Source organism: Gemmata algarum (genome assembly GCF_034097035.1).
In the GTDB taxonomy this organism is placed as follows: Bacteria; Planctomycetota; Planctomycetia; order Gemmatales; family Gemmataceae; genus Gemmata; species Gemmata algarum.
Map to the genome: position 1 here is coordinate 1 of NZ_JAXBLV010000111.1, position 110,618 is coordinate 110,618.

Annotated in this window: 79 protein-coding genes and 2 pseudogenes; 40 read left to right on the top strand and 41 right to left on the bottom strand. The window is 65.7% G+C overall.

What is annotated here, in order from left to right; all coding sequences use genetic code 11:
• Positions 1-181: 181 nt before the first annotated feature.
• The 13 genes from R5W23_RS10530 to R5W23_RS10590 form a co-directional block, all read right to left on the bottom strand.
• Positions 182-1,204 (bottom strand): hypothetical protein, encoded by a 1,023-nt coding sequence (locus R5W23_RS10530; RefSeq protein WP_261186137.1) that lies wholly within the window; start codon positions 1,202-1,204, stop codon positions 182-184.
• A 22-nt stretch (positions 1,205-1,226) separates the two neighbouring features.
• Positions 1,227-2,192 carry a permease gene (locus tag R5W23_RS10535; RefSeq protein ID WP_320686289.1) on the bottom strand — a complete coding sequence of 322 codons (966 nt, stop codon included), beginning with the start codon at positions 2,190-2,192 and terminating at the stop codon, positions 1,227-1,229.
• Between the two features lie 85 nt (positions 2,193-2,277).
• A complete protein-coding gene (locus tag R5W23_RS10540; protein ID WP_320686290.1) occupies positions 2,278-3,285 on the bottom strand; it encodes a metal ABC transporter permease in 1,008 nt (335 codons plus the stop codon).
• A gap of 17 nt (positions 3,286-3,302) precedes the next feature.
• Positions 3,303-4,706, bottom strand: a complete 1,404-nt coding sequence (locus R5W23_RS10545; RefSeq protein ID WP_320686291.1) for an aminotransferase class III-fold pyridoxal phosphate-dependent enzyme — start codon at positions 4,704-4,706, stop codon at positions 3,303-3,305.
• 18 nt (positions 4,707-4,724) lie between these two features.
• A complete protein-coding gene (locus R5W23_RS10550) occupies positions 4,725-5,267 on the bottom strand; it encodes an RNA 2'-phosphotransferase (protein WP_320686292.1) in 543 nt (180 codons plus the stop codon).
• Between the two features lie 2 nt (positions 5,268-5,269).
• Positions 5,270-6,565: a Gfo/Idh/MocA family protein gene (locus R5W23_RS10555; RefSeq protein WP_320686293.1), complete on the bottom strand. Its 1,296-nt coding sequence runs from the start codon at positions 6,563-6,565 to the stop codon at positions 5,270-5,272.
• Between the two features lie 205 nt (positions 6,566-6,770).
• The gene (locus R5W23_RS10560; RefSeq protein WP_320686294.1) at positions 6,771-7,721 is read right to left on the bottom strand and encodes an acetyl-CoA carboxylase carboxyltransferase subunit alpha; all 951 of its coding nucleotides are present in this window, start codon (positions 7,719-7,721) and stop codon (positions 6,771-6,773) included.
• A gap of 44 nt (positions 7,722-7,765) precedes the next feature.
• Positions 7,766-8,635 (bottom strand): serine/threonine protein kinase, encoded by an 870-nt coding sequence (locus tag R5W23_RS10565; protein WP_261186143.1) that lies wholly within the window; start codon positions 8,633-8,635, stop codon positions 7,766-7,768.
• Positions 8,636-8,644: 9 nt separating this feature from the next.
• Positions 8,645-9,574: a ferredoxin--NADP reductase gene (locus R5W23_RS10570; RefSeq protein WP_320686295.1), complete on the bottom strand. Its 930-nt coding sequence runs from the start codon at positions 9,572-9,574 to the stop codon at positions 8,645-8,647.
• A gap of 116 nt (positions 9,575-9,690) precedes the next feature.
• On the bottom strand, positions 9,691-10,548 hold the full coding sequence (locus R5W23_RS10575; RefSeq protein WP_320686296.1) for a sugar phosphate isomerase/epimerase family protein: 858 nt from the start codon (positions 10,546-10,548) through the stop codon (positions 9,691-9,693).
• A 289-nt stretch (positions 10,549-10,837) separates the two neighbouring features.
• On the bottom strand, positions 10,838-13,303 hold the full coding sequence (locus R5W23_RS10580; RefSeq protein WP_320686297.1) for a VIT and vWA domain-containing protein: 2,466 nt from the start codon (positions 13,301-13,303) through the stop codon (positions 10,838-10,840).
• 181 nt (positions 13,304-13,484) lie between these two features.
• Entirely contained in the window at positions 13,485-14,864 is a 1,380-nt protein-coding gene (locus R5W23_RS10585; protein WP_320686298.1) for an anti-sigma factor, read from the bottom strand.
• Positions 14,865-14,873: 9 nt separating this feature from the next.
• On the bottom strand, positions 14,874-15,611 hold the full coding sequence (locus R5W23_RS10590; RefSeq protein ID WP_320686299.1) for an RNA polymerase sigma factor: 738 nt from the start codon (positions 15,609-15,611) through the stop codon (positions 14,874-14,876).
• Positions 15,612-15,894: 283 nt separating this feature from the next.
• Between R5W23_RS10590 and uvrA the strand changes: the two genes are divergently transcribed.
• On the top strand, positions 15,895-23,040 hold the full coding sequence (gene uvrA / locus R5W23_RS10595; protein ID WP_320686300.1) for an excinuclease ABC subunit UvrA: 7,146 nt from the start codon (positions 15,895-15,897) through the stop codon (positions 23,038-23,040).
• Between the two features lie 155 nt (positions 23,041-23,195).
• Here the strand turns inward: uvrA and R5W23_RS10600 are convergent, their stop codons facing one another.
• The gene (locus R5W23_RS10600; RefSeq protein WP_320686301.1) at positions 23,196-25,700 is read right to left on the bottom strand and encodes a carboxylesterase family protein; all 2,505 of its coding nucleotides are present in this window, start codon (positions 25,698-25,700) and stop codon (positions 23,196-23,198) included.
• 188 nt (positions 25,701-25,888) lie between these two features.
• On the opposite strand from R5W23_RS10600, the gene R5W23_RS10605 reads away from it, so the two are divergent.
• A complete protein-coding gene (locus tag R5W23_RS10605) occupies positions 25,889-26,428 on the top strand; it encodes a hypothetical protein (RefSeq protein ID WP_320686302.1) in 540 nt (179 codons plus the stop codon).
• A 541-nt stretch (positions 26,429-26,969) separates the two neighbouring features.
• Here R5W23_RS10605 and R5W23_RS10610 read toward each other — a convergent pair.
• Entirely contained in the window at positions 26,970-27,143 is a 174-nt protein-coding gene (locus R5W23_RS10610; RefSeq protein ID WP_320686303.1) for a hypothetical protein, read from the bottom strand.
• A gap of 168 nt (positions 27,144-27,311) precedes the next feature.
• Between R5W23_RS10610 and R5W23_RS10615 the strand changes: the two genes are divergently transcribed.
• The 8 genes from R5W23_RS10615 (at position 27,312) to R5W23_RS10650 (ending at position 37,415) form a co-directional block, all read left to right on the top strand.
• Positions 27,312-28,340, top strand: coding sequence for an AAA family ATPase (locus R5W23_RS10615; protein WP_407936113.1), 1,029 nt, complete (start codon positions 27,312-27,314; stop codon positions 28,338-28,340).
• 32 nt (positions 28,341-28,372) lie between these two features.
• Positions 28,373-29,230: a DUF58 domain-containing protein gene (locus R5W23_RS10620; RefSeq protein WP_320686305.1), complete on the top strand. Its 858-nt coding sequence runs from the start codon at positions 28,373-28,375 to the stop codon at positions 29,228-29,230.
• A complete protein-coding gene (locus R5W23_RS10625; RefSeq protein ID WP_320686306.1) occupies positions 29,227-30,051 on the top strand; it encodes a hypothetical protein in 825 nt (274 codons plus the stop codon). Before R5W23_RS10620 ends, R5W23_RS10625 begins: the two co-directional genes overlap by 4 nt.
• Positions 30,048-30,983 (top strand): vWA domain-containing protein, encoded by a 936-nt coding sequence (locus tag R5W23_RS10630; protein WP_320686307.1) that lies wholly within the window; start codon positions 30,048-30,050, stop codon positions 30,981-30,983. Before R5W23_RS10625 ends, R5W23_RS10630 begins: the two co-directional genes overlap by 4 nt.
• On the top strand, positions 30,977-31,993 hold the full coding sequence (locus tag R5W23_RS10635; RefSeq protein WP_320686308.1) for a VWA domain-containing protein: 1,017 nt from the start codon (positions 30,977-30,979) through the stop codon (positions 31,991-31,993). Before R5W23_RS10630 ends, R5W23_RS10635 begins: the two co-directional genes overlap by 7 nt.
• Positions 31,994-32,028: 35 nt before the next feature.
• Positions 32,029-32,802, top strand: coding sequence for a hypothetical protein (locus R5W23_RS10640; RefSeq protein WP_320686309.1), 774 nt, complete (start codon positions 32,029-32,031; stop codon positions 32,800-32,802).
• Positions 32,803-32,856: 54 nt separating this feature from the next.
• The gene (locus tag R5W23_RS10645; protein ID WP_320686310.1) at positions 32,857-35,868 is read left to right on the top strand and encodes a hypothetical protein; all 3,012 of its coding nucleotides are present in this window, start codon (positions 32,857-32,859) and stop codon (positions 35,866-35,868) included.
• Positions 35,869-36,017: 149 nt separating this feature from the next.
• Positions 36,018-37,415, top strand: a complete 1,398-nt coding sequence (locus R5W23_RS10650) for a BBP7 family outer membrane beta-barrel protein (protein WP_320686311.1) — start codon at positions 36,018-36,020, stop codon at positions 37,413-37,415.
• A gap of 87 nt (positions 37,416-37,502) precedes the next feature.
• On the opposite strand, the gene R5W23_RS10655 is transcribed toward R5W23_RS10650, so the two are convergent.
• From R5W23_RS10655 to R5W23_RS10680, 6 genes are all read right to left on the bottom strand, one after another.
• Positions 37,503-38,681: a pyridoxal-phosphate-dependent aminotransferase family protein gene (locus tag R5W23_RS10655; protein ID WP_320686312.1), complete on the bottom strand. Its 1,179-nt coding sequence runs from the start codon at positions 38,679-38,681 to the stop codon at positions 37,503-37,505.
• 106 nt (positions 38,682-38,787) lie between these two features.
• A complete protein-coding gene (locus R5W23_RS10660) occupies positions 38,788-39,348 on the bottom strand; it encodes an isochorismatase family protein (protein ID WP_320686313.1) in 561 nt (186 codons plus the stop codon).
• Entirely contained in the window at positions 39,345-41,633 is a 2,289-nt protein-coding gene (locus R5W23_RS10665; RefSeq protein ID WP_320686314.1) for a transglutaminase family protein, read from the bottom strand. Before R5W23_RS10665 ends, R5W23_RS10660 begins: the two co-directional genes overlap by 4 nt.
• Before the next feature lie 53 nt (positions 41,634-41,686).
• Positions 41,687-42,823 carry a DUF58 domain-containing protein gene (locus R5W23_RS10670; protein ID WP_261187327.1) on the bottom strand — a complete coding sequence of 379 codons (1,137 nt, stop codon included), beginning with the start codon at positions 42,821-42,823 and terminating at the stop codon, positions 41,687-41,689.
• Complete coding sequence (locus R5W23_RS10675; protein ID WP_261187328.1) at positions 42,820-43,794, bottom strand: AAA family ATPase; 975 nt, start codon at positions 43,792-43,794, stop codon at positions 42,820-42,822. Before R5W23_RS10675 ends, R5W23_RS10670 begins: the two co-directional genes overlap by 4 nt.
• Positions 43,795-43,891: 97 nt before the next feature.
• Positions 43,892-45,460: a 30S ribosomal protein S1 gene (locus R5W23_RS10680; protein ID WP_320686315.1), complete on the bottom strand. Its 1,569-nt coding sequence runs from the start codon at positions 45,458-45,460 to the stop codon at positions 43,892-43,894.
• A 98-nt stretch (positions 45,461-45,558) separates the two neighbouring features.
• On the opposite strand from R5W23_RS10680, the gene R5W23_RS10685 reads away from it, so the two are divergent.
• From R5W23_RS10685 to R5W23_RS10705, 5 genes are all read left to right on the top strand, one after another.
• Positions 45,559-46,557 (top strand): hypothetical protein, encoded by a 999-nt coding sequence (locus R5W23_RS10685; protein WP_320686316.1) that lies wholly within the window; start codon positions 45,559-45,561, stop codon positions 46,555-46,557.
• Complete coding sequence (locus R5W23_RS10690; RefSeq protein ID WP_320686317.1) at positions 46,554-47,606, top strand: glycosyltransferase family 2 protein; 1,053 nt, start codon at positions 46,554-46,556, stop codon at positions 47,604-47,606. Before R5W23_RS10685 ends, R5W23_RS10690 begins: the two co-directional genes overlap by 4 nt.
• 42 nt (positions 47,607-47,648) lie before the next feature.
• A complete protein-coding gene (locus R5W23_RS10695; RefSeq protein ID WP_320686318.1) occupies positions 47,649-49,154 on the top strand; it encodes a hypothetical protein in 1,506 nt (501 codons plus the stop codon).
• A gap of 34 nt (positions 49,155-49,188) precedes the next feature.
• Entirely contained in the window at positions 49,189-50,331 is a 1,143-nt protein-coding gene (locus R5W23_RS10700) for a CPBP family intramembrane glutamic endopeptidase (RefSeq protein ID WP_320686319.1), read from the top strand.
• 108 nt (positions 50,332-50,439) lie between these two features.
• Positions 50,440-52,371 (top strand): sigma 54-interacting transcriptional regulator, encoded by a 1,932-nt coding sequence (locus R5W23_RS10705; RefSeq protein WP_261187335.1) that lies wholly within the window; start codon positions 50,440-50,442, stop codon positions 52,369-52,371.
• Positions 52,372-52,452: 81 nt separating this feature from the next.
• Here R5W23_RS10705 and R5W23_RS10710 read toward each other — a convergent pair whose 3' ends face one another.
• Both R5W23_RS10710 and R5W23_RS10715 read right to left on the bottom strand, forming a co-directional pair.
• Positions 52,453-53,421 carry an RluA family pseudouridine synthase gene (locus R5W23_RS10710; protein ID WP_320686320.1) on the bottom strand — a complete coding sequence of 323 codons (969 nt, stop codon included), beginning with the start codon at positions 53,419-53,421 and terminating at the stop codon, positions 52,453-52,455.
• Positions 53,421-53,882 carry a hypothetical protein gene (locus R5W23_RS10715; protein WP_261187337.1) on the bottom strand — a complete coding sequence of 154 codons (462 nt, stop codon included), beginning with the start codon at positions 53,880-53,882 and terminating at the stop codon, positions 53,421-53,423. The genes R5W23_RS10710 and R5W23_RS10715 overlap by 1 nt, the downstream gene beginning before the upstream one ends.
• A gap of 606 nt (positions 53,883-54,488) precedes the next feature.
• Here R5W23_RS10715 and R5W23_RS10720 point away from each other — a divergent pair.
• Both R5W23_RS10720 and R5W23_RS10725 read left to right on the top strand, forming a co-directional pair.
• Positions 54,489-55,397: a DUF1559 domain-containing protein gene (locus R5W23_RS10720; protein WP_320686321.1), complete on the top strand. Its 909-nt coding sequence runs from the start codon at positions 54,489-54,491 to the stop codon at positions 55,395-55,397.
• A complete protein-coding gene (locus tag R5W23_RS10725; RefSeq protein ID WP_320686322.1) occupies positions 55,397-56,584 on the top strand; it encodes a cytochrome-c peroxidase in 1,188 nt (395 codons plus the stop codon). Before R5W23_RS10720 ends, R5W23_RS10725 begins: the two co-directional genes overlap by 1 nt.
• Positions 56,585-56,647: 63 nt before the next feature.
• Here R5W23_RS10725 and R5W23_RS10730 read toward each other — a convergent pair whose 3' ends face one another.
• Positions 56,648-58,003 carry a sulfatase family protein gene (locus R5W23_RS10730; protein ID WP_320686323.1) on the bottom strand — a complete coding sequence of 452 codons (1,356 nt, stop codon included), beginning with the start codon at positions 58,001-58,003 and terminating at the stop codon, positions 56,648-56,650.
• A gap of 236 nt (positions 58,004-58,239) precedes the next feature.
• Here R5W23_RS10730 and R5W23_RS10735 point away from each other — a divergent pair, with 236 nt between their 5' ends.
• Both R5W23_RS10735 and R5W23_RS10740 read left to right on the top strand, forming a co-directional pair.
• Positions 58,240-58,695 (top strand): MarR family winged helix-turn-helix transcriptional regulator, encoded by a 456-nt coding sequence (locus R5W23_RS10735; RefSeq protein WP_320686324.1) that lies wholly within the window; start codon positions 58,240-58,242, stop codon positions 58,693-58,695.
• A 28-nt stretch (positions 58,696-58,723) separates the two neighbouring features.
• Positions 58,724-59,131: a DUF1398 domain-containing protein gene (locus R5W23_RS10740; RefSeq protein ID WP_320686325.1), complete on the top strand. Its 408-nt coding sequence runs from the start codon at positions 58,724-58,726 to the stop codon at positions 59,129-59,131.
• Between the two features lie 430 nt (positions 59,132-59,561).
• On the opposite strand, the gene R5W23_RS10745 is transcribed toward R5W23_RS10740, so the two are convergent.
• A complete protein-coding gene (locus R5W23_RS10745; protein ID WP_261187343.1) occupies positions 59,562-60,911 on the bottom strand; it encodes a replication-associated recombination protein A in 1,350 nt (449 codons plus the stop codon).
• 276 nt (positions 60,912-61,187) lie between these two features.
• On the opposite strand from R5W23_RS10745, the gene hemB reads away from it, so the two are divergent.
• The 9 genes from hemB (at position 61,188) to R5W23_RS10790 (ending at position 75,991) form a co-directional block, all read left to right on the top strand.
• Positions 61,188-62,216 (top strand): porphobilinogen synthase, encoded by a 1,029-nt coding sequence (gene hemB, locus R5W23_RS10750; RefSeq protein WP_407936114.1) that lies wholly within the window; start codon positions 61,188-61,190, stop codon positions 62,214-62,216.
• 281 nt (positions 62,217-62,497) lie between these two features.
• On the top strand, positions 62,498-63,532 hold the full coding sequence (gene rtcA / locus R5W23_RS10755; RefSeq protein WP_320686327.1) for an RNA 3'-terminal phosphate cyclase: 1,035 nt from the start codon (positions 62,498-62,500) through the stop codon (positions 63,530-63,532).
• 34 nt (positions 63,533-63,566) lie between these two features.
• On the top strand, positions 63,567-64,250 hold the full coding sequence (locus R5W23_RS10760) for a 4Fe-4S single cluster domain-containing protein (protein WP_320686328.1): 684 nt from the start codon (positions 63,567-63,569) through the stop codon (positions 64,248-64,250).
• Positions 64,247-65,422, top strand: a complete 1,176-nt coding sequence (locus tag R5W23_RS10765; protein WP_320686329.1) for a hypothetical protein — start codon at positions 64,247-64,249, stop codon at positions 65,420-65,422. Before R5W23_RS10760 ends, R5W23_RS10765 begins: the two co-directional genes overlap by 4 nt.
• Before the next feature lie 67 nt (positions 65,423-65,489).
• On the top strand, positions 65,490-66,062 hold the full coding sequence (locus tag R5W23_RS10770) for a hypothetical protein (protein WP_261187348.1): 573 nt from the start codon (positions 65,490-65,492) through the stop codon (positions 66,060-66,062).
• 123 nt (positions 66,063-66,185) lie between these two features.
• A complete protein-coding gene (locus R5W23_RS10775) occupies positions 66,186-68,423 on the top strand; it encodes an AAA family ATPase (protein ID WP_261187349.1) in 2,238 nt (745 codons plus the stop codon).
• A gap of 104 nt (positions 68,424-68,527) precedes the next feature.
• Positions 68,528-68,791: a hypothetical protein gene (locus tag R5W23_RS10780; protein WP_261187350.1), complete on the top strand. Its 264-nt coding sequence runs from the start codon at positions 68,528-68,530 to the stop codon at positions 68,789-68,791.
• 103 nt (positions 68,792-68,894) lie between these two features.
• The gene (locus R5W23_RS10785; RefSeq protein WP_320686330.1) at positions 68,895-72,425 is read left to right on the top strand and encodes a hypothetical protein; all 3,531 of its coding nucleotides are present in this window, start codon (positions 68,895-68,897) and stop codon (positions 72,423-72,425) included.
• A gap of 128 nt (positions 72,426-72,553) precedes the next feature.
• Complete coding sequence (locus R5W23_RS10790; RefSeq protein WP_320686331.1) at positions 72,554-75,991, top strand: hypothetical protein; 3,438 nt, start codon at positions 72,554-72,556, stop codon at positions 75,989-75,991.
• Positions 75,992-76,428: 437 nt separating this feature from the next.
• Here R5W23_RS10790 and R5W23_RS10795 read toward each other — a convergent pair whose 3' ends face one another.
• Positions 76,429-79,512: an HzsA-related protein gene (locus R5W23_RS10795; protein WP_320686332.1), complete on the bottom strand. Its 3,084-nt coding sequence runs from the start codon at positions 79,510-79,512 to the stop codon at positions 76,429-76,431.
• 203 nt (positions 79,513-79,715) lie between these two features.
• Positions 79,716-80,261, bottom strand: a complete 546-nt coding sequence (locus R5W23_RS10800) for a hypothetical protein (protein ID WP_320686333.1) — start codon at positions 80,259-80,261, stop codon at positions 79,716-79,718.
• Positions 80,262-80,599: 338 nt separating this feature from the next.
• Between R5W23_RS10800 and R5W23_RS10805 the strand changes: the two genes are divergently transcribed.
• From R5W23_RS10805 to upp, 3 genes are all read left to right on the top strand, one after another.
• On the top strand, positions 80,600-81,874 hold the full coding sequence (locus tag R5W23_RS10805; protein ID WP_320686334.1) for a hypothetical protein: 1,275 nt from the start codon (positions 80,600-80,602) through the stop codon (positions 81,872-81,874).
• A gap of 423 nt (positions 81,875-82,297) precedes the next feature.
• Positions 82,298-83,611, top strand: a complete 1,314-nt coding sequence (locus R5W23_RS10810) for a thymidine phosphorylase (protein WP_320686335.1) — start codon at positions 82,298-82,300, stop codon at positions 83,609-83,611.
• A gap of 18 nt (positions 83,612-83,629) precedes the next feature.
• The gene (upp, locus tag R5W23_RS10815) at positions 83,630-84,259 is read left to right on the top strand and encodes a uracil phosphoribosyltransferase (protein WP_261187357.1); all 630 of its coding nucleotides are present in this window, start codon (positions 83,630-83,632) and stop codon (positions 84,257-84,259) included.
• A gap of 39 nt (positions 84,260-84,298) precedes the next feature.
• Here upp and R5W23_RS10820 read toward each other — a convergent pair whose 3' ends face one another.
• From R5W23_RS10820 to R5W23_RS10830, 3 genes are all read right to left on the bottom strand, one after another.
• Complete coding sequence (locus tag R5W23_RS10820) at positions 84,299-84,820, bottom strand: TIGR03067 domain-containing protein (protein WP_320686336.1); 522 nt, start codon at positions 84,818-84,820, stop codon at positions 84,299-84,301.
• Positions 84,821-85,314: 494 nt separating this feature from the next.
• Positions 85,315-85,878, bottom strand: coding sequence for a hypothetical protein (locus R5W23_RS10825; protein ID WP_320686337.1), 564 nt, complete (start codon positions 85,876-85,878; stop codon positions 85,315-85,317).
• Positions 85,879-85,949: 71 nt separating this feature from the next.
• Positions 85,950-89,699, bottom strand: a complete 3,750-nt coding sequence (locus R5W23_RS10830; RefSeq protein WP_320686338.1) for a PVC-type heme-binding CxxCH protein — start codon at positions 89,697-89,699, stop codon at positions 85,950-85,952.
• A gap of 332 nt (positions 89,700-90,031) precedes the next feature.
• Between R5W23_RS10830 and R5W23_RS10835 the strand changes: the two genes are divergently transcribed.
• The 3 genes from R5W23_RS10835 (at position 90,032) to R5W23_RS10845 (ending at position 93,599) form a co-directional block, all read left to right on the top strand.
• Positions 90,032-91,426 (top strand): serine/threonine protein kinase, encoded by a 1,395-nt coding sequence (locus R5W23_RS10835; protein WP_320686339.1) that lies wholly within the window; start codon positions 90,032-90,034, stop codon positions 91,424-91,426.
• Positions 91,427-91,822: 396 nt separating this feature from the next.
• Positions 91,823-92,326, top strand: a complete 504-nt coding sequence (locus tag R5W23_RS10840) for a DUF2784 domain-containing protein (RefSeq protein ID WP_320686340.1) — start codon at positions 91,823-91,825, stop codon at positions 92,324-92,326.
• Complete coding sequence (locus tag R5W23_RS10845; protein WP_320686341.1) at positions 92,319-93,599, top strand: glycosyltransferase family 4 protein; 1,281 nt, start codon at positions 92,319-92,321, stop codon at positions 93,597-93,599. The genes R5W23_RS10840 and R5W23_RS10845 overlap by 8 nt, the downstream gene beginning before the upstream one ends.
• 38 nt (positions 93,600-93,637) lie before the next feature.
• On the opposite strand, the gene R5W23_RS10850 is transcribed toward R5W23_RS10845, so the two are convergent.
• The 9 genes from R5W23_RS10850 to tilS form a co-directional block, all read right to left on the bottom strand.
• Positions 93,638-93,937 (bottom strand): zinc-ribbon domain-containing protein, encoded by a 300-nt coding sequence (locus R5W23_RS10850; protein ID WP_320686342.1) that lies wholly within the window; start codon positions 93,935-93,937, stop codon positions 93,638-93,640.
• A gap of 4 nt (positions 93,938-93,941) precedes the next feature.
• Positions 93,942-95,249 (bottom strand): DUF1015 domain-containing protein, encoded by a 1,308-nt coding sequence (locus R5W23_RS10855; protein ID WP_320686343.1) that lies wholly within the window; start codon positions 95,247-95,249, stop codon positions 93,942-93,944.
• 292 nt (positions 95,250-95,541) lie between these two features.
• On the bottom strand, positions 95,542-96,030 hold the full coding sequence (locus R5W23_RS10860) for an FHA domain-containing protein (protein ID WP_320686344.1): 489 nt from the start codon (positions 96,028-96,030) through the stop codon (positions 95,542-95,544).
• Positions 96,031-96,436: 406 nt separating this feature from the next.
• Positions 96,437-96,922: a transcription elongation factor GreA gene (gene greA / locus R5W23_RS10865; protein ID WP_261187367.1), complete on the bottom strand. Its 486-nt coding sequence runs from the start codon at positions 96,920-96,922 to the stop codon at positions 96,437-96,439.
• A 253-nt stretch (positions 96,923-97,175) separates the two neighbouring features.
• Positions 97,176-97,898 (bottom strand): hypothetical protein, encoded by a 723-nt coding sequence (locus R5W23_RS10870; RefSeq protein ID WP_261187368.1) that lies wholly within the window; start codon positions 97,896-97,898, stop codon positions 97,176-97,178.
• Positions 97,899-98,651: 753 nt separating this feature from the next.
• On the bottom strand, positions 98,652-99,830 hold the full coding sequence (locus R5W23_RS10875; protein WP_320686345.1) for a serine/threonine-protein kinase: 1,179 nt from the start codon (positions 99,828-99,830) through the stop codon (positions 98,652-98,654).
• A gap of 133 nt (positions 99,831-99,963) precedes the next feature.
• Positions 99,964-101,034, bottom strand: a complete 1,071-nt coding sequence (locus R5W23_RS10880) for a M42 family metallopeptidase (RefSeq protein ID WP_320686346.1) — start codon at positions 101,032-101,034, stop codon at positions 99,964-99,966.
• Between the two features lie 135 nt (positions 101,035-101,169).
• Positions 101,170-102,756 carry a bifunctional phosphoribosylaminoimidazolecarboxamide formyltransferase/IMP cyclohydrolase gene (gene purH, locus R5W23_RS10885; RefSeq protein WP_320686347.1) on the bottom strand — a complete coding sequence of 529 codons (1,587 nt, stop codon included), beginning with the start codon at positions 102,754-102,756 and terminating at the stop codon, positions 101,170-101,172.
• Between the two features lie 29 nt (positions 102,757-102,785).
• Entirely contained in the window at positions 102,786-103,772 is a 987-nt protein-coding gene (gene tilS, locus R5W23_RS10890; RefSeq protein WP_320686348.1) for a tRNA lysidine(34) synthetase TilS, read from the bottom strand.
• 99 nt (positions 103,773-103,871) lie between these two features.
• Between tilS and R5W23_RS10895 the strand changes: the two genes are divergently transcribed.
• From R5W23_RS10895 to R5W23_RS10915, 5 genes are all read left to right on the top strand, one after another.
• On the top strand, positions 103,872-104,411 hold the full coding sequence (locus tag R5W23_RS10895; RefSeq protein ID WP_261187372.1) for a DUF2752 domain-containing protein: 540 nt from the start codon (positions 103,872-103,874) through the stop codon (positions 104,409-104,411).
• Between the two features lie 114 nt (positions 104,412-104,525).
• Positions 104,526-105,233, top strand: coding sequence for a hypothetical protein (locus R5W23_RS10900; RefSeq protein WP_320686349.1), 708 nt, complete (start codon positions 104,526-104,528; stop codon positions 105,231-105,233).
• Positions 105,234-105,331: 98 nt separating this feature from the next.
• Entirely contained in the window at positions 105,332-106,003 is a 672-nt protein-coding gene (locus R5W23_RS10905) for an O-methyltransferase (RefSeq protein ID WP_320686350.1), read from the top strand.
• A gap of 89 nt (positions 106,004-106,092) precedes the next feature.
• Positions 106,093-106,989, top strand: a complete 897-nt coding sequence (dapA, locus tag R5W23_RS10910; RefSeq protein WP_261190791.1) for a 4-hydroxy-tetrahydrodipicolinate synthase — start codon at positions 106,093-106,095, stop codon at positions 106,987-106,989.
• Positions 106,990-107,224: 235 nt separating this feature from the next.
• Positions 107,225-108,004, top strand: coding sequence for a PIG-L family deacetylase (locus R5W23_RS10915; protein WP_320686351.1), 780 nt, complete (start codon positions 107,225-107,227; stop codon positions 108,002-108,004).
• Between the two features lie 6 nt (positions 108,005-108,010).
• On the opposite strand, the gene R5W23_RS10920 is transcribed toward R5W23_RS10915, so the two are convergent.
• On the bottom strand, positions 108,011-108,511 hold the full coding sequence (locus R5W23_RS10920) for a hypothetical protein (protein WP_320686352.1): 501 nt from the start codon (positions 108,509-108,511) through the stop codon (positions 108,011-108,013).
• Positions 108,512-108,646: 135 nt separating this feature from the next.
• Here R5W23_RS10920 and R5W23_RS10925 point away from each other — a divergent pair.
• Positions 108,647-109,792 (top strand): annotated as a pseudogene (locus R5W23_RS10925) (ISAs1 family transposase).
• Here the strand turns inward: R5W23_RS10925 and R5W23_RS10930 are convergent.
• Positions 109,753-110,618, bottom strand: a pseudogene (locus R5W23_RS10930) (hypothetical protein); the annotation flags it as partial. The pseudogenes R5W23_RS10925 and R5W23_RS10930 sit on opposite strands and share 40 nt — an antisense overlap.

The following is a 110,618-nucleotide window of genomic DNA, read 5'->3' on the forward strand; positions in this document are numbered from 1 at the left end:
CGGGACTTGAGAAGGAGATAATGCCTCAGGACATGGCCGATCTGTTTGCCTATCTCCGAAGCGTCGGGAAGTGAGCACGTGATTGAGCCGACGTGGCGTGCTAGTTTGTCTGTAACCAGAAGGGGCGGCGACGGAGGTGTTCGTCGCCGCCCCTTCTGGCCGGTCGCTGTGGATCGTCCGATCAGAACTCGTACTCGTTCTTGATCTGGTCCTTCGGGATGAGCGTGACATCCGTTACGTCTTGCAGTCGAAGTACCGGAACGTAACGTTCTTCGGCGCCAGGCGCTTTAACGAAGTCGATGACTCCCTTGACGCGAACCCAGTCGAAGTAGTTACGGCTCACGACCTGCGGCGAGATGATCCGCACCTTCAGCATCACCGAGTCCTGACCGCAGCACGTCATCTTCTGTCGGAACAGCGTGAACTGCTTGTCGCTGAGGGGGTTGAACCGCCCTTCGAGAATCGCGGTGCTGCCGGCGTAGGAGCGGCGCTTGTCCTCGCTGAACGCCGCCTCAGTCAAGTCGTTGAACCGCATCTCGATCCCGGCCTGGGCAACGACCGAGTAGACCGGTGGCTTGTTCTTTTCCGTCACTTCGCGGATCTGGAACCCCTTGTCCGTCTGGAGCACACGCACGCGGATCCCGTCTTTTTCTTCCTCGCTCTTCACCGTTGCGGTCGAGGCCAGTTGTGCGAGGTCCGCACTGCTTTGCAGTTCGACCTCGTTGCCGAGTGCGGCCCGCTGTGCGTCGGCGCTGAGCCCTGTGTTCGGAATCCCCAAGAAGTACAGGGTGATCGGGAACACAAGAATCAACATCCGGGCGAACACCCACGACATGTCGTGGCTGTGCCCGTGGTCGTCCACGAGGTTCTCGTCGGTGTTGGGCGCGCCGGGCAGACCCGGGAGGTGGTTGCACGACGCGGTGTGGACGTGATTCTCACGACACGTCGGGTCGTTCGAATCGACCGGCACCAGTTCGCCGGCCTCACGCCAGACCGTAATGGCTCGCAGAAGCACCAGCACAAACACCACGATTCCGCCGATGAGAACCGGCAGGTGGAACTGTGGCGCGAGGATGTGCCGCAGCATGTCGCTGCGGTAAAGTTGGATCGCGACGAACCCGAGTCCCCCGCACACGAATATCGTGAGCAACTGCTCGGTAAAGTAGTCGCGCGGCGACTGACACCCGGCGTGGCTGTGGGCCATGCTATTCCTCCTAAACCGGTGGCTAGCCGGCGCCGGGCGGGAGCCCGGTCCAGTCGTTCACTTCGTACACAAGGTGAACGCCAACACACAGGATGAGTGTCAGTACAATGACACTAATGGTGATTGTCACGATCAACCGCGTGCGGAACACGCGAGTAAACATCAGCACCAGCTTCAGGTCGAGCATCGGTCCGAGCACCAGGAACGCGAGCTTGCCCGATACGTGGAGTTTGGTGAAACTCGCCGCGACGAACGCGTCCGCCTCGCTGCACAGGCACATGAGCACGGCGAGGAACATCATTGCGGGGATCGCGAGCAGCGGCTGGTTAGTTGAGATCTCCTTGACCTGTTCATCGGTGATGTAGATCCGGGCGACAGCGGCCAGCACGCACCCCAAAATCAGGAACACCATGATGTCCACGAAATCGTGCAGACCCGTGGCCGAGATGTTCCCGAGCCGGCGCATGAGCGGCTCGCGCGGTTTCGGTACCGCCGCGGCTTCTGGCTCGGTGGCTTTGATCGGCGGGATCGCGCTCGCCGTCAGCAGCGCGTTGCCGTACTTGCGGAATTGGAGCTGGACGATCAAACCCGTGACGCACGCCACAACGAACGCCAGCCCGACCCGCAGGCCGACCATTTCGGGACCAATTTTGTGGTCCTTGAACGCCACCCAGGTGCTGAAGATCACCACCCCGTTGATGACCGGCCCGGCCAGCATGTAGGCGATGCAGCACGACAGCGGGAGCCCCTTGCGCAGCAACCGCCGCATGACCACGACGATGCCGCACTCGCACATCGGGAACAGCAGCCCGAGCACGGCGCCGATCATGACGGACGGGAGCACCGCCTTGGGCAAAAACTTCGTCAGCGCTTCTTGCGGGAGGAACTCTTCCAGGATGCCCGCAACGACCGCGCCCAAGACGACGAACGGCATCGCCTCCCACAGCACGGAACTGAACCGGAACAGGAAGTCGAGGATACCGGACACAGGCGGTTACTCGTCGCGTGGAAGGTGAACCCGATACGGGTAGTACGCCGGCCTGTGCGTGAGTGTTCACGGCCGCGGCGGGCGGTCAAGGGCATTGTCCGAACGGGTGATCGTCGCCGCAAGGGTCGTCCGGCCCGTGCCGGTGGAACTGCTGGAACTGCCGCCCGCCGAAGATCGGCGCGAACCGGTTCCAGACCGCGACCACCGTCATCGACAGGAAGAACCCGACGACGCTCACCACCACGATGGTACCGCTCGGGCTGAAATCCACTTTCTGATTGCCGACCGAAATCGTGAACTGCGAACTGAGCCAGTACCCGAGCCCGCCCGCCCCCAGACAGAAGGTGATTGTGAGCCAGAACATTTGGCGCAGGGTGCGGGACACGTTCGCGGCGGCGGCGGCGGGGACGATCAAGAGGGCGTTAATCAGCAGCGCGCCCACGGCTTTGATCGACAGGTTCACCACCAGCGCGAGCAAAATGATGAAGAGGTAGTTGTTGAGCGTGACGCTCATGCGCCGGGTGCGGGCGAGGCTCGGGTTGAAGCTCGCGAACATGAGCTGGTTGTAGCGCCAAAGGAAGAGGCCGCACATGAGTACCAGAACGACGCAAAGGTAAACCAGATCCAACTCGTCGACGAGCACGAGGCTACCGAACATGAAGGTTTCGAGGTTCACGCTGCTGACGTTTTGGACCATTTTGGTCAGCATCGCGCCGAACCCCAGCGCGAGCGCGAAGAACACGCCGATGACCGTATCGTGCGCGAGCCCCGTCCGCTCGCGCACGAGAATCATCCCGACCCCGACCAAAACACCGAACGTCACCATTACCAACGGAACGAGCCACGCGGCAGTGGCCTTGTTGTCGGTACCGACGACCAGGACGCTCAGGAACCCCAGAGCGACGCCGGCGAACGCGCAGTGGGCCATCGCGTCGCTGAAAAACGCCATCCGGTTCCCGACCACCATCGCACCGACGGAACCACAAAGCGTGCAGACGACCAGCAGGGCGAGAACGCCCTTGACGACAAACAGGTGCGTACCGACCGCTTGGGCCAGCCAGCCGAGGGCGTCGGCAATGCACGCTTCGGGCATCTTGGACTCCCAGGGAGCTACGCGCTCAGGCGTCGAGCGGAGCGGAGCATGAGTGCAACGGCGGCGGTGGCTTCGTCGGGGGTAATCACCAGCGGAGGGGACACGCGCACCACCTTCTTTGCGAGGGGGCCGAGCAGGTGTATGCCGTCGGACTCCGAGTTGTCACCCTGGTAACAAGCCAGAACGAAGGCATTCGCCCACTCGGCGGCCGTGCGCTCGGCACAATCGCGCATCTCGACGCCCCAAACCATACCGCCGTCCTCGCCGCGAACGTTGGCAACGAACGGCAGTTCTTTCAGGGCGACGAGCCCGCGCTCGATGATTGCGGAACTCGGCTTCATTTGGCCGAGGATGTCCGCACGCTCAAAAGCGTCCAACGTAGCCTGTACGGCGGCACAGCAGAGCGGGTTCGCGCTCCACGTGTCCGATGCTTCGCCGTAGCCGAGAGAATCAAAGATGTCGGTTTTGCCGACCGCAGCCGCAACGGGAATACCGTTCCCAAGCCCTTTGCCTAACACCACAATGTCCGGTTCGAGCCCGTAGGTCTCGAACGCGAACATCGCCCCGGTTCGACCGAAGTTCGCCTGCACCTCGTCGATAATAAAAACTATGTCATGTTCCCGGCAGAACCGCTCGAGGCCCTGGAGGTACTCCTTCGGTGGGTGGTAGGAACCGCCGCCCCCGAGGTAGGGTTCGGTGATGAGCGTGCCCAGCCTCATACCGTACTGATGGCGAAGGGCGTCTAGTTCCTTCTGATACGGTGTAAAGTCGAATGCTTGACCGCGGAGGCTGATGTCGCGACACTCGGCCATCGGGAACGAGATGAACTTGACCCGCGGGTCGCGCTCGGCGTCGGTCTCGCACCCGGTGACGGCATTGGAAAGTCCCTTCTTGCCGTGAAAGCCGTATCGGGTGGCAATGATCATTGGGCGGCTTCGGTCGCGCGCGATGGCGGCCCACAGTGCCTTCTGGATCGCCTCGGACCCCGATGCCGCCCACATGACCTGCTCGAGACGGTTGCCACCGGGAGCGGACCGCATCAACTTGATGAGCCGCGCGCTCGCTTGCACCTCGACCGGCGTAACCGCGTTGTAGGCGGTCATCGGCACTGCAGGAAAGTAGCCAGCCGGTCCGGGGTGGGGCAGGGGGGGCGTCGATCCGTCGAGGGCGGACCACCCCATGTAGCGGAAGTAGGCGCGCGTCCAGGCGCTGGGGTTGTGTCCTAAGTTCGAGACGAGAACGCCGGAGGTGAAATCGTAGAGTCGGCGCCCCTCCGGGGTCCAGTGATAAATGCCGGCGCTCGCGCTCAGCACCGCCTGGGTGGGCGTGAACGTTCGCAGCGAGTGCGGCTCAACGCGCGCCAATTCGGTTCGCCCCGCGTTTGAATCCGGCTCGCGCGGGTGTTGAATGGGTGGGGTCATCGTACCTCTCCGGTGTGGCTACAGCCGAAGGTACTGAGGCGGGACGTGATCCACAAGCCACACCCCGTTCGCGGAGCGGTAAAAGACGTGACCGGCGGTGCTCATTTGCGCCGCAAGCACCGTGAGAACCACGGGCTTTCCGTGGCGCCCGCCCACCTTCCGCGCGGTGATGCCGTCTGCCGAGAGGTGAACATGGTGCCGTGCCATTTTCAGCAGCCCGTCGCGAAGAACTGCTGAAAGATTCGTTTCGGCGGTCCCGTGAAATAACTCATTCGGTGGTTCGACGGGTTCGAATTGGAGCTCGACCTCGGCCGAGTGCCCCTGATTTGCTCGGATCTTGGTGCCGGTGTCATCGATCGCGAAGCGCTGCTTATCACATTTCTCAACCACGACATCGAGATCCTCGCGCGAAATGCGAGTCCCTGCACGTGCGAGCCCGGGGAGAAGGTCCGCAATCGGAACCCATCCTCCGGTTTCGAGGGTGAGTCCGGCGGCTTCGGGCTCGTGCCGAAGCACTTTCGACAGGAACTTACTGATCCGGGTGCGTTGCTTTTCGTCCACGGTTACACACGATTGCGGTAGAGAACGAGCGGCGCGGCGTTTCCCGGTTCGTAAAGCACCAACCCGCCGAACGCCTCGTTCACATTGACCACGCAACCCGGGGTGCCAGTGGCCGCGCGCCCGAGAATCGCTTCGAGCGCCTGCACGATCGCGACGCAGTTGCGGTCGGCAGAAAGGTCGTTGTAGGCGAGGGCGCGCATCGCACTCAGGCGATGAACGCGATCGGCTGCGGGACCTCCGAACTCGACGAACGCCACCTCCTGGAAGAACCGCTCGATGACTTCGATCCCGTAGCCGCGCTGCGAACGCTCGCCCCACGGTTCAAGGAACGTTCCGTTGTAGTGATAGTTCGGAGTGTTCTTGAGTTCGCCTGGGGTGCGATTTTCGACGGTGAGTTCGACGCCACGCTTGCGTTGGTGCGCGTTCCAGACGCCATTGTCGAACCGGAACTGCACCTCCTGATCAACGTAACCCGGGAAATTATCGGGCGTGACCCAACTGGTGTGGATGTCGAAGGCGGCTTCGCGCAAGTCCGGGTGCCGGTACACCACCTGAAGCTGAACCGAGTCCCAGGTGGGACCGGTTGCCGTGCCGACCAAGCCTCGCTGTCCGGTCGCCGAAACGCGGCACAATGACCATTCGGGACCGAAGGTAAAATCAACGAGTTTCAAGTAGTGAACCGCCACGTAAGTAGCCGGATTACGGCCCGTGATCCATTCTGCGAACTGACCACCGCTGATGGATTTGGGCTCCAAAAGCGAGCAGTAACCGTTGTTAACGTGTCGCAGAACGCCGTCTCGATACAAAGTTCGGAGTTTTTTGTGGTCCGGATCGGCAAGTTTGTGGTAAACGACCTTCGCGAGAACACCGTTTTCAGAGGCCAGTTGCGTCAACTCGTCGAGCTCAACAAGGGAAAGCACGGACGGCTTCTCGATCAGGACATGCTTTTTCGCGATCAGCGCGGAACGGGCGGCATCGAAGTGTCTGTCGTCGGGAGTTGCAACACAGACGACATGGCAATCGGTTCGGAGCAAATCCGGGATCGCCGCCACACCCGTGAAGCTCTGAATCTGATGAAGTGCAGCATTCGTAGTTGACGCAACGTAGCGCGATACACGCTCGCCGGTGCGAGACGCAACTGCACTCAGATGGAGATAAACCGGCCCGGTCTCAACAGTGTAGAGCGGGTCGTGACAGCGCCTCTCGAAGACAGGTCGGTACGTTTCGTCGAAAATCATTCCGAACCCGACCATTGCGCAGTGCAACATGGCCGGTGGTGTCTTTACATTGGTTCCCATTCCCGCGGTTCTAGCGAGGCCGCGAGATTTGACGAGTGCTCAGGCGTCTCCGAAAGGACTAAGTATACATAATATCAATTATCAGACGAGACGGTTTGAGTTGCCTGTTTGGGTATTGTGGGCTTGCGACTGATAATGATTCTTATGTAATGTTCGTGGCCACCGTTCCCGGTACGTGTTAAGGTTCCGGAAACGGCTTGAAATGCTAGGAGAAGAAACCCATTCGCCGAAACTTGCCATAGCGCTCTTCTAGAAGAGCGTGATCCGAGAGGTTCGACAACCTCCGCAGTTCTCGTGACAGGTGCGTTTTGAGAATGCCGCCCATGCCACGCGGATCACGGTGTGCGCCGCCCAGTGGCTCCTCGACCACGGTGTCGATGACACCCACGCGACTCAAGTCTTTTGCCGTTAGTCGCAGGGCTTCTGCTGCTTTCGGTTTGGTTTCGTCAGTAGCCACTTTCCACAAAATGCCCGCGCACCCCTCTGGGCTAATGACCGAGTAGTAGGCGTGCTGGAGCATCCCGATCGAATCGCCAACGCCAATCCCAAGCGCACCGCCTGAGCCACCCTCACCGATTACAACGCAGACAATAGGCGTTGCCAATTTGGTCATCTCGATGATACTTGTTGCGATTAACTGCGACTGCCCTCGCTCTTCCGCGCCAATCCCCGGGAACGCTCCCGGCGTGTCGATCAGACAGACGATGGGCAAACGATACTTTGCCGCGAGGTGCATCTTTGCCAGCGCCTTGCGATAGCCTTCCGGATGCGCGCACCCGTAGTAGCACTGCTGGCGCTCGGCCAGGGTTTTGCCTTTCTGATGACCGATGAGCATGACCTTGTGGCCGTCCACACGCGCGAAGCCGGCCCGAATCGCACGGTCGTCCCCGATCGCGCGGTCGCCGTGCAACTCGGCGAACTCATCGAAGACCATGTCAACATAGTCAAGGAACTGCGGCCGGTTTCGGTGTCGTGACACGAGGACCGTTTCCCACGCCGACAAGTTTGAGTAACGTGACTTTTTTAAAGCTGCAAGGTCGCGCCTCAGTTTTCGTAGCGTTTCGCCGGAGTCGGAATCCGGTGCCGACTCCAGACGCATCAGCTCGAGTTCCAGCTCGTGGACATCTTGTTCAAACGGCAACGGATCAGCAATCATATAAATCTCTTCTGGATATCTTTTAATCGAAGAAAGCTCAGTAGTTACATGTCCTCGGTATCTTTTTCCGCGACAGATTTGTATATCTGCTTAACTTTCCGAAGCTCCATCAGCACTTCGTGGAAGTGTTCCGGCCGGTCGGTCCGTTTCTTCGCAAGCATTTTTAACACGAACGCGGAAAACTCGTCGGTCAGGTCCGGGTTGTACATCGACGGAGGCGCAGGCTTCTCTGTGAAGTGACGGCCCAGAAGGTCGTTCATCGACGTGCCACGAAACGGCGGCCGACCCGTTGTCAGTTCGTACAGCGTGCAACCGTAGCTGTAGATGTCGGCTCGGCCGTCTAATTTCTCGTCCTTGATCTGCTCAGGGCTCATGAAACTAGGCGTTCCCTGAGGTTTGCCGGGGCGGTAAAACCACTTCGCAAAGCCAGTGGGAATTTTTTTTGTAATAGCAAAGTCAATGATTTTCGTGTCGCCCAGGGCGTTCACGAGCATGTTGTCGGGCTTGACGTCCCGGTGAACGAATCCGGACGCGTTCATGTACGCGAGGCCGGTTGCTGCGCCCTTGAAAATCTTGCGGGCGTGTTCCTTGACGAAGCTAAAGTCTTTGGCCTGAAGCTTGATCCGCAAACTTCCCGACGGGAAAAACTCCATGATAAAGTGAGGGCTTTCCTTCGACCGATTCACCTTCGTGATGCGGATGACGTTCGGGTGCGTGAGTTGAATCCCGACTTCGGCCTCATTAAACAGGATGCGGCGCTGCTCGGGGTTGTCCGCGGCTTCGGGCAGCAGGATCTTCATCGCGAAGTGACGGTTGCTCTGCAACTCGACCACTTCAAACACTTGCGAGGTTTGCCCGGTTTGTAGCAGCGTCCGCAAGCGATAGCCAGCAAGCGTCGTGTTGATTTCCGCCATCCCGTATCCTCACCAGTATTCTTCAAAGTGGACGTTGCCTTTGAGTTTCCGGGCCGCGACATCGGCCGTAAAACCCCGCGCTTCCAAAATTTCGACGGTTCCGACCGGTGACGGATACCTCACCTCACCGCTGTCCCGGTCGTGCACAGGAACCCCGATCATCCTCGGGTTGCCGCACAGGAAGACGTGAGTTGTTGCCGGATCGAGTTCGGCTCCGAGCTGACGTTCGAGTTCTCCACTCTGAACCAGATCCTGAATGTAAAGCTTCCGTGTGTTACCTAGTTCGCGCGTCGTCAAAGGCACGTACGAATAGTTTGGAAACTTCTGCGCGAGCAATTGGTGCGTGCTTTGGTAGCCCAAATCCCGTGCGTATCGTACACAACAGGCGTTAACAATCTTTCCAGTGTGCCTTCGGCTAAGCAGTTCCCACGTCATGTAGTTATGTGGCGCTTCACCGGTCCCTGTACCGAGAAACAGCACGGTGTCGCCGGGCCTCACTGGGTCGAGTGTGTAATGGCCGGTCACTCGATCACCGAGGTAAATGCGGTCCCCTTCGCTGAGCGCGAACAGCCGCGGCGTTAACGCCGGAACCCGACCGTCCGGGTTTTCTCGAACAAGTACGATGTAGAACTCGAGCCAGTCGCTGTCCTCGAGTCGCAGGAGGTCGCCGTCGTCGTCCAGAATGCCGCAACTCAGGGAATACGCTCGACGCACAACCTTCGTGAAATCTCCTTCGCTGAGTGATTCCGCTTGGCACCCTTCGGTGCGCCGTTCCCAATATCCGAGCCCCAGAGTGCAGTACTGCCCGGGCCGGTGTTCGGGCCGCGGGGCGTCCGGTTTCACGCGAAGAATCATCAGATCCGGGTTGACCAGCCGAAGCGAAACGACGGTCGCGTTGTAGCGCCTCTGGCGTAAGCTCGCGATATCCTCGGCCGTCATACGCGCGTGCCCAGGAAAGTGGAAGAGGTAAGCACGCGCCCTCGCCAACAGGTCTGGCGGGGCACGGCGCTTACCCTTAATTGTACGGCGCATCGGGTAGCACGCGAAGTGGGCAGTCAACCCAGCTTTTCGGCGGCGTTTTTCAGGTACGTAACGCACTTCTTGACATCCGGAGCCGGGTCGTCTGGGTTTGCCTCGTACTCGATCGCAATATGTCCAGTGAACTTTGCGGACTTGAGAGCCTTTAGAACTGCCGGAACGTCCAGATGCCCTGAGGGATCACCGAAGGGAACGTCTTCCCGCTTGTTGTTGTCGTAGTCCTTGAGGTGCAAGGCAAAGTTGCGGTCCCCCATCAGCTTGATCTGTTCCGCCGGGTCGAGTTTTTCGCCGAGCTGTTCCATCCGCAACAGGTGCCCGGTATCGAGGCACGTTCCGATAAGCTTGTGGTGGTCCTTAACAGCTTTTAGGATCACTTCCGCCGACCACCATTGGTGGCGCCCCTTCCCGACCGGGCCGTGCGGATGAATCGCGATCGCGATTTTGTACTCCTCACAGAGCTTGTCGAGGCTGTCGAAGCTGTCCATTGAAGGATCGGCGCTGAGGTAATTTGCACCAATGGCCTTTCCGAACTCGAACAGCTTCCTGTTGGCATCGTGGTTCTTGCTGAACCCTGATACGCCGAAACCAATCGGGGTGAGTTCGTACTCTTTGCAGAGTTTGAGAATTGCGGTCAGTTTCTCGGGCGTGGCGTCGGTTGGGATGTGCTTCGAGAAAAACTCTGCGTGTTTGAGGCCGAGCTGTTTCGTGCGTTTTAGCATGCCTTCCAGGTCGAAGTTACGAAAGGTGTAGCTCTGCACGCCGACAGTAAATCCACCAAAGTCCGGCGCCGCTTGAAGCGACCGTGAAGTCATCAAACAACTCGTGCTGGCGGCGGCAGCGAGAAACGAGCGGCGGGAGAGGTGCCCTGCTTGCATTGTCTTTGGCTCCAGGTACAGATGAACCGGCTAGGATTGTGCCACTTTGCAACGCGAAACGCCATAAGAAAGCGCCCTCTCTCCCCTTGTGAGGCCGTTCTGGGCTTTGGCCTGGGTCGTCGGAGCAAGCCCCCCTCCTCCAAGGGAAAAGGGGGCTAAATGCAACTTCCCGTCTCGGTTAATTATTGGGCGAAAAACATTACATAACTTTTATTATCAGTCTTGAAAGCCCCACAATCGGCGCCCGCGGCAAAAAAGCGGCGGGCGCCGATTGTACCGATTGCACCAGTCAAGACTTCCTGACAAACAAAGCGTCAATCTCGTTGTCTTCGATCTTTTCCTGGCCTTCGCTCAGATCGACAACGAGTGCCGTCCCGCTCGGCGTCACCCACACGAGGTGATTCCCCAGCCGGAACACGTCTTTCATCTGCGGTTGCTTCTCCAGGATGCGGAAATACGCGTCGCTATGGGCCTTCACAGTTACAACCTTCGTGTCTGGCTGAAAGCCGTCGTCGATCCATACCCCACCGATCTCGAGACAGTTGCGACCCTGCACCTGTCGGTTCGCGGTCAAACTCACGCGCTGCTGGTTGCGGAGGTTGTTGGCGGCGCACGACAAATCGACGCCGAGTTGTCCCGACTGGTAGGCTCCCCTTTCACGCCCCTTGAGGGCTGAGTTGGAGTCGTCCCAGGTCTTTTTCTGGACGGCCAATTTCTTGATCTCATCTGCCAACCGAGCCCGCTGAGCAGGATCTGCGTTCGCGTTCAGGCTCTTGAGCGCGTCCTTCACCTGGCGCTCGGTTTCCAGTCCCCGATTCGCTGCGAGCGCCTTCCCGTCGCCCTTTTCGCCCTTCGCTTGCTCTTTTGCAAAATCCTCAACACGTCCTGGCTTGCCGCTCGAACCGGTTGCAAGTCCCGGGGCAAAGCCACCGGACGCGGCGAGCGGCGCCGCCAACGACGCCGGCTCGTTGGCAACACCACCCTTCACCGGCATGGGCGAAACTACCGGCATCGCGCTGTCGGGCACCACCAAGTGTGACGTGTACGGCGTCGCGATCCCGTACCGCTTCGCGACCGACACCACTTCGTCAACCAGTTCCTTCTTCTCGCCGTTCACACGAATCTGATCGAGGATGTATCCCACCTTGCGCCGCGCCCACAGCGGCTCCACAAAGTCCTTTCCGACATCGCTCTCGGTTTTTTCGGGGAAATTGAACTCGTAAACGAGTTGCTGTCGCTCCTTCCCGACGAGACCCGTCAGTCGAACGACCGACGGCCCCTGCCCCGTGTACCGCCCGATCACAACGAGCTGCGTTCCTTGGAACAGGTCCGGCAGCTTGGGCGGATAGATCTCGTGGAGCTGCACGTTCTCGCTGGTTGTCAGTTGCACGTCCGTGAGCACGGGGTTGCTGATCTTCGCGTACAGGCCCGACACCTTCACCTCAATGTCCTCGGCCTCCCGGACGTAAGTGCTGACGGCCCGGGTCGAATCGGCGAGTTGATCGAGCATGGCGGCGTTGACATCATCCCCCACACCGAACGTGAAGATGCGAGTGTTACCGGTATTTTTGGCGAGAACGTTTTTCACGATCTTGTCGGCGTTGGTTTCGTCCACGGTCGGCTGTCCGTCCGTAAAGAACACCATTGTGAACGGGCGGGACGGGTCGCTGGACCGCATTGCAAGTGCGTCTTCGAGCGCGGGCCAGATCGCGGTGCCGCCGCTGGTCTTGAGTCCGTCGATCCACTTGGTTGCGAGCGCGAGGTAATCCTTGTTGGCCGCGACCAGTTCGGGCCGAAACTTGGTCACCGTGGTCGAGAACCGGACCACACCAAACCGGTCCTCGGGCTGGAGTTGCGACAGGCAGAACTTCACCGCCTTCTTCGCCTGCTGCATCTTGATGTCCGACATGCTGCTTGAGGTGTCGAGCACGAGCACGAGATCGCGGGCCGCGCGCTTCTTTTCGGCTTCGACTTGCGGCGAGATCAGGAACAGGAAGTAGCCGTCCTCGGTCTGAATCGGCTTGTAAACCAGGGGACTGAGGCCGATGTCCTTGTCGCCGTGACCATAAAACAGTTGGAAATCCTTGTCGAGAAGCGCCTGGTTTCGCTCGAACGTGACGTTCACCTCTTTGTCGTTCTTGCGGACGGTGTTGACGGCGTGTGTCGGGCTGTAAACGTTCTGCACGGCGTGCCTCGACTTGATGTTGAGGCTAACCGAGAACTCTTCCAAGGTGCGGGTGGCCTTCCCGTCCGTCTTGAGCGGGTACACGTACTCGACGACGCTGCCGTCTTTCGGCGCAACGAATTTGTACGCGAGCTTGATCTTCTGGTCGCCCTTCGGGGGAATCGGGAACACGCTCAGCTTAATCAGGCTGTTACCCAGGTATTCCAGCAGCCCGGGGTCCTGGGTGCGGCGCACCACATCGGTGTACACCTTGTGCGCGTGCTTGGCGTCGAGCAACTCGCCGCCGAGTTCCTTGCCGTTCACCCACATCGTAAACCGGTCCACGCTGGCGCCCTTCGGCACCGGGAACAGGTAAATGGCTTCGAGGTTACGGTCGGTGTAGTTGCGGAACGTCTGCTCGACCGTGGTCAGTGCTACCTGATCGTCGATGACAACAATGACCTTGTGATTCACCATCGCGAGCGGCGGCAACTTCTTGTCTTCCGGGATCAAGAGGCCCGCCGCGCCTGCAGGCGTCGCGCCGAGAAACGCGATCGCGAGCACCGAGAGAGGGAATCGCAGGAACCGCATGTGAAACACCTCCGAACGAAAGACGGTCCGGCCGCAGCGGAACCGCTTTCGTTATGACGAGGTGGCGATGGAAGACGTTTGGAAGGAAGGCCAGACGTTACAAACGGGTTACGGCGAGAAACGAAATGCGGGTCCGAGGAAAAGTTGTTCCTCGAACCCGCGCGGGAAGTCGCATTCGCACTCACCCTGCCGGACGGATGATAATGAGTGCCGGGACGGCTGCGAGCTTGCGAATCCCGCGCTTCTGGAGGTATTGCTTGAGTTCCGGAGACTGAAGCGGGTTTGTGCGCGGAATACCGGGGTGGGTCGTTTGCCACGTCAGCAGCACCATCGGCCTCTCCTGCGCTTTCGGGGTCGGCGGTGCGCTCACTCCGGACACCGACTGAACCACCTGATCGAGCGTGTTGGCGCTAACCGCCTTACCCGGTGTGACGACACGGTCGGACCCACCAACACCGTGCGAACTGTTGCCCGCCGGTCGTTTGTACAGCCCGACATCCACACCCAATACCGTCTTCAGTTCCAGTTCGTCGGATCGCACGACCGCGGCAGCGTGCAGCGAATCACCGACGCGGGGCGAGTATTTGGCGTCTTCCACGGCGATCTTGACGAACAGCGCCGCAAGCTCTTTTGCGGTGAGACATTCGGCGTAGACAACCACCGAGTGAACCTGCCTCTTCTTGAGCCGATCGAGCGTTGCGGCGTCTGCATGGACCGTCACCCCGCTCGCGCGGGCCGCGTGCTGCAACATCTCGACGCCGCGAGCGGGGTCACGCACGAACAGGTCGAAGCGCACCGGTGTAGCGTCCGAGGTCTCGCGCCCGATCGCGTCGAGCAGTTCGTTGCTCACATCCTCGCGACCAAGGTCGGCGACCGGACGAAGGAACGGTACTTTCACTTCGATCCGCTCGAACGGCGGGAGCTTCGGCAGCACCGGGAAGCCGATCAGATCCGGTCTGACGGTCCGCGGAGGTGGCGCCGTGGCGAACGCGACGGGGGGAACCTCGTGCGGCGTCGGAGCCGGCGGCACGGGCGCCTCCCCTCCTCGAACAACCACGCCACGGTCCGTGTGCCTGTTTGCGTCGGTGGCCGGCGACGGCGCGACAGAGGGGACGTTGTGCGGTGCGGGCAGTGCGTTCGACCAGTGGGGCTGAGCGAACTGCTCCGGGGCGGTATTGTTCCGAAAGAACGCGAACGATCCGAGTGCGACGCCGAGTAACAACCCGGCCGCAACAGCCGCGGGCACCCAGGCGCGGCGACGTACCGGGCGTGCCCGGCGGAGCGGAACGATCACCGGTGCCGGGAGTGACCCCGGCCGAGCACGTTGTACGTGTGGCGCCGGGGTGGCCGTGGCGATCTGCCCCATGATCCGTGTGTGCAGGTCGGCAGGCGGGTCAACCTGTGGTAGGGCGAGAAGGCGAGCGCGATCGGCCTGCAACTTCACGAACAAGCTCTGGGCCTCGGGGGAAGAGGTGAGCAAGGTGCGGAAGGCGCGGGCCTCGTCCGCGGACAGTTCCCCGTCCACGGCAGCAGTAATGAGTTGAAGTTGGGAAGCAGTCATAATCGGGCCTCAGTCCCTCCGGCCGCCGTTCAGCCGGGGTTGGGCGTGTACGTCCTTCGCTCTCGGGGTCTCAGGTTTTGCAGCCGCTCCACTCGCACGCGGCGGTGCAACGTCCTCACTTGTGTCCGGCTTCCGGTCGCTATCGACCCCTTCTTGGGTTCCGGGGCCGGCACCGCTCCACAACGCGCGCTCGTCGGTGGCGGCCAGCAGGTCACGGAGTTCGAGACGAGCCCGGTGCAGCCGACTACGGATCGTTCCGATCGGTACGCCGAGCGCCTCGGCGATGTCCTCGTACTTCAACCCGTCGATGTCCTTCATGAGCAGCACCTCGCGGTGCTCGGCCGACAGTCGAGCGATCGCGCCGTGCAACTGCCGCTCGTCTTCGGTACGCTCAAGAGCCGCGCTCGGTTTGACGTACTCCGAAGGGTCATCAGGATCGAGACCGGTCTGCTGCGAGTAGTTCTCCAGGCTCACCGACGGCCGGCGCTTCCGTTTCAAACTCACTGCGGTATTAAACGCGATTCGGTACAGCCAAGTAAAAAACTCCGCGTCCCCTTTGAACGACGACAAAGCTTGGTACGCGCTCAGGAACGCATCCTGAACGACATCGGCGGCGTCTTCAGGGCTGTTAACTAGGCGCAACGCGGAGTTGTATAACCTTGTCTGGTAACGGGATACCAACGCACCGAAGGCATCCCGCTGGCCGCCCAGACACTCCGCAATGAGCCTGCGATCGTCGTCGCTCACGGCCTCACTTCTATTCCTTCGACGTTGTAGCCCGAGCCGAAGTTCCCGGAACAGCCGAAAACGGGTCGCGAGCCGGTGTGAAAAACTATATCACGCTGACGGTTATAGCGCGTCGGAATGAAACCTGCGGATTCCGCCGGACGAGCCGCCGCAAGCGGACGGATCCCAACCGGGTCTGCCTATTCTCGCCCAGTTGCCGCGCGTATACTAACCATCTGTACCCTTCCACGCCGGCCGCGGTCGTCAAACGGTTACACACTCCCTCACGGAGGAGCCTCGACTCATGCAGGACAGCAAGAGCATTGTCGTGCGCGGCGCTCGGGAGCACAACCTCCGCGGCGTGGACCTCGAGCTGCCACGGAACAAGCTGATCGTTTTCACCGGCGTCAGCGGGTCGGGAAAGTCGTCGCTTGCGTTCGACACGATCTACGCCGAGGGGCAGCGCCGCTACGTCGAGTCGCTCTCCAGTTACGCCCGCCAGTTCTTGGGGCAGCTCCCCAAGCCGGACGTGGACTACATCGGCGGGCTGTCGCCGTCAGTCAGCATCCAGCAAAAAACCGCGGGGCGGAACCCGCGCAGCACCGTCGGCACAATCACCGAGGTCAGCGACTTCCTCCGGGTGTTGTACGCCCGGCTGGGGCAAGGGCACTGCCCGAAGTGCCAGCGCCCCATCACCGCGCAGACCCGCGAGCAGATCATCGGCCGCATCCTCGCACTGCCGGAAGGCACGCGGTTCCAGTTGCTCGCGCCGGTGGTGCGAGGGCAAAAGGGCGAGTTCAAGGACTTCTTCGCCGACATGGTGAAGCGCGGGTACGTTCGCGCCCGCGTGGACGGCCAGGTCGTAAAACTGACCGACGACCTCAAACTCGACAAGCGCATCAAGCACACCATCGAGATCGTGGTGGACCGCCTCAAGGCGGACGCCCGGAACCGCGTCCGCGTCGCGGAGGCGGTCGAGCAGGCGCTCGGGCTCGCCGAAGGGAACCTGATTATCGCCGTCGAGCCCGAGGCGGCGCCGCGCGAGGAAGAAGACGCAGAAGAGGCAGCGGGGGACGTGCCGCACGCACGGGGCGCGGACATCCTGCTTTCGGCGCATTACGCCTGCACGCACTGCAACATCAGCTACGAGCCGCCGACGCCACAGCTCTTCAGCTTCAACAACCCGCACGGGATGTGCCCCGCGTGCGACGGGCTCGGGACGCAGTACACCTTCGCTCCCGAACTCCTCGTTCCGGACCCGTCCCTTAGCCTGTACCAGGGAGCGATCCCTCTCGTCGGCGCGCTCAAGGGAATGGGGCGCTGGCGCAAGCACATCTACGACGGCGTCGCGAAGTCACTCGGGGTTGACCTGAAGACCCCGTGGAACAAGCTGAGCGCCGAACACCAGGACCAGCTGCTCAACGGCAGCGGCGACGCGCACATCGTGTGGGAGTGGAAGCAGCGCGGCGGGAAGGTGTGGAAGCACGGCGGGAAGTGGGAGGGGATCGTCCCGCAGCTCGTGGCGCAGTTCAAGAAGACGGCCGCCGGGCCGCGGCGCGCGCAGCTCGAAAAGTACATGAGCCGGGTCCACTGCCCCGCGTGCGACGGTCAGCGCCTGAACCCACAAGCCCGCGCGGTGCGCGTCGGCGGCAAGACACTAGTCGAAGTGGGGCGCACACCCATCGGCGACCTCGTGCCGTGGTTCAACGAGTACGAAAAGAACATCCCGCCGGTCTCGAAAGTGGTCGCGGGAGAGTTACTCAAGGAGATCCGCGCCCGGCTCGGCTTCCTCCTCAACGTCGGGCTGCACTACCTCACCCTCGACCGTTCCGCCCCCACGCTCTCCGGCGGCGAGGCCCAGCGCATCCGGCTGGCGTCGCAGATCGGTAGCGGGCTGGTCGGGGTGCTGTACGTGCTCGACGAACCGAGCATCGGGCTGCACCCGCGCGACAACGCCCGGCTGCTCGCGAGCATCGAGCGGCTCCGCGACATGGGCAACACCGTGCTCGTCGTCGAACACGACGAGGACACGATGCGGGCCGCCGATTACCTCGTGGACTTCGGCCCCGGTCCCGGCGTCCGCGGGGGCGAAGTGGTCGCCGCCGGCACTCCCGCGGAGGTGTTCGCCGAGCCGCGCAGCCTCACGGCGCAATACCTTACGGGCAAGAAACAAATCGCCATCCCGGAGAAGCGCCGGGAGCCGAGCGGGAAGGTGCTGCGCATCGTCGGCGCGACCCACAACAACCTCAAGGACGTGACGGCGGAGGTGCCGCTCGGGCTGTTCGTGTGCATCACCGGTGTGAGCGGGTCCGGGAAGTCGTCGCTCATCAACGACGTTCTGCGCACCGGGCTGTCGAGCGCCCTGACCGGAAGCGGCGACGCCGAGGAAGAGACCGAAGAAGAAGCGGGCGAGGTGGTCGAGCGCGCGGCGCGGGGCCGGATCGAGGGCGCCGAGCAGCTCGATAAGGTGATCGACATCGACCAGACGCCGATCGGCCGCACCCCGCGCTCGAACCCCGCGACGTACATCAAGCTCTGGGACGAGATCCGCGCGCTTTACGCCGAGATGTCCGACGCCAAGGTGCGCGGCTACACGCCGTCGCGGTTCAGCTTCAACCGCCCCGGCGGGCGGTGCGAGGCGTGCGAGGGGAACGGCGCCAACAAGCTCGAGATGGACTTCCTCGCGGACGTGTGGGTGCAGTGCCCCGTCTGCGAGGGCCGCCGGTTCAACCGCGAAACGCTCCAGGTGAAGTACCGCGGGAAGACGATTCAGGACGTACTCGAAATGGAGGTGGCCGAGGCGCTCGCGCACTTCGAGCACGTGCCGAAGGTCCACCAGATGGTAAAAACGCTCCACGACGTGGGGCTCGACTACATCAAACTCGGCCAGCCCTCCCCGACTCTCTCCGGCGGCGAGGCGCAGCGGATCAAGCTGGCGAAAGAACTCGTCCGGCGCAGCACGGGGAAGACGCTCTACATCCTCGACGAACCGACGACGGGGCTGCACTTCGAGGACGTGCGCAAATTGCTGGAGGTGCTCCACGGGTTCGCGGACCAGGGCAACACGGTGCTCGTGATCGAACACGACCTCGACGTGGTGAAGACCGCCGACTGGGTCATCGACATGGGGCCGGAGGGCGGCAGCGGCGGCGGCCGGGTGGTCGTCGCGGGCACGCCCGAGCAGGTCGCCAAACACAAGGGCTCGTTCACCGGCCAGGCGCTCGCGCCGATCCTCACCCCCAACGCACGCCGCACCGCGACCGCCCGCTCCGCGGCACGTGGGCAACTGAAGAAGGCAAAGGCGGAACAACCGGAACCCGCACAGTTCATCACGCACCTCTGCGTCGAAGGGGCTTGCCAGCACAACCTGAAAAACGTGTCGGCCAAGCTGCCGCGCGAGAAGATGTCGGTGTTCTGCGGGCCGAGCGGGTCCGGGAAGTCGTCGCTCGCGCTGGACACGATCTACGCTGAAGGCCAGCGTCGCTACGTCGAATCGCTCTCCAGCTACGCCCGGCAGTTCCTCGGGCAGGTGCAGAAGCCCCGCGTGGAACAGGTGACGGGGCTCTCACCGGCCATCAGCATCGAACAGAAGACCACGAGCAAGAGCCCGCGCAGCACCGTCGGCACGGTCACCGAGATCTACGACTACCTCCGCATCCTGTACGCGCGCCTGGGCCAGCGGCACTGCCCGAGTTGCGCGCGGCCGGTCGGCACCCAGACCGCCGACGAGATCGTTGACAAGGTGCTGTCGCTGCCCGAGGGGACCAAGCTCTACATCATGGCGCCGCTCGAGCGCAAGGGGCAGGAGAAGTACGACGGCCTGTTCGAGGAGATCCGCCGGGCCGGCTTCACGCGGATGCGCGTGAACGGGAAGAGCTACACGATCGACGAGCCACCGCAGATCGACCACCGCCGCAAGCACAACGTCGAAGTGGTCGTGGACCGGAACGTCGTGAAGCCCGGCACCCGCACCCGCATCGCGGAGGCCGTGGAGCAGTCGCTCGACCTGGGCCGCGGGGTGATGCACATCGCCTACGTCGAGGCCGACACCGACGAAACGAAGTGGCGGGTGGAGAAGTACTCGCAGCACCTCGCGTGCGAGCACTGCAACCTGAGCTTCGAGCACCTGAACCCGCACAACTACTCGTTCAACAGCCCGCTCGGCTGGTGCCCGACGTGCGAGGGGCTCGGGTTCCAGCGCGGCGCCAACGCCAACCTGCTCCTCGGCGACACGCGCCTCTCGCTCCGCGGGGGGGCGGTCACCGCTTGGCCGGACCTCGGAACGGGCTCCCCGTGGCTGCCGTTCGCGGAGGCGCTGGCGAAGCACGTCGGGTTTTCGCTCGACACCCCGTTCGCGAAACTCGACCCCGCGCACCAGCGCGCTGTGCTGCACGGCACTGGCGACGACTGGATCGCGTTCGAGGCGAGCGGGGGGCGTAAGCCCCCTGAGGCGACGAAGGCCAAGGCCGCGTCCCGCGCGAAACACTCGGAAGCCCCCCCGCTCGCCAAGTTTCAGTACAAGGGCCTGTTCCCGGCGGTGGACGAGGCGTCGCGGGTGTCCTGGGTGTACCGGCAGCGCCTCGACCACTTGGTGGATGAGGTGCCCTGCTCCGCCTGTCGCGGCGCACGCATCCGGGCCGACGCCGCGGCGACCCGGTTCGCGAACCTCACCATCGGCGAGATGTGCGCGAAGCCGCTCGGCGACACGCTCGCGCTGTTCGACTCGCTCACGCTCTCGAAGACCGACCGCAAGGTCGCGGGCGAGGTGCTCCGCGAGGTCAGCTCGCGCCTCAAGTTCATGGTGGACGTGGGCCTGGACTACCTTACGCTCGGCCGGCAGGGGCCGACCCTCTCCGGCGGCGAGGCCCAGCGCATCCGGCTGGCGTCGCAGATCGGCAGCGGGCTGACGGGCGTTCTGTACGTCCTCGACGAGCCGACCATTGGGCTGCACCCGCGCGACAACGAGCAGCTCCTTCAGGCACTGCACCGGCTGCGCGACCTTGGCAACACGCTGGTCGTGGTCGAACACGACCGCGAGGTGATCGCGGCGGCCGATCACCTGCTCGATTTCGGCCCGGGGGCTGGTGACCACGGCGGCGAGATCACCGCCAGTGGCGCACCGAAGCAGGTTGCAAAGGCCGCAGAATCGCTCACGGGGAAGTACCTGAGCGGAAAGCTCGCCATACCGGTTCCGACGAACCGGCGCACGGCGGGGGAAGGCAACCCACCCCCCAGCCCCCTCCCTGCAAGGAGGGGGAGCAAAGGCACGTCGGAATCGAGTCGCGAATCCGGCGCGCTGGGTGCGGTTGTGGATCTACTCCCCTCCCTTCAGGGAGGGGTTGGGGGTGGGTCGGAGACCGTCGCCGCGCGGTCGCCGCACGGGGTCACCCTCAGCATCCTCGGCGCCCGCCAGCACAACCTCCAGAACGTAGACGTTCACATCCCGCTCGGGGCGCTGGTGGCGGTGACCGGCGTGAGCGGGTCCGGGAAGTCGTCGCTGGTGAACGAGGTGCTCTACAACACCCTCGCGCGCAAGCTGCACCGCGCTCGCACCGCCGGGGCGGCGCACGACGACATCGTCGGCCTCGAACACATCGACAAGATCATCAACGTCGACCAGGACCCCATCGGGAACTCGCCGTCGAGCAACCCGGCGACCTATACCGGCGTGTTCGACCTGATCCGCGAGCTGTTCGCCCGGCTCCCCGAGTCGAAGGTCCGCGGGTACCACCCGCGGCGGTTCTCCTTCAACCAGAAGGGCGGCCGGTGCGAGGCGTGCGAAGGGATGGGGCAGAAGGTGATCGAGATGCACTTCCTCCCCGACGTGTGGGTGGAGTGCGACACCTGTAACGGCACCCGCTACAACCCGGAAACGCTCGCGGTGCGGTACCACGGCAAGAGCATCGCCGACGTGCTCGCCATGCGCGTCAGCGAGGCGCTCGCCCTGTTCCACAACATCCCGAAGATCCGCGTCGTGCTGCAAACGCTCGAAGACGTCGGCCTCGGGTACATGTCACTCGGCCAGTCGGCGCCGACCATGTCCGGGGGCGAAGCGCAGCGCGTGAAGCTCGCCGCGGAGCTGGCCCGCCCCAGCACCGGCAAGACGCTCTACCTGCTCGACGAGCCCACCACCGGGCTGCACTTCGACGACGTGCGGAAGCTGCTCGAAGTGCTTCAGCGCCTGGTCGATCTGGGGAACACCGTCATCACGGTCGAGCACAACGTCGATGTCATCAAGTCCGCGGACTGGGTCATCGACATGGGTCCGGAGGCGGGCGGCGGCGGTGGGCGCGTCGTCGCCGCGGGCACCCCGGAAGAGGTGGTGGCCCAGTTCGCCGCCGGCGCACCGACGCACACCGGGCGCATCCTCAAGGACGTGATCGCCGCGGGGCCGTTCGCGGCGCGCCCGAAGTTCGATCCCCGCGCGGCACTCGCGGAGCGTGCCGGCGATCTCGACATCGCGGACGTGGGCAAAGAGCAGAAGCTCCCCTGGGAGGCCGACGGCCCGGGGTGGCATACCCGCGACCGCGTCACCACCACCGGTAAGCCCGTCAAGTGGGAGGGCGCCGCGCTCTCTTGGGTCATCGACCTGATCCACGAGTCCGGCACGTTCCCCGAAACGAAGTGGAACCACCGCAGCGTCGTGGAGATCCCCGCGCCGCGGAAAGCCGACGGCTGGTTCCTCCACGCGATGACCGGGCACGAGGCGTACATGAAACTCGTGTTCCCGCTCCCGGGGCGCCCGTTCAAACAGGACCAGCTCGCGGCGAAACTCGCGATCCCGCCCCTGTCTGACACGCCGGGGCTCGAAGGGTACTCCCGCGACGCCAACCGCGTCGAGGTGCAGAACACGACCGGCTGGCAGACGGTCACGATCACCGTTCACAAGAAGGCGGAGATCGATACGCCCGCGTTCCGCGAGTTCCTCAAGAAGGCCGTGGAACTCGTTCAGGGCTTGAACGAGTCGGGAGCCGGTGGCATCGAAGCCAACATGCCCTGGAAGAAGGACGGGGAGAAGTGGCACCTCGGCGACAAGGGGTTCCCGCCCGGCCGGGGCGCCAAGTGGGACCGAGCAGTGCTACCGAAACTCCTGGACCTGCTCCGGGAACTCGACCCGGCCCTGGAGTTCAAATGGGACACCCGCGACGCCGTGACGGTGCGGCCCGCCGGGGCGTCACGGTTCTGGGCGCGGCTCAAAACGAAGGAAACCGACGCCCTCGAGGTGTGGTTCACCGGCCGCCGTGGTGTGGCGAAGCCGGCGCAATTCGATGGGGTGGGCCGCGAAGCCCTGGTCGAGGGCGATCGCGCCGACGGGAGCGAGGTGCTGAAGGTGTGGTTCGCTACCGCGAACCAGTTCGCTCCCGCAAAGCTCAAACCGCTCCTGAAGCAACACTTAAAGGCGTTTAAGGCCGCGTTCGGCGACACGGAGAACGAGAAGGAAGCCGGCTAGCTCGTGCCGGCTCGTGCGATCGGCACCGAATTCGGTTGAAGAGTAAGCTTCTTCTGTAGCCGTCCTCTGTGAGGCCGGTGCGATACAGGTGGTGTCGCACCGGCCTCACAGAGGACGGCTATAGAACACCGAGACGGAGACAGGTACGGATAACGTTACGGGGTGCCGGTCAGTTCGATCTTGTTGAGGAACAGCATCCGCCGGTCCCCGCGCTGGAAGTAGTCTTCGAGCAGCACCTCCACGTCCGGCTCGATCGCCTTCGGCTTGTTCCAGCCCTCCGGGGTCCGCCCGTTGAGCTGCACCCGCACCGGCTTCGCCCAGTCGATCATGTCCGCGCCGAGCCAGACCGACAGGCGCTGCACCCGGAACGTCTTGAGATCGAGCAGGTTGTTGCCGCGGATGTCCCCCTGAATCGTTGCCGCCACGACCGCGCCGCCGGACTGCCCCGGGTTCGCCTTGTCCGCCTGGAGCCAGTAGAAGCGGCTGTCACTCTCGCGGAGCATCACCCACGGCTGTCGATAGGTGCCGAGGGCGAGGGTGGCCGCCCCGTTGATCCGCTTCTTGCGGCTCATCCAGTCGAACATGACCGGCGCTTCGGCCGAGTACCACTCCACCGCCCGCCCCTTGTACACGCTCATCACCGCCGGGAACCCGTGGCGCGTCCAGGGCTCGAAGATGTTCCGCATGGCGGTGACGGACTGCCCCGCCATCTCGCCGGTGACCACGTAGAACGGCAGCTTCTGGGCGTTGCGCCACGACTCGATGAACTGCCCCTGCCACTTCGGGATCGGCGCGATCGGGATCACACCGGCGAAGAGGTCCGGGTGGGACGTGCCAATATCCATCGCCATGTTCCCCCCGTCCCCGACCCCCAGCATGAACACCCGGTCGTTATCAACGGTGAAGTGACGGACCGCGTCGCGCAGGGTCGCGGTCACCAGGACGTGGTCCTCGCCACGCCACTGCCAGCCGGTCTTCTCAAAGTGGCTCACCCACTCCGGGGCGATCACGATGTACCCGTTTTTGTCGGCCTCAGTCATGAGCGGCGCGAGCACCTGCTCCGCGTCGATGCCCGGCGCCGTCAGCGCGATGATGATCGGGTACGCGCGGCCGTGGTGGTACTCGGGCGGCAACTTGACGAGGTAATCGATCCCGGTGGGGTACCCGCTCACCGGGGCCGACTTGCGGCGGTACACGCCGGTCGGCCCGCCCTTCCCGAGTTCGACCGCCTTACCGGACCGGTTCGCCAGATCCTCGGGATCGACCGGGGGGAACAGCGAAATGATCTGCGCGAGCTGTTGCGGCTCCAGAACCATGTTCTTCTTGAACTGCTTCAACAGCTCGTTCCGGCCGGCGACGGTGTCGCCGCGCTGGTGCGCGAGGATCAGGTCGCGCGCCGCCCAGATTTTCAGAGCGATTTCGGTGTTGGGGTTGGCGCCGTTGCGCCCGGTGACCCACCCGCTGATGGCGGTCGCGAGCAGTTCGTTCGGCGTCTTCGTCGGCTCCTTGTTCGCGGCCCGCTCGCGCTCGGCCTGAGCGGCAAGGGTCACAAACGTCTCGATCCGAAGGGCCGAATCGGGGTGCAGTTCCGCGAACACGTACCGGGCAGCGTCCACCAGCGCGAGCGACTCCGCCGACACCTCCTTTGGAGGCGCCCACGCCGCCATCGCCCCGCCGCCCCCCGCGGCAACGAAGGGCACCGCGCCGCGGGCGCCGGAAACGGTCTCGATCAGCGCTCCGAGCAGCCGGCGGGCGGCGGTGTACCGCTCCTGGCCGGTCTTGAGATCCGCCCCCACCTTGGCCGCCCGCGCCACCTGCTTCGGTTCGGCGTTCTTCTCGGGGAAAACCGCGAGAACCTCGGCCGTGTACTTATAACGCCCCGCCGCCAGTGCGAGTTCCGCCTCGCGCACCACCAGTTCGGCGACCGCCTGATCGATCTCCTTGAGCAGCTTCTCGTGCGCGGCCTTCGCCTCCTTGTTCATCTCGCCGGTGAAGTCCTTCCGCAGCCGATCCATCTCGTCCTTGGCGGACTGGAGCCACCCCGCGTCGAGCATGAATTTCCCGATCGCGACGCGCTTGAGCGGGTCGCACTTACCGTCCGGTTCGGCGAGTTCGGGGTGCGTTGAGAGCAGCTTGCGAACGGTCTTCGGATCCCATTCGGTAGTCCGATACGTGCCGCGCCACCTGTGCGTGGCCGACACGATGTAGATGTAATAGGGGTCCATGTACGTGATCTGGTGGTCCACCACGTTGGCCCCTCCCGTCGTCTCCTTCACGTTGATCGTGCGGACCCACTTCGCGTTGAACTCGCCGGTCTTGACGATCGCGGCGATGCTGCTGATCGGCTGGTCGGACTTACGTCCCGGGAACTGGGTGGTGTACGCCTTGTAATCCGGCCGGATCTTGATGTCCGGGCTGATCTCGCCGAGCTGTTTGGCGTGCGTGCTGAAGATGGTGACCTTCGGCCCCTCGTCGATCATGTCGAGGCCGTTCGCCTTGACGATGCGAACGGTCGTGCCGGAAGCTTTATCGAAAACGGGCTCGGACTCCTTCCGGACGGTGCCCTGGATGATGAACCCGTCTTTGAGGATGACAACGTCTGCTGCGGACCCGAGCCCACAGGCCCCCACAAGCAGGACCGCCGAAAGAACGAAGCGCATGGTGCGTGCAATCATTAAATTCACCCAACAGGGGGCGTGGGGCGGGTGTTTCATTGTCGCCGGTGACGGGCCGCCGATCAAGTTTCCGCCTGTAACGGGACGACGGAAGTCAGGAGCGGCGGTTCGAGCCTCCGGGTATACTGTGTTTCAACTCACCCACCCCGCCGCCGTTGGTCGGAGACGCACGAATGCCTATTCGGTTCCGCTGTGGCTACTGTAACCGCCTCCTCGGCATCGCAACCCGCAAAGCCGGAACCGAAACGACGTGCCCGCACTGTAGCGCCGTCGTCATGGTTCCCGAACCGATCCAGCGCGGCGGGAAAACCGAGCGACTCGACCTCGACGATGTTGACCAGTTGCTCGGAAACGTGACGGAGCGGCTAACTGAGCCGGCCGCGCAGGTTCAGGTGCTGGAACCGCCGCGCGTCGAACCGCCGCGTGCGGCCCCTGCCGTGCCCCGGGCGGCGAAACCTGCACCCGTCGCGCCTGCCGCGCCTGCGGCCGAGCAGCCGCTGTTTGAGAACGATTTTGAGCAACTGTTCGGGAACAGTTCGGCATCACGCGAAGATGACGAGAGCTTACCCGCGGTTTCGGACCGAGCCGCCACAAGCCACAGAACCGGCCCGCGGATGATCGTGCTGAGTCCGCAGCAAGCGACCCTGCTGACCTGCGCCGCAGTCGTGCTGATGGCACTCGCGTTCGGCGCCGGATTCTTCGTGGCGCGATAGCACCCTTCACTTCGGACCAACCCTCATCAATGAAGTCCACGATACGTTCGTGGACTTCCCCTTCATCGCCGCACGCCTTCCGACCGCGGTCTCTGACCCGCCGCTCACCTCCCATCAACCGACACCGCCCTTGTCGCGCGCTGACATCAGTTCTGTAGGGCGTGCGCTGATGCGCACCGCACCGACATCGGGCGCGCTGTTTTGGTTGCACGGCGCTGGAGCGCCAGCGCGGCCCGGAACCACCGCGTCAGTGCCGCCCAGCAGGAGTTTCTCGGCTGCGCGGAGCAGTCACGGGTTGCGATGAACGCGGCTCGAAGTAGCATCGGACTGGCCGGCGACTGGACATTCGCTGCCGCCGAGCGGGTCATTCGCTGGTCCATCGCTACCCACGAATCCCGATCCACGGCCCACGAAAACGGCGTTCCGACAAGAGACAGCGCCGACGGTAGTTGACCGGTAACGTGACACAACAGCTTGCGGAGATACCACTTGTACCCGAATCGATCAATGACAACGAGCCACACCTCGAACAAAAGACCGATCACGTGTCCGCAAATTTGGCGTGACGTTGTCCGTCGCAACTGCCGCGTGGAATCTCCTGAAGAAAAGCAGCCGCTTCAGAACCCGCCATCCGGGTCTCCGAAACCGGCACCATCCAGCCGATCAGCAAGGCCCGCATCCCAAGCGGAACCAGAGCATCAAAGGGCGGTGCCATCTGTTAGTGATTCCCGTTTGGCTCGTCCCGTATGCAGGTGATCGTCGCAGATTGTTCACAGCACAGAGTTTACGATCGACAAGTGGCTAAATTGTGTCCTCGATTGCGCACGGAGCGACCACCCGAACCCGACCCGTGTGATTCGTTAGAGGCTCCCCATTACGCCAGGTGCTTGACGTGACTGACAGTCAGAAGCCGCAATCGTCCGCGTTCCAGGACTCGGCACAGTTCGTACAGAAGGTGCGCGAGCGCATCGCCCACGTCGTCGTCGGACAGGATGTCGTGGTGGAGCGGATGCTGATCGCGCTGTTCACGGGCGGCCACCTGCTCTTGCAGGGCGTACCCGGTCTGGCGAAAACTCTACTCGTTTCCGCGCTGTCTCGCGCGATCGCGCTGGACTTCGCCCGCGTGCAGTTCACCATCGACTTGCTCCCGTCCGACATCCTCGGCTCGGAAATCCTGGACGCCCGCGCCGGCCAGTTCCGCACGGTTAAAGGACCGATCTTCACCAACCTGCTGCTCGCGGACGAGATCAACCGCGCCGCCCCGAAGGTCCAGTCGGCGCTGCTCGAGGCGATGCAAGAGCGCAAAGTGACCATCGGCAAGGAAACGCACCGGCTGCCCACGCCGTTCCTGGTGATCGCGACCCAGAACCCCGTCGAGCAGGCGGGCACGTTCGAGCTGCCCGAGGCGCAACTCGATCGGTTCATGCTGTGCCACCGGCTCGAGTACCCGACCCCGGATCAAGAGTTCGAGGTGCTACGCCGCAACCTCGCGCTCGGCGTCCAGCGCGAGGACCGCGGCGCCACCGCCCGCACCGAGTTCGATGCCATCGGGGGCGGCGCGGTCGGCACGGTCGAGGACCTCGTGCGGTGCATGGAGGCGGTTTCGACCGTCCACACCAGCGAGGCAGTCCTGCGGCACGTGGTGGAGGTCGTGAACCTGACCCGGCGGCACCCCGCCATCGAGCTCGGCGCCAGCCCGCGGGCCGGCATCGCGCTGGTCAAGTCGTCCCGCGCGCGGGCGGTGGTCCGCGGGCGCGGGTACGTGGTGCCTGAAGACCTGTTCGCCCTGGCCCAAGACGTTCTCCTGCACCGCATCCGCCTCAGCTACGAGGCGCTGGCCGACGGCCGAACCGCCGCCGGCGTGCTCAACGAGATCCTCACCGACCTCGGCGCACCGGCCGCCGCGGCGTGAGCACCTTCCTCTGAGCACGACAGGAGCCACCGATGACGGGAACGCTTGAACCCGCCACGCTCGACGCGCGCCAGTTTCAGATCGCGGTTCGGAAACTGGCGGACAGCCTCGGCTACGGGACCGACCGGTCCCCGTACCTGGGGTCGGGAACCGAATACGTGCAGTCGCGCCTGTACCAGCCGGGCGACCCCGTGCGGTCCATCGACTGGCGCATCACCGCCCGCACCGGCCGGGCGTTCGTCAAGGAGTACGAAACCCCGAAGCGGATGCCGTGCTACTTGGTGGTGGACACGTCGGCCTCAATGGCGGTGTCCTCGATCCGGCGCAGCAAGTACGAGGTCGCGGTCCACCTCGCCGGCGGGCTCGCACTTGCGTCCCTGGACCGGGCCTCGCCGGTCGGACTGGTCGGGGGCGGGGGGCGCGACCTCCAGATCGCACCGAGCCTTGCGCCAGATAAGGTGTGGGTGTGGCTGCATCAGTTGCGCAAGGTGCGGTACGACGAGCCGACAGCCGTCGGACGCCGGCTCCGCGAGTTGGCACCGCGGCTGAACGAGCGCGCACTTTTGGTCGTACTGAGCGACTTTCACGACCCGGAAGCGGTCCCGGCGCTGCGCCTGCTCGGGCAACGGCACGAGTGCGTGGCGCTGCACCTGACGGACCCGGCCGAAGTCGGCTTACGGGGGACCGGGCTGGTTCGGGCGCGCGAGGCGGAAACGGGTCGCCGACTGGTGAGCCACGGCCGGCGGGTCTGGTCCGACCCGGCTTCTGTCGCGACGGAGTTGCGTCGCGCCGGCGTTGACCACTTGTCGGTGCCGACGGATCAACCGTTTGTGGCCGAAGTTCGGCAGTTCTTTGCCACCCGCGGCCGGCTCGGGCGGGGGGCACGATGACCACACGACACACCGCTACTGCAACCGTGGCACTGGCACTCTGCTGGCTCGCAACTGGTACAGCCCACGCCTCCGATGCACCCACGGTGGGGCTGCCGCAAGCGCTCGACGTGTGGCTCCCAGGGGCGGAGCTGTTCGCCGCCAAGGTGGACGACCGCCGAACGCCGGTGATCGTCCGGATCGACCGCACAACTCCCGAGCGCGAGGGGTTCCGCTACGCGCTCGTCTACACCGGCTACGAGCCCGGGCGGTTCGACCTCCGGACCGCGCTCCGGCGGGCGGACGGCTCCCCCCTGCCGCAAGCCGTCCCGCCGATACCGGTCGAGATCCGCGGCCTGCGCCCGCTGGGCGAGATCCGGCTGAACGGTGTTGGTGACAGCCCGGAGCCGCGCCTCGGCGGCTACCGACTCGCGCTTGGGACCGTAGGAGCGCTGTGGCTGGTGGGGTTGATCGGACTCGTGACCGTCCGGCGGCGCGGGCCGCGGGCACTCGCGAAACCGGCCCCGAACACAGCGGCCACCCTCGACGACCGGCTCCGCACGCTTCTGACCTCTGCTGCAAAGGGGAGCGCAACCCCGGCCGAACACGCCGAACTCGAACGGGCTGTACTCGTCTACTGGGTCCGGCGTCTGAGCCTCCGCAAGCAAGACCCGGCAGTGCTTTACGCCACCCTCCGCGATCACCCCGAGGCCGGGCCGATGGTCACCCGACTGGAAGCGTGGCTCCACGCCCCTCCGTCCGACGCACCCGTCAACGTTTCGGAGCTGCTGACTGTGTTCCGGCCGCTGTTGAGTGCCCCCGAGCAGGAGGGCCAGTTGTGACGTTTGAGTACCCCTACGCCTTATTTCTGTTGGCGGTCCCCGTACTGCTGCTCGTGTGGGTCTGGGTGCGCGAAGGCCGCCGCGTCGTACTGCCGGTTGACCACGGCCCGCCCGGCCGCGGGACCGGTTGGTGGGTGGCGGTGTCGTGTGCGGAATCCGTACTCCCGCTGGCCGTGGCCGTGGCCGTACTCCTGTGTGCCGGCCCCCGGCGGCTCGGCGAGCCGATCGACAAGCGGAAGCTGACCAACATCGAGATCTGTGTCGATGTGTCCAGTAGTATGAACGCCCCGTTCGGCGGGGCCACCCGGTACGACGGCGCGATGGAAGCCGTAACCGCGTTCACCAACTACCGGCACGGCGACGCGTTCGGACTGACGTTCTTCGGGAACGAGGTGCTTCACTGGTGCCCGCTCACCACGGACGTGTCCGCGATCAACTGCGCAACCCCGTTCATGCGCCCCGGCCAGCTCCCGCCGTGGTTCGGCGGCACCGCCATCGGCAAAGCCCTGCGGGCGTGCAAGTCGGTACTCGTCAACCGGCCGGAAGGCGACCGGATGATCGTCCTGATCACCGACGGGCTGAGCAGCGACCTGGGCAACGGGGCCGACGCCGAAATCGCCGAAGAGCTGAAGGCCGAAGGGATCACCGTGTTCGCGGTCGTGATCGGCGACGACCTGCGGTTCATGCAGCCGAACGCTCGAACCGGGTCAGTAGACCTGATCACCGACCGGACCGGGGGCCAATCCTTCTCCGCCGGGGACCCGAACGCGCTGGGCACCGTCTTCAAGCGGATCGACGAGATGCGCCGGGCCGAAACGGACAAGCAGATCGCCAACACGCTCGACGACTTCCGCCCGTTCTGCATCGCCGGCCTCGTCCTGGCCGGATTGGCCGGTTTCGCGTCCTTCGGACTGAGGTACACGCCGTGGTAGCGGAAGTCGCAGCCGGTGCGCTGCTCGCGCTGGCGCTGATCGCGGAACTGATCCACGCCCGGCGGGTACGTCGGGCGGCCGTCCTCGCCTTCGGCCCGGCCGGTCGGCCGGCACCGTGGACCCGGATCACACCCGTGATCCGGGCAGCGAGTGCGGGCGCGTTCGTGTGGGGGCTGACGACGCTGTTGTTGCTTCCGCCGAAGGTCCACGACCGGACCGAGCAGTCTCCCAAGACCGAGGCCCGCGACATCATTCTGGTGCTCGACGTGTCCCCGAGCATGCGGCTCCAGGACGCCGGGCCGGGCGGTTCCGTCAGTCGCAGCGCGCGCTCTGCGGAGCTGATGAAGTCGTTCTATTCCCGCATCCAGTCGTCCCAGTTCCGGACCAGCGTCGTCGCCTGCTACACCGGCGCGCGACCGGTCGTCGAGCGCACGACCGACCCGGAAGTGGTGCGGAACATTTTGACGGACCTGCCGATGCACTTCGCGTTCCGGGCCGGGCCAACGGACCTGCTCTCCGGCATTGAGGAAGCCGCCCGGATGGCCACGCCGTGGCGCGCCGGGACTGCCACCCTCGTGGTCGTGAGTGACGGCGACACCATTGCCGCGACCGGGATGCCGCCGCTCCCGCCGGCGGTTTCACGGGTACTCGTGATCGGGGTCGGCGACACGGCGAACGGGAAGTTCATCGACGGGCACAACTCGCGCCAGGACGTGTCGTCGCTGCGACAACTCGCGACCCGGCTCGGCGGCGAGTACCACGACGGGAACGTCCAGCACGTTTCGACGGATCTCTTGCAGCAGTCGATGCGGTCCGACGACAAGGGGCGGTCGGAAACGGACGGCCCGACCCGGCGTGAGGCCGCACTCGCTGCGGTCGCGACCGGAGCGTTGGTGCTCGCGCTGCTGCCCGTCCTGCTACACACCGCCGGCACCTCCTGGCGGCCCGGTACGCGGTTGCCCCAGCAGCCGGCCGGCGCCCGACCGATCCGGGCGCCGGCCACCCGCTGACCGCCCGTTGGCAACTCGAACCGTGGGAGAGGTTCATGCGCAAGTGGTTGATTGGTGCCTGGTTCTTGGTGCTTGCGGCGATTGTCACCTGGCACCTCGGACCGGGACAAAAGTGGCTGCGGGCCGATGACGCCGCGTCCGAACTCCGGACCGCCCGGCGTGCCGCGACGGCAGGCGACTGGGAAACGGCCATCGCGGCATACGACGCGGCAATTGCGCAACTGCCGGAAGACCGTGTGGACGACATCCGCCGGGTGCGAGTGGCGCGGGCGGCGGCCAAGCTCCGGGGGCAAACGCTCGCCCGCGGGCGAGAAGAACTGGCCGAACTCGTAACGGAACTGGAGCGCGAACCGGGGCGGGACCCGGAGGCCCTGTCGGCCGCGCAAGCCGCACTCGCCTACGGCCGGTACCACAGCGCTTGGCTGATGCGGCTCGAAGGCCGCCCGGCCACGGAATGGGAGCCGGAGGTGGAAGAAGCGCGGCAGTGGTTCCGCGTCACCGCAGCGCAAGCGGTGGTTCGGGGGGATGCAGCCACCGCGCAGCGCCTCCGCGAGGATCTCGAAGCGACGGTCCGCCTTGCACGGATGGACCTCAACGATCTGCAAGCCCTCAACCTTCCGGATGAGCTTCAGGGGAGCGGCTCCGGCGAGGGTGAAGGCAAGGGTAAAGGCGAAGGCAAGGGCAAAGGTAAGGGCAAGTCCAAGGGCAAAGGTGAGGGCGAGGGTGAAGCTGAAGGTGAGGGAAAGAAGCTCGCAACGGATGCGCGGGGTGCGAGCGCTGGCCCGCCACCCGACACCGGTGGCCACTGACCCGACCGCCCCATCCCGACGAATCAAATTGTTCAACACCGGCGAGGAGAACGGATGAAGTTGCGAGCTACGAGTGTGCTGTGCGCGGCAATTCTCGCCGCATGGGTAACGCCCGATTTGGTTGCGGGTAGCGCGGATCTGCCGGTGGCCCCGACGCCGCGCGCCAAGGGTACTGCTCCCGGGGCGGCGGGGGACGCCCACACGAAACAGCTCGCGACCGCCCGTGAGTTACTGGCCCGGAACGCGAAGGACGGTCAGGCCGCGCATCTGGAAGCAGCCTGGAAGCCCGTTGCGGCGGTGCTGAGCGCTCCCGACGCCGGAAGCACTCACGACGCCTTGACGCTCGCGACCGAGCTGATCCCGCGGCTCCGGATCGACATCGTTAAGCCCTGGCTCGTTTCGCTGATGGCCGCCAACCCGGGGCGCGGCTGGGCCGTCGTCGAGGCCCTCGGCGAACACCTGACCCGGGCGGAAGCGGCGCTGGCATCCAACCCGGACCGGCGCGGCAAGCTCTTGAAACTCCAGTCGGCGGGCATCAACGCGTACCTTGCGACCAAAGCCGCCAATCCCCCGCAGAAGCTCCTGGTGCGTTTCGCGACAAGGTGGATGGACGAGGCCGAGGCCGCACGCCGGGCCGTGCCCCCACCCCCGCCCCCGTTCCAGCCCGGCCGCCCGGTGCAGCCCACCCGCCTGCCGTCCCGAGCAGAGCATTCGATTTCCATCTACGACCTGATCGACGCCGCGCCGGGCTCACGCTTTGTTGAATCGCTCGCGGACCGGGAGTTCCGGGCACGGACGCTGGACAGTCTCGTGCGGACCTATTTGGTCGAGGGCGAGGAGACCGCGGCGTTCGCCAACATCGAGCTACTGGCGGCGACCAAGCACGCATCCGCCTCTGAGCTTCTGGCCGAGTTCCTGCGCACCTGGGCCAAGAACCACAACCCCAACCCGAACTCCCCTTTCGCACAACAGCCGATCGTCTACGGCCCCAACGGCCAGGTGATCTCGCGCGGCCAGCCGCTGGTGCCGGTCACCCGCTCGCTCCAGGAACGCAACCTCGACGAACTGACCCAACTGGTCGCCCGCATCAAGAAGCTCCCGTGCGCGCAGCCGGACGAGGCGCTGCTGATCCAGGCCTTCATGAGCTGTTACACCGCGAACGCGATTTACAGTCGCCATGCACTCCAGGGCGTGTTCGGCCCGCCCCAGAACCTGAAGCCCGATTCGCTCGCACGGTTGACAGAGCAGATGCGAATGAGCGTCAGTACGCTCCGCACGCAGCTCACGCAGCAAGGGCAACCGGGACAGCCGAAGTCGAACCGCAAGCCCGAAGACCTTCAGAGCGACGTGCTCGCAGGGTACGCCATGACGCGGTCCCTGCTCGACGACGCGCTCGCTCGGCAGTCCACCAACTGGCGCCTCGCCCTGACCCGGGCGGTCGTGATGTTCGACGAGTTGGACTTCCAGCACGACACCCAACCGAAGCCCGACTTTACGACCCGACGAACCGAGATCATGGCCGAGTTCGCGCGGGTCGCCGGGCTGTACGCGGCCCAGGTGGACGAGCGGGACGGCTCGCCGAACCTGACCGTGTACGAGCAGTGGTTCTCCGCGGCGCTCGGCGCGAGTGACCTGCAAGGGCTGACCGAGGCCAAGCTGCCGGACCCGCGCCAGCCGGCCAAGATCCGGGCCGCCATGCAATCCCTTCCGGGCGAAGCCGGCGAACGGCACGTCGCCGAGTTCGCCGCCGCACTGTACCCCAAACTTGCGACCGTCAGGCCGGCCATGAAACCGCGGTTCCTCAAGATGGGCGCCGAGGTGGTCGACAACCACCCCCGCCTCGGCCCGGCGAAGAAGCTGCTGAATTACTACAAGGACCTGTCGAAAGAGGTGAAGCTGGAGGTCGTCCTGGACGGCGCCCCGGCCGTGGGCTCGATGGAGCCGTTCGGGGCGTTCGTACTGCTCCGCCACACCCGAGAGGTCGAGCAGGGCTCGGGCGGGTTCGGCCGGTTCCTCCAGAATCAGGTCGGGAACCCGATGGCGTACAACTACGGGCGTCCCGCAACGAACTACCGTGACCGGTTCGAGAACACGATGAGCGCCACCCTCGGCGAGCACTTCGAGGTGGTCTCCTGCACGTTCGAGTCGGACAAGGTCGTGTCCAGACCGGCCTCTGAGGAGGGCTGGCGGATCACACCCTACGCGTATGTGCTCTTGAAAGCCCGCGGGTCACAGGTGGACCGGCTGCCGCCGCTCCAGCTCGACCTCGACTTCATGGACGGCGCGGGGTTCGTGGTTCTGGGAATCGAGTCAGCCGCAGTCTCGCTCGACGCCTCGCGCCGCGACCGCCGCCCCGCGACCGGAGTCGAGGTGAACCAGACAGTGGACGAGCGGCACGCCTCCGAAGGGACACTCAAGCTCGAGATCAAGGCCGCCGCACGGGGGCTGGTGCCGGAACTGGGCCAACTCCTGGCCGCGATCCCGGACGGTTTCGAGACGGTGAAGACGGACGCGCACGCGTTGTCGGTGGTGAAGTTCGATCCCGAATCCCCGCAACCGGCGGTGCGATCGGAGCGAACATGGCTGCTGACCCTCAAGGCCAAGCCCGACCGAACAGACCCGAACTTCCGGTTCCCGACCGCTGTCGGGTCCGACACCCTCGTGAAGTTCCAGCGGTATCGGGACGCCGACATCGTTCCCGCAAGCGAAGAAATCGTGATCGGCAACTTCGGTTCCGCGCCCGCAACGTACCGCCGGTACGCGGCCCTGGCCGGTCTGATCGGAGCGGTGTGCGTCGGAACCGTGGTCGCGTGGCGACTGTTCCGCCGCCAGCGCCCAGCGCAACGGTGGCATGGACCGCAGGTGCCCAACCGACTGACCCCGGTCACGGTTCTGGGTTACTTGCGGAGCGTGGCAACACAGGGTGGGCTGACCACCTCGCAAAATGCCGAGCTCCAGAAGACGATCCAGCGCATCGAGCAGCACTACTTCTCCGAACTGCCCGATGAGGCGACTCCGCCCGAGCTAACGGCCGTCGTGAATAGGTGGAACGGCACGACGAATTGAAGCGCCGGACACTCGTTCCGAACATCCAGTCGTGATGGGTGTTCGGAACGAGTCGGGAAGTGCCGCCCGGACACTCCGGTTCGGCTGGACACACCGTTACCGCATCGGCATAGGGAGCTACCGGATCATCCCGTTTCGGAGTTCAGCGCATGCGCACGGTGCTGACGGTGATCGTCTTCGCTCTCGCGCCGGTTGCGGCGGTCGCGCAGCCGATCGCACCCCCCGTGCCCCCGCCACTCGCACCGCAATCTCCGCCGCCGGCACCACTGCCGCCGGCGCCCCCGGCGCCACCGCCCCCGGCTGCAGCCGAGCAGCCGTTTCTGAAGCCCGGCACAGAGGTTTCACAGCCGCTCACTGCGGTCGGGCCGGTCCCCGTGGAGCTACCGACGCTCACGCCCCGCGTTGAGGAGCCGAAACTCGAGCCCGCGCCGAAACTCGAAACGAACCCGATCGAGGCCCCACCCGCGCGGGGTCCGCTCGGGCCGCAGTGGGGCGTCTATGAACTCCTTTACTGGTGGCCGATGCGCCAGCCGGTGCCGGCGCTCGCGGCGGGCACTCGATCGGGCTTCCCGCCCGTGGTGGGAGATCCGGCAACGTCCCTGCTGATCGGCGGGAACTCGGTCGGCTCGCAACCGCACGCCGGCGGACGGTTCACGACCGGATCGTCGCTCAACAACGCAGAAACCTTCGGGTACGAAGTCACCTACATGTTCCTCGGTACGCGGACGTATCGTGAAACGGTCTCGGATCTCCCTGGCAGCCGCGTGCGGGGGTTCGGCGTCCCTTACGTCAACAGCGTGACCGGTGCCAACGAGTTCCTGACGCTCGCGCTTCCCGGCATCAGTTCTTCTGCCATGAGTGTTTCAACCTCGACGCGGGTGCAAGGGTGGGAGGTTAACACGGTTGCGAACCTCGTGGACGGGAAGAACTTCAAGCTGAACGGACTCGCCGGGTGGCGCTACTTCCAGCTCCACGAAGGGCTGCGCATCGAGCAGACGCAACTGCGGTTCGTGGACCTTCCGGGCACGTGGCGCACCGCCGACCAGTTCGACGCACACAACCGGTTCCACGGGGGGCAGCTCGGCCTGCACGCGGACGCGCGAAGCGGGATCGTGTTCTGCGAACTGACGGCGAAAGTGGCGTTCGGCCAGAACTACGAGGTGGTGAAAACAGAAGGGATGAACGTCATCCAGACGCCGGTGTTTGGTGGGGTAGCGACCCGGGCGTTCGGTGGGAGCGGGATCTACGTTCAGCCGTCCAACTTCGGGCGCACCGCCGGCGGGGTGTTCGCGGTGGTCCCGGAGGGGACGGTGAAGCTGGGGTTTCGGCTCGGCGACTCGGCCCGACTTTACCTCGGGTACAGCTTCATCTACCTGAGCGACGCGGTACGGCCGGGGGACCAAATTGATCGCACGCTGAACCCGGCAAACATCCCGCTGCTGAACGGAATCGGCCCCGTGTTCGCGGCCGACCGTCCGGCACGAACGGTCAACCGCTCGGACGCATGGGTGCAAGGGCTGACGATCGGGCTCGAAACACGGTATTGAGCCGAAGCCACGCCCGGCCCTTGCTGTTCACGACGCCTACGCGGCGCCCGGGCGGCGGCAACACCGCGCTCCTCCGCGGCACTGACTTCACGCGGCGTAGACGGCTTCGGCGGCAGCTACGCCGCTACCTGGGCTTACCTTCGCCCCGAACGCGCGGAGCACGTGCTCCATCGCCGCCAGCACAGACAGCACGCAGATCGGGCGGCTGTTGTAGCCCATAATCCCGATGCGCCACGCCTTCCCTTTGAAGTCGCCCAGGCCGCCGCCGATCTCGATTCCGAACTCGGTCAGCATCTTCTTGCGGCCCGCAACGTCGTCGATGCCGGCCGGAATCTTGACGGCGTTCAACTGCGGCAGCCGGTGCCCGTCCGCGGCAATGTACTCCAGGCCGAGCGCTTCCAGCCCCGCCTTCAGCGCCTTGTGGTTACGGACGTGCCGCGCCCACCGCGCCTCCAACCCCTCTTCCAGCACCAGCCGCAGGCCCTCGCGCAGTGCGTAGATCATCGTGATCGGTGCGGTGTGGTGGTACGCCCGGTCGCCGCCCCAATAGCTCTGAATCGAGGTGAGGTCCAGGTACCAGCTCTGCACCTTGGTCTTGCGGCTCTTCAGCTTGTCTACCGCCCGGGGGCTGAAACTGATCGGCGACATCCCCGGCGGGCAACTCAGGCCCTTTTGCGAGCAACTGAACGCGGCGTCCACCTCCCACGCGTCAAGTTCCACGGGGGTACAGCCCAGCGAGGTCACGCAGTCGGTCACCAGTAGCGCGTCGTACTCGTGGCACAGTTTGCCGACTTCAGATATGTCCTGTAAGGCGCCGGTCGAGGTCTCGGCGTGAACCAGAGCGAGCACCTTCGGACGGGTTTCTTTCAAGATGTCACGCAGCTCGTCGAGCGTGAACACGTCGCCCCAGGGCTTGTGCTTCACCGTGAGGTTGCAACCGGTGCGGCCGGCGACATCAATCATCCGCGTACCGAAATACCCGATGCAGCACACCGTCACCGGGTCCCCGGGCTCGATGAGGTTCACGAGGCACGTTTCCATGCCCGCCATTCCGGTCGCGGACACCGGAAACGTGAGCTGGTTCTTGGTCCGAAACACCTCGCGCAGCATCGTCTGCGTTTCGGTCATGATCTCAAGAAACTGCGGGTCCAGGTGCCCCAGCAGCGGGGTGGACATCACCGACAGCACGCGCGGGTGGGCGTCACTCGGCCCGGGGCCGAGCAGCAGGCGCGGCGTGGGAGAGAGCTGGCCGGGGAGAGTTGCCATGAGAGTTGCTCACAACAGCGGAAAAGAATGCTCCCCGTCATGAAATGGGACGAGGGCACCACGGTGAAGGGGAGAACTGCACCGATCACGCGACTTTTGCTCGCACTCACCCGCGTGCCTTGACCAGTTCACTGACAGCCTTGAACTGGGAGTGCGCGGCGTCGCGGAGCCATTCGAACGCGACCGCCTCGACGGTAGTCGGCACCGCGCCGGCCAGTTCCAGTCGCCGCACCGCGGTGTCATGATCCACCGCGTTCCGGGCCGCCAAGGCGTCCACGGCGAGGAAAACGTGCAGCCCCGCATGGAGGAAGTCGAGAGCGGTTTGCAGCACACAGACGTGCGTTTCCATGCCCACCAGCACCACCTGGGGCCGGCGGAGCATTTCGAGCTCTTCCAAGAACGTACCTGCCCCGCAACAACTGAACGAGGTTTTTGCGGGAGGGGGCGACGGCAGTCGGCGGGCGATTTCGGCAGTCGTGGGGCCGAGCCCTTTGGGATACTGTTCGGCGGCGCGCACCGGAATGGCGAGTTTCGCAGCCACATCCAGCACGAAGCCGGCGTTGCGCACGAGCGAATCGCGGCCCGGCACCTTCGCGAGCAACCGATCCTGGATATCGACTACCACAACGGCAGAGGTTTCGGCAGTCAAACGTTTCACGGTACTCATGTGCGGTACGACTCCAGGGCGCGGCGCAGCGATTCCAGTTCGGCGGCCCGTTCGGTGCGGCGTGCGTCGGACGGCGGGACGTTGCCGAACCGCTCTTGATAGTACGACTCGGCCCACGTCACAGGAATATGTGCGACCGCCACACATCCGGGTCGAGAGCCGACCCCCGCGGCGGCCCGGGTCGCGTATTCGAGCAGCGTTTCGCCACGCTCCGGTACGAACCCGTGTGCGGACAAGACGGCCACCAGTTCGCCGAACCACCGAACACGTCCGTCGAGTTCCCGGAGTGGTGCGGGCCGCCGCGCCCGCCGGTACGCCACTGTCGCGCCCAACACCAGCACCGCAATGATGACTGAGCCGACCAGAAATTCGGGACGGGTGGCGGTTTCCGCCAGCGTGGTGAGGTCCTTTCGCCGCTGCTCGGCCGTATAGTTCACAACGTGGTGCCGGAACCACGCGCCGATCTGGTTGTTGGTCGCCCGCCACCACGGAGCGCCGACTTCGCTACCCGCAACGCTCCCGTCAGGTGTAGGGTCCAGGCTCAGCCAGTGGAACCGGCGGACCGAACCGTCCACAACTTCCACCAGCGCCTCGGCCCAGGCATGCGCCTGCTCCTGTTTTACGGCGTACCGGCCGTCCCCGAGGTGCTCGCACCCCTTGAACCCCCGGACGTACACCGCCGGAATACCCTGGGAGCGGAGCATCAGCACCAGCGCTGTTGCGAACCGCTGGCAGTGCCCGGACTTCGAATGGAGCAGAAACTCCTCAACCGGATCTAGTTTCGGCTGCTCGCGCTTCAACTCCAGCGTGTACCGGAACTCGGGGTTGGTGGCGAGGTGCGCGCATAGTGCGCGAGCCAGGCGCTCGTGGTACTCCTCGCGGGGCAGCAGAGTGCGCCGGTTAAGAAACACCTGCGCGTCCCGCCACCCGGCAGGCAGGGTCCCGTCCGCGACCATCCGCGCAATCAGGGCATCGGTGTACTCCTTGACCCGCTCCAGGGGGTTGACGCGAAGCTGATCGCGCGCGTCGTTGTACAGGTGCGATTCTAACTGGAAGCCCGGGCCGAGGTCCGGGTCGGAACGTGGCGCGTACGCCTGAACGTACCGCAAGGGCCGCCGGCGCAGAGACTGAATCGGCTCCCAGAAGAACGTGCCGTCGTAGCCCGGGGTCCAGGGCTGCGGACGGTCTTCGTTGTATCCCGCGAGCGGAGGTGGCTCATCCGGTATCCACAGCACAGGATCGGCGACGAAGTGCGCTTCCGGCCGCGGCGGGAGGGCGTATTCGAGTCGGTACTGACCCGGACCGAGGTCGGGCGGGGTCCAGTCGCCCGCCTCGCGAAGCGGGACCTTTGCCCGCGGAGCGATGGTGGGGAGCACCGCGGCGTCCCGGTTCCACGCCCCACCGCTGTACTGGTGGTGCGTACGACCGCGCCACCGTTGATCCGGTCGGATGTCGTTTTTCGGGGTCCCGTCGGGGTACGTAGCGACCACCTCGAACGCCGTTTCGTTGCTCGGCTTGAGTGTACCGGTAGTCTTGAGGTCTACCATCTGGTCAGCCGAATAGCCGATTTCGGCGGATGCGGTGCCGAACTCCGCTTTGGCGGCAGTGGACCGCGGCGTGAGCAAGTACAGGGGCAGCGCAACGGCGCCAGCAACCGCCGCCGACAACAGCGCCGAGCGAAAGCCGGTGCGCGAGCCGTGCGGATCCCCGCTCGCGGCGGCGGTGCGGGGGGCCGGCGCGTCCGGCGAGGGGACCGGGCGCACGTGCCCGGCGGAGCGGGCGAGGTGGAACAGAGTGAGGCTCCACACGGCGGCCACGAGGTAGAGGCCGAGCAGCACGAAGCACAGCGCCTCGTCGGCGAACGCGGCGGCCAGCCCGATCCCCGCCAGCGCGGTCCCGTGCAGAGTCCAGTAGTCGCCGGCGTGCTTCTCGCCCCGAGCCGCCTTGGCCGCCAGCAGCATCAGCACCAGCGGACCGCACATCGCGACGAACAGCATGGGCCAGCCGAGGTGCGCGAACTCCCCGGTGTCGATCTCGCGTTTCACCCGGTACCCGACCCACGCCAGAAACGCGGCCCCGACGATCCCGCCGAGCCGGTTCGCCGCGGGGATTGAAAGTAGCGCGTACCGCGATTCGACGAAATAGAGTGCGACGAGCGTCCCGACCGCCAGCCCCGCAAACACGGCCGCCTCCGGCAGCATCGGCGCCTGCGCGTACCCTACTGCGGCACATGCCAGTGCGAGCGTCAGATAGGTGCTGAACCGGAACGTGGCTTCGGTCGGCATAGCGTCGGTTCTCCGATCTGCTCAGCGGCTACCGAAAGCGTCTGACCGCGGTTTCAGCTCTGGGCGGCCGGCGGCTGGTACCACGGGAGCCGGTCCTGCGGGCACACCGTCGCAAACGGCTTGCCCGTTTCGCGCGCCAGTGCAGCGGAGAACGGGCTGTTGGGCCGGCTACTTACGACCACCCGCGCCCCCCGCGCAAGTCGCCCAGCGAATGCGGCAGCCGGGAGCGGTTCGTGGGTCGGCCCGCCGGCCGCGTCGGCGAGCGGCGTCAGGGCCTCGCGCAGGTCTTCCTCAGCGCTGGCCGACGCGACCGCGTGACCGGGTACGGCCACCATGATCGGGCTGTCGAACGCGCGGCGCCACGTCGCCGCGACTGTAACCGCTAAGCTCAGAGCGGCCTCCAGTCGCTCATAGTCCTGCGGGGTCGGTTCGGCGGGCAGCCACGGCTCGACCACCAAGACCAGTTCCGGCGACGGCGCGGTGTCGTACTCGCGCACCATCGGCTCCCCGCGACGCGCGGTCGTGAGCCAATGGATGTCCCGGATCGGGTCCCCGGCACGGTAAGCGCGGACCCCCCGCACCTCGGCGCGGTCCGTGGTCACGCGGCGCAGCAGTTTGCGAGCACGACCCTCGCCGCCGGCTTGGCGCGCCACCCAGCGACGCAACCCGTCCGGATCGGCCTGCCCCGGGCGCGGTAGCACAACGATCTCCCCGCCGCTGTCGGTATGGCGCTGGTAGGAGACGAACCCGAACGGAAAGCTCGACACCAGCGTCAGCGGCCCGGCGAACCGGCCGCGGGTGGGGAACTCGCCCGACGCCTTGCAGTCGAGAGCGCCCCCCGGCGGCACACGGTACCCCAGGAACGTTACGCTCCCCGCGGGCGTGCGGTCCTCGACCGTCACCGTCACCGGCGCGTGACCCTCGTTGGTGATACGAACCCCGTGCTCGGACCGCTCCCCGGCGAACAGCGGCGGCGCGGCCAACCGCCGCGCCCTCACGCCGGCCACGTTGCGCCGCGCCAGCGCCCCGTTCAACACGACCAGCGCGAGCATCACGTACACCACGATCAGCACGAGGTTGATGCTCTTGAACCACGCAACCGCGCCGACCCCCAGCGACACAGCCAGCCAAGTGATCCCGGAGGGCGTGAACTGGAGCGCGAGGCCGCCGGCGCCGTCGGTCCGCTTCATGCCGGCACCTTGAGCTTGGTGAGGATCTCGCGCACCACCGGCCCCGCGTCGGGGTGCCCGCCGGCCGCCCAACTGCGGGTCACGATCCGGTGCGCAAGAACCGGCTCGGCGAGCGCTTTCACGTCATCGGGCACGGCGTAGTCCCGCCCCGACGTGACCGCAAGGGCCTGAACCGCCCGGTACAGGGCCAGCGCGCCGCGGGTGCTGGCCCCGAGCGCCAGTTCGGGGTGCGTGCGGGTCGCGCCGATCAGGTCGAGGATGTAATCGGCGATGGCCGGGTCCACGCGGACCGTCCGGACGTGCGTTTGGAGCGCGATCACGTCCGCCGGCGTCAGCACAGGTTCGAGCGACTCGACCGGCTCACCGGCCCGGTGCTGCGTGAGGATCGCACGCTCGGCCTCGCGGTCCGGGTACCCCACCTTGACCCGGAGGGTGAAGCGGTCGAGTTGGCTCTCGGGGAGCGGGTAGGTGCCCTCAAACTCGTGCGGGTTCTGTGTGGCCACGACGAGGAACGGCGGCCCGAGCGGGCGCGTGTTCCCGTCCACCGTGACCTGCCGCTCTTGCATCGCCTCGAGCAGTGCCGACTGCGTCCGCGGGGTGGCGCGGTTGATCTCGTCGGCAAGCACCACCTCGGCGAACACCGGACCGGGTTGAAACAGGAACTCGCCCGTTTGCGACCGGTAAATGGTTACCCCCAACAGGTCGCCGGGCAGCAGGTCCGGGGTGAACTGGATGCGGTTGAACTTGCACGCGAGGCTGCGGGCGAGGGCCTTCGCGAGCAGCGTTTTACCGACGCCGGGCACGTCGTCGAGGAGCAGGTGCCCCTCGGCCAGCAGCGCGACACAGGCGAGGCGCACCACCTCGGGTTTGCCGAGGAACACGCGCCCGATGTTGGTCTGAAGGGTTTGGAGGAGGGCCGCCAGCTCGCGCGGCTCTCGGGGGGCAGAAGAGCCGTTACCTTCGGGGGGCATGCGCACGGTCTCGCAGCGGAGTGGATAACGGCGTTAGTATACGCTCAGTGAGCGAAGGGGGGGCGCCCTCCGCCCACCAAACCGTGTGGCGCGGTCGCTACTGCCCGTCGAACCGGATCGGCCCGCCGAGCCCGCCGCGCAGGTTCGGGTTCACCGGACGGCTCGCCATCGCTTGCTCAGCGGCTTTGAGTGCCGCCAAGTGCTCGGCCTCTTCGGCCTCCTCGGCGGCGACCTCCTCTTCGGTCGCGATCTTCTTGAGGCTCAGTGCGATACGCCTTGTTGCCGGGTCCGTGCTCAGAATCTCGACGATCACGTTCTGGCCCACCTCGATCACGTCGCTCACCCGGCGCACCCGCTGAGTCGAGAGTTCCGAGATGTGAATCAGCCCTTCGACCCCAGGGGACAGTTCCACGAACGCGCCGAAATCGGCGAGCCGTGAGACCTTGCCCGTGACCCGTGCGCCAGCCTGCGTGGTCTTCGTGAACTCGTCGAACGGGCTGACGGTCAGCGCCCGCATGCTCAGCCCGATCTTTCGCGCTTCGAAATCGATGCGGTTGATCTTGACCTCGACCTCCTGCCCGATCTTCACAACCTCGTTGAGGTCGTTGACCCGCTGCCAGGAGAACTCGGACACCGGGATCAGCCCGTCGGCGCCGCCGAGATCCACAAACGCACCGAACGGCTTGACGCTACGTACAATGCCCTTGCGGACCTGCCCCTCTTCAACGGTGCGCCAGAACTCCTCGGCCTTGACCTGCTTCTCGCGCTCCAGAACCGCGCGGCGGCTCACGATGAGGTTCCGCTCCTCCGGGTTCACCTCCGCGACCATCACCTTCAGCCGCTGGCCCACGAACTGGTCGACGTTTTCGACCCGGTACAGGTCGAGCTGGCTGGCGGGGAGGAAGCCCTTGATTCCGGCTACTTCCACCGTCAGCCCGGTCTTATTCTTGTTGGTGCCGGTGACCTTCGCTTCGACGATCATGCCGTACGAGACCTGCGACCAGTCGTGAACGACTTGTGCAGAGCCCTCGCGGGTGAGGATGAGCAGCCCGTTAGCGGAGTCGTAGTGGTCGATGTCGAACTCGACCGACTCGCCCACCGCCGGCCGGCGCCCCTCGAACTGCTGGAGCGGCAGCAACCCTTGGCTGCGCCCGCCCGGCACTTCGATGAACACGTCGTTGCCGTGGACCCCCACCACCACCCCGACCTTACGACCGCTGGCGCCCGCGGCCCGTGGCTTCTGGACCTGCTCCACCGCGGCGACCGTCTTCGACACGTCGAAGTCGCCCATCGCGGCGGCCAGCTCGTCCTCGATGAGCTTGTCGAGTTCGCGGTTATTGGGCTTCTCGGCTCCGACGAAGAGCTGCGGTGGCGCGCCGCCGGGGTTGAACGGCTTGTCGAACCGGTTCGGCCGGTCGCCGCGGTTGGTGGACGGGCGGTTCCCACCGAAGCTGCCCCCACCGGGGCGCGGACCGCCCGGGCGCGGTGGCCCCTTACCCAGCGGTGCTTGAGGGGTGGCCCCGTAAGCGGCCGGGGCGCCGGGTTGCGCAGGTTTCGCGGCCCCGGGGTCAAGCGGCGCCTGAGGCGCGGCCCCGTAAGCGGCCGGGCTCGGCTGGGCAGGCTGCGCCGGTTGCTCGGGCTTCGGGGACTCGTTCTCGGTACTCATCGGCGAATTCCTCACTTCTAACAGTCGAATTTATCGAGCAAGTTGTGCGGTGACAACACAACCTCCCCGGCCCGGCGGTGCCTCGTAGAATCCGAAAGATGTCAAAAGGCAAGCGCCGGAAGCTGTGGCTCGCGGTCGAAACGGCCGTCGCACTGGTCATCGTGACCGCGGTGGCGTGGAACTTCCACAACACGCTGAAGGGCATCGAGCCGGGGAGCCTCCCCGTGCGGGTGCGCGTCGAGTACCTAGTACCCGCCGGGGTGCTGTACCTGTTGGCGCACCTGTGCTGGTCGTCGTTCTGGGTGCGGCTGCTGCACTTCGAGGGCGCGGGGGTGTCATGGTGGGTGGGGCTCCGCACCTACTACATCAGCCAGTTCGGGAAGTACGTGCCCGGCAAAGTGCTGGTGCCGCTGATGCGCATGGCGATGCTGCGGCCGCACGGCGCGCACCCTGTGCCGGTGGGTGTGACGGCGGTGTACGAGACCCTGGTGAGCATGTCCGCGGGGGCGCTGCTCGCGGTACTGTTCCTACCGGCGCTGGGCGTGCTGCCGGCCGAGGTGTCGGGCAAGCGGACGATCCTATTCGCGGTCGTGGCGCTGCCGCTCGGGCTCGCCGTGTTGAACAAGTTCGCGGCTAGAGTTGCGAAGAAGCGGCGCGGTCCGGACGCACGGCCGCTCCCCGCGCCGTCGTTGTTCCTGCTCGCGCAAGGGCTTGTTCACGGCGCCGCCGGGTACTGTTTGCTCGCGCTCAGTTTGGGGCTGACCGTTCACGGGCTCTTACCGGTCGCGCCGGAGTGGGACACCGACGCGTTCACCCGCGATCTGGCGGCCGTGTCGCTCTGCTACGTCGCGGGCTTCGTGTTCGTGATCGCACCGGGCGGGCTCGGGGCGCGCGAGCTGGTATTGAAGTGGGCGCTCGCGCCGCAGTTCGTCGCCGCGCTGGGCGAGGTCACCGCGGCCCAGGTGGCGGTGCTGATCGCGCTGGCGTTACGGCTCGCCTGGACGGCCGGCGAAGCGGTCGTTGGTTTGCTGTTCTACGTCCTCAAGCCGTCCGTTCTGCCGCTCGCGCCCAGCGGCCCCGCCGAGGTGAGTTCATGACCCTGAACGCGAGCCAGCCGTCGGCCATCGGTACTGCGGGCGGGACCCGCGCGCCGTCCGGGTTCGTCGCCGTCGAGGTGCTGTCGCTGGTAATCCCCGTTTTCAACGAAGACGAGAGCTTGGCCGCGCTGCACGCGGAAATCGTGGAGGTGGCGCGCGGCCTCCCGGAACGGGTCGAGATGATCTTCATCGACGACGGCAGCAAGGACCGCTCATGGGCGGTGGTTCAGGACCTGGCGGCAAAGGACGAACGGGTCCGCGGGGTCCGGTTCCGGCGCAACTTCGGCAAAGCGGCCGCGCTGGCGGCGGGGTTCGACGCGGCGCGGGGCCAGGTCGTCGTAACGATGGACGCCGACCTCCAGGACGACCCGCACGAGATCCCCCGATTCCTCGAAGCGCTGCGGGGCGGGCTGGATGTGGTGAGTGGGTGGAAGAAGGTGCGCCACGATCCGTGGCACAAGGTGTTCCCGAGTCGGGTGTTCAACAAGTTCCTGAGCGTGCTCACCGGCGTCCACCTGCACGACCACAACTGCGGAATGAAGGCCTACCGTGCTGAGGCTCTCCGCGAGGTGTACCTGTACGGAGAACTGCACCGGTTTGTGCCGGTGCTGGCAACCGCCCGCGGGTTCAAGGTCGGCGAGTTGGTGATCCGGCACCGGGCGCGCAAGTTCGGCAGCTCGAAATACGGCTGGAAGCGGTTCATCAAAGGCGCACTCGATGTCGCCACCGTTCGGCTCCTGACGGGATTCGGCCGCCGCCCGAATCACCTTCTCGGGACATGGGGGCTCGGGTTCGGGGCGGCCGGCGTGTTCGGCTTCTTCTTGCTACTGGCGAACGGGCTCTTGCGTCTCATCGACAGCAGTTACGGGGCCGGCCCCGTGGCCCAGATGATGGCCGCAACGTTCGCGATGGGATGTGCCCTCTTCGGCGGGCAATGCCTGCTCGCCGGGCTGGTGTCCGAAATGACCGTCGCGCGCAAGTGGTTGGACAACGACCCGTACAGTGTCATGGAGCGGACACCCGCCGCGTCCGAACCGGCCCAGAGCTGAGCTACCCGGATCGTCCCCCTGCCCTTCCCCCAGAGCGGATCGATGGCAGCCGAACCGTCTGACCTGCGTCGCTCGGCGTTCCTGCTCCTCACTGCGGCAGCGGTCGCGATCGCCGCCGCCAAGACCGTCGGCGCCGAGAACGTCATCGAACCGAGCCGCTATAAGGCCCCCGAACAAGGTGGGTACGGGGCCGAGCCGGACCGCGCCTGGCCGGCCTCCCGGCCGGACCCGCACCCCACATTCAGTTCCAACGACAAATCCCGCTGGGCAACCGCGCGCGCGCTGGTTCACGACCGCACCTTCGTCATTGGTCAGCGGACCTATCCCGATGCGGGCGATCCCACGAAGTACAAGGACGTGGGCATCGTTGCGGAACCAGCGTACCGGTCGCTCGATGTCGTGATGAACCCCAAGACGAAGGAGTTCTACTCGAGCAAACCGCCGCTCATGGCGGTCCTCGTCGCGTGCGAGTACTGGGTGCTCAACCGGGCGGTCGGGTGGGACATCGGGCGCGACCGGTGGCTCGTGATTCCCACCATCGTGCTGACCTGGAACGTGCTGCCGATGGCGGTGTACCTTGTGCTGCTCGGGCGGCTGATCGATACAACCGGCAAGACCGACTTCGGGAAGCTGCTCACGTTCGCCGCGGCTGCTCTGGGGACGTTCCTGCTCACGTTCTCGCACACGCTGAACAACCACCTCCCGGCCGCGTACTGCGTGCTGTTCGCTTCATACCCGCTGCTGCGTGCGGTCGCCGAGAACCGCGACATGCCTCCCGTCGGATACGGGTCGTGCGGGTTCTTCGCGGCGTTCGCTGCGACCTTTGAGCTGCCCGCGCTGGCGTTCCTCGTCGCGCTGATGGTACCGCTGCTCGTGGCGCGGCCGCGCCACACGTTGCTGTTTTTCGTGCCCTGCGCGCTGGTCCCGCTAGCGGCACTCTTCTTGGCAAACTACGCGGCGATGGGCCGACTTCTTCCGGCGTACAGCGAGTTCGGCGGGGAGTGGTACAATTTCGAGGGGAGTCACTGGGCCAAGCTCGGCACGCCGGCCGCAAAAGGGATCGACTTCAATAACGAACCGACCAGTGTGTATGCGTTCCACCTGACCCTCGGCCACCACGGATGGTTCAGCCTGACGCCGGTGTGGCTGCTCGCGTTCGCGGGGTTGCTCGCGGCGGGCATCCGCAGCGCGCCGGACGTGCGCAAGTTGTTCGCGAAGCAAAAAGCGACGGGCTGGACGCGCGAAATGTTCGCGGCGATGACCGTCGTCGTCTCGCTAACAGTATTTTGCTTCTACTTGATGCGAACCCAGAGCTACAACTACGGCGGGAACACGAGCGGGCCGCGGTGGCTGTTCTGGCTGATCCCGCTGTGGGTGCTCGCACTCCCGACCGCGGCCGACTGGCTCGCCCGGAGCGCCGCCGGGCGACTTTTGGGCGCCGTGTTGCTGGGGCTCGGGGTTCTGAGCGTGTTCTACCCGGCATGGAACCCGTGGCGCAACCCGTGGCTGTTGCAGTTGATGGAATATACCGGACTGCTGCGGTACTAACCCCGGTGTTCGCCCGCTGGCGAAGAAATGGCTTATGAGCGAACCCACGAACGAGCCACCGCTGGTGACCCGCACCGACCTGCCGTTAGTGGCGCCAGTGGCGCCGGCGCAAACGACCCGGCCGCGCCCCGGTCTCTTAGAAGCGGTCGTGTGGTGCGGGCTGTTCGTTGCCACTCAGTTACTCGGTGCAATCATCGGCACGGGCGTGGTGTTCGGGGCGCTGATGTACTCCGCTGCCGACCCCAAGGCGTTCGCGGACGAACAGCTCGACGGGTTCGGGAAGGCCGTTGATCTGAAGTCCGAGGGTGAGCGCTCACCGATCCCGGACGAAATCGGCCGGTCGCTCGCGTCCGGAATGCTCGCGGCGCAATTTGCCTCACTCGGGCTGATCCTTCTTGTGCTCCCGCGGCGGATCGGCCCGGACTGGGCGCGGCAGATCGGGCTGCGCCGACCCCACCCGCTGCACGTGTTCCTCGCCTTACTCCTCGTGCCGGCGTTCATGATCTGCGCGGACCTCATTCAAACGCTTTTCCTCTGGGCGACCGGGATGAAGCCGCCGCCCGTGGTGAAAGCACTCAACGGCGTGTTCGGGTCGTTCCCCTGGCCGCTCACCGCGTTGGCCGTGGCAGTCGGGCCGGGGGTGGTCGAGGAGTTATGGTGTCGCGGGTTCCTCGGCCGCGGACTGTGTGCCCGGTACGGCATCCCCGTCGGGGTGCTATTCACCGCGGTGCTGTTCGCCGCCATGCACCTCGACCCGTCGCAGCTTGTTGTCATCACGCTGATGGGACTGTACTTGCACTTCGTCTACCTTGCAGCGCGATCGATCTGGGTGCCGATCCTGCTCCACGCGACCAACAACGGACTGGCCATTTTGCTCGCGCTGGTGCTGAAGGTAGGCGACTCGCAGGGGAACGTCGAAGTGCCGCTCGCCGTCCACGTGCTCGCGTTCTCGCTGCTGCTGTTCGGCAGTGTCGCACTGTGGACGAGCCGGGCCGAGATCGTCCCCGTTCGCGGGGCCGGAAACGAGCCCTGGCAGCCCGAATCAGCCGGCGTCTCGGCCCCGCCCGATGGGGTGAAGATGCGGTTGGTGTACGTCGCGTTCAGTCCCGCCGCGGTTTTGTGCGCAGTCGCGTCGTTCGGCGCTCTGGCGGTTCTGCTGTATCAGCTTTCTCGGTGACCCCGACACTAGCGGGGGGGGGCCGGAGCCGCGTTCCGGCTTGAACCCGTAAGCGGCCCGCCACTATCGTGGAAGTGTCCCGTCGCCCCCGCTCCCGGCTCGGACCCAATGGCCCAACCACCTGACGCTTTCCTGGTTGCCCGCCGCGATGACGGGTTCGGCGACGTGTTCCCTCTGCACGAGGGCACGCGGTACAAGCTGGGCCGCGCGCCGACCAACCGGGTCGTGCTCCGTGATGACCTGTGCAGCCGCGAACACGCCGAGGTGTTCGCGGCAGAGGACGGGTGGTTCGTCCGCGACCTCGGCAGTTTGAACGGCACGCATCTGAACGGCGAGTTGCTCCGCTCCGACCGCCCCCTGCGGCCGCAGGACGAGTTGCGCCTCGGCCGCACGCGGTTCGTCTTCGTTGACGAGATGAGCCAGTTACCAGACCCGCCGCAGGCGCCGCCGGCCGCGACCGAGCACGTGGACGGGCTGGAGATCCGGAAGCGACTCGGGCAGACCCGGTACCAGCAGCAGCCCTCCACAACTCCGGACGCAGAAGCGACCCTCCCCGCCGCCCGGGTGCCGCCGCCGCAAGCCGTCGGGGTGCTGTACCGGCTGGCACTGGACATGGCGGCGGCGGCGGACAAGCCGGCGCTGTGCGCGCTGGCCGCGGACGCCGTATTCAGGGCCACCCCCGCCGAGGTGGTCGCGGTGCTCGCGCTTAAAGAGGGCCGCGAGCTCGAGCTGGTCACGCACCGGGTGCGCAACGGCGGGCCGGCGACGTACCACAAGGTGTCACAGTTCGTCAGCAGCGAGGTGCTGTCCGACCGGCAGGCGATCCTGGCGGAGAACGTCGCCACCGACCGGATGCTGAAGGACCGCGACAGCATCGCGGAGCTCAAGGTCGCGAGCCTCATCTGCGCCCCGATCATGGCCGACGACAAGGTGCTGGGGCTGCTGCACCTGTATCGGACGATCGGGCACGCGCCCCTGAACGCCGACGACCTGGAGTTCACCCTCGCGGTGGCGCGGCACCTGGGCACCGTGTGGCACCGGTTCTCCCGGCAGGCCAGCCTATCGGCCGAGAACCGCAGCCTGCGGTCGCAGTTGAAGCTCGAGAGCGAGATCGTCGGCGAAAGCGAGCCGCTCCGGCAAATCGAGTCGCAAGTGGCCCGGGTGGCCGAGACCCGCGCCACGGTGCTGGTGCGGGGCGAGAGCGGGTCGGGCAAGGAGCTGGTGGCGCGGGCGATCCACCTGCACAGCCCCCGGCGCGAGGGCGCGTTCATCTGCCTCAACTGCGCGGCGCTCACGGAGACGCTGCTGGAAAGCGAGTTGTTCGGGCACGAGAAGGGGGCGTTTACCGGCGCGACGGAGCGGATGGTCGGGAAGTTCGAGGCCGCGGACAACGGTACCATCTTCCTCGACGAGATCGGCGAAATGGCGCTCAGCACACAGGCCAAGTTCCTGCGCGTGCTGGAGGGGCACCCGTTCGAGCGGGTGGGTGGAAACACGGCCATCAAGGTGGACGTGCGTGTGGTCGCCGCGACCAACCGCCCGTTGGAAGAGGCGGTCCGGGCGGGCACGTTCCGGCGCGACCTGTTCTACCGTCTCCAGGTGGTTCAGCTCGACGTGCCGCCGCTGCGCGACCGGCTCGACGACGTGCCTCTGCTCGCGGAGCACTTCCTGAAGAGGTTCGCTCGCGAGACTGCACGCAAGTTCAAGGGGTTCACCCCCGAGGCGCTGGACAAGTTGCGCACGTACCCGTGGCCCGGGAACGTGCGCGAGCTGCGGAACGTGATCGAGCGGGCCGTCGCGCTCGGCAGCGGCCCGCAACTCGATGCCGCCGACATCTGGCTCTCGGGGCTGGACGTGGGCGCACCGGTGGTGCAGGCGGCGCCGGCGTACAAACCCGAAACGATCGAAGAAGTGGAGAAGCGTCACATTCTTGAAACGTTAAAGCATACCGATTGGAACAAGTCACGAGCCGCAACCATTCTCGGTATCGAGCGTTCGACCCTGGACCGCAAGATCGACCGGTACGGACTCACCAAGTAGCCGCGAGCGACGCTACAGTTCAGCTCGCAGGTCACGTTTCAGCTTTGTGTCGCGCAGATAGAGCGGGGAGCGGTCACGCGCTTATCGGGCGCGCAGTCGCTCGGAGAACTTCGCGAGGTCCGGCGGCAGCGGCATCGTCCAGTGCAGGTGCCCGTTTGTCGCCGGGTGCTCGAACCCCAATTCGGTCGCGTGCAGGGCGAGGCGCGGCGCGCCGCTGCGGTCGTCGAACACCTCACCGTTCGCCTTCTTGCAGTACACTTTGTCGCCACACACCGGGTGCCCGGCTTCCGAGAGGTGAATGCGGATCTGGTGAGTGCGGCCGGTTTCGAGCCGGCACGAGAGCAGTGTGTAACCCGGCAGCCGCTCCTCGGGCGTGATGTGGGTAACGGCCTCCTTCCCGACGCCGGGGAGTTTCGTGCTCCCGCGCCGGCCGTCGCCGCGGTCCGTCACCAGGTTCGACTTGATGGTTTGCGCGCCGAGGATGCCCGGCACCACCGTCAGGTACCGGCGCACCACCGTGTGCTTGCGGAACTGCATCCCGAGCTCGCGCTCCGCGAGCGCAGACCGCGCGAACACGACCAGCCCGCTCGTTTCCTTGTCGAGTCTGTGAACGATCCGCAGCCGCGGGAGGTCGCGGGCGTCGCGGTTCAACTGGCGACCGACGGCCCACTGCGTCAGGTCTTGCAGAGTCGGGTCGAGTTCGCGGCGCTCCTCGGACCACTCCAGCTCCGCCGGGTGGCGAACGGTGTTGACGCCGGCCGGCTTCTCCACCACCACCACGTGCTCGTCGAGGTGCCGCACCACCAGTCGCTCGGGGTGGGCCGCACGCGGGAGCGGCTTCGGGTGCTCCAGGAGCACCACGACCTCGTCCTCCTTGAGTCGCCGGGCTTCATCGGAGCAGACGGAATCGCCGACCTTGACCCGCCGGGCGGCGATGAGCTTGCGCACGTCGGTCCACGACGGCCCGCCGAGCCGCGCGCGCAGCACCTTCGCGAGCGTGAACCCCACCTCCTGTGGGGTGACGGTGAACGGTGCCAGCGTAAACGACATCACTTGTCCTCAGGTTCGGCGGTGCCGAAATCCATCCCGGACCAGTCGTCGTCCGGGTCCAGAATGTCCATGTAGCCGCCGCAGTGCGGGCACACTTCCGTCGTGCCCTGCGCCCGGGCGGGCCACTCGGACGACTTGCCGCAATCCTCACACGTGGCCGATACCGTCCCCGTGCGGTTCTCGCGGCGCTCGCGTACCGCGTTCACAGCCGCCGCGGTTTGCGCGGTCGCGAGCAGGTCGAGAGCCGCTTTGCGTTTCGCCGGGTCTGTCACCACGACCGGATATTCGTTCGTTTCGGCCAGGCTGGCCGCACCTGTGAGCGGGTCGGAGGTCGTTTTGGGGCCGCCCGTGGCGATCTCCGCGGCCACGTCGTTGGCCGCGAGTAACTTCACGACGGCCTCGGCGATTTGCGGGCTTTCGGCGGTGAAAACGACGGGATCGTCGGGATCGGTGCCGGCCATTGGGTGACCTGTGTTGTTGAGAACTCGGACCGCACGTGTCTGGCGGGCGAGCAGCACGGACCCGGTACGGCCCCGGTTCCACCAATGATATCAGTCGGTGAACCGAGCGGGTGTACGGTCCGGTGCGGCGTGTCTGTGTCCGCCACTCGGCGCTACAAAACCGGGCTCGGTCGTCACAGGGCGTCAACTTCAGAACGAGAAGGAACGACCGCCGCATCCCGTTCACGCTCTCGAAGGCGCCGTACCACGTCGCGGTATTCGCCCCCCATCGCTGGATCGACGTGCGCGGCATCGACATGAGCCCGTGAGACGGCCCTTCTCGAACGCCGCGAACGGGTCGCGCGAGAAACGCTCATCATACTAAAAATTTGAAATAAAACATAACAAATACACTCACAATCTATTGGCGTATGGCCGTTATTTGCGCCAACGCTCTCGTGTGGGCAGCTTGTTTGTCCAGACTCGCCCGCTATGATACCCGTGGCTGCTGAGACGCCGTCTCAGCAGCCCACAATCACACCGCCACAATCCTCGGGATGCGACCGCTCGGCGCTTACCTCCGGACGCAGCGCGGCTACTCGCCACTAGCGCCATCGGAGACCGGCCATGCGCCGCCTCGCATTCACGCTGATCGAGCTTCTCGTCGTCATCGCAATCATCGCCATTCTGATCGGTCTGTTGCTGCCGGCGGTCCAAAAGGTACGGGAAGCGGCGGCCCGAATGAAGTGCCAGAACAACCTGAAGCAAACGGCGTTGGCGTTCCACAACTTCGAGTCAGCGATCGGCGGGTTCCCGGCCTACTATACGTCCCAGCCGGCCGATCCGTCCGGCACTGCGATCGCGTACTGGGGCGTTCAGGTGCTCCCGTACATCGAGCAGGATAACGTCCGCAAACTGTGGGTGCCCACCAAAACGTTCAGCGATCCCGTGAACCAACTCGCCGCGAACATGCCGGTACAGATACTTGTATGCCCATCCGTCCCTAGCGGCACGCGGCTCAGCACCCTGTCCAGCAAGACGTACGCGGTGGCCGATTACAGCTTGGCGTTGAGTGTGAGTAGCAATCTGTACGGCCCGGTCATTACTTACGCCCAACCGGCTAACATCAACGGGGCGTGCAGTACCGACAAAAACGTCTTCACGAAGGTGCTCGAAATCACCGACGGCACCTCGAACACGCTCATGTTGGTTGAATCCGGAGGGCGGCCCGATAACTGGCGTTCGGGCAGAACTGATACGGCGTGGAGTTCGGTCCCAAACGGTGGATGGGCTCAACCCAACGGCTCGATCATGCGGGGATACACCACGCCGGCCGACTTGAGTACCATGACCCACCCTGGGTCGTGCATGGTGAACTGCAACAACTATTATTCCATCTACGGTTTCCACTCGGGTGGCGCGAACGTTTCCCTCGCAGACGGCAGCGTGCGGTTCCTCCGTCAGTCCGTGAACGCAGGAACGGTCGCCGCCATCGTTACACGTGCCGGTGGGGAAGTGATCTCCGAGGAGTTCTGATGCGGTCTCTTGTGCTGTTCGGCGCCCTCTCCGCCGCAGGATTAGGAATCTCGCGAGAGCCGCCACCTCCGGCCTCTCCCCGGCTTCCCCCGCGCCCGCAGCCGTCGGCCGAGCAGGCCCGCGCCCGAGCCGCGGAGTTGCGCACGGCCTACTCCCGGATGCCCGCCGAGTGGCCGAAGCCGACCCTTGACGAGGAGGCCGAACACCGCGAACTCGGGCTGCTCCCCGAAGTCAAGCACCCGAAAGATAACCCGTACTCAAAAGACAAAGCGGAACTCGGCCGGGCGCTGTTCTTCGACGGCCGGTTGTCCGGCGCCGGGCAGGCCGCGTGCGCCAGTTGCCACGACCCGGACCTAGCCTGGGCGGACGGCCGGACGACCTCCTTCGGACACGACCGCAAACCGCTCAAGCGGAACGCCCCGAGCGTGCAGAACGTCGCGTTCGCCAGTTCCTTCTTCTGGGACGGCCGATCCGATTCCCTCGAGGCCCAAGCGAAGGCCGTGCTCGCCAACCCGGACGAGATGCGCGCCGACGAGAAGGGCGTGGTCGGTCGGTTGACGCAGGTCAAAGGCTACCCCCCGCTGTTCGAGAAGGCGTTCGGGGACGGCACCGTCACTTTGGACCGGGTGTCCCAAGCGCTCGCGTGCTTCCAGCGAACCGTGATCGGCGGGCGGAGCCGGTTCGATTCGTTCTTGAAGGGCAAAACCGATGCCCTCACCGATGCCGAGGTGCGCGGGCTGCACCTGTTCCGCACCGACGCCCGGTGCCTCCACTGTCACAACGGCCCCACCCTGTCGGACGGGAAGTTCCACGACATCGGTCTGAGCTACTACAAACGGGAACTGGAAGACCTGGGTCGGTTCCGGGTGACGAACGCGCCGGCGGACGTGGGCGCGTTCCGCACGCCGCCGTTGCGGAACGTGGGCCGCACCGCGCCGTACATGCACAACGGGCTGTTCGAGTTGGAAGGTCTGCTGCGGATGTACAACGCCGGCGGCGCAACCATACGAAAAACGGACAAGTTCAAGGACGACCCGAACTTCCCGACCAAGTCGCGCTTTCTGAAGCCGCTCGGGCTCAACACGCTCGACTTGGCCGACCTGGAAGCGTTCCTGCGCAGCCTCGACGAACCCCACCAACGGATGCGCCCTCCGGCCGTCAGTTTGCCAGAGGGGCGTCCGCAATAGTTTGGCGCGCCGCCTCGCAGAGCGATGCGAGCCGGCGCAGTAGCCCAAAGGCAATGTGCTCGTTTACGGCAGCGACTTCCTCCAGGCGAGCGCCAGTTCGGTGAGCCGCTTCACCACGTCAGGCTTGTCGCCCGCCACGTTCTTATCTTCCTTCGGATCAACGGCCAGATCATACAGTTCCACGCCGCTGCCGTCCGCGTTGACCAACAGCTTCCAATTACCGTCGCGGACAGCAACGTTCGGGCTGCGGTGTTTCGGGTCCATCGGGTACGCGAACGACGTGTCGTTCCGCCCGTATTCCCAAAACAACGGCTTCGTGCGCGCCGGCGATTCGCCTTTGATCGCGGGCGCCATGTCTTCGCCGTCGGGGGTGTATCCCTTTGGCAGTCGCGCGCCGCAGAGGGTGCTCAACGTCGGCAGGAAATCAACGGCCGCGATGACGGTCTTGTCGTTGACGCCCCCGCCCTTCACGACTTCGGGCCACCAAGCGACAAACGGCACCCGCACGCCGCCTTCGTAGAGGCTGAGCTTCTGCCCGCGGAGACCGCCGCTCCGCACCCGCGCGAACGGCTGCGACGGTCCGTTGTCGCCGAGGAACAGCACCAACGTGTTCGTGCCCTTGAGCCCGTCGAGCAACCGCCCGAGTTGCACGTCGAGCGCGGCCAGCACCGCTTTATACTTGGTCCGCTGCTCGGCCTCGCCCGGGGCGCGCACCGCCTTCATCTGCTCCTCGGACGGAACGAACGGCGTGTGCGTGTCGTCGAGCCACACATTCACGAAACACGGTCTGCTTCGGTTCTTCTTCAGGAACTCCAAGGTCTGGTCGACCATCCATTTAGACCGCTCGTGCCGCGGCACCTGTTGCGGCTCGAGTTTGTCCTGCGGCCCCCAAGGGGTCGTTTTCAGCCCCAGCGGCGCGGCCGGCTCCGGGCTCTCGTAGGTGCCCAGTCCCAGTTCATACCCGTACTCATGGAACTTCGGGGCGTCGGTGACATCCCGCCCGCCCCCCAAGTGCCATTTGCCGATGTGGGCGGTGGCGTACCCCGCGTCTTTCAGCATTCGTGGCAAGGAAGGCGCCTGGGGATCGAGGTAATCGGCCATTGCGCACGCCTTATTACCCGCCTTGGTTTGGAGAAAGCTGGTGATTTTCCACTTCCCCGGGAAGTGGCCGGTGATGATCCCGCACCGAGACGGTGAGCAGATGGGCGCGGCCACATACCCTTGCGTGAACCGCACGCCCTCCTTGGCGAGCCGATCCATGTTGGGGGTCTTCACGACCGTGTTGCCGTAACACGCCGGGTCGCCCCAGCCAAAATCGTCCACCAACACGACGACGACATTGGGCCGCTCCGCGGCGCGAGCGGAAGCAGAAGTGACCGCCGCAATCAGAACCGCAGAGAGCAAACAACGACGAATCATGGAGATTCTCGGCCGGTGCGGGTGGCTCGAACCGCGACAGCGCGGCTGTCGCACAGTTTAAGCGGATCGACGAGTTCTGTGTTGCATTTCTGCCCCACGGGCCGGTTGCCGGTGCTGTTCTTGACCGCCCCGCGATGCGTACCTTCCGCTTCGAAAGTGAACAGAATCCGCGTTGCGGTCCCAGGCATATGCTCATATAGTTTCCTAGGAAACCAATTGGCCGTTGGACCCCACTCATGTCAACCGTGCCGAGCCCACTGGACGCCCACATTGGGTTCTGGCTGCGCTACGTTTCCAACCACGTATCGCACGCGTTTGCGACAAAGGTCGAAGGGCACGGGGTGACGGTCGCGGAATGGGTGGTGCTGCGTCGGTTGCTCGGTACCGGTGCCACGGCGCCAAGTGCATTAGCCGAGGAATTGGGGCTCACCCGCGGGGCCGTTTCCAAACTCGTTGACCGCTTGCTCGCCAAGAACTTGGTGTCACGGGCGGCGAACCGCGGGGACAAGCGGTTCCAGACAGTCGCTCTGACACCGACAGGTCGCGAGATTGTCCCGCGGTTGGCGGCCCTGGCGGACGCTAACGACGCCGAGTTCTTCGGCCACCTCAGCGCCGAGCAGCGCACGATGTTGATGGGACTGATGAAAGACGTTGTGCGGCGGCACGGGCTGAAAGACGTGCCCGTCGAGTGAAGCTCAAACAGAAGGATAATGTGAGGCCATGACTAACCAAGAGCGTGTCGCGGTGTTGAGGGAGTGCAATGAACTCTCACTAGCAGGTCGGGTGTCTTTTCCGGAAGTCGTGCGACGGCTGAGTGAGGTAAGCGTCGAGCGGTGCCACGTTGATCTAACCCGGGACGAAACGACGTACTACTTTCCGTGCGGGGAATCGCACACGTTCGCTTTGGGTGGCCCGCAAGCAACAATAACCGAGCAGTTTGACGCCACCGGTGTGGAGGCGGCCGTGCGAGCCGCGCAGCACACCCGGATCACTTATCCGGAGTTCCTCAGCCGGATCATGGCGGCCGGGTGCGTCGGGTATTTCACCCAAATCACCGGTCGCAGAGTGCAGTACATCGGCCGCACCGGTGACATACACGTCGAACCGTTTCCGGGTGCAAAAGCCTGACGAGTAACGGTCGCACGGATCAATGACATCCGGGAAACCTCCCCGCGCCTGTCCGATCAGGCGGTAGCAGCGTTATAGCCTTCTCAGGCTCGAAATACTGTTGGGCTCCGGCCGTCTGATCGGGCTCGACACGGCAGGTCGGAACGTGTTGGTCCTGTTTCGTGGTAACGCGAGCGACGGTCGTTCGACGCGGGTAGTGGCGCGCTTCCCGGCCGTTCCGGGCTTCCACCAACGCATTTTGCGTTCGCCCTCACAGCCGCGGACGTTGGGACGTGGGAAACGAAGTCGGAGGCACTGGTGCGACCGTCGAAATTGAGATGAACAACCCGCAAGAGGCTAGGTGGGACTCGGGCCGGGAAAAGGTATCGGACAGGTCAGGTTTGGTCAGCCCGTCTTTTGTGCGGCTTGCCGAGGGACCTTTTGGGCGCGATCACTCCACATCCTCAGGCTTGCGCTTCCGCTTCCGCAACTCTTCCAACCGGCTCTTGATCTTGGCCTCGTGTCCCCGGTCGGTCGGGTGATAGTACTCCGCGTCAGTCGGGATGTATTCCTGCTCGACCCACCCGCCCTCGAAGTCGTGCGCGTATTTGTATCCGACCCCGTGCCCGAACACCTCCTTCGCCCCGCGGTACCCCTTGTCGCGCAGGTGCAGAGGGACCGGGAGCGTGCGCCCCTCCTTTACGTCCTTTGCGGCGGCCTCGCCGGCCATGTAGCTCGCGTTCGACTTCTGTGCAGTCGCCAAGTACGTCACCGCGTGAGCCAGGTTGATCCGGCACTCGGGCAGTCCGACCTTTTCCACCGCGTCCCACGCGGCGTTGGCCAGCACCACCCCGAAGGGGTCCGCATTCCCCACGTCCTCCGACGCGAATATGACCAGCCGCCGCGCGACGAACCGCGGGTCCTCGCCCCCTTCGAGCATCCGGGCCATCCAGTAAAGCGCCGCGTCCGGGTCGCTGCCGCGAAGGCTCTTGATGAAGGCCGAAGCCGTGTCGTAGTGGGTGTCGCCGGTGGGGTCGAACTCGATCACCTTCTGCTGGATCGAGTCCTGAGCCAGTTCGAGGTCGAACCGGATCGAAGCCGCGGCGCGCGCGTTCTCGGGCGCCAGGGACGACTTCACACCGATCTCCAGTGCCGTGAGCGCGCGACGGGCGTCGCCGTCACACGCCTCGACCAGAAACGCCAGCGCGTCGTCGGTGATCGTCACGTTGAGTTTGCCGAGCCCGCGGTCCGCATCGGCGATGGCGCGCAGGATCAGCGTGCGGACGTCGTCACGCGACAGCGGCTCGAACCGGAAGATCTGGCTCCGCGAAAGCAACGGGGTGTTAATCGCGAAGAACGGGTTCTGCGTCGTCGCGCCGATCAGGATGATGACGCCGTCTTCCACGTCGGGCAGGAGCACGTCCTGCTGGGCGCGGTTGAACCGATGGATCTCGTCAAGAAAGAGGATCGTGCGCTCGCCCAACTCTTCCAGGTGGCCGCGGGCCTCGGCGAGCAGTTCGCGCACGTCCTTGGTGCCCGCAGCAACGGCGTTCAGCGGCTTGAACCGGCTCTTCGTGTGGTTGGCGATGACGTGGGCCAGAGCCGTCTTACCGCACCCCGGCGGGCCGTAAAAAATGAGTGAGTTCAGTCGGTCCGCCAGGAGCATCCGGCGGAGGAGCTTGCCGGGCGCGAGGAAGTGCGTCTGCCCGACGTATTCGTCGAGCGTCCGCGGGCGCATCCGGGCAGCCAGCGGACGCGCGCGGAGGCGGTTCTCGTCCCTCAAATCGTCGAACAAGTCCATCTCGTCACCCGCCTGTGTGGTCCCGCCGGCACGGCCCAACCTGCACAATGACGGTTCCGAAAGTGGCTCGCAACCCCGGTTTAGCCCATTTCGTCGAGCGCAAAGACGTCTCCCCAGCGCTCGCAGGCCTCACGACCGGCCAACCCGAACCTCCCGGTTAAGAGCGCCGCGGGTCACCGGCACGAGTGGCGACGGGACGGCGCGCCCCTGCACACGGGACCGAGCCCCGGTAAGATGGCGAAGCGCGAACTCGTCTCCACTCAAGCTACCGAACCGATGAACCACCCGATTTGCGGCGACACCCCGCCCTCCACGACTTTCCCGGTGGCGCGCCCGCGCCGGCTCCGCTACAACCCGCTGGTTCGTGAACTGGTGCGCGAGACGGAACTGTCCGCGCACGACCTCATCCTGCCGCTGTTCGTCCGCCCCGGGGCGGGCGTGCGCCAGGAAATCGGCTCGATGCCCGGGAACTTCCAGCTCAGCCCCGACACCCTCGTGGACGAGGTCGGCGCCGCCCGCGATCTCGGGATCAAGGCGTTCATCCTGTTCGGCATCCCGGAGTTCAAGGACGCCACCGGCTCCAGCGCGCTGAAGGACGAGGGCATCGTTCAACAGTCGCTGCGGGCGCTGCGCAAGGCTCACGGCTCGAACGTCCTCCTCATTACGGACGAGTGCTTCTGTGAGTACACGGACCACGGGCACTGTGGCATTTTGTGCGACCGCGGCGGGATTCTGGACGTGGACAACGACGCGACGCTGCCGATCCTCGCGCAGCAGTGCGTGAGCCACGCAAAGGCCGGGGCCGACGTGATCGCGCCCAGTGGGATGATGGACGGGATGGTGCGCGCGATCCGCACCGGCCTCGACGACGCCGGCTTTCAGAACGTCCCGATCCTCAGTTACGCGGCCAAGTACGCGAGCGGGTTCTACGGCCCGTTCCGCGAGGCCGCCGAATCGCCGCCGTCGTTCGGCGACCGCAACACCTACCAGATGGACCCCGCGAACGGCGACGAGGCCCTTAAAGAAGTCGCGATCGACCTCGCGGAAGGGGCCGACATGATTATGGTGAAGCCGGCCCTGTCGTACCTGGACATCATCCGCCGGGTGAAGGAGCGGTTCCAGGTTCCTGTGGCGGCGTACAACGTGAGCGGCGAGTTCGCGATGGTGAAGGCCGCGGCCCAGAAGGGCTGGATCGACGAGCGCCGCGTCACGCTCGAGATCCTCACCAGCATCCGCCGCGCCGGGTCGGACATGATCCTGACGTACCACGCCCGTGACGTGGCGAAGTGGCTGCGGGCCGGCTAAGGGCGGCGGGCGGAAGGGTCGGTTGGGCGCGGCTTCTTTTCAGTCCAAACGCCAAGCCGCATCGATCGCTTCCGACCTGTGGAGCAACGACGTGTCTTCATCCGGTCGCACCGGGTTCCCGCCTTAATACAGCCCACACCGCCCGGAGAGTGACTCGCAACGAGGTTCGGCGTTGCCCGCCCGTCTCACGTCGCCGACAATTGCACTTCAGCGGCGGGGCCGCGCTCGAGGTGACCGAACCGCCGCGGTACCAGTAGTGTCAGTGCGCCATGAGCGACGGCATGATCGAAATCGACGGCTCGGAGGGCGAAGGCGGGGGGCAAATCCTCCGCTCGTCGCTGGCGCTGTCCGTACTCACAGGGCGGCCGTTCAAGCTGACCAACATCCGCGCGAACCGGAGCAAGCCGGGGCTTCAGCCGCAGCATGTCATGTGCGTGAAAGCGGCAGGCGCCATTTCGGGCGCACAGTACAAGGGTGCGGCGAACGGCTCGTCGGTGCTGTACTTCGAGCCCGGACCCGTAAAGGCCGGCAGTTACACCTTCACCATCGGAACCGCCGGCGCGACGGCGCTCGTGCTGCACACGGTTTACCTGCCGCTCGCGTTGCGGGGCGATAAACCGTGCGAGGTCACCGTCACCGGCGGCACGCACAACGCGCACGCTCCGTGCTACCACTTCCTCGAAACCACCTGGGCGGCGTACCTCGCGCGCATGGGTATCAAGGTCGAGTTGGAACTGGTGCGCCCCGGCTTCTACCCGCGCGGCGGGGGCGAGATCCGCGCCGTCATCCACCCGTGCTCGCGCGTCAACGGGCTGTCGCTGCTGACGTGCCCGGAGCTGACCACGGCCGGCGGGTTCAGTGCATACGCCGATCTTCCCGAATCGGTCGGTAAGAAACAGGCGCGGCGGTTAAGCGTCCGGCTCAAATCGGAAGAAGTGGAGTCACACATTCCCGTTGAGGAGTGGGAAGCGGCGTCCCCCGGCAGCGTCGCGGCGGTGATCTTCCGGCAGGCACCGGTTCCGCCGCTGTTCTTCGGGCTGGGGGAGCGCGGCAAGCCGGCGGAGAGCGTTGCCGACGACGCCGCGGACGAGGCCATCGCGTTCCGCGACGCGAAGTGCCCGGTCGATCCCCACTCGGCCGACCAACTGCTCCTCCCGCTGGCGCTCAGCGACGACGCCAGCGAGTACCGCACGTCCGAAGTGACCCGGCACCTCACAACCAACGTGGAAACCGTGCGGAAGTTCGTGGATCGTACCATCACGATCGAGTACGGCGACGCCAAATCGGGGGTCGTGCGTGTCGCCGCGCGGGTATAATGTGGGGCACCCATCAAGAACTCACGGGCACGCGATGGACGCTCCGCCGGTCACCGAGCTCACCATGCAAATCGCGCAGGTTGTGCCCTGCACGGAGGCTGAAGGCCCCGGGAAGCGATTCGCACTATGGTTCCAGGGATGCCCGCTCCGGTGCCCCGGGTGCTGTAACCCCGAATACCTGCCCTTCAGAGGGGGCGCGACCCGCACGGTCGGCGAAGTGGTTGCGGAGTTGCGCCGCGCCCGGGACGAAGAGGGGGTGGAGGGGATCACGCTCATGGGCGGCGAGCCCACGGCACACGCGGCGGCAGCTTCGGCGCTGGCGCGGGCGGCACGCGGTCTGGGCCTCACCGTAATGACCTTCACCGGGTTCACCGTCGAGGAACTCCGGGCGAAGGCCGACCCGGCGGTGCTGGAGTTGATCGCGCTGACGGACATCCTGGTGGACGGGCCGTACGTCCGCGAGCAGCCGGACACCGAGCGCCGCTGGATCGGGTCCACCAACCAGCGCATCCACTTCCTCACCCCCCACTACTCCCACGACGAGCAGTGGCGGAAGAGGAACACGCTCGAGATCCGCGTCGTCGGGCGCGAGATCACGGTGAATGGCTTTCCGGCGGCCAATGCTGTAGGCTTGTGGAAGGGCTGGAAGCGCAAAAAGCCGCTCCCGGTGGCCCAGCCCGAGACGAGTGCGAACGCGCAAGGGACCGACACGAAATGACGCGCACCGCCGCCCCGCCAACGCAGCCGCCCGAACCGGAAGGGCCGCGGCAGGTCACCAAGTTCGAATTCAACCTGCTCCGCATCCTGCGGTTCCTCGTCCGGCACTTCCCGGCGGACCAGGGGCTGCAACTGGTCCGCACCGCGACCACCAAACCCGAGTGCATCAGTGCCGGGGCGGTCGAGTTGGTGAAGGACACACTTAAAAAGGCGTTCGTGCTGTTCCTGACCCGCGCAGGCGGGTGGCGCAACGACAAGTACCTGCGCGACGGGCAGCCCCTCGGCGGGCGCGTCTGGGACCGCATCCCGCTCGACGAGAGGACGCTCGAGTTCTCGCGCCCGGTGCTCGACTTCCTGTTCTGGCTCACGGCCGAGAAGGTCCACGAGTCGAAGGTGGCGTGGGACGCGGCCCCAAAGGCCCTCACCCCGGCGGACGAGCTGTTCTTCGCCCTGAGCTTCGACGCGGTGCGCGCGGACCCCGACGTGCTCGCGGTGATGCGCCGCAAGGACGTGGTGGCGCGGAACCCGTTCTGTTGGCTGCTCGCGCCCCAGGACGCCGCCGATCCCGACGCGGCCAAGCCGGCGGTGCCGGACTTCGCGGGCGTGTGCCAGGGGCAGCGGGCGGTGCTGCTGGAGTGCCTCCAGCGGGAGCTGACGCACCGCTGGGTGAAGACCGAGCGCGACAAGGGCCAGCTCGCGGACTGGAAAAAAATGCGGGTCCAGGGGAACGCCGAGTTTGCGACCCTGCGGGGCTTTCTTCAGGCCGCCGAAGCCGCCCGGCGCACGGACCTCGCGCGGTTCGTCCTGCGCACGAACGCGCAGGTGCTGCAATCCGACCTGACGCCGGTGTTCTGGACGGGGGGTCTCCAGGGCAGCGGCCCGCAGCGCCTCGCCGACCGCCTGGAGACCCAGCGCGCCGCCCTCGCGGTGCCGCGCCAGATGGAGATCCTGGAAACCTGGCAGGAGCGCGCCCGGTACGTCGGGTACTTCGACGACGACTACCAAGCCAGTCAGATGTGGAAGGCCGACTGGGAGGCCGTGAGCGGCGACCGCGTCGCGGCGCGCGCCCGGGCGGCGGTGGAGATGCTCGAACCGCTCCGCGGCCCGGTGGCCGGAGCGGCTCCCGCGGACGGCGCCGCGGCGGGCGGAAACTCCGAGGGCAGCCCCGGGTGATCCCTGTTGTGCCCCCCCGGCGTCTGTTACGCTGAGTCCTGATCCCGTACCCCGGAGCCACGCGAACATGAGCCGCGCATACCGAATCACCGTGAAGGAGTCGGAGACCCGTAACCTCAAGGCCGGGGACGAGATCTGCACGGACCTCGAGATCCTCGAGATCCTCCCCCCCGAGGACATGGCCACCCTGCTCCGCGAGGAGCTGAAAAAGCGCGGGTTCGAGGACCAGGACGACGGCACCGTGGTCCGCAAGGACGGCGAGCTGACGGTCCGCATCGATCCGTGCAGCGGCGAGGTCTCCGTCAAGGCCGAGACCCAGCAGACCGTCAACCAGGAAGTGAAGCGCGAGGCCACCGGGTTTAACGACGTCGGCCCGAACGAGAAGAGCCTGCGCGAGAAGGTGAAAGAGCAGCTCAAGCAGGACCTGGACAAGAAGTTCGACCAGGAGCAGTCCAAGTTGCAGGACAAGGCCACCCAGGCGCTCGAAAAGCACCTCCAGGACCTGCAACCGGAGATCTCCGAGATCGTGAACCAGGTGACCCGCGACGCGCTCAAGCAGAAGGCCCAGCAGATGGGCACCGTTAAAGAAATTAGCGAGGACGCCGAGAGCGGCTCGCTGACAATTAAGGTCGAGGTTTAGTGTTTCGTGCTCGGTTTTTGGTGTTTGGTCGGCGGGCCGGGCGGCGCCCCGGCCCGCTTTTCACTGAACGCTGAAGCCACCGCGAACGAACTGAACGCTCAATCCCGAAAACCAAGCACCACCATGAGCATCAGCATCACGGAAAAGGACCTGCCCGCCGACCTCTCGCCGCCGCAGGCGGTGGAGGCGGCGTACAGCCAGGAAATGGCCGAGGTGGCCAGCAAACTCGTCCGCGGGCTGCCCACGCTCATCGAGTGCGACAAGGAGCTGGCGCCGTACCTGTTCATGAACGTGCGCGACCGCCTGCGGCAGGCCAAGCTCCAGTGCGTCTACCTGGACGGCCGGCAGCGCGACCCGCAACAGGGCGCGATGCCGATGGGCCTCATCGGCACCATGATCGCGCAGCTCCGCGACGCCGTGCGCGGCGCCACCGAGCGGCGCGTCGTTGTGCTCCCGCACCTCGACCTACTGACCACGAGCCAAGGCGGGCTGACCGGCGAGGCGCGCGAGGTCATCCCGCTGCTGTACGAGAACCCGGAGCTGGTGTGGCTCGGGTTCAAGGACCCGTCGTTCCCGCTGCCAAAGGTGATCGAGAACCTGTTCCCGCACTGGCTCAGCATCCTGGGCATCGCGCGGAACCGGCTGCGGCACCTCATCACGCAGAAGGAGAGCCGAAAGTTCGGCAAGGACTTCTCGCCGTGGCAGCTTTACAAGTACGTCTCGGGCGTGAACGCGGTGCGGCTCCGGCGCCTGCTCTCGACTCTCGAAGGCGAGGACTACCCCGCCGACCCGAAGCGGGCCTACGCGCAGGTGCGCCAGTCCACGCTCAGCGGGAACATGGAGATCCCGTCCGTCGATTTGGACAAGGACATCGGCGGGTACAAGAAGGTCAAGGCGAAGCTCAAGAGCGAGATCCTCGACACGCTGTCCAAGCGCGACCGCGCGACCGACGCCGAGGAGATCGCGCGGCTCGAAGAGCTGATCCCGCGCGGGCTGATCTTCTGGGGGCCGCCCGGTACCGGTAAGACCTATTTTGCCAAGGCGATCGCCGCGAGCATCGGGGCCGCCATCACCATCGTCAGCGGCCCCGAGCTGAAATCGAAGTGGGTCGGGGAGTCGGAAGAAAATCTCCGCCAGATCTTCCACAAGGCGCGGCAGAGCGCGCCGTCGATCATCGTGTTCGACGAAATCGACTCGTTCGCCACCGCCCGCGGCACGTACACCGGCAGCGGCGTCGAGCACTCGATGGTGAACCAGTTGCTCACCGAGATGGACGGGTTCCACAAGGACGAGCTGGTGTTCGTGGTCGGCACGACCAACTTCGTGGAGTCGCTCGACCCCGCCCTCTTGCGCCCGGGCCGGTTCGAGTTCCACATCCACATCCCGTACCCGGACGACGACGACCGGCGGGCGATCTTCGAGATCTACAACAAGAAGATGCGCCTCAACTTCAATGACGAGGCGCTCGAGTACGCGATCACCCGTACCGGCAACCGGTACATGACCCCCACCGGCACGGCGTTCAGCGGCGACCACCTGAACGCGCTGTGCCGCTCCGTGGCCCGGCTGCGGCTCCGCGAAGGGATCACGGGCGAGACGACGCCGAAGCTGATCGAGAAGGCAATCACCGAGTTCGACGAGAAGGTGGAGGTCCACGAGAAGGACCTGCCGGTGGTGGCGACGCACGAGGCCGGCCACTTCCTCGTCTCCATCTTCTGCCCGCACCACCAGCCGCCGGAGAAGGTGACGATCCAGAGCGACATGCCGTGGGCGCCGTTCTTCACGCAGTTCAAGCAGGAGAAGAACCGGATCGGCATGAGCCGCAACGAGATGCTCGACCAGCTCGCGGTGCTGTACGGCGGGATCGAGGCCGAGCGGCTGCTCATCGGCGACGTGTCCACCGGGGCCAGCGGGATGGGCGCGCCGGGGTCGGACCTGTCCCGAGCGTCCCTCATCGCCGAGTACATGGTGCAGGTGTGCGGGATGTCGAACCTCGCGGCCCCGCTCCGCTCGTTCCGCGACGAGAAGGGCGACCGCGCGGTGCTGTCGGGGTCGATGGCCGAGGCGATCGACCGGCAGGTCAACACGATCATCGTGGAGGCCCAGGCGAAGGCCGCCGCGATCCTCACGAAGCACAAGGCCGACCTCATCAAGCTCCGTGACGAACTCACGGAGAAGAAGACGATCGAGGGCGACCGCACGAAGGCGATCATCGAGGAGTTGCGTGCGAAGTACCCGAAGGACGTGGGCGCCCCGGGACCAGAGGTGAAGCTCGCCGGCGGCGCCGGCACCGCGACCGAAGCGAACGGTGGCGGCGCCGCGGCCGAGAAGAAACCGACGAAGAAGAAAGACGGCGAATAGCCGCATTTGGTGTTTAGCGCCCGATGTTTCGGCCGCCCCGCGACTCGGGTGCGGCCGAGCACCTCACTAAACACGAACCACCAAACACCAGACGCGGAGAACCGATGGCCGAAATGATCATCATGCTGCGGCGGGACCCGAACACCGGCAAGCAGAACATCATCATCAAGCTCGACTCCGACCCGGACGCGCTGCCCATCGAGCACGAGCAGATGCACCGGGCGCTGGTCGAGAAGCTCATCGGCAAGGGCATCAAGCCCGAAGACATGGGCGAGCTGATCGTCGAGCGCGAGTCCGAGCAGCAGCCGGCCGGCCCGGCGCAGCAGCCCACCGAGCCCGAGCGCCAGAAGCAGACCAACAAGGGGTAGCCGCCCTTGCCGGCCGGCGCGGCCCGCGGGCCGCGGTTCCTCAGCCCGGGCAGCGCCCCGGGTTTTTCGCCCCGATGACCACTGCCCCGAACACTTGGCACCCATGATCCTGCTCTTCCCCGACCTCGACACGGTCCGGCTCGCGCTGACCACCGGCATCGTCCCGGCCGAGGTGACGCTCGCGCCGGCCGCGGTCAGCTTCGACGACCAGGGCAAGATCTACGTCGAGCCGACCGCCGGCCTCACCCGCGCGGTCACCAAGAACCTCGACCGGATCGGCGTGAAGGGCTCGAAGCGGCACGCCTCCGACGACCCGCAGGAGGTGACCTGCTGGCCGCAACTGCTGCCGGTGACCCGCGACCCGGCCGCGCCCACCATCTCCAACCAGCAGCCGGTCCTGTTCGAGCTGGAGAGCGCCGAGGACCTGCCCGCGCTCGTCACCGAGATGTTGCGGCTGGGGAACGACCGGCAGGGGTTCCGCTGGTTCACGACGGGCGATGCTGACGGCAAGCGGGTGCTGCTGCGGGTCATCGGCCCGCCGTACTACACGCTGCTCCGCGCGCTCGAAAAGGGGGCCGCCGACGGGACCAAAAGTGTGCGCGCGTACATCGAGCGCGCCCCGCGCGTGTGGGTGGAGGTGGGGCACACGCTGCCGCTCGCGCCGCAGTTGCGGGTTTCGGACAAGCAGCTCGTGCTGATCCGCGCGCCGCGCGAGTGGGTGTACCTGGACGAGGCCCCGTTCCAGGACGTGTACGACAACCTCCAGTTCAAGCTGCCGGCGGCGCCCGTCGGCTGGAGCGAGGCCAAGGCGCCCAAGAAAATGCAGGTGCCGCTGCGGCTGGCGCCGGGCACCGCCAGCGAGACCGCCGAGCTGTGGGTGCTGCGCGCGGGCGCCGTCGAGCAGCTCGACGCCCTCGTGCGCGACTCCGACGACCGCCTGCTCCAGCGCCTCATGTTCGCCGTCGCGACCGACGCCAGCGGGGGCCGGACGGTCGTTCTGCGCGTCCGCCCGTCCAAGCTCACGCCCCCGGTGCTAGCGCTCGACAACGCGCTGGCGTTCAAGCCGTACTGGAAGCTCCCGAACCTGTTCCTGCCGGTCGGCAAGCGGCTCCACCCCACGCTCCGCCGCGACGCGGTGCGCAAGCTCCTGGCCGACGACGCCGATCAGGTCGTCTGGCTGTACCCGGACGAGCCCGGCACGGACGCGCCCGGCGCGAAGGGCGGCTTCACCCCCGAGTTCGTGCCCGACGCCGCGTTCCGCTCACTCGAGGACTGGGTGGACTACGTTATCGAGGCCGAGCAGAAGGCGCTCTCGGCCTGGATCGAAGCGACCCGGTTCGATTTCGACGCGTTCCAGTGCCGGGAGATCGACCGGCCGAAGAACAAGCCGGACAAGGGCGACAAGGAGCTGAAGGACAAGGACGACGACCTCAAGGGCTCCAAGGCCGGCGCCCCGGCCGCGAAGGGACCGGCGAAAGGCAAGGCGGCCCCGGCCAAGCCGGGCGCGACCGCCGAGTTCCTGCCGCCGGTCGAAGAGGTGCGCAAGCCGAACGAGTGGGAGGTCCGGGCGAAAGAGCTCGAACAGGAGTTCCTCACTCTGGAAGGCCCGCTCGACGCCCCGGAGCGGGTCGCGATGTGGCCCGAACTCGCCGCCGCCTACACCGGCAGCGGCAAGCACCAGATGGACGCCGCGATCTGCTGGCTGGACGCCCTGTGGGACGCCGACCCGCTGCCCGCCGAGTGGCTCGGGCGCTGGGTCCGCAGCGAGGTCCCCGCCGCGGGCGCCACCATCACCGCGCCCGAGTTCGACAAGCTCCTGAACCACACCGGCAGCGGGCTCGAGGACTCGCGCCGGGTCGTGGCCGCGTTCCTGTGGCTGGCGGCGCAGGGCCCCGTGCCGCCGTGGCTCATGGCCCGGTTGCCGGCGCTCCAGAACTACCTGGAGACCAACGACGGCTCGCTGCCGGTTCGGGCGGTCTGGCTGGCCGGCTTCCGGCTCGCGCAGCTCGCCGGCGCGGACGTCCTCGGGCTGGCGCGGGTCCGCGACCGGTTGCTCAAGCGGCTGCTCGAACAGGGGCTCCAGGCGGAGCGCGACCTGCCGTACTTCCTCCGCGTCGCCGGGGTCAAGGACTCCGAGCGCATGCGGGTGGTGCGGGACAAGGCGATGGAGCTGCACGGCACCATCCGCAAGTGGCTCGACGACTCCGCCGCGGCCCAGAAGAACGAGCACCTGAAGGCGAACCACCCGCTCGTGGACCTGCTGTTCGCGTTCGCGGTCGGCAAGCTCGGCGAGGCGAGCCAGGCCAAGAAGCTGCTGGAGGACGCCCGCAAGGTGCTGGAGAAGCCGGTGCCGGCGACGTGGCAGGACAACAAGCTGTTCGAGCAGGTGGTCTCCGCCGTCTCCAGCAACTTCGTGTACAAGGCGTTCAAGTACCGGATCGAACAGGTGCTCGCGGGCAAACAGCCGGCCGGGCAACTGTCCGCCGAGATCATGCAGGAGCTGGAGGAGCTGGGGAGCAAGGCCCGCAGCGGCGGCACGAACAACCCGTTCCTCCGCGGGGAGTACGTGATCGGGCGGCTCCGCGAGCAGTCGCGCATCCTGTCGCCGCAGGAGCGGCTCGACCCGTACAGCTACTGGACCAAGAACCAGGACCCGCTGAAGAAAGAACTCGCGGACCTGCACACCATCAAGGACCCGAACAAGCTCGCGGACCGCATCCGCAAGTTGTACAAGGAGGGGGTGAACGGGAAGACGCAGAAGGAGGTGCAGTTCCACGTACTGCACGAGGGGCTGCCGCTGGCTTCCCTGCACGTGAACGAGGCGTTCACGGTGGAGCTGCTCAACCTCGTGCCGGCGGCCCTCCAGGGCGCGGGCGGGGCCAACGAGTCGCCGGACCTGCCGAAGAAGCAGGGCGAGTTGCTCGAACGGGCGATGTTCCACGCGGGCCACTTCAACCGCGACGACCTCGTGAAGAAGCTGGTGGACGACTTCACGGCGCTCGTCCACGCGAAGCCGCCGGAGATGAAGTTCAAGCTCATCAACGTCGTCGCCAACGAGTGCATGCGGAACCTGCGGCGGCTCGGGCTGTCGAACGAGATCGACCGGTTCCTGACGAAGCTGCACAGCGAGATCCTGGGCGGCGCGACGCCAGCCGAGCTGAAGAAGAAGTACCAAGCGAAACCCGAGATGTGGGCCGCCGTGCTGCAAACGCAGTTGAACCTCGCGGGCGGGTGGCTGCACTTCGGCCGACAGGACCGGGCCAACCCGATCCTCGAGCTGGCGCGTGAAGAGCTGCTCGGGGCGACCGCAGTATCGTTGCAGCCGAAGGACTACACCGAACTGGCCCGCGCTTACGTCACCGCGCTGGGCCAGGGTCCGGCCGAGGTCGCTGTGGTGCGGATGATCGAGCTGTTCAAGAAGATGTCGCCGGCGAAAATCACGAACACGTGGACCACCGCGCAGTACTACTCGCGGTTCCACCTGAACCTCGTGGAGGACGTAATCCGTTCCGTCGTCAACGACGACGCGGCGCTGGGGCCGTCCGGCCGCCGCTGGCTCGACGACGACGAGTACCTCGTCCGCCGCCGCATCCACGCGGACATGAAGAAGAACCTGGAGAAGAACAACCTCTAACCGCCACACCGCACCGGTGCGAGCGCCGAAGCACGAAATCCGAACCGGGCGCCCTGGCAGGCGCCCGGTTCGGATTTCGTGCTTTGATTTTCGTGCTGTCTTTTCCCGCCGGGGCTACACTTCAGGTCATGCCCGCGCTCTTTTTCCCGAATCCGGATGTCCTGCGCCTCACGCTGGCCAGCGGGCTGGTGCCGAGCCGCGTCACGGGCGTTCCGGGGCGCGCCGGCCGGGACGACGCCGGGCGCACCTGGGTCGAACTGGACCAACTGCCACCGCGCGATGTGCTTACGGCGATCGCACGGTTCGGCGTGGTCGTCGGCTCGCCGGGCGCGACGGCCGAACCGATCCGGTGTTGGGCGGAACTGCTGCCGCTCAGGAAGAGTGCCCCCGCGCCGGGGCCGGTGCTGTTCAGCGTCCCGGACAAGCAACTGGCCGCGTTCGTGTCGCGGCTGCGGCGCTTGCGGGCCGGGCCGCTCGGAATTCGACTGCTGTCAGAACCGCACGTCGGCCGCGCCTGGGTGGCCGCGCACACGCCGCCCGCCGCGGTCCTCCTCTGGACCGAAGAACCGGACGCACCGGTCCGGGCGTTCCGTCAACAGGCGCCGGGCGTGTGGACCGCGCGCGGCTGGGAGCACCCGCTCGCCGGGCACCTTTCTGTGCCTCCGTCTTGCGTTCTCCTCTGCGAGCCGGCCGGAATGGGCCTGTACCGCGAACCGGTGCCCGCCGTTGCGGACGACGAGTACCCGTTGCGCCACCGTCCGAGTGGTGCGTCCGAAGCGCGCCCGGCCGCGCCGATCGAGGCGCGACTCCGGTTGCGGCGCACCGAGCCGGCCGGCGCCGAATCGCTCTGGGTGCTCGGCCCTCCCGAACTGGGGGCGTTCGGTGACTTCTGCCACAGCGCCGACGAGCGCTTGTTGCGGCGGTTTCAGATCGCAACGCTCGAAGCCGGTGGGCACGAGCGGATCGTGATCCGCCACACGCCGAGCGACGACAGCCCCGGGTTGCCGTTGGCGGTGCCCGGGTTCCAGTGCGACCCGCGGCTGCCGGGACTGTTCGTACCGGTCGGGTGGACCCTCCGGCCGGTCACCCGTGCGAGCGAGGTCGGGCGCGAGCTCGGGCTGAGTGCGGACCGCCTCACTTGGCTCGAACCTGCGCCCGAAGGCACGTTCACGATTAACTCAGCCGCGCTCGAGCTGTTCCGCCCGCTCTGCGACCGGTTGGAGTATCTGCCACCCGCGGCAACCGCTCTCGCGGCCGACCGGATTAGCACAGACGTCTTCGCGTTCGGCCGCTTCGCACTGCGGGTGGAGCCCACTGCCGAACCAGACCCGAAGGTGTTGGAACTGGCGGTTGAAGAGCCGCCCGTTCCGACCGACGCGCCGCCGGGTTGGGTCGCGAAGTCCGTCGGCCGTTTGGTGCGGTGGGTCAGCGGGCGCGGCGCCCGCGGCACGGCGCCGGCTCCATCCGGTCCGACACCGGAGCCCGCCGCCGAGCGCAAGCGGACGCGCCCCGCGCGGCCGGCCAGTACTCGGGTCGAGCAAAAACTCAGTTCGGCGGACGCGCTGCTGCACGGGCACGACCGCGCGGCCCACCGGCATCGACTTGAAGGTCGGTTGCTCGCCGACTTCTCCAAGCTCGAGCCGGACGAGCGCGCGGCCCGCTGGGCGGAACTGGCCAACGTGTACGGCGCGACCGGACAGGCGCTCGACGCCGCGGTGTGCTGGGTGAATGCGATCTGGGAGTGCCCAGTCCCACCGCCGGAATGGCTGGGTGAGTGGGCTGCGGCGGAGCGGGCCGCGGCCAAGCCGGGCGACCGCACCGCCGAACTGGAGCGCTGGCTGGCGGAGCCCGGGCGCCCCGGCACCGGGCGCGTCGTGGCGGCGCTGGCGGCGTGCGCGGGGTGGGCGGCGGCACCGCCCGCGGGGTTCGTCGGCAACCTCCCGCGCGTGCTCGCGGTTCTGGACCAGCACTTCGAGGACATCCCGGTAAGAGGGGCGTGGCTCGCCCGGCTCGCGGTGGCCCGTGCCGCGAACGGCGACGTGCTGGGGCTGGCGCGGTGGCGCGACCGGATCGTACATCGGTTGCTCCACCGCGGCCCCGGGCTGGACCTCGATGAGCCGTCGTTCCTACGGTTCCGCGGCGCCGCCACCGCCGAGCGGTTCAAGACCGCCCGCGAGTGGCTGACCCACCAAAAGGAGCCGATCCTCAAATGGGTGCAGCGGCACGCCGGCGGCGCGCGGCTCGAATGGACCGGACTGGAGGCCGAGACCGAGGCGACGGCGGTGTACGCGCAGTTCATGCTCGCGTGGGGCCTGGGCGCGCTCGGGGAGCGGGCGCCGGCGCGGGACTGGGCCGCGCGAGCCCGAAAGGCCCTGACCCGCGCCGGCGGCCCGCGGGCCGACCCCGCCGCTCACGCGCTCCTCGGCGACCTGTTCCTCCACCGCATCAAGGACGCCCACGAGGGCGCGGCGCCGAAGGCCGCGCTCCCGGCGGAGTTCCAAGAACGCCTCGACCGGTTGCACGAGTTCGCGCGGTACGCCGTGGACCGGTTGCGCGAGCACAGCCGCATCCTGCAACCGCTCGGGCAGGTGAGCGCGTACTACGGGCGCGACCTGAAAGAGTTCTGGGGGCCGGACCGCCTCGGCGAGCGGCTCGCGCTGCTCGGCTCCCGGACCGAACCGGCGCACGTGAACGAGGAGGCCCGGGCGCTGCTCGCGCTGATCGCCGCACAACCGACCACGGCCACCGTACCGCGGGTGGTGCTCGCGCTGCTCGAAGCCGGCGCGGCTCTGGAGCCCCCGCTGCTGAGCGAACTGATCGAGCGCGTCCCGGCGGCGCTCGACTGGGTCGAAGCCTGGGTCCGGGGCGGGCGCTGGACCGACGCCGAGCGCCCCCAGCGCGTGGCGAGATACCAAGCCCGCATCATCGGATCGGCGCTGGCGCTGGCCCCGACCGGACCGGCGGCGGGGGCGGTGCTGCAACACGCCACGCGCGGCGCGGCGGCCGGGCCGCTCCTGACGGCCGCGACCGCGGCAGCGCCGCGTGCGTTCCGGGCCGCGCGGAAGTTCGGGCTGGCGGCCGAGGCCGAAGCCCTCATGAACGTGCTGGACCCGGCGCGGGCCGAATGGCCCGACGAACCGGTGACCGCCGAAAAGGTCGGGCTGGGGGTCGGATGGTTCGCCGCGGGCGACGAGGAGGCCGGAATCCGCATCCTCGATGCGGCTCGCAAGTACCTGTTCGAGTTCGCCGCGCCCGACCCGTCCGCCCGAACCGCTGTCGCGCTGGCCTACGCCGAGGCACTGGGGTTCGCACCGGCTGGGATCGCTCTCGGGCGGCTCGAAGAGTTGTTCCAGCGGCTCGACCGCGTGACGACAAGCGGGTCCACGAACCGCTACTTCACGCTCCAACCGCTCCGCCTGATCGACACAGTGGTACGGTCGGTGGTGACCGACGAGTTCACGCTCGGGACAAAGGTGCGGGCGTGGCTAGACGAGGACGAGTTCCTGATCCGCCGCCGGGTCCACCGCGACATGACCGCCCACCTCCGCGAAGGCGGGCACGTTTAGACGCCAACTGCACCAGTGCCGTCATTCACAGATCAATAAGGCTCCACAACACACACGGGCATGAAGCACAAATCCGGGGTGGGCGCCGGCCGGCAACCCACCGTTTCGGCGTCATACCAAATCCAGTCGTTTCGAGTTGGTGCAGCAGCCCCATGCACAGGCCTTTGAGTGTGGTCCGCTCACTCCGTGAGCGGTTGCTCCGGGTCTCGGATTCGCGTTGCGCGCAGCGACAGGTCCGCACGCCCGCGGGGCGAGTAGGGGACGCGGAACGACCGCTCACGGAGTGAGCGGACCACACTCAAAAATCAAAACCGCGCTTCTCGAACTGGAAACGACTGGAATCCGGTTGATGAGCATGCACGCCTCATTCTGTAGCCGGCCTTACAGAGGCCGGCTACAGAGCACCGTTACTCTTCAATCGGACTCGGCTTCACCCCTTATTTCCCAGCCGAAAACGTGCGATCGATACGGGTCACGTTACCCTGTTTGTCCTTCACGCTAACCGTAAGTTTCGCGCTCGCCGCGCTCAGCGGTGCGGTCAGCTTCAGTTCGTAAACGCCACCACCGAGTGGGACGAACTGCGGTGCCAAGTTGTCGCCGGCAGCGGTTCCGTTGACCGCGACACTGGCTGTTACCGCGAAACTCGCTGCGTCCAGACCGGTGCCGTAATCGTGCATCCCGATCCGGATGCGTTCGAGCGGCTCATTCCCACCGGCACGCGGCGTCTGGAGCGTCAGCGTCGGCCGCTGGTCGTCCATCGCCCAGCCGAAGCCGCGTTTCTCAGGGCTCTTGGGGTCGTGATCGAGGTCGATCGGGCACCCCAAGTCGATCCAGCGCACCAGGGTGAGTTTGTCCTCTTCGCTCAGCGGCACGACCTTACCGGCCTTGACCGCTTCCGGCGGCGGCATGACGCTGCCGGTGAAATCCAGGTCCGCGCGGCTGCGGTTCGCGAGCGTGTTCGCAACCGGCTCGCCCTTTAACTGGAGGGTGCGCGGGTCGCCGGGGATGGTTTCCGACGGGAAGTCGTCGTTGGTCCAACCATCGAGCCGCGCGCCAAACACCTTCCAAATCAGGAGGCTGCGTCGGGACTGGAACATCCGGACGTAGCGGGAGGCGTTCACCCCGCGCCAGCCGCCGACGAGCGGTTTGTGCCCGAACCGCCCGGCGCCGTCCATCGCCAGCCGGTAGTATGTTCCCGGAACGTCGTCGCAGTCGGCGACGTTGATGGTCTTGTCGTCATCGAGCACGAGCTTCGCCGGGGCATCGCCCTTCAGCGTGTGGCACGCCGCGCAGCTCCGGTCGAGGATCGGCTTCACGTCACGGAAGTACTCGACGTTCTTCACCCCCGCTGCGAACGTCAGACCCGTCTCCGCTTTCGCATCCCACTGCTTCTTCGACTGGTCGCCGGACGGAGGCTCCAGCAGCGGCGTCTTCTCGGTCAGGTCGAAGAGTTGGTAGTCCGGTTTCGCCGCGGCCGTGAGCTTGAAGTCCGTGGGCTTCTGGCTGTGCGCGTGACACCCGCCGCAGTCGTTGCGGATCTCGCCGGGCCGAACTTGGTGCCACGTTTGTGCCATGTTCAGCACCATCCCGCGCCGGTCGAGCGTTTGGAACGTGAATCCCACGTCCGCAGGGATCTTCGCCAGGAAGCTCGTGTCGGGGTTCCCGTCCGGGTCGAGCGGCTCCTTACCGTTTTGGAACTTGCGAAGGGGGATCTCGCCGAGGATGCGGAGCTTCTCGGTCGCGTGGCTGCGGAACGTGCGGCCTGATTGCGGCCCCTGGTTGCGGTCGGTCGTCGGTTCCATCGCGAGGATGCGCACGGCGTGGATGTCGGCGTTCGTGTACCGGCCGACGTCCGCCCCCTGGTTCAGCCAATTGAGCGATGTGGCGTCGGCCGCGGGGTTGAACCAGTCGAGGTCCTCGTAACCCGACGGGTCGCCGCCGGCGTAGGCGGCGGTCACCGTGCCGGGCTTGACCACGCCGTTGGGGTAGCTCTCGCGCTTGTAGAAGCTCGACGTACCCACCAGCCCGAACGGGGTGCCCGCCGGAAGGTGCTTCGAGAGTGTCCCGTCGTTCGCAAGCGGGGCGAGTTTCTTCGGCTCGTCGATGCCGTGAATCCGCTTGTACGGCACCAGCGCGCGGGGCCACTGTTCGTTAAACTTCGGGTCGTTCTTGATGAGCAGCAGGTCGCCCGGCTCGTTCGCGGCCTTACCGTCTTTCAGCAGATACAACCCGCCATCGACTGCGGGAACGTGAACCGTGTAGCCGCCGTTGACCGGCCCCGGCGACCAGACCGCGAGCAGGTGGTTGTCCGGCGCCGCCGACGGGTGCGTGACCTTGCCGACCCGCGGTGCGGTACGCGACCCGCGAACCGCGTAGTCCGACGGCCCCTCGTCGGAACGAGCGAACGGCGTAATGGACTCGACCCCAAAGGGGCTGAACGGCAGGCGCCGAACGCGGGCCTTCCCGTCGTCGGTCCGGCCGTGACGCAGCGGGGGGTTCCGCGGGTCTTGCGTGTACCCCGGGCCGAACGTCTGCCCATCGGGGGCCGCCAGCGGGAACCGCACGAAGCTCCCGAACCCACTGCTCGTCTGGCTGTAGTACTCCTCAGCCACGATGGAACCGTCGGAGAGCTGCGTCTGGAAGTGCCACGCGCTCGGGCTCGCCCCGGGCATGAACGCGCTGGCCATCGGCCCCCACCCGGTGCCGTCCGGGTTGATGACCCACAGCCCCCACAGCGTCGATGCGCGGAGCCCTTGCGATTCGAGCGAGCTGAACATGATCCGCCCGTCGCGCAGGACGGTCGGGTGGAGCGCCATCCCGAGGTTCAGGTGCCCGATGCACTCGGCGTTCGAGCCGTCGTCGTCCATCACGAACAGTTGCATGACGTGCGGCAGCCGCTTCGGCGGTTTGAACCCGTTGCGGTTGCTCGTGAACGCCACCTTCCCGCCCGGCAGCGGGCACGGGCCGGTGTCGAAAACGCCGTACCCGAAGGAGTTCTTCCCGGCCTCGGGGGTGCGGTAGTCCGTGCTCCAGTTCGCCGCGCCGGTGTTGGGGGTGAACTGTTGGTGCGTGAGGCGGACGACCGTCCGCGACTTCACGTGGATCTTGTAGATGTCCGCGCCGCCGGCGGGGCCTTGTGAGACGCTGCCGCCCTTCATGTCGTGGAAGTGCGAATAGTAGACCCATTCGCCGTCGAACGACACCGCGGGGTCGGTGACCGACCCGCTTCCGCCCCTCACCAGCACCTCTTCGGAACCGTCGGGGCGGAGGAGCATCAGGTCGGCGCCGGCGTCCATGTAGACCGGGTTCGAGATCTCGGGCCAGTTCGTACCGACCTTGTCGCCGTTCCGCGGCGCCCGGACGTACACGATGTCATAATCGAGCTTCACCGTCTTGTCTGACGCAAGCGGCTTCGGGGTCACGTTGATCGGCCCGCTCACGTCGGCCGGTTGCGGCCGCGCGCCGGCGAACGAAGCGAACAGGAACGCTACGACCGCGAAGGCGGAAACGCGGAACGGCATAGCTCAGGACCTGCACGAGGCGAGAAGGTGGGGGGGATCGAAAGCATCGTACACAAAACAACGGGGGGTTGAAACCCTGGCTGTTTCCGGTGGCCTCACAGGGCCGCAAGCACACCAAGGAGGTGTGAGTTACGGTCAGCCCCTTAAGGTTCGTCGGGAACAGCCAGGAGGTTCAACCCCCTGGTTCTTAAACCGCGTTCAGCTTACTTGAGGGCGGCGGTCGCGGCGCTAGCGATTTCCGAGGCCTTCTCGGCCGCTTCCTTGGTCGTCTTGAACGCGAAGTTCTTGCTCACCTTGCCGCCCTTCTGGTACACGACGACGGTCACGGCCGCGTCCTTGCTCAGGTTGTACTTCTCGGGGCCGTCCTTGTCGGCCGCAACGGTCAGCGGGGTGGTCAGCTTGTGGGTGGTCTGGAGCTTCTCGAAGTCGGCGGCCTCGACGCCGCTGACGCCCACCACCACGGTGCCCAGTTTCTCGTTGGTCTTCTGAACGCCGTCCACCGCCTTCACCACGGCGACCAAGTTGTCGTCGGCCTTCTGGGTGAAGATCAGCACCGCGGCCGGGCGGCCCTCACCGCCGAACTTGCACACGTAGCAGAGCGTTTTGCCGGCCTTCTCGCCGGTGATCGCCTTCACGTCGAAGGCGCCGCCGATCTTCTCGGTCGGGCCGGACTTCAGCTCTTCGCCGGTGGCGACAGACGAGGCGAGGGCGAGCACCAGAGCCAGGCCAAGGAAACGGGTCGCGCGCATGCTGCACTCCTTCTGTGAGACCGTCGCCGGCACCACGCCGGCGGCGGTGGAAAGGCCGATACAGATGGTAAGCGGCGGAGCGGCGAAGGCAAGCCCTCGCACTCGATTCATTTTCGGGCGTTCCGCTCACCGGGCGGGGCTTACCGGTGAGACGGTAACCGGGCGCGAGTTATTCGAGCGGTTCGGGAAATTCCTTCCGTTGAGCCGCGGCGATGGGTTCCCAACATTTCGCTGTTTAGCTTTCGCCGGTCCCAACATTCGGTTGCGGTTGCGAGGGGTTATCGTTCCAGTGAGGCCGCCGCCCGGCGGCTGGGTTCTCTCCTTGAAGGAGGGTGACGATGCGAACGTTCCTGTTAGTAGCGGCCGCTGGCGTCGCGCTCGCGACGAGCCACGCCCTGACCAACGACACTGCGGCCAGCCCGCCCCGGCCCGAACCGGTCGCGGTCGCCCCGGTCCCGCCTCCCGCAAACCCCACCGGGCTCGTGGCCCACGAGTGGGGCACCTTCACGAGCTTCTCGGGCTCCAGCGGCGTGCCCGTCGGCTTCTCACCGAACAACGAAGACCTGCCGTACTTCGTCTACCACCAGGTCAACCCGTTCAGCAAGGGCGTGCGTCTTGCACGCGGCGGGCTGGTGAGCATGGAAACGCCGGTGGTGTACTTCTACACGGACAAGGACACCCGTGCTTCGGTCACTGTGGACTTCCCGAAGGGCTGGATCACGGAGTGGTACCCGTTCGCAAGCGCAGTGCCGGTCAACAGCCCCAAAAATGACCGCACCGGCGGCCAGAGCATCCGGTGGGACGTGAAGCTCACGCCAAGTGACAAGCCGAAGTTCCCCCGCACGCCGCCGGACGCCAAGGGGCAAGATAACCCGTACTACCACGCCCGTGAAACCGACGCCGTACCGGTCCAAGCGGAAATCACCGGCAACCGCTCTGCGGAGCGGTACGACGAGCACGCCCTTCAAGGCGGTACGGTGTTCCAGCGCGAAAAGTTCCTGTTCTACCGCGGTGTTGGAACGTTCGCACCGCCGGTGGTGGTGCAGGCGCTGGGCGGGGACAAGGTGCGCGTGGTGAACAACTCTGGCGGGACCGCCGCGGGCGCGGTGGTGGTAACAGCCCGCGCGGGCAAGGTCGGGTTCCGCCCGCTGGGCGAACTCGCCACCGGCGCGAGTACCGAGGCCGCTCTTCCCGAGCCGAGCGCCAAGGCCGATGACCTCGCGGCGTTCCTGGTGAAGGAGCTGACCGCCGCCGGGCTGTACGAGAAGGAGGCGAAAGCGATGGTGGCGACGTGGTCCGACGCTTGGTTCTACGAAGACGGGTCGCGGGTGCTGTACCTCGTGCCCCGCGCCAAAACCGACGAGCTGCTGCCGATCACGATCAGCCCGAAGCCTGTGGAGCTGGTGCGGGTGCTGGTGGGGCGCCACGACTTCCTGACCCCGGAACAGGAAGCGACCGCCGAAAAGCAACTGAAGCGCCTCCGCGCGGCCGAGGCCGAGCTGAACGCCGCGAACACCGAGCTGAACAAGCTCGGCCGGTTCCGCGCACAGGCACAGGACATCGCCAACGCGAAACTGACCGCGGCACGTGAGGCCGCGGCGCCGCACAAGTGACCGGCGAGCCCGCTCGCACGAACGCACAGCGGGCCGGGGTGTCCCCCGGCCCGCTCGCGTTCTCGTGTCTACTTCTGAACCTGTGGCGCGGAGCGCTCACGGCACCGCCGGCGGCCGCGGCGCCCCGCGGCGCCAGGAACGACGATCGGCGGTGTTGTCCCAGGCCTGGCGCCGCGGGGCGCCGCGGCCGCCGATAGCGGTGCTGGAACAGCGCTCCCCGCGCGGGGTGTGGTGGCAGACGCCCGGCCGACGCAACATCGGCCTGCTGCAACGCAGCGAGCTAGATCCACGAGAACGTGGATGATCATACCGCCCTTCCGATCGCATCACAAGAATCACCGGTTGCTTCTTGGGAACCGTTGGCCCTCCCGTGCAGGCCGGGTATGCTGTCTCCGCTTACCCGCAACGGCGCGAGGGGACTTCATGCGACCCGGGGACGTGATCCAGACCAAGCGCGACCGCGGCGTGCTGTCACCCGAGCAAATCGGGACGTTCGTTTCCGCGGCAGCGCGCCTCGACGGCAGCGGGTGGGAGAAGTACCACCTCACCGCCCTGCTCATGGCGATCTACCTCAACGGGATGGTCCCGGACGAGACCGCCGCCCTCACCGCCGCGATGGCGAACTCGGGGAAGCGCCTCGACCTCTCCGACCTCGACGGCCCCAAGGTCGATAAGCACAGCACCGGCGGCGTCGGCGACAAGACGTCGCTCATTTTGGGGCCGCTCGCGGCGGCGTGCGGGGTGGTCGTGCCGATGATGTCGGGCCGCGGGCTCGGCCACTCCGGCGGCACCCTCGACAAGCTCGAAGCGATCCCGGGTTTCCGGGTGAACCTGTCGGAAGCGGAGCTCCGCGCCGCGCTCCGGAAAGTCGGACTCGGCATGATCGGCCAAACCGCCGACGTGGCGCCGGCGGACAAGATGCTCTACGCGCTGCGCGACGTCACCTCGACCGTGGAGAGCGTCCCGCTCATCACGGCTTCGATCCTGAGCAAGAAGCTGTCGGAGGGCATCTCGGGCTTGGTAATGGATGTGAAGTGCGGGGCCGGGGCGTTCATGAAGACGCGCGAACAGGCCCGGGCGCTGGCCGATTCGATCGTGAAAGTTGGCACCGCAAACGGGCTCCGGATGAGCGCGCTCATCACCGCGATGGACGTCCCGCTGGGTCGGTACGTCGGGAACGGGCTCGAAGTGATCGAGAGCATCGAAACGCTGAAAGGCAACGGCCCGCCGGACCTGACCGACCTGTCAGTCGCACTCGCCGCGCGAATGGTGCGGCTCGCCGGCCTCGCGCCGGACGACGGCAGCGCCGAGAAGCAGGTGCGTAGCGCACTGTCCAGCGGGACCGGACTCGAGGTGCTCCGAAGGTGCATCGAACAACAGGGTGGTGATCCCGGTGTCATCGACGACTACGCTCGCCTCCCGTCTACCGGCGCGATTACGGCCGTGACCGCCGACCGCGCCGGCTACGTCGTCTCCATGAACGCGGAGAAGGTAGGCGTCGCCGTGCGGTTGCTCGGCGGCGGGCGTGACCGCGCTGAGGATGCCATCGACCCCGCAGTCGGTGTGATCGTGCGCGCCAAACCCGGCGAGCACGTCGGCACGAAACACGTGGTGTTCGAGGTGCATCATCGCGGCGGGCCGAGGCTGGGCGCCGCACTGGACCTTCTCAAAGAATCGTTTGCCATCGGCGACGCGCCGCCGTGGTCCGAACCGCTCATCCTGGAACAAGTCGCCTAACGCCGCACAGGGGAACCCATGCCCGCGCCCGTGAACGTGTCCCGCCACCCGCTGATTCAGCACAAGCTCGCCCGACTGCGGTCGGTCGAGACGAAGCCGCCAGAGTTCCGCGATCAGGTCGCCGAGATCTCGCGCGTGCTGCTGTTCGAGGCGACCCACGACCTGCGCCTCGCACCGACACTCGTTCACACGCCGCTGACCGAAACCACCTGCCAAACCATCGCCGACCGGGTGGGGTTCGTCCCCGTGTTACGCGCAGGGTTGGGTATGGCCGAGGCGATGCTCGAGGCGCTGCCCGAAGCAACCGTGTGGCACCTGGGTCTGTACCGCGACCACGCGACGCTGAAGCCGGTAACGTATTACAACAAGCTGCCGCCGAAACCGACGATGGACGTGGGCATCGTACTCGATCCGATGCTCGCGACCGGGGGGAGCGCCATCGCGGCCCTTGACATCCTTCAAAAAACCGGCACCCCGCGGCTGATTTTCATCGGCCTCATCGCCGCCCCGGAGGGCGTCGCGGCGCTTCAGGCCGCTCACCCGAACGTGCCGATTCACCTCGCGGCGCTCGACTCGCACCTGAACGAGGTCGGGTACATCGTCCCCGGTCTGGGAGATGCCGGTGACCGTCAATTCGGCACCGCTTGAGCCCTTCGACTTTGAGGGGCCACGGAGCAAGACTGCCCCTCACTTGACCGGGTCGAGCGTCACGAGCCACGAGCCATCGGCTTCGGTCGAATCGAACGTCCGCGGCCGCGTCCCTTCGCGGAGGCAGATGACGAGCTTCTCGCCTTCAAACTTGTAAATTCCAGAAAGTCTGAGTTTAGGGTTCTTGTGAACCAGATCGATCTGCGCGGGTGTACTTGACGAGTCGAGCAAAAGCGTGTAGGGCACCTCGCCGGCCTTCTGCGCGACCGTTACCACGCTCTTGCCATTAAACTCCCAGCTCAGGTGTACCCATACGTCCCGTTCGAGCTTCGCGCCGGCCGAGACCACCTCGATCGTTCGCCACTTGCCTTGAATCTTTTGTGGGTTGGACGGATCGAGCCTCGCGAGATCCGCTTCGAGCTTCGCGAGTTCGGCCTTCTTCTCCGCGATCTGCCTCTTCAGGTCTTCGATACGGTCTTTGAGGTCGCCAGGCGGCTCCTGCCCTCGCGAAGTCGCAACGAACAGAAGGGGCACCAAGAATAGAGCGGCTGTTGCGCGCATGGGCCAGATCCCGCAGGCAGAATGGAAACGAGATGCGACGGCCCGCAGCGCCGCGACTCGTTCTTCGGAGCGTAACGGTCGCTCTGTACCGAGAACCTTTTCTCACCAGGATCGGCAGCTGGATACTTCTACTCTTGATGGTTAGAACTGCGCGTGGACATCGCACCGTAAACTCTGTCGCAACCCACTTGCGCCGTCCACACGCGAGAGCAGTGCTTACCAAGCCAGTCCTGGAGCATTCACCCCGCCATCTCCGCTATGCGGGAGCAATCCAGATGCCCAGACGTGCAGAATCAACCGAATTCCGCTGATGTGGTGTTACCGAACGGTGGGGGTTCGGCATCGATCTGTTCGTTCGGAGCCGGTGGGGCTGTCTTCTGGCGGCCAGATCCCCACCGGACGGTTCAAGAACCCATCGCTGAAACTTCGATCGTGTTCAACTCTTCGACAGTTCCTGTCTACCCTTGTGACGTGCTGAGTCTGCAAGGACGTTGCTATTTGAACGCCTTCACCCAGTCCTCAAATGCCTTGGCGTGTTCGGCCACGGTGACCGAGGGACCGCTGAGGCGCAGGTGGTGCGTTTCGAGCGGCTCCCCTTTCGCATCCTTCTCCTCCACGATCACCCAGATTACGCGCCAGTCTTCGAGCAGCATCTCCTTCGACTTGGGATCGAACGGCCGCTCCTTGTACTTCCAGGTGCCCGTCACGTCGAGCACGTTGACGGTGGCACCTTTGACCTCCCACTTCGCGGTCTTGCTGATGTCGTCCGCGGTCTTGCCTTCGGGCACGGCGAACGTGTTCTTCCACTTGGGAAAGTTCTTGTCGGCGCCCGGTAGGCTCTCGTTCATTACGGACAGCTCGGCCTCGGGGTGATCCTTCGCCCCCGGGAGTTTGAACTGGTAGGTGCGGAACCGGTTCGCCGGCTTTTCGCTCTTCCAGCCGGCCGGCGCTGGCGCCGACAGCTTGTTAAGTTTTACGACGACAGGTTTTTCGTCGGCGCCCGTCGCCACACCCACCAGAATCAGCGCGCCGAGCGCAGTGAAAGGAACCAGACGCATTCCAGTAGCTCCGATTGAAAGAGACAGAGCGGGAGAGGCAGGGCCGCGTCCGTCGGTGCGGCCCGAGTGGGCTACTTCCGCGGCACCGCCTTCAGTTCCTCGGCGGAGGTCAGGCTGAAATAGAACCCGTGCGGGTTGTTGCCGTTGGCCACCTTCAGGAGCACGGCGTTCTTACCCTTCGCGAGCTTCACCGCGACCTTGTGCGCCTCCGGTGATGCCGCCTTGGATTCGCGCGAGGTGAACACCTCTTTCCCGTTCAGCCAGAGCTTCGCCCCGTCGTCCGGCCCGAGCAGCACCTCGGCCCCCTGCTCCGCCGGCGAGTCTACTTCAAAGTACATGTAGGACGCGGAGTTGAGGCCCGCGCGGCCGTGCGTCCCGGCGAGGTCGAAATAGCCCTTCCCGTCCGGTCGCAGCGTCTTCCAGCCGACGGAGGTGACGCCCTTCATGGTCCAGATCGCTTTCGGATCGAACGCGGCCGCTTCCGGTCCGAAGGCGGTGTCGAGCGCCTTGTTCATGCTCTCCGCCGGGAAAGGGCCGGCGACAGCGAAGCTGTCCGGGGTGAGCGCCGCCGTCTTCAGCGTCTCCAGGTAGGCCACCAGATCGACCAGTTCGTCTTCGTTGAGCGCGGTGACGATGTCGTCGGGCATCAGCGAGTTCTTGAGCTTGCGCACTGCGCCGTCGATGTCCGCCTTGGCAATGGTGGTGTCTTTGCCGTTCGCATCGCGAAGGGTGATCGCGTCGGCACTGTCGCCCACCAGTAACCCGCTCACGACCACGTCGGCGGTGGTGGTGACGGCGTGGGGGATGTACTGATCGGCGATCGCTTTCGACGGGGTGAGGAGCGATTCGTACAGGTTCTCGCGGCTGGCCTTCTTGCCGATCATCGAGAGGTCGGGGCCGATCTGCCCGCCGACGCCGCGAACCATGTGGCACTTCGCGCACTGCGCCGTCCCGGTGAGGCTCGCGTTCCACACGGCCTTACCGCGGGCCACATCGCCCTGGCGCCGCGCCAAATCGGCCACGGCGGGGAGGCTCTTGGGGTTCAGCTTGGCGGGCGCCGGGAACAGCAGCAGCGCCCGGTTCCGTTCGCCCTGGAACGGCGAGTTGCGGAGCAGTTGCCCCGCTTGTGCCACCAGCTCTTTCGGTAACGCGGCCTTCTGGTGCGCGTCGAGGAGCCATTGCGTACCGGCCCGGTTGCCAGCGAGAGCGGTCAGGGCGGCCGACTTCAGTTCCGGGGTGCCGCGGTCGCCGGCGTTGATCGCGCGCACCAGCGCATCGAGCGCAACCGCTGTGTGCTTGGACGGCTTCGGCCCGGTGGGAAGCAGTTCGCCGAGCGCCTGCACGCACGCCACCGAAAGCGGGTTCTCCGGGCTGCCGATGTCGATCAGTGCGGACACACTCGCGTCGTCCTTGATCTTCCCGAGCGCGCGAACCGCCTCTTTCCGCAGGTCGAGCGCGGCTTCCTTATCTTTCGCGATGTCGGCCACCGCCCCAACGTAATCCGCGGACCCGATTGCCGCCGCCAGTTGCAAACCCGTGACTCGCGACTTCGGCTCTGAGAGTAAGGAGCTGACCTGTTCCGTTAGTTCCTTGCTCCCCTGAAGTGCTTTCCATTTGGTGGGGAGGAAGAGCTTCAAGCTTTCGACCGCGCGCCCCTTCACTTCCGGCGCTGCGCCTGACTTCAGCACCGCGAGCATCGCCTGCCCCGCAGAAGGGTCGTCGTTGGACGCGATGATGTCCACAATGCGCGACTTCTGGGCCGCGGTCAGTTTGGCGTCGCTGAGGAGCTTGCCGAGGCGCGGCAGCACGGACTTTGGCCGCAGCTCCCACACGAGGTCCGCGACCTTGTCGTTCCATTCCGGGAAGTGCTTGTCGAAATCGGCCAGGATCGCATCACGCCGAACCGGATCAGTACCGCACGCGATGTTGAGGGCGGCACGATAGAAGTGGTCTTGGCCGTCGTACTTCTTGGCAAGGGCGTAGAAAACCGGTTTGACGTACTCTAATCCGATACCGGGCATCGAAAGTAGAAGCTCGCGTTGAGCTGCCGCCGTTGGGCCATACAGCTCTACGAACTTATTCGGGTCCCGATTAAGGGCATCGATTGAGTCTTTCGGCAGATCGGTTTTAGAGGACGTTTCGAGGGGATACATGGTACGCGCGGTGCGGTAAAATTCGTTATCTCCAAGGCTCCTGTCGATGCGGAGAAGCGTGAGCGGAAGCGGGCCGTTATTACGTTTTTTGTCCGTAAATAAGACGCTTGATGCCAGTGCGCGGTACATCGGTGTATCGTTCCAGCCACTTCGATTCGATACGCAAGTGAGCCACAACGCGCGAGCCGCATTTTCTGGCGGCCCATCCCATACATTCGCCTCTTGCAACTCCTTTTCAATAGCTACCAGATTACTGAATAGCTCTTTTGTCTTGTCGTCATTTTTAAACTCTCCCTTAGTCTTGACCCATTCTTTATGACGGTCTGTGACTTGCAACACGAGGGGGCGGATTTTGGCGAACGCCATGTAACGCATCGCCGCGCAAGGAGATTTCAGCGCTTCGACGTACCACTTCGGATCGGTCAGCTTCCACTCCGGCACCTTATACCCCGTGTGGCCCTTCGGGGTGATCCGGTAAATGCGCCCGTCGGTCGGGTCGCCCATCCCGTGCCCGCCGACGCCGCGGTCGTACCAGTCGGCCACGATGATGCTGCCGTCCGGCGCCACGCACACGTCTGACGGGCGGAACCAGTTGTCGCTGCTGGTGAGCAGAAGCTCCTTTTCGAGTTCGTACCCGGCCCCCTTTGGCTTGCGGTGGAACCACCGCACCTCACGCGGCCCGGCGTCACAGTGGAGCAGCGAACCGCGGTACTTCTTGGCGAAGAGGTCGCCTTCGTAGACCGTGATCCCGGTGGGGCTGCCGAACCCGGTGCGGAGCGTCTTGTGGACGATCCCGGGTTGCTCCTCGTGCCAGTGCGACTGGCCCGGGCCGCGCGGGCCGTACCCGTAGTTCCCGCCGGGCATCACGAAGCAGATGCGCGTCTGCTGGTTGCCGTCGTCGTCGTTGTCGGAGAGCCACACCTCACCGAAACTGTCCACGCAGGCTTCGTAGTTGTTGCGGAAATTGTGCGCAATGAGTTCGAGGTTGGTGCCGTCTGTGTCGCAGCGCCAGACCGTGCCTTTTTGCACGTCGGTGGTATTGGACACCCACTTTCTGCCCTTGCCATCAGCCGATTGAAGACCTGTGACGCCGCTGTCCCCCACGGTGAAATACAGCTTGCCGTCCGGACCGATGTTGATGCCGTGGACGCCGTGGTCGTGGTCGAAGCCGCCGAACCCGGTGAGGAACTTCTTCGGCGGGCCGTCGGCCTTCAGGTCGCCGTCCTTGTCCTCGAACACGAGGATGTCCGGCGACTGGCACACGAACACCTTCTGCCCCTTACCGTCCGCATATGGGAGCACGCACACGCCGAGCGGGCCGTAAAGCTCATCGCCCTGATAGAACGTGATCGCCTTCGACGCCTTACCTTCGCCCTTCTCGTCCACCAGCACCTGAATACGGTCGCCTTCCTTGCGAATGATCGGCCGCCCGAAATTCTTGCGCCGGTAGTTCACGGCCTCCGCCACCCACACCCGCCCTTTGTGGTCCACGTCGATGGAGGTGGGGTTAATCAGCATCGGCTCGGCGGCAAACAGCTCCACCTGGAAGCCGTCCGCGACTTTCAGTGCTTTCAGCGCGTCGGCCGGCGAAAGCGGTCCGCCCCTCGGCTGGGCGGACAAAGGCGCGCTGAGCAGAAGGAGTGCGAGGAGACATGCGAACCGCGGCATAGGCGAAGCTCCGGGAGGGTGGAGAAGTTCGGCGAGGGTCGGCAGGCGGGTGCCAGTGTACCGCGAGCGGCACCCAAATCCCAGCGCCGCACGGTGCTCCTCGGAACACCGACCGAGCAGTTGTAACGCGGGCGACACAACTCACCTCGTATTTCCCCGACATACTGGACCTTTCGCGCGTTCCCTTGCTTCGCGCCGGAACTCATTTTTCGTCACCGGTGCGAACGCGCGACACGACGGATGCGCGGGCCGCGTTGGATTGTTCCGTTTTCTCGACCTAGAGTTAGGCGCCCCAACCCGCCCCGCCCGGGGAGCCGAGCGAGCGAATTTTCATGATCGGCCGCGTATTCATGGGTCGGTACGAGACGAGGCGGCAGCTCGGCGAGGGCGGCATGGGCAGGGTATACCTCGCGCGCCAGCTCGATCTGGGCCGTGAGGTGGTGGTCAAGGTGATGCACGAGCAGATCGCCGCCGACCCCAAATTCCGCGACCGCTTCTTGCGCGAAACGCTGCTGATGGCCCGGTTCCAGCACCCGGGCGCCGTCACCCTTTATGATGCCACGCTCGACGACCCGCTCGGGCCGTGCATCATCATGGAATACGTCAAGGGCGTTAACCTCGAATCCCTGCTGCTCAGGAACAAGCGCATGAGCGCCCCGCGCGTGGGGCGGATCATCGGCGAGCTGTGCGAGGTGCTCCAGGCGGCCCACGACGAGGGCATCATCCACCGCGACCTGAAGCCCGCGAACCTCATGGTGGTCGACGCCGACACCCCACGCGAACGCATCAAGGTCATGGACTTCGGGCTGGCGAAGCTGATCGAGGGCGAGCCGACCACGCGCAAGGTGACCGACACGAACGTCGATTTCGCGGTCGGTACGCCCGGCTACATCTGCCCCGAGCAGGTGCGCGGCGAGGAAATGGACCACCGCGGCGACCTGTACAGCGTCGGCGTGATGATGTACGAACTGCTCACCGGCCGGCTCCCGTTCAACGGCCCGACTAGCATGGACATCCTGCTGGCTCACGCCACCGAGTACGCCCCCACGTTCGGGGAGCTCGGGCTGACGGGCTGGGTGCCGACGGAAATCGAAGAGCTGGTGTTCGACACCCTGGCGAAAGACCCCGCCGACCGCCCTCAGACGGCCCGGGAGTTGGCCGAGCGGTTTGACACCGCCCTGAACCGCGCGCAGGTGAAGGCGGAATCGCGCAGCATGGTCCCGCCGCGGTCGCACAGCGAATTGCGTGCACCGGCGTCGCACGCCGGCCTCACCTTCCCTCACCCGCCCGCGTCGGTCGTAGCGACCCCGCCGCCGGCGTCCGCGCTCACCCAGACCGGCACGTCGCGGGACAACGCCGCGCTCCCGTTCCACATGGAAGCGTGGATGCCGGAAAGCATCGCGATCATGAAGCTCCGCGGGTTCGTTCACGACGCCGGCGGCGAGGTGGTCGAGAGCGTCCCCGGGCTCATCAAGGTGCGCCTGGGCGGGCGCAAGACGCCCACCGGCGGCCCGCTCTCGTGGCTCGGGCTGCGCCGCTCCGCCAGCCCCATCGATGTCGAACTCCACCTCCACCACCTGGACCCGGCCAGGGACAACAGCCTCACGGTCCACGTGCTGTTCCGACCGTCACACCCGGCCCTGCTCACCGACCGCAACTGGCGCCAGCGCTGCACCCAGGTGTTCATCGAACTGCGCTCGTACCTGATGGGCCGCGCCCCGGATTAAACACACACAAAGACAAAGAATTGGCCGTAAAAAAGCACAAATAGCACAAAAGAAAACCGAAGAGTGGATTGAAAGAGGATTGGCCACAAAAAAGCACAAAGGGCACAAAAGGAAAGCAAATACCAAAACCAGAGCAGTGTTTTAAACACACTCTTTTGTTTTTTCTTCTGTGATCTTTTGTGCCATTTGTGCTTTTTTGTGGCCAAGCTGCCTTTTCCTCTTCAGTTTTCTTTTGTGCCCTTTGTGCTTTTTTGCGGCCAATCCTCTTGGCTGCTGTTTTGCGGCAATCCCACACCACGTCGAACGGGAATAAACCCTTTCGGGTCGGGATCACATCTAACGACAGCACACGTCGGCCGAACGAAACTCGAACAGCACTCAACCAAAGGGGCACCCATGTGGTACGGCGTCGCCGCCGATGTCGTCGTCGGCATTCACGTCGCGTACGTCGCGTATGTGGTTCTGGGGCAGCTCGCGATCGTCGTCGCGGCGCCGTTTAAGTGGCGGTGGGCGCGGAACCCGTGGTTCAGATTCTCGCACCTCACCGCCATTGCGATCGTGGCTTTCGAGGAGTTCCGGGGCATCCGGTGCCCGCTCACCGTGTGGGAGGAGCAGCTCCGGGCGCTCGCCGGCCAAGGGTTCAACGACAGCCAGACGTTCATGGGCCGGCTCATGCACGATCTGCTCTTCTATGACTTGCCGCAGATCTTTTTCACGACCGTCCACGTCGCGGCGTTCGTGCTGATCGTCCAGGCGCTCGTCATGTACCCCCGCGGTGGTTCCGGTTCCGGCCGGCAGAAGGAACGGCGGCCCCAGCGGTGGCGGCCGCTTCGGCTTGATTTTTTACCCGGCGCCCTTACCATCCTCCATCCGAAGGTAAGGGAGTACCGCGATGGCTGATGCGTCCACGCAACCCGCGCGCGCCGGTCTGCTGAAGGCGATTTACGGCAAGCTGCGGCTGCTGGCGTACACGCGGGACTTCCGCGGCGCGCTCGGTTCGCTGTTCCGGGCGGCGGGGATGCTCTCGACCGGCCAGTTCAGCCGGCTCGCGGCGAAGGCCCGTGGCCCGCGCCGGACGCAGAAGCCGGCCCCGGTGCGCACCGGCCCCCCGCTGTTCCTCTCGGGACACATCCACGGGCACGGCGGCTACGACCACGTCGTGCTGAAGGCGCTCGTCGGCCTCACCGCCAAGAACGTGAACGTGTTCCGCGACCCGCGCTCGTGGGTCGAGATGGACTGGGTGCCGGACGACGCGGTGCCGAACGAGCGGATGTACAACTTCGACACCCCACGCCTCGCGATCATCCCGCCGCACCTGCTGTACATGTTCCGCCCGACGGAACTCACCGCCGCGTGGACGATGTGGGAAACGGACACGATCCCCGCCGGCTCGGCGAAGTACCTCAACAAGTGCGGGCTGGTGCTCGTCCCGAGCCAGTGGGGCGTCGATTGCTTCCGCGCGAACGGGGTCACCGTGCCGATGGAAATGGTGCCGCTCGGGTACGACCCGGACGTGTTTTCGCCGCGCCCCGCCAACAGCGGGCCGGCGGTGTGCACCTTCGGGACCGCGGGGGCGCTCACCGAGGGCGGGCTGCGGAAGAACGTGCAGCGCGTGATCGACCTGTTCGTGAAGGCGTTTCCCGCCGGGGAGGACGTGCGGCTGAAGGTGAAGATCACCCCGCGCTCGCCGATGGTGAACACGCACAACGACCCGCGGGTCGAGGTCATCAACACCGGGTTGAAGCCGAGCGAACTTGCCGACTGGTACCGCTCGCTCACCTGCTACGTGAACGCCTCCTACGGCGAAGGGTTTGGGCTGCACCTGCTCGAGGCGATGGGCTGCGGCGTGCCGCTGGTGAGCACCACGTTCAGCGCGGTCGGCGAGGTGTTCGATTCGGCCGTGGGGTACGAGGTGAACTACAAGCTCGTTGAGGCGAAGAACAAAGTCTATTCCGGCCGCTGGGCCGACCCCGATGACGAGCACCTGATTGCGCGCCTGCGCGAGGTGTACGCCGACCGCGCCACCGCCGATCGCCTCGGTTCGGTGGCGGCGCTGCGGGCACCGGCGTTCAGTTGGGCCGCGGCGATCGAGAAGCTCACTGCCGCGTTAACGAAGCACGGGTTCTTGCCGCCCTCGGCGCAATTGACGGCGGGCACGCGGAGCGCGGCGTAACGGCCGCCCGGTCATGCTCCACCGAACCGTGCAGCCGGTCAGCACCCCCGCGCCATGATGAGTGCCGCGAAGAGCGCGAGGAGCAACATCGCCATCGTGAACCGCGACTTTTGACCGGGCGGGGCGTCCTCGGCCGAGAGGAACATCCCACACCGCGGGCACTGCTCCGATTCTTCGTCGATCTCGGCGCGGCAGTGCGGGCACGGAACGAGTGCCCGCTCGTCGTCCAGGTACACCCCTTGCGGATACGTTTCGGGGTCGTCGGGGTCGTAGTCGTGTTCGGCGTCGTACTCGTCGCCGTCTTCATCGTCGGGATCGTCGAGACGAGTACGCGCCACGGCCTCAATCCTTTTTGAGCGAGTTGTACACCATACCGGTCAGCAGCTTCGGGTAGAAGTACGTCGATTTCGGTGGCATTTTCTCGCCGTTCCCGGCGATCTGCTCGACGTGTCCCATCGTCGCAGGCGGCACCAGACACGCGATCTGGCACTGCTTCTTCGCCGTGGCATCGGTGACTTCGCTCAGCAGGTGAACGTACTTGCACACCGGCGTCCCGCCGACCTTCTCGCGCAGGAGGCGGTCCAAGACGACTTTGTGAAGGATGCTCACGCCCAGCGCGCGCCAATCGTCGCTCTGGTTCGGGGCCAGTGCGGCCATCAACTCCGGGGTGCGGAACTTCGCCACGATCCACTGACCGTCTGCGACGGTCCCGAACGCCAGCGTGGCCTGCGCCCCGTCCATTTGGACGTGTTCCCACGCCGCCTGTTCGTCGGTCCCGGTGCGTTCAAGGATGTCGAAGTTCTCCTTCAGCACCTCTTCCAGTTGCGGCGCCGTGATGCTGGACGCCAGCCCGCTGACGAGGCGGTGCGTCGGGAGGATCAGAAGCCCCGGGTCACTCATCCCGACCAGCATCATCAGGCAGAAGTTCGGAGCGGCCTCGTCGTCGGGAACCTCACCCGCCTCGCGACGCTCTTCGAGGTACTTCACGCCGGTCTCGTACCGATGGTGCCCGTCGGCGATGTAAACCGACTTCGGCCCCATCAGCCCGATCACCCTGCTGACCGCGGCCGAATCGGTCACCACCCAGAGCCGATTCGTAACGCCCAAGTGATCCTTTGCGACCAGCGGCGGCGCCGAACGGATCAGCGGTTCGAGCACCTGAAACACTTCGTCGTTTCCGTCCGGGTACAACCCGAACACCGGTGACAGGTTGAAGCCGGTGGCACGGTACAGTTTCAGCCGGTCTTCCTTCGGGCCGGACATCGTCTGTTCGTGGGGATAAATCTTACCCTGCCCGAACGGCTCTAGGCGAACGCGGGCCAGGAACCCACGCCGGGTGAACGTCTTCCCCTCGACTGTGTACTCCTGTTCATACACATAGAGCCCGCGCGCGGTGTCCTGACGCACCACGTTCGCCAACACCCACTCACGGAGCGTGTTGGCGGCTCGGGTGTACTTGTTGTTGATCTCGTCATCGCCCGCTTCGTCGCGGGTCAGTTCGAGTCGGATCGCGTTGTACGGGCTGCTGTCGTAAAGCTGCTTCTGGAGGGCCGCATCAACCACGTCGTACGGCGGCGCGACCACGTCCGAGAGCGAGCCCACCGTGCCAAGGTCGTACCTGAAGCCGCGAAACCCCCGAATGTCCGCCATCGAACGCCGCCTCCGCACAATAGGTGAGAACGATCACCCCTGTTGTACAGAAACAACACCGGGCAGCCCGGCGTTCAGACCGCCGCGAGCGATTCCGGCCGTCAAACCGCGGATGATTAAGCGGACCCGAACGGGTTACAAGTTTATAGCAGCCAACAAGAAAGAGATGGAAGGCGAGCAAAAAGCGACAGCGGAGATCGCGGCTTGCCCCCTTGGGGACAGGGGACGCCAGGAGCCATGTCCGTCCGCGACGTTACCACTTAGCATAAGAAACCGGAACTCGGTCGCGCCGTTACCCGACATCCCCAGCGGCTTCCGTGACGTGGAACGTGAGTCGCCGGTTGCACAACGTAATCTGGTCGCCAGACTGAAGCTTGGCGGGTTGGGGGATGTGCCGGCCGTTCAGGACGGTGCCGTTCTTCGACGCGACATCGTGTAGTTCGCACCGCAGATCGGAGTGAACCACGATCGCGCAGTGGCGACGTGAGACGCACTCGTCGTTCAGGACGATGTCGTTGTCGGGGAGCCGGCCGATGCTGTTCATCCCCAGTCGGAGTGGGTAAACGTTACTTTCGTCTTTGAGGAAGAATGTGAACCGTCCGAGGATAACCGGAGATGGTAACGCACCCTCGGTCGCAACTGGTCCCGGGGCTGGCAGATTCCTTTCCCCGGCCAGTGTGTGTGAACCACACGCCGCTTGAAGGCGCTCGCGCGCAGAGCGGAACGTGTCCCGCCTGAGTTGCCCTTCCAAGTGCATACTTTGAAGCCGAGGGTCGGACATGCCCGCGCTCGCTCACAGGGCTGACCCGATCGAATCGGGAGCGGCATTCGAGCCACCCACCACCAATAGCATTCGCTCCACCCGACACCACGTCAACGGTGGCCGGTGGAAATGCGAAAAGAGTTTGTAGCCACAAGTATCGACGGCGCCTATCCGTTTTTGCTCGTCGAGCGCAAAATCGTTATTCGCCTCAATGACCGACAATGGTGTACGGGTCTGCCGGGCGAGAAAGAGGGCACGTCCGAAGCCGTACCCGAAATGCTATAAGCCCGTTCCGAACGCACCCGGCGGGGGCGCGGCAACGCTGTTTCCCGCCACGCCCTGCGCATCCGTGTGCCGGCCAACGGTCACGCACACGGATGGGAAAAACCCGAACGGCAAAAGGAAACAACGAACACGTCGCGCATCAAATGTTAGCGGACGAGATGTCGAGAATCTTGAACTTGATCGTACCGCTCGGCACTTGAATTTCGACGGTGTCGCCCTTCTTGCGGCCGATCAGCCCCTGCCCGATCGGGCTGCCGGTCAGGATGCGCCCTTTGTCCGGGTTCTCCTGTCCGGGGCTGACGAGTTCGAACGTTTCTTCCTCGTCGATGTCCACGTCGAGCACGCGAACCTTGCTCCCGAACGCCACCGTGTCCTTGGGAAGGTTGCTCGTATCAACGATCACCGCACGCGACAACCGGTCCGAAAGGGCGTCGATACGGGCCTGAAGTATCCCCTGGTCCTCGCGGGCCGCGTGGTACTCCGCGTTCTCGCTCAAGTCGCCCAGATCGCGCGCCGCGGCCACCCGCTTGGTGATCTCGATCATCTCCGCGCCGCGGAGCCGATCCAGCTCGGCCTTGAGTTTCTCGTAGCCTTCCCGCGTCATGGGGATGCGGTCGTCGGTCATGGCCGAGCGCTCCTGATCTGTCGGTCCGCCACAAGGTTCCGTGCGGACGGTAACTAAGAATATTCCCGCCCCGGCCGGCGGTTGTAAAGGGTCCAAATGTGACGAGAAGCCCAAAGTGAGGGCTTCAGGGTCCAGAGCTATCACTAACTCCGGATAGAGAACCGGAAGCTTCTACCGGTTCGGGGCCGGAAACGGTCCGGCGGTCGCCAGCCTAACGCGATGGCGACCGCCGTGTGAACGCAACGTGAACACATTATACGTCGTCCGGCACGGCGCGCACAATAATCCGGCGAAAAGGACGCCCCTCGACGAACCACCCCCAGGCCGTCCACTCCCCCACCCGCGCGCGGTGGGGGAGTTCGAGCTCCGTGACCCGTTCGACGCACTCGCGTTCGGCGTCGCTGAGCTGCCGGGCCACCTGCATCTGGTTGCCGCGCCGGGTCGCCACCACCCCGTCGTCCACGATGGCAATCACGCACGGGCTGTCCAGGTCGAGCAGCCGGAGCGCGACCATCTCCATGCTCGCCGTGGAGAACACGCGGTGGAGCGCGGGCACGTCGTACTTGCAGTCGCGGAGGGCCGCGCGGAGCAGTCGCGTCGGGATGAGAACCCGCGGCACAATGAGCCCGCGAACGTGGGTGACGAACGGCTTCCCCTCGGCCCCGGCGGGGATGCCGAGTTTGTGCATGATGTCGGGGATGAGGAGGTTCGCGATGCCGCCGGCGGCGCCACGCTGCTGGGCCTCCTCGCTCATGTCGGTGGTCAGCGTGATCCCGTTGCCCGCCGGCCGGGACCGCGGGCGCCGGCGGCCGGAGCCGTCGTCCTCCGCCGGTTCGACGAACTCGACGGGAATGCCGAGGTGGTACTCGGCGAGGTGGAGCGCGTTGACCGGTCCGGCGGTAACGCCCGCGCGCTCGATCAGCCCCGCGACGAGCCGGTCCACGATCTCGACCAGTTCTTCGTGTGAGAAGTCCATAGGGGAAATGTAAACGCCGCCGGCGCGGAACGGAAAGTCAGAATCGCCGGAGCACATGCCCTTCATCGGCCTTCGAGAACCCGGGCCAGATGGGTGCGCGGTAGGGAACCGTCGGTCCGGCCCACGGCCCCAGTGCCATCGGAACAGTACGTGGGCACGCGCGAACGGCGCGACGACACGAAGCGCCACGGCGTCGCAAGAGCCACCGGCGGACTGGCGCGCCGGAAAAACATAAGGAGCGCACGAAGCCCACACCGAGAGGTGAGGTTCAGTGGCGGGGGCGATGGCGGTCGTCGGCTTTACTGCAAGTGCGGCTGAACCGATTCGGCACTCCAGCCACCCCGAAGAGGCAATCCGCTGTAACGGGGGTTACAGCGCCACAAGTGAAGCACTGAAGGGTCGGCGACTGGACATTCGCTACCGGCAAACGACCCACGGGCTGACGAATCGCTGGGTGGTCGCTACCACCGAATCCCACGCCCGAAACGCAGATACAGTGACTGGTTCGAGCATGGGCTGGTTAGACCGGCGTCCAGAGCCGGAACACAACAGCTTACAGAGAGAACACTTACATAAAACCGCACAGTGAGCAACAAGATGATTACCAAACAATCATGCGCAATTAGCCACTCGGCCCGGCACGTTCCGGACGCCCGTAGGTGCCAGAATGCAGAAAATGCTGTGGGAAGAGCCCGATACGCCGGCCAGGGCGTTCGGCGTACCTTCAACGAAAACGAGCTTTTCCGCCCCGGCCTAGCCGCCGATCAAGCGGCGGAACAAGCCCCGCAGCCCGCCGGGCTTGGCGGGAGCGGCCGGCTGGGAAACGGTCGTCCCCGCCGCGGTCATGGCCTCCAGGGTCGGGTGTTCTTGCGACAGCCCCAGTTGTTGAAGCTGGCGCACCGGGAGCCACGCTTGCAGCGCCTTCACCACCTCGCGCACCGACGGGTACCGCAGGTGCGGGTCTTTGGCCCCCATTTTCCTCACGATGTGGTCGATCTCGGGGGCGACCCCGTGGCGCAGCTTCGCGGGCGACGGGATCCCGCGGATCTGTCGCTCGGACATCATCTCGGGCGCCAGCCCCGGGAACGGGACCTCGCCGGTCAGCATGAAGTAGAAGGTGGAACCGAGGCTGTACACGTCGCTGCGGCCGTCCATCTCGCACCCCCACGCCTGCTCGGGCGCGATGTGCGCGATCTCCTCGGCGTACTCCTTCGTGCTGATGCGCTTGGTGACCCGCGCCCACGGACTTTCCAGCATGTGCGTCAGCCCCAGGTCGATGAGCTTCACGCTCCGGTCCGGGAGCACGGCGATGTTGCCCGGCTTCAGGTCGCGGTGGATCAGCCCGCAGGCGTGCGCGTGCATCAGCCCGACGGCCACCTGGGCGACGAGCTGGGCCGCGACGTGCGCGGCCAGCGGCCCCTTCTCCGTCACCAGCCGGTCGAGCGTGACGCCCGGCACGTATTCGGAGACGACGAAGTGCGTGCCCTGCCAGTACCCGACATCGAGCACCCGGGCCACGTTCGGGTGGTTCACCTTCGCGGCGGTCCGGACCTCGTGCATGAACGCTTCGAGGACGGTCGGGTCGTTGGCCCGGTCGGTGGGCAGCACCTTCAGCGACACGAGCCGCTTCGTGTTGGTGTCTTCGGCCTTGAACACCATCCCGACCCGGTCCTGGCGGATGCCGTCGAGGATGCGGTACTGGTCCAGCACGAACCCCTGGGTCCGCCCCTGGAGCAGTTGCATCGCCTGGAACTTGGTCAGCAGCTTCTTCCGGACCAGGAGGGACGCGACCTGCATCGGCTCCGCGGTGGCGAAGTCGATGTTGGTCGCCTGGAACACCGCGATCAGGTCGTCGGGGGTGAGTAGTCCACTTTTGCGGACCGCCGCGAGGAACGGCGTGTTCAGGCGGGGCAGCTTGGTGTGCGTTGCCACGGGCAGGGCTCCAGCCGAATCGGGCGAGCTTGGTCGGCCGAAGACTAGAGCGCGCCGGTGCCGCGCGCAGGCAAACCGGGCGCAAAAGGGCGTCGGAAAACGGGCTACGCGCCAGAATTTCAGACAGCCGGGCTCAGGGAATCCAGTTCGTGTCCGGCCCGACCGCGGCGCAGAACTCTGCGAGCAGCTTGGCGGAGTTCGACAGGTCGTCGAGGTGAACGACCTCGACCGGGCTGTGCATGTAGCGGTTCGGGATGCCGATCAGACCGGTGGCGACGCCCTCCCGGGCGATCTGGATGGCGTTGGCGTCGGTGCCGGTGGCGCGCGGCGTGCCGCGCACCTGGACGGGAATGTTGTGGGCCTTCGCGGTGGCTTCCAGCAGGTCGAAAACGCGCGGGCTGATGTTCGGCCCGCGGTACAGCACCGGCCCGCCGCCGCACTTGATGTCGCCCTGGGTCTTCTTGTCGCCGCTCGGCACGTCGGTCGCGTGGGTCACGTCCACCGCGATGCCGACGGTCGGGTTCACGGCGTAGGTCGCCGTCGTCGCGCCGCGCAGGCCGATCTCCTCGGCGACCGTCGAAACGCCGTACACCGCCGCCTTGAGGGAGCGCCCGTGGAGCAACCGCACCGCTTCCATGCACACCCACAGCCCGACCTTGTCGTCCATTGCGGGGCTCGCGGCCAGTCCGTTGCGGAGCGGCCGGTACCCGAGCGCGAACGTGAGCGGGTCGCCGCACTGGACGAGGGATTCCGCTTCTTCCTTGTTCCTGGCCCCGATGTCGACCCACACGTCGGCGAAGTCCGGCACCTTGTTCCGCTCTTCCGGCTTCAGCAGGTGGATGGCGCGCCGCGCCACCACCCCGGTCACCGGCCCGGTCTTGGTCCAGACGGTGAGGTACTGCCCGAGCAGGATCTGCATGTCCCAGCCGCCGATGGGCTGGATGTACAGGAACCCGTCGGAGTCGATGTACTGCACCATCAGGCCGATCTGGTCGCAGTGCCCCGCGAGCATGACGCGCGGGGCGTCCGCCGGGCGCCCCTCCGGGAACCGGGTCGCGAATACGTTCCCGTGCGAGTCCGTGCGGACCTCGTCGGCGAACGGCTTCATCCGCTCGCGAACGACCTGCTGGATCGGTTGCTCGAACCCCGACGGGCTGGGGGTTTCCAGCAGCGCCTTCAAGAACTCGTGCGACGTGTGTTCCATCTCAGTGCCTCTCAGATAAAGGACTCACCGCAGAGGGCGCGAGAGGGCGCAGAGAAAGACAGAGAGCTTGAACCTCACTCTCTGTCTTTCTCTGCGCCCTCTCGCGCCCTCTGCGGTGAAGATCTGCTGCCTTCATTAGTGCCGGAAGTGCCGGACGCCGGTGAACAGCATCGCGATGCCGTGCTGGTTGCACGCCGCGATGCTGTCGGCGTCCTTCACCGAACCGCCGGGCTGGATGACCGCGGTAACACCGGCGGCGGCGGCGGCGTGAACGTTGTCCGGGAACGGGAAGAACGCGTCGGAGGCCAACACGCTCCCGCGCGCATGTTCTCCGGCCTTCTTAACTGCGATCTCGACCGACACCACCCGCGACATCTGCCCCGCGCCGACGCCAACGACCTGCGCGCCCTTCGCGAGGACGATCGCGTTCGACTTGACGTGTTTGCACACGAACCACGCGAAGTGGAGGGCGTGCCACTCGTCTTCGCTGGGCTTGCGATCGGTGACGCATTTCCAGGCGTCGGGTTTGTCGGCGCCGGTGTCGCGGGTCTGGACGAGCAACCCGCCGTCGACGCGCCGGTAGTCGAGCCCTTGCGGCCCGCCGGACAGCGGCCCGGTCTTCAGGAAGCGGACGTTCTCCTTCCACTTCTTGAGGGCTTCGAGTGCGTGGGGTTCGTAATCCGGCGCGATCACGCACTCCACGAACCGCTTCGCTTTCGGGTCCATGATTGCGGCCGCGGTGTCGACATCGACGGTCTGGTTGAACGCGATGATGCCGCCGAATGCGGAGAGCGGGTCGCCGTCCCAGGCCTTCAGGAAGGCGTCGGCGAGTTTGCCGGACGTCGCAGCACCGCACGGGTTGTTGTGCTTCACCACCACACAGGCGGGAGTTGCGAACTCGCGGGCGAGGTTCAGCGCGGAATCGAGGTCGAGGATGTTGTTGTAACTGAGTTCCTTACCGTGCAGTTGCTCGGCGGTGGCGACGCAGGGGCGCGTCGGTTCGGGCACGTCGCTGTAGAACGCCGCCTGCTGGTGCGAGTTCTCGCCGTAGCGCAGCGGTTGAATGTTCTTGAAGCCGGGGTGCAGGTGAACGGGTAGAGGCGCGTTCCCGTTCGGGCTCTTGGACTGCTGACGAAGGAAGTACGTCGCGATGGCGTGGTCGTAGGCCGCAATCAGGTTGAACGCGGCGGCGGCGAGTTTGAACCGCAGGTCGCGCGTCGTCTGACCGTTTTGCGTTGCAAGTTCGGTCAAAATGTCCGCGAACTGAGTGGGTACGGTTGCAATGGCCACGCTCGCGAAGTTCTTGGCCGCGGCGCGGACCATGCACGGGCCGCCGATGTCGATGTTCTCGATCGCTTCCGCTTCGGTCACGCCCTCCTTCGCAACGGTCTTCTCAAACGGGTAGAGGTTGCACACGACGAGGTCGATCTCGGGCAGCGCGTGTTCCGCGAGCGTCTGCATGTGGTCGGACTTGTCGCGCTTGGCGAGCAGTCCGGCGTAGATCGCCGGGTGCAGCGTCTTCACCCGGCCGTCGAGGATCTCGGGGAACTTCGTCAGCTCGCTGATGTCCTTCACCGGCAGGCCCGCGTCCGCCAGAGCCTTGCGCGTGCCCCCCGTGGCGATCAGTTCAACCCCGTACTTGGTGGAGAGTTCGCGGGCAAAATCCACGAGTCCGGTTTTGTCGGACACGCTGAGGAGGGCGCGGCGGATCGGACGCAGCATCGGCATCATTCCTTTCGTAAAGCGTTGTTCTATACGCGCCGCGTGAGCTGAACCACCTTGCCCGCACCGCGCATCCTTACACCGCCGGGGAAGTCGCACGCCGAGGCGCTACCACCCGCAACACTCACCGCCCGCTCCCACGCCGCGAACGTCATGTCCGAGACCGGCCAGCCCTCTCGCTCCCACACCAGTCGCAGGGCCGCGCGCATCAGACCGGGGGACGCAGACCGGAGCGTAGCGGCGTCGAGGATCACGGTGTCCGCGGCTGGCGGGAGTTCGGCGCGGCTGAGCAAGTCCGCCGCCGCCGCGGTCACGATGTCGTGTGCCTCATTGGCGTGTTCGGCGAGGTGGGCAAGCGCGCCCACGATTTCCGGATTGAAGGTTTTCAACAGCGGGAGCAACTCGTGCCGAACCCGGTTGCGTGTGAACTTCGGGTCCCCATTCGAGCTGTCTGTGCGGAACGGTTGCCCGAGTTCATTGAGGTAGGCGAGCACGTCGGCGCGCGTGACCGACAGGAGGGGCCGGACGATGGACCGGTCTCCGACTTTCCCCGCAGGGAATGCGCCGCTCGGTCGTTCCGCTGCGATCCCTCTTAGTCCCTGAATCCCGGTACCGCGGATCAGCCGGTGTAGGACGGTTTCCGCCTGGTCGTCGGCGGTGTGGGCCGTGGCGATCCATCCGGCACCGGACTCGACCGCGACTTGCGTGAAGAACTCGTATCGAACCCGGCGGGCGGTCGATTCGAGGTTGTCGCCGGCGGCCAAGGCCGCTACGTCCGCACTCAGCACGCAGCATTCGAGCCCGAGGCCGGCACACAGCTCGCGCACGAACGCCTCGTCACCGTCGGACTCCGCGTCCCGGAGCCGGTGGTTCACGTGCGCGACCACGAGCGTGACATCAGCCGAGCGAAGGGCGCGGAGCAGCGCCACGCTATCCGCCCCGCCGGAGACCCCCACAATGCCCGCCCCTGCCCGGCCCGCCGCGAACCGCTGTGCTTCTCGCAACACCCGCGTCACACCGATTCCCCCGCGCCGGTAGAATTAAGAACCATCATCGTGGCACGTGAGCGAAATCAATTAAAGTCCGCTTGCGTCGTCCCCTGCCGGAGGCTATGCATGCAACCCGAACAACCAACTACGACCGGCCCGGAGAGTGCGAACGCCCCGATCGAACCGGCCCCGCCGGTGGTGCGGGTGGTTCGCCGGGGGCGCCGGCCGATGACCCGACTGGTGCGTGCGGTGCTGGTCGCCTTCGGGGTGGCACTCGCGGCCATCTTTGCGGCCGCGGCGTCGATCAACCCGTACGGCCCGGACGGGGCCGCGCAGACGATGTCCACCCACACGCAACTCGGCTTGCCTCCGTGCAACTTCGCGGAGATGGCGGGAAAGCCGTGCCCGTCGTGCGGGATGACAACCAGCTTCGCCCTTTTGGTTCGCGGGGACGTGTTGAACTCGCTCCGGGCGAACTGGGTCGGCACCATCATCTGCGTCGTCTGGGCGGCGGCCCTGGTGTGGACGTTCGCCAGCGGCATACGGGGGAGGCTGGTACTGATCCCCCCACGCCCGGGCGCGGGGGAGACGATCTTTACCGCCATCACCGGGGTGATCGTCGTATTAATGCTGGCGCGGTGGGGCGCGCTGCTGATTTGGGACTGACGGGAACAATACGGTTGCGTGTGGGTGTTAGCAAAATGCAGGACTGAGGCGCACCTCGGTTCTTGTTCGCCGCACTCACACGCTCCCACACACTCATTAATGGGGGGTTCACGGATGAACCGTAATCGTGTCGGCCGGTGGGCCCGCCTGGCGGTGTGGACGTCGGTTTTGGCAGTCGGGTCGATCGGGTGCAACCCGCTCAACATCGCAGCGTTCATCTTTGCGCGCGAGGACAAGGTGCCGGCCCGGTACCCGCTCGCGTTCAAAGAAGGGCCTAAGAAGGACAAGGACGAGATTGTCGTAGTACTGCTGCCGCAGATCGCGCCCGGGAGCAACAACCCGCAGTTCGCGAGCGCCACCCACGATCTCGCCGACCGGCTCGCGAAGGCGCTGCCCGAAATGGCAAAGGAAAACAAAGACAAGAAGAAGGTGAAGATCGTCAGCCAGACCGAAGTCGGACGGTTCAAGAGCAAGAACCCCAACTGGAAACAGATGAGCACCGGGGAACTCGGGCAGAAGCTCGGGGCCGACTTCGTGCTCGAGATCTACCTCGACCAGTTGCGGCTGCACGATCCCAACACCAGAAGTATTTATGACGGCCGCGCCGAGGTGTTCGTGAGCATCTACGAGATCGGAGCCGATGGCGGTGAAATGAAGGACAAGTACCCGCTGTCGTTCTCTTACCCGAAAACGGCCCGGTCGGTCGATTCCTATCCCTCCGAGAGCGCGTTCAAGGCGCTGTTCATCGAGAACCTCGCAATCGAGATCGCCAAGATGCACACCGACCACAAACCGAGCAACAGCATTGCGGACGCCCGCTGACCAAGCCACCAAACGCCGCGGCCCGACCCGTTGACTTGAACGGGTCGGGCCGCGGCGTTTGGTACAATGTCTCTACGACTCGCCCCGGAGGGTTCGCCGTGCTGCCGAGTTTCGTTCACCCCACTCCGATGACTGCGAAGCTCTACGAGTACGTGCTGTCGGTCGGGCTGCGCGAGCCGGCCGAGTTCGAGGCGCTGCGTAAAGAAACCACGAAGCTCGCGGAAGCCGAATGGCAAATCGCGCCCGAACAGGGGCCGTTTCTGGCCATGCTGGTTCAACTGATGGGCGCCAGAAAGTGCCTGGAAGTCGGGACGTTCACGGGGTACTCCGCGGCGTGGGTCGCGAGCGTTCTGCCGGCCGACGGAAAACTGATCTGCTGCGAGCTGAGTGCCGTGTACGCCGGCGTCGCGCAAAAGCACATCGGGCGGATGGGGCTGAGCGCGAAGGTCGAATTCCGGATCGCGCCGGCGGCGAACTCGCTGTCGAATCTGCTCGCGACCGGCCACGCGGGCACGTTCGACTACGCCTTCATCGACGCCGACAAGAGCGCCTACGACCTATACTTCGAACGCTGCCTGGAGTTGGTGCGCCCGGGCGGGCTCATCGCCATCGACAACACCCTCTGGGACGGCAAGCCTGCCGACCCGACCGTCAACGACCCGGACACGCAGGCTATTCGAGCCCTCAACACCAAAATCCACGGCGACCAGCGCGTCACGCTCAGCCTCCTCCCTTTCGCGGACGGGCTCACGCTCGCGCTGAAGCGCTGAAGCCGGCACGCCCGAACTTGCTCGGGTCTCGCACCGTCCGTAGCTTAATCGCTCACCGAATCGCTCCGTTCCCTGTTGAGGTTCTGTCAATGGCTGCCACGCGCGGCGAACTGTTCGCGGGCGTCACCGTCGCGATCGTCACTCCATTCAAGAACGGCGAGGTCGATTGGGACGAGTTGGGCAAACTCGTGGACTGGCACTGCGAGCAGGGAACCGATGCGCTCGCCCCGTGCGGCACCACCGGCGAATCTCCGACCCTGACGCACGAGGAGAACGAGCGCGTCGTGTCGTTCGTGTGCGAGCGCGCCGGCGGTCGCACGAAGGTGATGGCCGGAACCGGGTCGAACTCGACCGCCGAAGCGATCCGGATGACGAAGGCCGCAAAGCGGGCCGGCGCCAACGGCACGCTCCAGGTCGGCCCGTATTACAACAAGCCGTCGCAAGAAGGCTACTTCCGCCACTTCGCCGCCATCGCTGAAGCTACCGACCTGCCGATCGTCGTTTACAACATCCCGGGCCGTACCGGCAGCAACATCCTCCCCGAAACGATCGCGCGGATGGCCGAGAAGTGCCCCACGATCGTGGCCGTGAAAGAGGCGACCGGCTCGCTCGACCAGGCGAGCAGCGTCGCGGCCCTCACCGACCTCACCATTCTCAGCGGCGACGACAGCCTGACGCTCCCGCTGATGAGCATCGGCGGTAAGGGCGTTGTGAGCGTAGTCGGAAACATCGTCCCGCGCGACATGATGGCGCTGGTACGGGCGTTCGCGGCGGGGAAGTTTGAAGAAGCGCTGCAGTGGCACCGGAAGCTGTTTCCTCTGTGCCGGGACATGTTGAGCGTGTCCACGAACCCGATCCCGCTGAAGGCAGCCATGAAGTTGCTGGGCCGCGGCAACGGCGAGATGCGGTTGCCGATGTGCCCGATCGACGCCGCAGGCGAAGCCAAGGTTCGGCAGACGCTCGTCAATTATGGGCTGCTAAAGTAATCGCCTACGGAGAGATGTCGGTTCAAGTTTCAATCTGACCGCGACCTCATCGCGGGCACCGGGCAAGCGGCGGAGCATTTCACCAGCCGCTCGCCGCCGTCGCACGCAACACACGGCCCAAACGTCCTCCACCCCGGTGGCAACATATCTTTCCGGGGCGACTGAAAGCGACTCCTCCTGCGCGAGTATCTTTACACAATCGACTGCACCGCCCAACCCTTATTGAGAGCCCACCGTGCCCGAAGATCCGTTACCCGAATCGCTCGATGTGCTGGCGGTGGCCCCGCACCCCGACGACCTCGAAATCCTTTGCGGCGGCACACTCGCCAAGCTTGTTAAGCAGGGCTACCGAGTCGGCATTTTCGACCTCACCAGCGGCGAGCCTACCCCGCGGGGCACGCTCGAAACGCGGAAGAAGGAAGCCGAAGAAGCGCGGCGCATCCTCAACGTGCCGGTGCGGGTTAACGTGGAGCTGCCGAACCGAGTGCTCATGGACGGACCCGAGGCGCGGTTCGCGCTCGCCACCCAGTTCCGCCGCTACCGTCCCGGGATCATCATCGTGGCGGCAGGGCGCACACCCGCGGCGTCGCCGGACCACCTCCAGGGCGGGCTCATCGGCGAGGCGGCCCGTTTTTATTCACAGTTGACCAAGTGGGACGAGCGGTTCGCGGGCACCACGCCGTACCGGGTGCCGCACCTCGTGTACGCGCCGTTCCCGTTCGACGCCGAGCAGCGGCACTGGCACAGTCAATTCGTGGTGGACATCTCCGACACGATCGACCAGAAGATCGCGTCCGTGCGGGCTTACGAGTCGCAGTTCGACGCCACCCGGTTCGCGAAAGTGGAGCACCTGATCCGCTCAACCAACGGCTACCACGGCGGTCGCTGCGGCTACATGTACGGTGAACTCTTCGCGCTCCCCACGCCGGTCGGGGCGCCAGACCTTGTGTCCGTTGTCAGCGGGAGCAAGGGCGTGCTCGCACCTCCGCAAATCCCCAGCCGTGATCACGCATAAGGGAGGTCACGCCACGGTTTGCGCCGCGGCATCCTCTAACTCATGATTGATCGGGCCTCGTTTGCGGAACGAGCACCCGGGGCGTTCGGCGAAGAACCGTGGGAGTCGGTCATCTTGGCTGAGTACGGCGGCCCGCAGTTGGAGGATCGATTCGGCTTCATCCGGCCGGTTCCAGTGCTTCTGCGTGCTCTTCACCCGTGCGTTCATCTCGCCCACCAGTGATTCGACCAAGCGACTCGTCGTCGGTAGCCCGTTGCGGCGATACCGCGGGTAGTCCATGCTGTCCCGATTGTTCCCGAAGTCGCTTCGCGCGTGCGCCACCACCCGGCGCGGGTCGCGCCGCTCCTCGGCCGTCGTTGCCTCACCCGGCGGAGGGTCGACCAGGCGCGTCTGCCACTGATCCAGTTCCACCAGCACCGCGCCGACGTGCCCTTGCCAGCACGCGCGCATCCAGACCAGATATTGGGACCAACCCGAGGCCTCATCGGGGCTCCAGGGCAAACGCACTCAATCCCCTAGGAATCGCTGTATTCTAGCCAATTTCGAGGCGTGTGATCGAGTGACCATCGCTCGTGCCCGTGCGCGTGTGGTGCCCCGGCTCCATACGCTTCCGGCGTGCCCTTGCGACCTCGGAATCCGCCGATGAGTGCCGCCCCCGGCCCGCGCCCGTTAATCGAGTACCTGTCCCAGATCCCGGACCCACGGGTCGAGTTGAAGTGCCTTCATGACTTAATTGATGTGGTCATGATCGTCACCTGCGGGACGATTGTCGGGGCCGACGACTTCGTGTCCATCGCCGAGTTCGCTCGGGCCAAGGAGTCGTGGTTGCGCGACCGGCTGGGGCTGACGTTGCGGAACGGGATCCCGTCCCACGGCACCCTCAACCGGGTGCTCGCGCTGGTCCGCCCGGAGGCGTTCGGGAGGTGCTTCCGGGCGTGGGTCGCGGACCCGTGCGCCGGGCTCCGGGTGCCCCACATCCCGATCGACGGGAAGACTATGCGTGGGTCCAAGCGGGGCACCGGCACGGGAGCTCGCAAGGCCACCCACATCGTCCGCGCGTGGGCTCCGCCGTTGGACCTCACCGGGCCCAGGTGAAGACCGGCGAGAAGTCCAACGAGATCACCGCGATCCCCGAACGGCTGGAACTGCTGGACCTGGCGGGGGTCCTGGTGAGCATCGACGCGATGGGCACCCAGAAGGACTTGGCCCAGCAGATCGTGGCCGCGAAGGGGGACTACCGGCTGGCCGTCTAGGACAACCAGCGGCGGCTAGCCGAGGAACCTCCAGCGGTTGGCCGAGGCCGCCCTGGAGGTGAGCTACGCGGGCTGTCGCACGCACCTGCGCGAGGAGGCCGGGCACGGGCGGGCAGAGATGCGGTTCTGCTTCGTAATCGACGACTTAGAATCGGTCCGGGACCGAGATGCGTGGCCCCGGTTGCGGTCGATCGTGGTGCTCGTCAGCAGCCGCACGGTGGCCGGCAAGACGAGCGACGAGGTGCGGTACGACATCCGCTCACGGAAGGCCTCGGCCGAGCGGTTCCAGGAGTGGATCCGGGCTCATTGGTCGATTGAGAACGCGTGCCATTGGGTCCTGGATGTCGCGTTCCGAGAAGACGACCCCCGACCCCGTGACGGGCACGGACCCCAGAACATGGCCCTGGTACGCAAGATCGCCTGGGCCATGCTGAAGAAGGCGGACGCCAAATGTGGGATCAAGAACCGGCGACTTAGGGCCGGATGGGATAACACCTACCTCGAACAGGTACTACTGAAAAGTACCAAGGATTGAGTGCGTTTGCCCTGATCGGGGCTCACGGCTGCGGCCGAGGAGAACACGTAACAGACCGCGTGCAAGAAATCCACGATCGGCTCGAAATCACCGAAGTACCCGCGGTGGATGGTCCAGTTGTACGCCTGACCGTCGGCCACGAACGCACGACGCGGGACTTCAGAGAAGCGCCGCTCCTGGGCCTCCGCGGCCATCCTCGGGCCGAACGAGGTGCTCCCCTCCAGGCTCGCTACGCACGTCCGCACCAACCGCGCCGGGGACCACCGCTCGATACCTTCGGGTCCCCCGGTTGGGGGCCGCGGGGACGTCGATTGGTCCGGATTTTCCGCGGTTCCGGACTCGCCAGTGGCGCCCTTCATCGGCTGCACCAAGCGCCGCACCCGGCGCGGGCAGCAAAACGATTCGGGTGGCTCGGGGCATGGGTCCGCGGCGAACGTGGGGCCACTCAGCGTGGCCAGGCACGCCACCTCGTCTTCCTTGTTCTGGGCCTCGTGAGCACCCGGACCGAAGTCCGCGGCCCGGGTCCGAATGCGGCCCCCATCGACCTCCACCACCACGGCCACCGGCACCACCGCGGTGCGCGGCTCCAGCGGGCGGCGCCGGTGCTCGAGCACCTTCCGGTCGCGTCGGGCGATCAACTCGCGACCCACCTCGTGAGCCAACCGGCGCACCTGGTTGTCACTGATCGAGACCCCGGTCATCCGCACCGCGTCGGCGGCATCCCGGAACTGAAGTTCCCCACGAATGGTGGACAGCGGGAAAGCGGTGTAAACTCCGAGCACAAGGGAGACACACCGATGGCTGGCAAGCGCAAGACGTACACGGC

What these genes read in the sequence shown, in the direction of transcription:
- R5W23_RS10575 (WP_320686296.1), bottom strand. Translation starts at nt 10,548, where the DNA reads ATGCAAGCAGGGCACCTCTCCCGCCGCTCGTTTCTCGCTGCCGCCGCC.
- R5W23_RS10725 (WP_320686322.1), top strand. Translation starts at nt 55,397, where the DNA reads ATGCGGTCTCTTGTGCTGTTCGGCGCCCTCTCCGCCGCAGGATTAGGA.
- R5W23_RS10530 (WP_261186137.1), bottom strand. Translation starts at nt 1,204, where the DNA reads ATGGCCCACAGCCACGCCGGGTGTCAGTCGCCGCGCGACTACTTTACC.
- greA (WP_261187367.1), bottom strand. Translation starts at nt 96,922, where the DNA reads ATGACCGACGACCGCATCCCCATGACGCGGGAAGGCTACGAGAAACTC.
- R5W23_RS10845 (WP_320686341.1), top strand. Translation starts at nt 92,319, where the DNA reads ATGGCTGATGCGTCCACGCAACCCGCGCGCGCCGGTCTGCTGAAGGCG.
- R5W23_RS10785 (WP_320686330.1), top strand. Translation starts at nt 68,895, where the DNA reads ATGATCCTGCTCTTCCCCGACCTCGACACGGTCCGGCTCGCGCTGACC.
- R5W23_RS10680 (WP_320686315.1), bottom strand. Translation starts at nt 45,460, where the DNA reads ATGAGTACCGAGAACGAGTCCCCGAAGCCCGAGCAACCGGCGCAGCCT.
- R5W23_RS10625 (WP_320686306.1), top strand. Translation starts at nt 29,227, where the DNA reads ATGACCACACGACACACCGCTACTGCAACCGTGGCACTGGCACTCTGC.
- R5W23_RS10690 (WP_320686317.1), top strand. Translation starts at nt 46,554, where the DNA reads ATGACCCTGAACGCGAGCCAGCCGTCGGCCATCGGTACTGCGGGCGGG.
- R5W23_RS10540 (WP_320686290.1), bottom strand. Translation starts at nt 3,285, where the DNA reads ATGCCCGAAGCGTGCATTGCCGACGCCCTCGGCTGGCTGGCCCAAGCG.
- R5W23_RS10830 (WP_320686338.1), bottom strand. Translation starts at nt 89,699, where the DNA reads ATGCCGCGGTTCGCATGTCTCCTCGCACTCCTTCTGCTCAGCGCGCCT.
- R5W23_RS10565 (WP_261186143.1), bottom strand. Translation starts at nt 8,635, where the DNA reads ATGGCGGAAATCAACACGACGCTTGCTGGCTATCGCTTGCGGACGCTG.
- R5W23_RS10730 (WP_320686323.1), bottom strand. Translation starts at nt 58,003, where the DNA reads ATGATTCGTCGTTGTTTGCTCTCTGCGGTTCTGATTGCGGCGGTCACT.
- R5W23_RS10735 (WP_320686324.1), top strand. Translation starts at nt 58,240, where the DNA reads ATGTCAACCGTGCCGAGCCCACTGGACGCCCACATTGGGTTCTGGCTG.
- R5W23_RS10855 (WP_320686343.1), bottom strand. Translation starts at nt 95,249, where the DNA reads ATGGCGGACATTCGGGGGTTTCGCGGCTTCAGGTACGACCTTGGCACG.
- R5W23_RS10570 (WP_320686295.1), bottom strand. Translation starts at nt 9,574, where the DNA reads ATGACGGCCGAGGATATCGCGAGCTTACGCCAGAGGCGCTACAACGCG.
- R5W23_RS10860 (WP_320686344.1), bottom strand. Translation starts at nt 96,030, where the DNA reads ATGTCCGACCCTCGGCTTCAAAGTATGCACTTGGAAGGGCAACTCAGG.
- R5W23_RS10580 (WP_320686297.1), bottom strand. Translation starts at nt 13,303, where the DNA reads ATGCGGTTCCTGCGATTCCCTCTCTCGGTGCTCGCGATCGCGTTTCTC.
- R5W23_RS10790 (WP_320686331.1), top strand. Translation starts at nt 72,554, where the DNA reads ATGCCCGCGCTCTTTTTCCCGAATCCGGATGTCCTGCGCCTCACGCTG.
- R5W23_RS10660 (WP_320686313.1), bottom strand. Translation starts at nt 39,348, where the DNA reads ATGAGTACCGTGAAACGTTTGACTGCCGAAACCTCTGCCGTTGTGGTA.
- R5W23_RS10700 (WP_320686319.1), top strand. Translation starts at nt 49,189, where the DNA reads ATGAGCGAACCCACGAACGAGCCACCGCTGGTGACCCGCACCGACCTG.
- R5W23_RS10645 (WP_320686310.1), top strand. Translation starts at nt 32,857, where the DNA reads ATGAAGTTGCGAGCTACGAGTGTGCTGTGCGCGGCAATTCTCGCCGCA.
- R5W23_RS10895 (WP_261187372.1), top strand. Translation starts at nt 103,872, where the DNA reads ATGCAACCCGAACAACCAACTACGACCGGCCCGGAGAGTGCGAACGCC.
- R5W23_RS10765 (WP_320686329.1), top strand. Translation starts at nt 64,247, where the DNA reads ATGACGCGCACCGCCGCCCCGCCAACGCAGCCGCCCGAACCGGAAGGG.
- R5W23_RS10715 (WP_261187337.1), bottom strand. Translation starts at nt 53,882, where the DNA reads ATGGCCGGCACCGATCCCGACGATCCCGTCGTTTTCACCGCCGAAAGC.
- R5W23_RS10585 (WP_320686298.1), bottom strand. Translation starts at nt 14,864, where the DNA reads ATGACTGCTTCCCAACTTCAACTCATTACTGCTGCCGTGGACGGGGAA.
- R5W23_RS10685 (WP_320686316.1), top strand. Translation starts at nt 45,559, where the DNA reads ATGTCAAAAGGCAAGCGCCGGAAGCTGTGGCTCGCGGTCGAAACGGCC.
- R5W23_RS10810 (WP_320686335.1), top strand. Translation starts at nt 82,298, where the DNA reads ATGCGACCCGGGGACGTGATCCAGACCAAGCGCGACCGCGGCGTGCTG.
- R5W23_RS10555 (WP_320686293.1), bottom strand. Translation starts at nt 6,565, where the DNA reads ATGGGAACCAATGTAAAGACACCACCGGCCATGTTGCACTGCGCAATG.
- R5W23_RS10760 (WP_320686328.1), top strand. Translation starts at nt 63,567, where the DNA reads ATGGACGCTCCGCCGGTCACCGAGCTCACCATGCAAATCGCGCAGGTT.
- R5W23_RS10745 (WP_261187343.1), bottom strand. Translation starts at nt 60,911, where the DNA reads ATGGACTTGTTCGACGATTTGAGGGACGAGAACCGCCTCCGCGCGCGT.
- R5W23_RS10640 (WP_320686309.1), top strand. Translation starts at nt 32,029, where the DNA reads ATGCGCAAGTGGTTGATTGGTGCCTGGTTCTTGGTGCTTGCGGCGATT.
- R5W23_RS10835 (WP_320686339.1), top strand. Translation starts at nt 90,032, where the DNA reads ATGATCGGCCGCGTATTCATGGGTCGGTACGAGACGAGGCGGCAGCTC.
- R5W23_RS10900 (WP_320686349.1), top strand. Translation starts at nt 104,526, where the DNA reads ATGAACCGTAATCGTGTCGGCCGGTGGGCCCGCCTGGCGGTGTGGACG.
- R5W23_RS10560 (WP_320686294.1), bottom strand. Translation starts at nt 7,721, where the DNA reads ATGATTGCTGATCCGTTGCCGTTTGAACAAGATGTCCACGAGCTGGAA.
- purH (WP_320686347.1), bottom strand. Translation starts at nt 102,756, where the DNA reads ATGCTGCGTCCGATCCGCCGCGCCCTCCTCAGCGTGTCCGACAAAACC.
- R5W23_RS10775 (WP_261187349.1), top strand. Translation starts at nt 66,186, where the DNA reads ATGAGCATCAGCATCACGGAAAAGGACCTGCCCGCCGACCTCTCGCCG.
- R5W23_RS10795 (WP_320686332.1), bottom strand. Translation starts at nt 79,512, where the DNA reads ATGCCGTTCCGCGTTTCCGCCTTCGCGGTCGTAGCGTTCCTGTTCGCT.
- R5W23_RS10840 (WP_320686340.1), top strand. Translation starts at nt 91,823, where the DNA reads ATGTGGTACGGCGTCGCCGCCGATGTCGTCGTCGGCATTCACGTCGCG.
- R5W23_RS10670 (WP_261187327.1), bottom strand. Translation starts at nt 42,823, where the DNA reads ATGAAGCGGACCGACGGCGCCGGCGGCCTCGCGCTCCAGTTCACGCCC.
- uvrA (WP_320686300.1), top strand. Translation starts at nt 15,895, where the DNA reads ATGCAGGACAGCAAGAGCATTGTCGTGCGCGGCGCTCGGGAGCACAAC.
- R5W23_RS10545 (WP_320686291.1), bottom strand. Translation starts at nt 4,706, where the DNA reads ATGACCCCACCCATTCAACACCCGCGCGAGCCGGATTCAAACGCGGGG.
- R5W23_RS10620 (WP_320686305.1), top strand. Translation starts at nt 28,373, where the DNA reads ATGACGGGAACGCTTGAACCCGCCACGCTCGACGCGCGCCAGTTTCAG.
- R5W23_RS10740 (WP_320686325.1), top strand. Translation starts at nt 58,724, where the DNA reads ATGACTAACCAAGAGCGTGTCGCGGTGTTGAGGGAGTGCAATGAACTC.
- upp (WP_261187357.1), top strand. Translation starts at nt 83,630, where the DNA reads ATGCCCGCGCCCGTGAACGTGTCCCGCCACCCGCTGATTCAGCACAAG.
- R5W23_RS10650 (WP_320686311.1), top strand. Translation starts at nt 36,018, where the DNA reads ATGCGCACGGTGCTGACGGTGATCGTCTTCGCTCTCGCGCCGGTTGCG.
- R5W23_RS10820 (WP_320686336.1), bottom strand. Translation starts at nt 84,820, where the DNA reads ATGCGCGCAACAGCCGCTCTATTCTTGGTGCCCCTTCTGTTCGTTGCG.
- R5W23_RS10605 (WP_320686302.1), top strand. Translation starts at nt 25,889, where the DNA reads ATGCCTATTCGGTTCCGCTGTGGCTACTGTAACCGCCTCCTCGGCATC.
- R5W23_RS10665 (WP_320686314.1), bottom strand. Translation starts at nt 41,633, where the DNA reads ATGCCGACCGAAGCCACGTTCCGGTTCAGCACCTATCTGACGCTCGCA.
- R5W23_RS10780 (WP_261187350.1), top strand. Translation starts at nt 68,528, where the DNA reads ATGGCCGAAATGATCATCATGCTGCGGCGGGACCCGAACACCGGCAAG.
- R5W23_RS10720 (WP_320686321.1), top strand. Translation starts at nt 54,489, where the DNA reads ATGCGCCGCCTCGCATTCACGCTGATCGAGCTTCTCGTCGTCATCGCA.
- R5W23_RS10870 (WP_261187368.1), bottom strand. Translation starts at nt 97,898, where the DNA reads ATGGACTTCTCACACGAAGAACTGGTCGAGATCGTGGACCGGCTCGTC.
- hemB (WP_407936114.1), top strand. Translation starts at nt 61,188, where the DNA reads ATGAACCACCCGATTTGCGGCGACACCCCGCCCTCCACGACTTTCCCG.
- R5W23_RS10705 (WP_261187335.1), top strand. Translation starts at nt 50,440, where the DNA reads ATGGCCCAACCACCTGACGCTTTCCTGGTTGCCCGCCGCGATGACGGG.
- R5W23_RS10880 (WP_320686346.1), bottom strand. Translation starts at nt 101,034, where the DNA reads ATGGAACACACGTCGCACGAGTTCTTGAAGGCGCTGCTGGAAACCCCC.
- R5W23_RS10610 (WP_320686303.1), bottom strand. Translation starts at nt 27,143, where the DNA reads ATGGCACCGCCCTTTGATGCTCTGGTTCCGCTTGGGATGCGGGCCTTG.
- rtcA (WP_320686327.1), top strand. Translation starts at nt 62,498, where the DNA reads ATGATCGAAATCGACGGCTCGGAGGGCGAAGGCGGGGGGCAAATCCTC.
- R5W23_RS10710 (WP_320686320.1), bottom strand. Translation starts at nt 53,421, where the DNA reads ATGTCGTTTACGCTGGCACCGTTCACCGTCACCCCACAGGAGGTGGGG.
- R5W23_RS10655 (WP_320686312.1), bottom strand. Translation starts at nt 38,681, where the DNA reads ATGGCAACTCTCCCCGGCCAGCTCTCTCCCACGCCGCGCCTGCTGCTC.
- R5W23_RS10805 (WP_320686334.1), top strand. Translation starts at nt 80,600, where the DNA reads ATGCGAACGTTCCTGTTAGTAGCGGCCGCTGGCGTCGCGCTCGCGACG.
- R5W23_RS10675 (WP_261187328.1), bottom strand. Translation starts at nt 43,794, where the DNA reads ATGCCCCCCGAAGGTAACGGCTCTTCTGCCCCCCGAGAGCCGCGCGAG.
- R5W23_RS10825 (WP_320686337.1), bottom strand. Translation starts at nt 85,878, where the DNA reads ATGCGTCTGGTTCCTTTCACTGCGCTCGGCGCGCTGATTCTGGTGGGT.
- dapA (WP_261190791.1), top strand. Translation starts at nt 106,093, where the DNA reads ATGGCTGCCACGCGCGGCGAACTGTTCGCGGGCGTCACCGTCGCGATC.
- R5W23_RS10600 (WP_320686301.1), bottom strand. Translation starts at nt 25,700, where the DNA reads ATGCGCTTCGTTCTTTCGGCGGTCCTGCTTGTGGGGGCCTGTGGGCTC.
- R5W23_RS10770 (WP_261187348.1), top strand. Translation starts at nt 65,490, where the DNA reads ATGAGCCGCGCATACCGAATCACCGTGAAGGAGTCGGAGACCCGTAAC.
- R5W23_RS10695 (WP_320686318.1), top strand. Translation starts at nt 47,649, where the DNA reads ATGGCAGCCGAACCGTCTGACCTGCGTCGCTCGGCGTTCCTGCTCCTC.
- R5W23_RS10800 (WP_320686333.1), bottom strand. Translation starts at nt 80,261, where the DNA reads ATGCGCGCGACCCGTTTCCTTGGCCTGGCTCTGGTGCTCGCCCTCGCC.